We start from the raw sequence: 113793 nt of genomic DNA on the forward strand, positions 1-113793 counted from the left end.
TGGCAGCTTGACGGTGGCTATCAATGCCCTGCAGTCCGTGTCCAGTCCGCACCGCTTCCTGGGTATCAACCAGTCGGGCGGCGTCTCGATCGTCACCACCAAGGGCAACGCCTACGGTCACGTCGTCCTGCGCGGCGGCAACGGCAAGCCGAACTACGATTCGGTAAGTGTGGCCATCTGCGAGCAGGAGCTGAACAAGGCCGGAATCAAGCCGAACATCATGGTCGACTGTAGCCACGCCAATTCCAACAAGGATCCGGCCCTGCAGCCGCTGGTGATGGAAAACGTGGCGAACCAGATCCTTGAGGGCAACCAGTCCATCGTCGGCCTGATGGTCGAAAGCCATCTGGGCTGGGGTAATCAGTCCATTCCCAAGAGCCTGGGCGACCTCAAGTACGGCGTCTCCATCACCGATGCCTGTATCGACTGGGAAACCACCGAAAAGGCCGTGCTGGGCATGCGCGAGAAGCTCAAGGATATCCTGCCGACTCGCCAGCGTAGCTGATGCAGCACTGGTGGTAGACACCAACCCCGCCACATGGCGGGGTTCTTTGGTCAAGGTCCCGCCAAGCTTTCAGCCCGCCTGGCTCGCCTTCAGCCGGTCACGCTCAAGATAGCTTTCGACATAGGAGCACGAGGGGATCACCACATACCCTTCCCGATTGGCGAAATCCAACGCCTCCTGGACGATGGCCGCCGCGATCCCGTGCCCACGAAGGTCCTCGGGAACGTAAGTGCGATAGAAATCCAGTGTCTGCTTGCCGAGATCCATGTAGGCCAGGTAGGCGCATCGACCATCCAGATTGACTTCGAAGTGGTATTTCTGGCGGTCATGCCGGATGGTAAATTCGCTCATCATGGCTCCTTAGCGGTAGGCCCCGCCTAGGTGGCCCCGCCTAAAGTCTTATTGGAAATATCGGCCACCAGGTGGCCATCGCCTTGCGTTGCTTGAGCGTGCCAAAAAAAGCTTCGTTGGAGAAGTACTTTCGCATGGCAGCGGATACGCGGCATACGAAAGTCTCTGTCCGAAAGTCTCCGAAAGTTCCATCCATCGATCGGAGTGAAGCGCTCAGACCCGGGTAAAACCGCGCCAGATCAAAGAAACGAACGCTTTTTGTTCAAAGGCGTCCGGAAGTGCGAAAAAACAACCCTGGCCACCCGTCGCCGAGTTTACTTGCTCCGCGTTATAGGTACTATTGGCTCCGCCAACTTCCTCGATGCGAAGTTGCTCTTGGAACTCCACTACATTAGGGGAACACAATGAACAAGGTTGTAAAGTTTTCCGCTCTGGCCCTGGCCGCCGCCCTGGCTGCCGGTTGCAGCAACACCGCCACTACCGAAGCCGAGTCGCGCCTGACCGCTACCGAAGACGCTGCTGCTCGTGCTCAAGCGCGCGCCGACGAAGCCTACAGCAAGGCTGACGAAGCCCTGGCCGCTGCCCAGCGCGCTCAGCAGACCGCTGACGAAGCAAACGAGCGCGCCCTGCGCATGCTCGAGCGTGCCAGCCGCAAGTAAGCTGTTGCACCTATGAAAAAGCCGACCCTGAGGTCGGCTTTTTCATGCCCGCGAGAAAAGTTCGTCCGAGCCCCTTTAGAAGGCGGTCTCGAACTGACTGGCCAGCGCCTCGGAAGACTCGGCGATCTGAACCGGCAGGCCATCTTCAGCAGCCACGATATCCCGAATCATTTCCCAGTCCAGGCGCAGACTGGCCGTCACCTGATCATGATTGAGCAGCGTGTTTACCACAGCCGCGTGCTTCTCGGTCAGGCTGATCGGCTCGTCATCCTCCAGCGGGGCATGCGCCTCGAGGTACAGCTTGCCGTTGGACAGCCCCAGCTTGTAGGGCTCGTTGATGATGCGCACCGGCGTTCCTACCGGCACCATCTCGGCCAGCGCCAGGACATGTTGGTTGTACATGCGGAAGCAACCGTGGCTGACGCGCATGCCAATGCCGAACTTCTTGTTCGAGCCATGGATGAGATAGCTGGGCAGGCTGAGGTTGAACTTGAAAGGTCCCAGCGGGTTGTCCGGGCCTGGCGGCACCACACGCGGCAAGGGGTCGCCATTGGCGGCGTGTTCGTCGCGGATGGACTGCGGGGGATACCACGCCGGGTTCGGGGTCTTGGCGGTGATGCGGGTTACCGCCACCGGCGAGGACCAGCCTTCACGGCCGATACCCAGTGGATAGGTATGCACCACGTCCCTGTCCTTGGGGAAATAGTACATCCGGTATTCCGCCAGGTTGATCACGATGCCTTCGCGCGGCACGGCAGGCAGAATGTAACGGGTCGGCAGCACCACCTCGGTGCCCTCCCCCGGCAGCCATGGATCGACTCCGGGGTTGGCCGCCACCAGTTCCAGGTAGCCAAGATCGTAACGCTCACCCAGATCGGCAAAAGTGTCCTCGTACTTGGCCTGGATGACCTGCACCTGGCCGACCACGTCGCCGTCATCGGTGGGCATCGGCAATTCCAGTGCTTCACTGCGTGCGCCCAGTAACAGCGCGGCCAGGGACAGACAGCAGGCGAATGAGGGCACACGCATGAACATCGGACGTCCTTCCAGGTAGTGTTGGAGCGATTGTACGCAAAACGAACAGCAGATCGTAAGGCTGGCCTATTACCAAAGCGCCTGTGCCGAAGGCAACCCCTTGCGTCTAGCGCCCAGGCCTGCCTTGCAGGACGAACAGAGACGACGGTCGCGAAGGAGTCTCGTATCGAGCTCCAGCCATCGCGGGTTGGCCGGAAGCAGGCCGCCGCAAAGCGTGCGATCGATTGGCCCATTCAGGTCCAACTGACGTGCGACCAGATGGAGCCGGCCTTCGCGACAGGCGAACAAGTCGTACTGCTCGTCCGGTTCGATCAGCCGATAAGCGTGCAGGCTCCGGAAATGGGCGGGCATCAAGAGGCTCCGTGAACGGGGGCGGCGCTAAGCGCGGCGACAGTAGCCGTAGCACGGGTTCAAAGCAAGGATTCGAGCGACTCCCAGGCATTCTCCAGTAAACGGGACTGCGCCACCGCCGCAGGATGGATGCCGTCTTGCTGCATCATGCCTTCCACCCCACCCACGCCCTCGAGAAAAAAGGGCACATAGGCGACATCCTTTTTTTCGACAAGGTCGTCGAATGCCTGAGCGAACTCTTCGGTATAGCGACGACCAAGATTCGGCGGCAGGCGCATGCCCAGCAGCAGCACCTTCGCACCGACTGCATGGGCCCGGTCGATCATGACTGCAAGATTATGTTGCATTTGCGCCGGTGGCTGACCGCGCAGGCCGTCATTGCCTCCCAATTCGAGTATGACGATCACCGGCTGATGCTGCTCGAGCAGCCTATCGATGCGGGCTACGCCCCCGGTAGTGGTTTCGCCGCTGACCGAGGCATTGACCACCTGATAGTCCAGCGCCTGTTCATCGAGGCGCTGTTGCAGCATGTGCACCCAGCCCTGGCTGGTATCCATGCCAAAAGCCGCACTGATACTATCGCCGACCACCAGCACATTACTTGTACCAGCGACCGCCATCTGCCCCCAGCACAGCAGCGTCAGAGCCAACCCTTTCACCCAACTTCGCATCTGGATACTCCATGACGGCCCGCATACTCACTGCCCGGCACCTTAGCAAAGTGGTCACCAGCTCGGAAGGCGAACTGCGGATCCTCGACGAGCTGTCGCTGACGCTGGAGGCAGGTGACAGCCTGGCCATCGTCGGCACTTCCGGATCCGGCAAATCGACGCTGCTGGGCCTGCTTGCCGGGCTCGACACACCCAGTGGCGGCGAAGTGCTGCTCGCTGGCCAGTCGCTGGGTAGCCTCGATGAGGATCAACGGGCGCGCCTGCGTGCCGAGCATGTGGGCTTCGTGTTCCAGTCCTTCCAGCTGCTCGAGACCCTCAGCGCCCTGGAGAACGTGATGCTGCCACTCGAGCTGCACGGCCGCGCCGATGCGAAGGCTCGTGCCCGCACCCTCCTGGAGCGGGTCGGCCTGGGCGCGCGAGTGCAGCACTACCCACGCCAGCTGTCGGGAGGCGAGCAGCAGCGGGTCGCACTGGCGCGCGCTTTTGCAGCCGAGCCGAAGATTCTGTTCGCTGACGAGCCGACCGGCAACCTGGACACCCGGACCGGTGCCCATGTCACTGAATTGATGTTCGAGCTGAACCGTGAGAGCGGTACCACTCTGGTGCTCGTCACCCATGACGAGAGACTGGCGGGGCGCTGCGCCAGGCTGCTGCGGCTCGAGGGCGGACGCCAGGTAGAACCTCGCGAATGACCGGCATGCCCCTGACCCGACTGTTCACCTTCGCCATCCGCCAACTCCGGCGCGAAGCCCATGCGGGCGAGCTGCGTGTGCTGTTTTTCGCCCTGGTCATCGCTGTGGCGTCCAGCTGTGCGATCGGATACTTCGGCGCTCGCCTGAACGCCACGATGCAGCTTCGCGCCAGCGAATTCCTCGCCGCGGACATGGTACTCAGCGGCTCTGCCCCTGCGTCCGCGGAGCAGATCGCCGAGGGCACCGCCCGCGGGCTTGCCCACGCCCGGCTGGTGGAATTCTCCAGCGTCATCGCCACGGATGCCCAGCTCCAGCTTTCCAGCGTCAAGGCTGCCGACAGTGCCTACCCGCTGCGTGGCCAGTTGCGCAGTGCCCCGGCGCCGTATGGGGCAGAAGAAACTGGCCCAGGCCCCGCACTTGGTGAAGCCTGGGCCGAGGCGCGTCTGTTCGCTGCCCTCGACCTGCAGGTCGGCGATTTCATCGAGGTCGGCGAGCAGTCGCTGCGCCTGACTCGTGTGCTGACCTACGAGCCAGACCGCGGTGGCGACTTCTACAGCCTCACCCCGCGCGTGCTGATGCATTACGACGACCTCGAAGCGACCGGCATCGTGCAGCCGGGCAGCCGGGTGCGTTTTCGCGAACTCTGGAGCGGTGCGCCAGGCGAGCTTAGTGCCTATCGACAGGCTGTTTCTCCCCTGCTCGCGGTACACCAGCGACTGGAGACGGTGCAGGACGACAATCGCCAGATTGGCGGCGCGCTGGAGCGCGCCGAGCGTTACCTGAACCTTGCGAGCCTCGCTGCGATCCTCCTGGCCGGCGTGGCAGTCGCCCTTTCCGCTAGCCGCTTCGCCAGCCGAAGGCTCGATGCCAGTGCGTTGTTGCGCTGCCTTGGGCTATCGCGCCGGGAAGCGCTGCTGCTGTATGGCACGCAACTGGCGCTGCTCGGCCTGGTGGCGAGCATCATCGGCGCACTGCTGGGCTGGTTTGCGCAGCAGGGGTTGTTCTTCCTCCTGCGCGACCTCCTGGCGCGGGAGGTACCCCAGGCAGGGCTCGCGCCTGCCCTTACCGGCATCGCCACTGGCATGGTCGCGCTGGCGGGCTTTGCCTTGCCGCCTCTGGCAGCCCTGGGTCGTGTACCACCCCTGCGCGTACTGCGTCGCGACGCACTACCTGTTCCGCTCGGCAGCTGGGTCGTCTACGGCACCGCAATAGTCGCGCTAGGTCTGATCATGTGGCGGCTCAGTCTCGACCTGCGCCTCACCCTTGCGCTACTGGGCGGTGGTGCACTGGTCGCGTTGCTCCTCGGGGGGCTTCTCGTGCTCTGCCTCAAACGGCTGCGCCGGCTGCTCGGCAATGCCTCGCTGCCCTGGCGGCTCGGGCTCGGGCAATTGCTCCGCTATCCGGTAGGGGCAGCCGGTCAAGTGCTGGCATTCGGTCTGATCCTGCTGGCCATGGCGCTTGTCGCCCTGTTACGTGGCGAACTCATGGATACCTGGCGCGACCAACTGCCCGATGACGCGCCGAATCACTTCGCGCTCAACATCATGCCCGACCAGCATGAGGCCTTCCGCGCCCGGGTCGAGGCGATGTCGGACTTCGCTGCTCCGCTTTACCCGATCGTCCAGGGCCGGCTGGTCGCCATCAACGATCAACCGGTCCGCCAACTGGTGAGCAAGGAAAGCCAGGGGGAACGCGCAGTGCGCCGCGATCTGAGCCTGACCTGGGCAAGCGAGATGCCCGAGGACAACCGCCTGCTCGCTGGCCAGTGGTGGGATGACGCGTCCCGGGGGCCGCTGCCGGGCGTATCGGTCGAGTCCGAACTGGCCGAAAGCCTGGGCGTTGGCCTTGGCGATCGGCTGACCTTCGATATCGCCGGGCAGGCGCGGGAAACGCAGGTGCTCAGCCTGCGCGAGGTGGACTGGAACACCTTCCGGCCAAATTTCTACATGATCTTCGAGCCCGATGCGCTGGATGGAATGCCGGTGACCTATCTCACCAGTTTCCACCTGGCCCCCGGCCAGGAGGCCGAACTGGTTCGCCTGGCACGAGACTTCCCGGCGGTCACGCTGTTGCAGGTAGACGCGCTGCTGGCACAGATCCGCGACATCGTTGCGCAGGTTTCCCTGGCAGTGGAGTACGTGCTGCTGTTCGTGCTTGCTGCCGGGTTCGCCGTGCTGTTCGCCGGGATGCAGTCGACGCTGGACCAGCGCATCCGCCAGGGCGCTCTCTTGCGGGCGCTCGGCGCGAAGAAATCATTGCTGCAAAGGGCCCGACTCGCCGAGTTCGCCCTGATCGGCGCCTTCAGTGGCTTGCTGGCGGCCCTGGGCTGCGAGCTGATTAGTGCGCTGCTCTATCGCTATGCCTTCGACCTGGCCTGGCAGCCTCACCCCTGGCTGCTAGTGCTGCCCCTGGTCGGTGCCGTGCTGATTGGCGCAGCCGGTGTGCTGGGCACCGGAAAAGCATTGCGTGCCAGCCCGCTGATGCTGCTGCGCGAAGGCTGAGCCGGTCCGGCCTCGCCAGAGTCGCCTGGCCGGGAAGCATGAGCCGGAGGAGCCCGTCCAGGCACAACCGGCTAGGGTTGGTAGTCAATCCGGTTGACCCACCAGTAAACCTCGCCTTCGGGCGTGCGAACCAGGGCCTCGTCGCCCACGGCCTTCTTCAACAACGCGCGGGCCATGGGGGCGTCGATGGAGATGTAATCCTTACGCCCATAGATCTCATCGTAACCGACGATGCGAAAGCGCTTCGTCTCGCCCTCCTCGTTCTCGACCTCGACCCAGGCGCCAAAGAATACGCGCCCTTCCTGTTCCGGCGAATATTCCACGACCCTCAGATCATCCAGCCGATTACTCAGGTATCGCACCCGCCGGTCGATCTCCCGCAGCAATTTCTTGTTGTACTGGTAATCGGCGTTCTCGCTGCGATCCCCGAGCGATGCCGCCCAGGCGACCTTCTGGGTGATTTCTGGCCGTTTTTCCCGCCATAGATGATCGAGCTCCTTGCGAAGCGCCGCATGACCTTCCGGTGTGATCAGCCTGGTACCCACTGTAACCCCCTCCTCTGAACGCATGGCGCACGGATCATACAAGAGCTGGCCAGGGCTTCATCCATCTGCCTACTGCGGCACTGAAGACCGCGATCCGTAGCAAGCGAAGCGCTGCGGTGCGCGCCCCTTTTCGACCGCTGGTCGGAAGCCATCCGCCCGGCCGCAACATGTCGGTGGCCTCGCCGATATCGAGTTTGCACGCGCGTGCCACCGCCACCTGGCGGCCTATACATCTCTTTCGGAATCGCCCATGAGCCAAACCGCGCCGCCGTCCGCCTACACCGAAGCCGCCGGGCACACCGCGACCGCCCGCCGGGCCTCGCGCGTGCTCGTCATGGTGATCGCAGCGCTGTTCGTCCTGACCTGCCTGGCGCTGGTCTATCTGTGCGCTACCCTGGATGCGCGCCAGGTGACTCACAGTGAGGTGGATGCGGCACGAGTCATGGAGGCCAAGCGCGACAAGATCGGCACCGCTCTGGTCGACTACGCCTTCTGGATCGATGCCTATTTTTATATGGGGCGGGTCGCTGAGCCAGTCGACCTGACCTGGGCGTTCGATGGCGACAACATCGGCCCCTCGCTGTACACCACCTACGGCCTGGACGGCGTCTTCCTCGTCGACCCGGATGTCGCCACCCGCTATGCCATCGTCGAGGGCGAACAGCGCGACATCGCCGCGACGGACTGGATCGAAGGCGACCTGCCGACCCTGCTCGAGCAGGCGCGCAAACAATCGCTGATGGACGACTTTGCTCTGGGCTACTTCTCCGTCGCGGGCGTGCCGGCCATGGTCTACGCCGCCGTATTGCGGCCGGACAGCTCTCACGCGGACTTCAACGGGCTGTCCTATCTGCTGTTCATCGATGTGCTCGCCGAGCACAAGTTGGCGGCTCTGGGCGAGGCGTTCGAGCTTCACGAACTGACGGCCAGCATGGCCTCACAGGAAGACGCGCAAAGTCCGAAGCTTGTGCTGCGAGATGACCAGGGCGCTGGCATGACGCTGCAGTGGCGCAGCGACGAATCCGGCAAGGACCTGTTGATCCAGTTCATGCCCCTGTTGTTGCTCCTGGGCGGCCTCTGCCTGTTGATCGTCTGCCACCTGTGTCGACGCATCAGGCACGCAGCCGACATGATCGACGCAGCCCAGCAGGCGCTTCGCCTGAGCGAGCAGCGCTTTCGCAACATTTCGGAAGCCTCGTCGGACTGGATCTGGGAAACCGATGCGCACCAGCAGATCGTCTACGTCTCCGAGCGCTTCAGCCAGTTGACCGGTTTCGCCCCAGCGCAATGGATCGGCAAGCCGTTCAGCGCCCTGCTCGATCATGACCCGCAACTGTTCCGTGCAACCGCCGAGGCTGCCGGTCCGACTGCACGCAAGCCTCTGCATTGCCAGATGACCGACAGCCAGGGCCAGCTCCGCTATTGTCAGGTGGCGAGCCGGGCGGTCCGCCGGGGCGACACCATCGTCGGCTATCAGGGCACTGTGTGCGACATCACCGAGGAGATCGAGGCCAAGGCGGAGATCGAACATATCAGCCAGCACGACAACCTCACCGGCCTAGCCAACCGGCACCGTCTGAACCGCTACCTGGAACAGCGCCTCGCTGATCGGCAGCACACCGACCGGCCGCTGCACGTCCTCACGCTCGACCTTGACCGCTTCAAGCCCATCAACGACACCCTTGGCCACGCGGCGGGCGACACCGTGCTGCGAGAAGTCGCCAAGGCCCTGCGTGGCTGCGTGCGCGATAGTGACCTGGTGGCGCGCCTGGGTGGCGATGAGTTCGTGGTGGTGGCCGTGGACATGAGTCGGCGGCAGACTGAAGCGCTATGCGAGCGGCTTCTGAGTGCGATCAACCAGGCGATCCCGGTGGGAGAGTCCGAGGTCAACGTCGGCACCAGTATTGGCGTCGCCGCGTCACCCACCGACGGGATGACTCGGGAAGATCTGCTGCGCTTTGCCGACGTCGCCCTGTACGAGGCCAAGGCCGGTGGGCGCAATCAGTTCCGTTTCTACGAGCCGGCAATGAACGAGCGCATCCTTGAACGGCGCAAGCTGGAGATGGACCTGCGCCACGCGCTGCGGCGCCAGGAGCTTCATCTGAAATTCCAGCCGCGATACCAGACCGCGACGGGCAAGCTGGCCGGCGCCGAGACGCTGGTTCACTGGCAGCATCCCGAGCGCGGCTGGCTCGCGCCTGCCGCCTTTTTGCCGTTGGCCGAGAGCACGGGGCTGATTTCTGAATTAACCGACTGGATGCTCGAACAGGCCTGTGCCCATGCGATGGCCTGGGGCGAGGGGCTGATCGTTTCGGTCAAGCTGACGCCGCCCGACTTTCAACGCGAGGACCTCTGCGAGCGGGTCCAGCGGGTATTGGAAGCCAGCGGAATCGAGGCGTCGCGCCTGGAGCTGGAAATCCCCGAAGGCGTGATGCTCGACGTCAGCATTGACGCGCTGGCGGGCATGAACCGCCTCAAGGCGCTGGGCCTGAGACTGGCCATGGGCGATTTCGGTACGGGTTATTCCTCGCTGAGCTACCTGCGCAGCTTCCCTTTCGACGGGCTGAAGATCGACCGCAGCTTCATCGCGGATCTGCAGGATACCCAGGGCAGCACCGCCATCGTCCAGGCACTCATCGACATGGGCGGCGCCCTTTCGCTGACCGTGACCGCCGAGGGCGTCGATACCGCCGAACAGCTCAACCAGGTCACCGCCATGACCTGTCACCAGGCCCAGGGGTTCTATCTGGGACAGCCGATGGCGCCCGTCCAGTTCCGCCAGCTGACCACTGAAAGCCACCAGGCCAACGCACCGGTGGCTTGACCACCGTACCCAGGCGCAACGTCAGTTGCCTGTGCTAGCGGCTGACGCTGCGGGTAGCGCCCTCGAGCAGGTAGCGCTCACGATCATAGGCAAGGTGATACTTGTTGACGCTGTTGACGTAGCTGACCACGCCCATACCCATGGTTTCCATGGCAACCCGTTCCACCTGGAAAAACCACTGGTTGGGGTTGAGTCCGCGCCGGCGGGCCTCGGCACGCAGCGCCTGCACCCGTTGCGGCCCGAGGTTGTAGGCCGCCAGCGTAAAGGCCATCCGCTCGCGTTCGTTGAACCGCGGGCTGGCAAAGAACTGGCGGCGAATGCTGTCCAGGTAGCGGGTACTGGCCAGCACGTTGTTGTCAAGCTGGTGGATGTTGCTGACACCCACCCCGGCGGCTGTCCTTGGCATCACCTGCATCAGCCCCACGGCACCCGACGCACCTCGGGCTGCCGGATTGAGGGTCGACTCCTTGAAGGCCAGCGCAGCGAGTCCCAACCAGTCGAAAGACATCTCCTCGGCGAATCGCTGCAGGGTCGGCCTGACCTTCTCCAGGCGCTGACGGCCCACGACGTCGAGCGGGTAGTGGACCTTGTACAGGCGCCGGTAAACCCGCTCGAAGGCAGCATCCAGGTTGGCCGGGCTGCGATAGTCGCGCAGGAAGCGGTCGGCGCTGGCCTGCAACATGCTGGCTTCGCGGCGAAAGAACCAGTGCATGTCGCGCGGCTCCCCAAGACTGACCTGGCGCTCGATACGCAGCTTCGGTAACACCTTGGCCCATCGCTCGGCAATGCTCTGCTCCACCAGCGTGGCTGGATAGATGCCCGCCTGGACCATGTCCAGAACGTCCTCCACCGCCAGACTCGGGTCGACCCATTCGATGACGATCGGGGCCTTCTTGCGCGCCATCAGCTCGTTGTTCAGCCGCGCCAGCCTGGGCCCGGCCGCGCTGCCTGGTGCCAGCGCCACGCTGCGTCCGGACAACTGCTCTAGGCTCTGGTAGACACGAGTACCCTGGCGAGTCACCAGCACCAGGGGCACCTGCGCTACCACGGCTCGACTAGGTGCCACGCCGCTGGCCTCGAGCAGTTCCCCGGGCGCCACCAGATCGCCTTCGCCACGTAACAGGGCGCCGAGCAACTGATCCTTCGCCCGAGGTATGAGCTTGAGGGAAATGCTGGCGCCATCGGGTGCCTGGGCGTTGAGGTGCTGGACGAAAGCTCGCAGGCGCACGTACTCAACCCCGATGGCTTCACCCTTGACCTCGCCCGAGCTGTTGCGACTCTGGTTGATCAGCACCCGAAGTTCACCGCTTCGGCGGATTTCGGCGAGGTCCCGGACCGATGGGGCCTGCTGCCAACCTTCCGAGGGGCCCACGACCCGCGCGCTCACCGGCCAGGCCGAGAAGAGCATCAGGCAGAGCATCAGTGGCAGGAATCGCATCATGCGCGTACCGTCGAATCACCGCGGCAGCCGTTGCCGCGGTAAAAGGCGAAAGGTTCGCACAGCGTTGCGCTTTCGGCCAGCGACAGCCGCCGAAACGCCCTCCTCCCTGGTCTTGCCCCCCGAGAGTCATTGATGGAACTTGTCGATATAGGCCTCAACCTCACCCACGAATCCTTCTTGCGCGACACCCCCGAGGTGCTGGCCAGGGCCGCCGAAGCCGGGGTCGTGCAAATGGTTCTGACAGGCACCAACCTGGCCGAAAGCGAGAAGGCCCTGCAGATGTGCCACGAGCTCGATCCGCAGCGGCACAGGCTGTTCAGTACCGCAGGCGTTCATCCGCATGACGCCCGCCACTGGACCGCAGACAGCGCCCGGCAGCTGGCGGCACTGCTGGCCGAACCGCAGGTGCGGGCAGTGGGAGAATGCGGTCTGGATTTCAACCGGGATTTCTCTCCCCGGCCCCTGCAGGAGCGCGCCCTGGAAGAGCAGCTGGAACTGGCGGCGAGCCTGGGGCTGCCGGTATTTCTCCACGAGCGGGACGCCTCCCAGCGGCTGTTGGAAATCCTGGGGCCCGTGCGGGATAGAGTGAGCGCCGCGGTCGTTCACTGCTTCACCGGCGACAAGCGCGCCCTGTACGCCTATCTCGATCTTGACCTGCACATCGGCATCACCGGCTGGATCTGCGACGAGCGCCGCGGCACTCACCTGCATCCCCTGATGAAGGACATCCCCGCAGAGCGGCTGATGCTGGAGAGCGATGCGCCCTATCTCGTACCCCGCACCTTGCGCCCACGTCCCCGCAGCAACCGCAACGAGCCGGCGTTTCTGGCCGAGGTGCTGCGCGAGGTGGCGCTTCACCGCGGAGTCGCCGAGCAACAGCTCGCGACCACCAGCACCGCCAGCGCCCGGGATTTTTTCGCCCTGCCTGATATGTCCCTCAAGCTTCCCGAACAGGCGCCGCTATAACTTGCGTGGGTTGATGCGCATCAAGCTGGCAACCCGGAGGGCACGCATAATGCCCGCTCACAATAACGAGCCGAAAGAAGTGGAGCATCATGGGCGCCTGGATCCGAGATCTGTCACTGCGATACAAATTCTGGGCCGTGAACATGGTGGCTTTCGTCACCACCCTGTTCGTGGTGTTATTCGCCATGCACCTGGAGCAACGTGCACGAGGGGCTGACGCCCTGGAGGCCGCCCGTGCCCAGGTTGCGTTGATTGAAGCCTGGCCGGCCGCCGCCCAGTTGCCGGCCGCCAGCGGGCTGCTCGTCTTTGCCGCAGGACAGGCGCCCACGTTCGCAGGTGTCAGGTTACAGCCGGGATGGAACGCGCTTGCGCATGACCGGGCTTTCGGCACCGATCCTGTTTCGAACGTCTACCTCGCCGTGCGTGGCGATGGGCAGCAATTTGCCCTGCCGGTCAGGGTGCCTAGCCTGAGGCAAGTGCTGTTCGAGCATTTCCTCGCTTATGCTCTGGCTGTCGCGGTACTGATGACGCTGCTGCTGGCGGCCTCGCAACTGCTGATCGCGTTTCTGCTCAGCCATCTGAACACCTTGAAAGACGTCATGCTGCACGTCGAGCGTAGCGGCGACCTGTCGGCCCGCGTCCCGCTCAACAGCCGCGACGAGGTCGGCCAGATGGCCACCGCCTTCAACGCCATGCAGGACGGCTACGCCCGGGTCGTGGGCACCGTATCCCAGGCCGCGGCGCACCTTGATCAGGGCGCTCGCTACCTGGCGACGAGCATGGACGAGGTGCGCAAGGGCATGGTCGGTCAGCAGAGCGAAACCGACCAGGCGGCCACGGCGATAAACGAGATGACCGCCACCGTTCATCACATCGCCCAGCATGCCGGCGATACGCGGGACCAGTCGCAAGGCGCCGATCGTCTGGCCAGCGACGGACAACAGGTGGTGGCGAGAGTCGAGAAGTCCATTGCCGGACTGTCCATGGGTGTGCAGCAGACCGCCGACATGATCCAGCAACTGGCTGCCGACAGTCAGAAGATCAGCGGCGTGGTCAATGTCATCCACAGCATCGCCGAACAGACCAATCTGCTCGCCCTGAACGCGGCCATCGAAGCCGCCCGGGCCGGCGACATGGGGCGGGGGTTTGCCGTGGTCGCCGACGAAGTTCGCAACCTGGCGCGCCGGGTGCAAGACTCCACCGACGAGATCACCCGGATGATCGGCGACCTCCAGTCGGGCACCCGCGATGCCGTGGAATTCATGCAGGAAAGTTCTCTCAAGGCCGACGACTGCGTGCGGGAAGCTTTGGAGGCCGGCGAGGCATTATGCGCCATCACCGCTGCAGTGGCCCAGATGCGCGAGAGCAACACGCAGATCGCCGTTGCCGCGCAACAACAGAGCCAGGTTGCCGAAGAACTGAACCGATCAGTCACCGGCATTCGTGACGTCACCGAGAACACCGTCCAGCAAACCCTCGCTTCTGCCCGGACCAGTGCCGAACTGGCTGCGCTCTCCGGTGAGCTCAGCAAGGCCATCCACCAGCTCAAGCTCTAAAGCCTAGCCCTGGAGATCAGGCTCCACCGCCACGCGACGCCACGGCAGGCGTCGCTTGAGCTTGCGCAACGCCAGCTTCAGCTCGTTGACCGAATAGTCTCCCGGGGCGTATTTCAGACGCTCGTACACCTCTGCGAAACGCTCGATCTGCTCGGACTGGTAAGGCAGCGCCTTGGCCGCGCGATAGGCGAAGTCCCGCGGCCCTTCGCCCTTCTGGCGAAACACGCCTTGCCTGGCGAGCAGCCTTTCATAGCGCTGCTGGAGCCGCTGCACCGCATCGGTCTGGCGTTGCCAAGGTCGTAGTATCAGGAGCGCCAGCACAAGGATCATCACCGTCAGCAAGGCCGCTGTCAGCAATCCAAGCCAGCGAAGATCGCCGAGCCAGCGTTGCAGCAGTTGCTTCTGCTGCTCGCCCTGATAGCCCAGCACCCAGCGCTGCCAGCCGTAGTTGACGTGGTCCCAGCGCAACCGCCAGTCATTCAGCCAGCCAATCTCCCGGTAGCGCAGCAGTGACAGCGGTTGCCCTTCGAGAAAGTCCTGCTCGGCTTCCAGGGCTTGCTCCAGACCGAACTGGATGCGCTCGGGCGCTACCTGAAAGGTGGGGTCGACCCTGATCCAGCCCCTCCCAGGCAGCCAGTACTCCACCCATGCATGGGCGTCGAACTGATGCACGGACAAATGCCCACCCACCGGATTCACCTCGCCACCTTGGTAACCCCCCACCACCCGCGCCGGGATCCCGGCCGCGCGCAAGGTAAAGGTCATGGCGCCGGCGTAATGCGCGCAGAAACCGGCGCGGCTGTCGAAGAGGAAGTCGTCGATGCTGTCGGCGCCGGCCCGGGGCGGCTTCAAGGTGTAGACGTAGGGCTGCTCGTTGAAATGCCGCAGAAGGCGCTGCACCAGCTGTTCGGGCTCTGGCTCCTGGCGGCGCAGATCGAGCGCCCAGGCACGAGTCCTGGCATTGCCCCGAGCAGGCAGTTGCAGCGCTTCGCGCAAGCTGTCGGGGGCGTCCGCCGGTTCGCGCAGCGCCTGCGGCCAGGACACCATGTGGTAGAGCAACGGTGAATTGACCGGGCGTGTCCGCTCCACATGGAAATCGGCCATCATCCGCGCCTCTCCAGGCTCGACCCTCGGCGTATCCAGGGTAAACAGCCAGGGCTGACCACTCGGCTGCATCACCACGCTGTAGGCGACGGGTTCGCCACGCGGTTCCCAGGCGGGCTCCTGTGGACGACGCGCATTGCTCGAGCGGCTCCAGCGTTGTCCATCGAAGTGCTCGAAGGTGATCGCGCGCCAGTACAACTGGTCCCGCGGCGGGATCTCGCCGTCGAACGTGACCCGAAAGGCCAGCGCCCCGGATTGGCTGAGCTCCGCGATATCGCCAGGCGCAATGCTTTCGGCAAGCCCGGAGCGCGCGCGATCACTCGGTTGCGGCACGCCCCACAGCGGCCCAGAACGGGGAAACAGCGCGAACAGCACAAGCATCAGGGGCAGCGCCTGAAGCAGCAGGGAGCCGGCCAGGCGCAATCCCACCCATGGGCGCGTCACGGTCGTGCTCTGATGCAAACCGATCATTGCGGCCAGCAGAGCGGTGACCGGCAGCAGGCTGTAGACCGCGGCCAGCATGCCGTCGTCGAAAAGATAGCCGGTGACTACCGCGAAGAAGCCGAGGAATATCACCACCAGGGCATCCCGCCGGCTGCGCATTTCGACAGTCTTGAGGATGAAGGCGGCGATCATCAGCACCGCTCCGGCTTCAAGACCCACCAGGCTACCCCGCGACAGGTAGACCGCGAAAGCCGTGCCGAGCATCAACACCGCCTTGACCCAGGACCTGGGGTAGAGGGCACGCATGCGATAGATCTGCAGGCGCCACCAGGCGCAGCCCAACCAGAGCGCGATGATCCACAGCGGCAGGTGCTGCAGGTGCGGCAGGATCACCAGGATCTGCGCCACCAGCAACCAGAGCAGGCTGTTGCGCGGGATCGTCTCGCCGGGCTTCATCACTCGTCTTCCCCGAACAGCGCCAGGGCCGTGAGGCAGGCGTCCCGATGACGAGGACCGCTGTCGGGCTCGATCCGCTGGCCGGGCAAGTGCAGACAGAAGGGCCGGTCCTGCTCGGTAAGGGCGATCACCCAATGGCAGAGCCTGGACAAGCGCGCTTCGGTGTCCCCTTCGAGGACGGCGTAGTCGAGCGTCAGTTGCCCCCCGCCGAGGGCGGAGAAATCCTTGGTCAGCAGCCCCTGTTCTCGGGAGAAGGCCTTCCAGTCGACTCGGCGAATCGATTCACCCGGCTGCCAGCTGCGCAAGCCCTGGTAATCGTCGCTGCCGGCCCCCGTGACGCGACCACCGTCGGCCTCGAGGTCGTCGCTACCGTCTGACAAGGGAGGCAACGCTCCTGACTCCGGCTTGGGATAGACCAGCGTCGCGAGGTTCAGGTCGATCGAGCTCCATGCCACGAAAACACCGAGAGGGAAGCGTGTTTCGACCCGCAGACGGCCAGGCCTGAGCCTGCCTCGCCGCTCGGCCGGGCGCTCCAGGGTGAGGTCGCAACTGCCCCGGGCCGGGACTTCGACGCTGCGCAACTCCTTGCCCGACCAGCCCAGGGCAATGGCCTGATGGGGTCGGCCGGCGCTTTCCAGGCGAACGCCGAGGCTCGCGGTCTCCCCGACGAACACGGCAGGGGCCGATCCACCATGCAATTCCAACCCCGCCAGATTGCGGTAGGTATGGAGGATGGCGATGACAAACAGCGAGCCCAGCAGGAAGGTCAACGCGTAGGCCAGGCTGTTCTGATAATTGACGGCCGCCAGAAGCATGATCACCAGCGCGCAGAGAAAGGCCAGACCGACTCGCGTGGGAAGGATGAAGATCCGCCGATGATCGAGACGCACGTAGGGTGCCGCAGGGGCCCGGCGGTCGAGCCAGCGCTGAAAGACAGCACGCGGCACAGCGGGCAGAGACGCCATGCTAGAGCGCCGGGACTTCGCTGAGCAGCCAGTTTGCCAGCAAGCCGCCGGTGCTGTCGCTGCGCTCGCGTACCCGATGGCTCACCACCGCGGGCAGCACGGCCTGCACGTCTTCCGGGATGACATAGTCGCGATGGGCCAGGTAGGCCCAGGCCTTGGCCGCCGCCAGTAGCGCGAGGGTCCCGCGCGGAGACAGCCCGCAGGCGAACCGCGGCTGGGTCCGGGTCGCGTCGGCCAGGCGCAGGATATAGTCGGCCAGCGCTTCGCTCACCCGCACGGCGGAGGCTTCGGCCTGGGCGGCGGCCAGGGCGGCACGGTCGAAGACAGGCTCAAGACGGGGCAGCATTGCCCGCCGCGAATCGCCCAGCAGCAGCGCCTTTTCTGCAGCGCGAGCTGGGTAACCCAGAGAAACGCGCATGAGAAAGCGATCGAGCTGGGATTCGGGCAGGGGGAAGGTGCCCCCCTGGCTGACCGGATTCTGCGTGGCGATGACAAAGAAGGGCTCGGGCAGCGGACGCGTGGCGCCCTCGATGGTCACCTGCGCCTCTTCCATGGCTTCGAGCAAGGCGCTCTGTGTCTTTGGCGTGGCCCGGTTGATCTCGTCGGCGAGAATCAGTTCGGCGAAGATCGGCCCCTGGTGGAAGACGAAACTGCTGCTTTGACGATCGAATACCGAGGTCCCGAGAATATCCCCCGGCAGGAGGTCGGCGGTGAACTGGATTCGCTGGAAGCCGAGCCCCATGACCCGGGCCAGGGTGTGGCTGAGGGTCGTCTTGCCCATCCCCGGTAGATCTTCCAGTAGCAGATGTCCTCGCGCCAACAGGCAGGTCACGGCCAACCGAACCTGCTGGTCCTTTCCTAGCAATACCTGATTGATCGCCGCCAGGCTGGCTTCGAGTCTTGATCGCATGGTTCAGTCCTTTACCCAACTGCTTGATCCTACTGGGGTGCCAGAGGCGAGCCAAGCGCGCCAGTGACGATCCTTCTACATTTCGATAGCGAAACCGCCTTTTCGTTGCTGCAAGTCACTCGCGGTTTCGATCATTGAGCGAGGCGGTTGCCACTACGCGCCCTTGTCCCTAGGGTTGCAACTGATCATCGAGGGACACGCATGACCGACTGGCACAGCCTCACCACCGAAGACTGTCTGAAACAACTGGACAGCCGCAGCGAAGGCCTTGGCACCGAGGAGGCAACGGGCCGCCTGGAACGATACGGGCCCAACCGACTGCCGCAGGCGAGACGTCGCGGTCCGCTGCTGCGCTTTGCGCTGCAGTTCCACAACGTGCTGCTGTACGTGATGCTGGTCGCCTCGGTGATCGCCGCCTTGCTGGGCCACTGGATCGACGCCTGGGTCATTTTTGCCGCCGTACTGGTCAATGCCGTCATCGGCTTCATCCAGGAGGGCAAGGCCGAAGCCGCGCTGGAGAGCATTCGCAGGATGCTCACCGCTCGCGCCACGGTGCTGCGCGACGGTCAGCGGCAGGAGATCGATGCCAGCGAACTGGTGCCGGGCGACGTGGTCCTGCTCGCCTCGGGAGACAAGGTTCCTGCCGACCTCAGACTGCTCCAGGTGCAGAACCTGCGCGCCGAGGAAGCGGCGCTGACTGGCGAGTCGCTGGCCGTGGAGAAGACCGCGGCAGCGGTCGCCCCCGACGCACCGCTGGGGGATCGTTTCGGGATGGCCTATTCCGGAACGCTGGTGGTCTACGGCCAGGCGCGTGGCCTGGTGGTCAATACCGGCTCGTGCACTGAACTGGGACGGATCAATACCCTGCTGGGCAGCGTACCGACAATCTCCACACCGCTGTTGCGTCAGATCGACCGGTTCGGCCGCTGGCTGGCGGTTGCGATTCTGCTGATCGTGGTGGTCACCTTTGCCCTGGGCACGCTCTGGCGCGGCTACGACGCCTCCGAGATGCTCATGATCTCCATTGCCCTCACGGCGGCCGCCATCCCCGAGGGCCTGCCCGCCATCATCACCGTCATGCTGGCGCTTGGGGTACAGCGCATGGCTCGCCAGCAAGCCATTATCCGTCGGCTTCCGGCGGTGGAGACCCTGGGCTCGGTCACGGTCATCTGCTCGGACAAGACCGGCACCCTCACTCGCAACGAAATGACCGTGCAGCGGGTGATAGCTTCCCACGGCAGCTACGACGTCGGCGGTGTCGGCTATGCCCCCGAAGGCGGCTTCGTCTTTGCCGACCAGGGCGTGGTTCCCGGCGAGCAACATCCACTACTTGCCAAGGTCGCGCGAGCCGGCGTGCTCTGCAACGATGCGCGACTGCTGCAACGAGACGGACTCTGGTCGGTCGAGGGCGACCCCACCGAGGGCGCCCTGCTGGTACTGGCAGGCAAAGGTGGTCTGGATGCCGGAGAAGAACAGCGCCGCTGGCAACGCATCGATTCGATCCCCTTCGAGTCCGAGCACCGCTTCATGGCCACGCTCAACCGGAGCGAGGAACAGCGCCTGATCTACCTGAAGGGAGCACCGGAGCGCATCCTCGACGCCTGTGATCGCCAATGGGAGTCCGACGGCGGATATCATCCGATCGACCGCGCCTACTGGCTGCGCATGGCCAACGACACGGCGGGCCGCGGCCTCCGATTGCTGGCACTGGCTGAAAAGGCAGCCGGGCCCGAGCAGCACGGGCTCGCCTTCGAGGACATCGAACAAGGCGGGTTCACCCTGCTCGCCCTGGTCGGCATCATCGACCCACCGCGCAGCGAAGCCATCGCAGCGGTCGCCGAATGCCATGCCGCCGGCATTCAGGTGAAGATGATCACCGGCGACCACGCCGATACTGCCCGAGCCATCGGCGAACAGCTGGGCATCGGGCTGGGCAAGCAGCCGTTGACGGGCGCGGACATCGAACAGATGGATGAGCAGCGCCTGCGGGAGGTGGTGCTGGAGGTGGACGTCTTCGCTCGCGCCAGCCCGGAACACAAGTTGCGTCTGGTGGAGGCGATGCAAGGCTGCGGGCAGGTGGTCGCCATGACCGGCGACGGCGTGAATGACGCTCCCGCGCTCAAACGCGCCGACGTCGGAGTCGCCATGGGCAACAAGGGCACCGAAGCAGCCAAGGAAGCTGGCGACATGGTGCTGACGGACGACAACTTCGCCACCATCGGCACAGCGGTCCGGGAAGGCCGGGCGATCTACGACAACCTGAAGAAGTCCATCCTGTTCATCCTGCCCACCAATGGTGGCCAGGTACTGATCGTGATCGCCGCGATCCTGTTTCAGTTGGCGCTGCCGCTGACTCCGGTGCAGGTTCTGTGGATCAACATGGTCACCTCCTGCACCCTGGCGCTTGCGCTGGCCGCAGAGCCAGCCGAGCGAGGCATCATGCAGCGACCGCCGCGGCCACCCGCCGAACCCATCCTCACTGGCTTCTTCGTCTGGCGGGTGATCATGGTGTCGATTCTGATGATGGCCGGCGGACTGAGCCTGTTCCTCTGGGAGCTGGACCGCGATACCAGCCTGGAAACCGCACGGACCATGGTGGTCAACGTCATCGTCGTCGGCGAGATGTTCTACTTGATCAGCACTCGCTACCTCTTCGCCAGCGTGCTCAACCGTCAGGGACTGCTCGGCAATCGCTGGGTGCTGGTCAGCCTGGCGGCCTGTGGGCTGCTCCAGTTGCTCTACACCTATGCCCCGCCGATGCAGCAGCTGTTCGGTTCCGCCGGTCTGTCTGCTGAAGAATGGCTAAGAGTGGTACTGGCCGGCGCGGTGGTGCTGGTAGGTGCGGAGACCGAGAAATGGCTGATTCGCCGGTTCGGCCGCCAGGCGAAAACCCCAGGCGGTCATCAACGTCCGGCGCGCGACTCGCGGATGTAGACTGCGCTCTCTGTGCCCGGGTGACGCAGCCGCCGAACCTCGAGCTGCTGGGTGTTGGCCGCCGTGATCAGCGCCGATTCCGGATTCGCTGATCACATCCGCCCCGAAGCCTGCTCACGCAAGTAATCGACCACCTCGGCCTGCGGGCCGGCGAAGAGGATTCGCTCGGCCTTGCTCTGCCGCTGATAGGCATACATCGGGTCGTAGTATTCTTCCAGCAGCGCAGCGATCCAGGCCCGATGCAGCTCTACCGAGCCGGTCTGCCGCTGTGCTGAAAGGGCCTGATCGAGCAGTGTCATCAGCCGCTGGTAGCGCTCCCCGCCCAGGCGCCTGTTGATGCCGCCGAGACTTTGGCGCATACGCTCGTCGAAGGCTGTGAAGCCCGTCTCGCTATCGCGGTAGGCCGCGACGAATTCAGCACAGAGGTCGACCACATAATCCCGCAGGATTCGCTCCACGCGGCCTTCCAAGCTGTCCTCGAGCCACACCAACGGATACTCCTGCATACCCTGGTGAAGGGGCAGCGGCACGGAACAGCGGCCGATCAAGCGCGCCTCGTCCTCCATGACGAAGCGCGCCACGCCCTGGTCGCGCATCTGCAACATGCGAATCGCCAGGGCGTTCTCGAAGTCGATCTGCGCCGGCTGGGCGCTGGCGCGCTTGCCGAAGCTCGACCCGCGGTGGTTGGCCAATCCTTCCAGGTCAAGGCTGTTCTCCAGCTGTGCGACGACCTCGGTCTTGCCCGTCCCGGTCAGGCCCCCGATCAGGACGAACCGACACTCGGCGACACCCCGTTCGAGGGTATCGACGAGGAACCCACGCAGCGCCTTGTAGCCGCCCGTCACGCGCGGGTACTCGATCCCGGCATCGCTCTTGAGCCACTGCTGGACAATCTGCGAGCGCAACCCACCTCGGAAACAGTAGAGATAGCCGTCGGGATGCTGTCGGGCGAACGCTGCCCAGGCCTCGATCCGGGCGTCTCTCGTCTTGCCGCATACCAGTCGGTGGCCCAGTTCGATGGCCGCCGCCTGGCCGTGCTGCTTGTAACAGGTCCCCACCTTTTGCCGTTCGATGTCGGTCATCAATGGCAGATTGATCACGCCCGGGAAGGCGCCCTTGGAAAACTCCACCGGGGCGCGGGTATCCATCATCGGCGCGGCAGACAAGAACAGACTGCGGTAATCCTGAGTGTCACCGCGCATCAGATCACCTCGACCGCATGCGCTCGGGCCTCGACAAAGCGCCCGATCGGTTCCAGTGACAGCCCGAGCTCCGCGGCCACGGCAAGGAACGCCGCTTCGCCGTCCGGTCTCACCGCTATCAGCAGCCCGCCGCTGGTCTGCGGATCGCAAAGCAGTTGCCGGGAACGCTCGCCGAGCGCGCCGATGCGCTGGCCATAGCTGTCGAAGTTGCGCTGTGTTCCACCCGGCACGCAGCCTTCGCCCAAGTAGTACTCGACACCGGGAAGCAAGGGAACACGTTCGGCCTGCAGTTCGGCGGTAAGGCCACTGCCATCAGCCATCTCGACCAGGTGGCCGAGCAGACCGAAGCCTGTCACGTCCGTCATCGCCATCACCTGGGGAAGACGGCCAAAGCGGCTACCAGGAGTGTTCAGCCTGCACATCCAGTCGCGCGCGAGTCCCGCATCCTCCGGACGCAACCGGCCCTTTTTCTCGGCGGTGGTGAGAATGCCGATGCCCAGCGGCTTGGTCAGGTACAACTGACAGCCCAGGGTTGCCGTGTCGTTGCGCTTGAGGTGCTCCTTGTCCACCAGTCCGGTGACCGCCAGCCCGAAGATGGGCTCCGGGGCGTCGATCGAGTGCCCGCCAGCCAGCACGATCCCGGCCGCGTCACAGACAGCGCGGCCGCCAGCGATCACCTCCCGGGCCACCTCCGGCGGCAGCTTGTCCACCGGCCAGCCGAGTATGGCGATGGCCATCAGCGGGTCGCCGCCCATGGCATAGATGTCGCTGATGGCGTTGGTCGCGGCGATGCGGCCGAAATCGAAGGGATCGTCGACGATCGGCATGAAGAAGTCAGTGGTCGACACCACTCCTCGGGCGTCGTCGATGCCGTAGACCGCGGCGTCGTCCCGAGACGCGTTACCAACCCAGAGCCTGGGGTCGAGATGCTGCGCGCCGCTGCCGGCCAGAATCACATCGAGCACCTTGGGAGAAATCTTGCAGCCACAGCCGGCGCCATGGCTGTACTGGGTCAGGCGGATGGGGTCGCTCATGAAGGTCTCGCGGGGCGTCAAACGGGCGGCAATTGTAGCAAAGCCGGGACAGCAGTCGGCGCCGCTCGGAGCGCCGAGCCGCTCAGCTGCTCGGCAACTCCTGAAGCCATCGGGCAATCCGCTCGCAGGCGCTGCTCAGGTGCTGGTCATGGCTGAAACCTGATCGTTTCAGCGGCTTGAGGTCATGGTCCGCGGCAGGCATCCAGAGCAGCTCAATGGAGTCGGCCAGCGCATAGTTCGCTACCTGCTCGCGGTTGCCCAGGGCATCGCGCTCCCCCTGGATGATCAATGTCGGAGTCTTCAGCTGCGCCAGATGGGCGACCCGGGGCTTGTCGGGCTTGCCGGAGGCGTAGAAGGGATAGCCGAGGCAGACCAACGCAGATGCAGCCAGCTCGTCCGCCAGCAGACTGGCCATCCGACCGCCCATCGACTTGCCACCAATGGCCAGCGGGCCTGCGGCTTGCTGTCGCACTTGTTCATAGGCTTCCCGCCAGCGCTGGAGCAGTCGTGCCATGGGATCAGGCGGTCGCCGGGACGCTCCTGTCCGCCGGCCGGCCATGTAGGCGAATTCGAACCGAACCACCGTAACGCCTCGCTCCATAAGGCCTTTTGCCATCCATTCCATGAACGCACTGTCCATTGGCGCCCCTGCCCCATGCGCGAGGATCAGCGTGGCGACCGCGGCACCGGCAGGCCTGTCCCAGAGCAGCGAAACATTTTCTTCCATTTGTGGAATTGATCCTGATCAATGCAGCGAAGCCGCCGTTTATCCATCCTTCCGCTCGGCTTCCTAGCCTGGAAGAACCCTGCTCATAAACCGTGGATGGAAACCCATACATGAACACTGCAACCAGTACCGCCTTTGATTATAAGGTGGTCCGCCTATTCGCCATCATGACGGTGGTTTGGGGAATCGTCGGCATGGGCCTCGGCGTCTTCATCGCTGCCCAGCTGGCATGGCCGGACCTCAATTTCGACCTTCCCTGGACCAGCTTCGGTCGTCTGCGACCACTGCACACCAATGCAGTCATCTTCGCCTTTGGCGGTTGCGCGTTGTTCGCCACGTCCTACTACGCCGTGCAGCGTACCTCCCAGACCACGCTGTTCGCCCCCAAGCTCGCCATGTTCACCTTCTGGGGCTGGCAAGCGGTGATCGTTGCCGCGGCCATCACCCTGCCGCTGGGCTACACCAGCTCCAAGGAATACGCCGAGCTCGAATGGCCGATCGATATCCTCATCACCATCGTCTGGGTGAGCTATGCCATCGTGTTCTTCGGCACGGTCATGCAGCGCAAGGTCAAGCACATCTACGTGGGTAACTGGTTCTTCGGCGCCTTCATCCTCGTCACCGCCATGCTGCATGTCGTCAACAATCTGGAGATTCCGGTCGGCTGGATGAAATCCTACTCGATCTACTCGGGTGCCACCGACGCGATGATCCAGTGGTGGTACGGCCATAACGCCGTGGGCTTCTTCCTCACCACCGGCTTCCTCGGCATGATGTACTACTTCGTGCCGAAGCAGGCCGAGCGCCCGATCTATTCCTATCGCCTGTCCATCGTCCACTTCTGGGCGCTGATCAGTGTCTATATCTGGGCCGGTCCGCACCACCTGCACTACACTGCCCTGCCCGACTGGGCCCAGTCGCTCGGCATGGTGATGTCGCTGATCCTGCTGGCGCCAAGCTGGGGCGGCATGATCAACGGCATGATGACCCTCTCCGGTGCCTGGCACAAACTGCGCACCGACCCGATCCTGCGCTTCCTGGTGGTGTCGCTGGCCTTCTACGGCATGTCGACCTTCGAAGGCCCGATGATGGCCATCAAGACCGTCAACGCCCTGTCCCACTACACCGACTGGACCATCGGCCACGTACATGCCGGCGCCCTCGGCTGGGTGGCGATGATCTCCATCGGCTCGCTTTACCACCTGGTCCCACGTGTCTTCGGCGGCACCCAGATGTACAGCCTGCCGCTGATCAACGCGCACTTCTGGCTGGCCACCATCGGTACTGTGCTCTACATCGCCTCGATGTGGGTCAACGGCATCACCCAGGGCCTGATGTGGCGTGCGGTCAATGACGACGGCACCCTGACCTACTCCTTCGTCGAATCGCTCGAGGCCAGCCACCCAGGCTTTGTGGTTCGCGTGATCGGCGGCGCCTTCTTCTTTGTCGGCATGCTGCTGATGGCCTACAACACCTGGCGCACCGTTAAGGCGTCCAAACCTGCCGAGTACGAAGCTGCGGCGAAGATGGTTTGAGGACTGAGCAATGAAGCAACACGAGAAACTCGAGAAAAACATCGGCCTGCTGACCCTGTTCATGGTCCTGGCCGTGAGCATCGGCGGCCTGACCCAGATCGTGCCGCTGTTCTTCCAGGACGTGGTCAACGAGCCCGTTGACGGCATGCGTCCCTACACGGCGCTGCAGCTCGAAGGTCGCGACATCTACATCCGCGAGGGCTGCGTCGGCTGCCACTCGCAGATGATCCGTCCGTTCCGCGCTGAAACCGAGCGCTACGGCCACTATTCCGTCGCCGGCGAAAGCGTCTGGGACCACCCCTTCCTGTGGGGCTCCAAGCGTACCGGCCCGGACCTGGCCCGTGTCGGTGGACGCTACTCCGACGACTGGCACCGTGCGCACCTGTACAACCCGCGCAACGTCGTTCCCGAATCGAAGATGCCTTCCTACCCCTGGCTGGTGGAGAACACCCTCGATGGACGCGCCACCGCCCGCAAGATGCAAGCCCTGCGCACCCTTGGCGTCCCCTACACTGATGAAGACATCGCCGGGGCCCGCGAAGCCGTTCGCGGGGTCAGCGAGATGGATGCGCTGATCGCCTACCTGCAGGTGCTCGGCACCGCGATCACCAATACAAGGTAAAACGCTTATGGAAATCGGGACTCTCCGTGGCTTGGGAACCATTCTGGTTTTCGTCGCTTTCATCGCTATCGTTGTCTGGGCCTACAGCAGCAAGCGAAAGAAGAGCTTCGACGAAGCCGCCCACCTCCCCTTTGCCGACGACCCCGAGGCCAGAGCGCAAGACAAGAAAGACTCCAGGAGTAAGAGTGAATGACCACGTTTTGGAGCTGGTACATTTCCCTGCTGACGATCGGCAGCATCGTCGCGCTGATCTGGCTGATCTACGCGACGCGCAAGGGACAACGTAACGACACCACCGACCAGACCCTCGGGCATGCCTTCGATGGCATCGAGGAATACGACAACCCGCTGCCGCGCTGGTGGTTCATGCTGTTCGTGGCGACTATCGTGTTCGCCATCGGCTATCTGATCCTCTACCCCGGCCTGGGCAACTACCGTGGCATCCTGCCCGGCTACGAGAACGGCTGGACGGGCGTGGCCCAGTGGGAAAAGGAAATCGCCCGCGCCGACGAGGCTTATGGCCCGCTGTACGCCCGTTTCAGCGCGATGTCAGTCGCCGAGGTATCCGAGGACCAGCAGGCACTGCAGATGGGCGCCCGCCTGTTCGCATCCAACTGCGCGCTCTGCCATGGATCGGATGCTCGCGGTGCCTACGGCTTCCCCAACCTCACCAATGACGACTGGCTGTGGGGCGGTGATCCTGACACCATCAAGACCACCATCCTCAAGGGACGTCAAGGCGCCATGCCAGGCTGGAGCCAGACACTGGGAGAGGAAGGCATCCGCCATGTTGCCGGGTACGTCCGCAGCCTGTCGGGCCTGCAGAACCCGGACAACATCGAGATCAACCTCGAGCGCGGCCAGGAGATCTACACGACCAACTGTGCGGTCTGCCATGGTCCGGACGGCACCGGCACTCAGGCGATGGGTGCGCCGAATCTGACCAACCGCTACTGGCTGTATGGTTCGAGCTTTGCCCAGGTACAACAGACACTGCGTTACGGACGTAACGGGCACATGCCGGCTCAGGAGCACATCCTGGGAGAAGACAAAGTGCATGTGCTTGCAGCCTACGTCTACAGCCTCTCCCGCCAAGACTCGGCCGAATAAGGTCGTATCCCGCTCGGGCAGCGACTACCGGTCGCACCTGAGCGGGTACCCTGGGGAGTACCATATGCAGTGTAGTTCGGTCAGCTTCCCGGCTGACCTCCACACACTGCCGTGGTGAGTAACGATGAATCAGCAGATTCCTGTTCGCGACGTAACCCCCCCCAAGAAGAACGACGACACCGTCGACCTCTACGCCAAGCGCGAAAAAATCTACACCCGCTCGTTCACCGGCCTGTTTCGCAAGATCCGCTGGCTCGGGGGCGCGTCCCTGTTCATCCTCTACTTCGGCACCGTCTGGCTCAACTGGGGTGATCGCCAGGCTGTGTGGTGGAACCTTCCGGAACGCAAGTTCTATATCTTTGGCGCCACGTTCTGGCCTCAGGACTTCATTCTGCTGTCCGCGCTGCTGATCATCTCCGCTTTCGGCCTGTTTTTCATCACCGTTTTCGCTGGCCGGGTATGGTGCGGCTACACCTGTCCGCAAAGCGTGTTCACCTGGGTATACATGTGGGCGGAAAAGGTCACCGAAGGCGACCGCAACCAACGGATGAAGCTCGACAAGGCCCCCATGAGCCCGAGCAAGGCCGCACGCAAGTTCGCCAAGCATTCGATCTGGCTGGGGGTGGCGCTGCTCACCGCGATTACCTTCGTCGGTTACTTCACGCCCATCCGAGAACTGGTACCTGACCTGCTGAGTTTCCAGGTCAGTGGCTGGGCGCTGTTCTGGGTTGGCTTTTTCACCCTTGCCACCTATGGCAACGCGGGCTTTCTCCGCGAGCAGGTTTGCATCTACATGTGTCCCTACGCACGCTTCCAGAGCGTGATGTTCGACAAGGATACGCTCATCGTCTCCTACGACCCCCGCCGTGGAGAACGCCGCGGACCGAGAAAGAAGACCGCCGACTACAAGGCCCAGGGTCTGGGAGATTGCATCGATTGCACGCTCTGCGTGCAGGTTTGCCCCACCGGTATCGACATCCGCGACGGATTGCAGATCGAGTGCATCGGTTGCGCTGCCTGCATCGACGCCTGCGACGCCGTCATGGAAAAGATGGATTACCCGAAGGGCCTGATCAGCTATACCACCGAGCACAACCTTTCGGGCGAGAAGACCCACCTGCTCCGCCCGCGACTAATCGGGTATGCTTTCGCGCTCATGGCGATGCTGGGCCTTTTCACCTACGCGGTAGCGAGCCGCCCGCTGGTGCAACTGGACGTCCTCAAGGACCGTGTGCTGTTCCGCGAGAACGAGCTCGGACATATCGAGAATGTCTACACCCTGAAGATCGTGAACAAGACCCAGACCGAGCAGAACTACGTCATCGAAGCGTCCGGCCTGGACGGCCTGCTCTATCGGGGCAGAGAGCAGATCCGAGCCGGAGCTGGCGAGATGGTCACACTTCCCGTGGAATTGTCGATGCCTGCCGAACGCATGCCGTCGAGCACCAATGTGGTCTCGTTCAATATCCGCTCCGCCGACGACCCATCGATAACCAAGAACGCTGAAAGCCGCTTTATCGGCCCCGCCGTTCGCTGACAGGTATCACATGCAGTCCACTACCGAAAACACCCGTTGGTACAAGCAATTCTGGCCCTGGTTCATCATTTCGATCCTGGCCTTTTCCGTGGTGCTGGGCCTGTCACTCCTGACCATCGCCATCCGCAATTCCGACAGCCTTGTGGTAGACAATTATTACGAAGTGGGCAGGGGTATCAACACCTCGCTGGAACGCGAGGTCCTGGCGCGGCAGCTTGATATGCAGGCACTGGTACGCCTAGATGAGGATACCGGCCTGGCCCACATCCAACTGTCCGGCGAAAGTCGGCCACAGGTCCTGGTGATGAACCTGATATCCCCCACCCAGCCGGATCGTGATCGCCGCGTCGTGTTGCAGCCTCAAGGCGAGGGTCGCTATGAAGGGCATATGGAGGACACCGTGCGCGGTCGCCGCTTCATCGAACTGCTCGGTCGCGAAGGCGAGCAGGACTGGCGCCTGTATGAAGAGGAACTCATCGAAGCAGGCCAGGCATTCGAGCTGACTCACTGAAGTACAGCCTGATGGCCACTCCCCTCCCCTGTTTTCATTGCGGGCTGCCGGTTCCTGCCGGCGGCCACTTCCGCGCCGTCGTGCTCGGCGAAGCTCGCGACTTCTGCTGCCCTGGCTGTCAGGCGGTAGCCGAAGCCATCGTCAAGGGTGGCCTGGAAAACTACTACCAGCACCGCAGTGAAACCTCGCTGAACCCGGACAGCCTCCCGCAGGTACTCAGTGATGAGCTCGCACTTTACGACCGCGAGGACGTGCAGCAACCCTTCGTGGAGCACCAGGGGGAGCTGGCCAGCACTTCCCTGTTGATCGAAGGTATCAGCTGCGCCGCCTGTGGCTGGCTGATCGAACGTCACCTGAGAGGGTTGGACGCCGTCAGCGAGGCTCATCTCAATCTCTCCAATCACCGCCTCCAGGTGCGCTGGAGCGATTCCCGGATGCCGCTCAGCGCCCTGTTGAGCGAGCTGCGCCGGATCGGCTACGCCGCGCACCCCTATCAGCCGGACCTCGCCGTGCAGCACACCGCACGGGAAAACCGCCGGGCCCTGCGCCAACTGGGGGTCGCCGGACTGCTATGGATGCAGGTGATGATGGCCACCATGGCCACCTGGCCCGAATTCAACCTCGACCTTACCGAGGGGATGGACAGCATTCTCCGCTGGACAGCCTTGCTGTTGACAACGCCTATTGTCTTCTACTGTTGCACCGATTTCTTCCGCGGAGCCCTGCGCGATATTCGCACTCGGCATCTGAGCATGGATGTTTCGGTATCGCTGGCCATCGGTGGTGCTTACGTCGCCGGCATCTGGTCGACCATAACCGGGCGCGGCGAGCTCTACTTCGATGCAGTGGGAATGTTCGCCCTGTTTCTTCTGGCCGGACGCTATCTCGAGCGTCGGGCCCGAGAGCGCACCGTGGCCGCCACCGCCCAGTTGGTCAACCTTCTACCCGCCTCCTGTCTTCGTCTCGAGCGCGACGGCCAGAGCCAGCGCATCCTTCTTCGCGAGTTGCACATCGGCGATCGGGTGCTAGTGCAGCCTGGCACCCTCATTCCAGCCGATGGGCGGATTGTCAGCGGCCTGTCGAGTGTCGACGAATCGGTGCTGACTGGCGAATACCTGCCCTTGCCGCGCCAGGTGGGTGACAGCGTGACCGCCGGCACCCTGAACGTCGAGGGTCCCCTGACCATCGAGGTGCAGGCGCTCGGCGATGACACCCGGCTGTCGGCCATCGTGCAGTTGCTGGAGCGGGCCCAGGCGGACAAGCCGCGGCTGGCCGAGCTGGCCGATCGTGTCGCGCAGTGGTTCCTGATGATCGTGCTGGTGGTGGCCAGCATGGTGGGCATGGTCTGGTGGCAACTTGACCCAGACCGCGCCTTCTGGATCGTGCTTGCCCTGCTGGTGGCGACCTGTCCCTGCGCACTGTCACTGGCCACCCCGACGGCGCTCACCACCGCGACCGGCAGCCTGCACAAGCTCGGGCTGCTCCTGACTCGTGGCCATGTCCTCGAAGGGCTCAACCAGATCGACACCGTGGTGTTCGACAAGACCGGCACCCTGACCGAGGGCCGCCTGACGCTCAGCCGCGTCGAACCTCTGGCCGAGCTCGACGCCGATACCTGCCTGGCCCTGGCCGCCGCGCTCGAAAACCGCTCGGAGCATCCCATCGCCCGGGCGTTCGGCCGTGCGCCGCAGCCAGCCGAAACGGTCCTTTCGATTCCAGGCCGCGGCCTGCAAGGGATAGTCGAAGAACAAGTGCTGCGTATCGGCCAGCCCACATTCGTGGCCGAGGGCTATGCAGGCACGCCGCCCGAGATACCTGGTACCCAGGGCCAGTGGTTGCTGCTCGGAAACGCTCACGGACCGCTTGCCTGGCTCGTTCTCGACGATCGTCTGCGCGACGATGCCCCGGCCCTGCTCGACGCCTGCCGCCGGCAGGGCTGGCACACCGTGTTGCTTTCGGGCGACAGTTCGCCAATGGTTGAGCAGATCGCTGCTGAGCTGGGCATCGAACGTGCCGAGGGGGGCCTGACTCCGGACGCCAAGCTTGTCCGTCTTCAGGCCCTGCAGGCAGAAGGTCGCACAGTGCTGATGCTGGGCGACGGGGTCAACGACGTACCTGTCCTGGCCGCAGCTGACATCAGCATCGCCATGGGCTCGGCTACCGACCTGGCCAAGACGAGTGCAGACGCGGTGCTGCTGTCGAACCGGCTCGACAGTCTGGTTCAGGGCTTCCTCCTGGCGCGGCGTACCCGGCGGATCATTGTCGAGAACCTGACCTGGGCCAGCCTGTACAATGGGCTGATCCTGCCATTCGCAGCCATCGGCTGGGTAACACCCCTGTGGGCAGCCCTTGGCATGTCGCTCAGTTCGCTCCTGGTGGTACTCAACGCCCTGCGCCTGTCCCGGGTGCAGCGCTGAACCCGACGCCGGCCACGCCTCGCGCCTGCCGGCCATCCTGTTCTTTACCGGAGGTGAGGTGACTGCACTCTATATCTTGATCCCCGTGGCCGTGGGCATCGTCGCGGTCGCCATCTGGGTGTTCTTCTGGGCGGTCGACAGTGGCCAGTTCGACGACCTGGACAGCCCCGGCCATAGCATCCTGTTCGACGACGAACTCGAGCGCAAGACCGACCAGCCAGCGACCGAACAGAACGACGAGGACGACAAGCAGGAGCCCAAGGGTGGTTGAACTGCTTCCACTTCTGTTGTCGGCGCTTATCCTCGGACTTCTTGGCGGTGGTCACTGCCTGGGCATGTGCGGCGGGCTGATGGGCGCCATGACCCTGGCCATTCCCGCCGACCAGCGCAGCCGGCGGCTGCCGCTGCTACTTGCTTATAACCTGGGGCGAATCCTGAGCTATACGCTGGCCGGTGCTCTCATCGGCCTGGCTGGTTGGGCTGTGGCCAATAGCCCCGCCGCCCTGGTGCTGCGCATCCTTGCTGGGCTGCTGCTCATTACCATGGGGCTCTACCTGGCGGGATGGTGGAATGGCCTGACGCGTGTCGAGGCACTGGGGAAAGGCCTCTGGCGTCATCTTCAACCCCTCGCCAGTCGCCTGTTGCCGATCAGCAGCCTACCGCGGGCCCTTGCCCTCGGCTCGGTGTGGGGCTGGCTGCCCTGTGGCCTGGTCTACAGCACCTTGCTCTGGGCAGCGAGCCAGGGGAGCGCGGTCGAGAGCGCCCTGCTGATGTTCGCTTTCGGCCTCGGCACCCTGCCGGTGCTCTTGGCCACCGGCCTGGCGGCCGAGCGGGTAGCGCGACTGTTGCGAAAGCGCAGCGTGCGAATGGCCGGCGGCATCCTGGTGATCCTGTTCGGCCTATGGACCCTGCCTGGCCCCCACCAGCACTGGCTGATGGGGCACGGCGCAGCAGCCAGCGGCAGTCATTCGGGACACTAGGTCCTCACGCGCGGGCCAGGTTGTCCAGTACCTGCTGGTGAACCCGCAGGCAACATTCCAGATCCGCCTCGTCTATTCCCGCGAAGAGATCCTCGTGCAGCTCCATCGAGATGGTCTTGATCTCGTCGATCAGGGGCTGGGCGCGCTCTGTGAGAATGATCTTCTTGGCACGGCGGTCCTCAGGAACCCCCAGGCGCTTGACCAGACCCTGCTCCTCCAGGCTGTCCAGCAACCGGGCCAGGGTCGGACCCTCGACGCCGACACTTTTGGCCAGCTCCCGCTGGGTAGGCACCATCGGCATGCGTGCGAGGTGAAGCAGAACGAGCCAGCGGGCCTGGGACAGACCGAGGTGCAGCAGACGACGGTCGAGTTCACCGCGCCAGGATCGGGAAAGCAGCGCCAACTGCATTCCGAAGCTGTAGTGACGTTTGTTCGGCATTACGGATTTGCCTGCTCATAGTTAGGCCGCTATCTAAATCGACCTGACGCTGTTATGCAACGTTTCGCTGTTGCCTGAGCATGCCGGATTTGCAAGCAGAATTATCCGTCCCCGAATTCCGCCTCCAGCGAAGACCGCACACAGTGCAGCACTCCCAGTGGAACTTCGCGCCCGAGCGTCTCGGCCACTGCTGTCACGGAAGGGAGGTCACCGTCACCGTCGAGGAAGGCCTCCTGTATGCGGCCCATCAGCTCTTCTGGCAGATCGAGCGCCTGTTCCAGAGTCAGCTGCTGCTCACCGATGGCCTCGGCCAGCAGGGTGTAGACGTTCTTTTCGCTACAGCCCAAGCGCTGTGCGATCTGGCTCGGCGTCATCCCGGCACAGGCCAGGCTGACCAGTTCATGCCGCAAGTCGGCGGGCGCCCTGGGCGCCTGGCCGGTCCCGCCGTCCTGAAGAAGCGCGAGAAATGCCTCTCCATAGCGTTCGAGCTTACGAGCCCCCACACCACTGACTCTGCCCATATCGGCCAGGGTTCGCGGCTTGCTGCGCAGCATCTCGAGCAGGGTAGCGTCGGGAAAGATCACATAAGGCGGCACGGAATGCTCTTCAGCCAGCTTGCGGCGCAGTGCGCGCAGCGCTTCCCACTGCTCCCGCTCTTCGCTGCGTACCAGTTGGCTGGCGGCACTCGCCGTGGGCTTGGGCGCCTTGCTGGTAATCTCCCGGCGCAGCTGCAGGCTTGCCTCGCCCCGCAACAGCGGCCGGCAGCCCTCGGTCAGGCGCAAGCCGCCGTAGCCGTCCAGGTCAGTGTCCACCAGACCCCGCGCAACGAGCTGGCGGAACAGCGACCGCCACTCGCTCTCCGCGCGCGCCTTGCCCATGCCGAACACGCTCAAGTGCTGGTGGCCCAGTCCCTGGACCTTGTCATTGTCCCGCCCGAGCAGAATATCCACCAGATGGCCGACTCCGTAACGCTGCCCGCTGCGATAGATCGCCGACAGGGCAAGCCGGGCCGCGTCAGTGGCGTCCCAGGTTTCCACCCCATCCATGCAGATGTCGCAGTGCCCACAGGGCTGTTCGAGGATCTCGTCGAAATAGGCCAGCAGCGCCTGCCGACGACAACGGGTTTCCTCGCAGAGAGCCAGCATGGCATCGAGCTTGTGGCGCTCGACCCGCTTGTGGCGCTCGTCCCCTTCGGAATTGCCGAGCATCTGCTTGAGGAACAGCATGTCCTGCAGGCCATAAGCCATCCAGGCGTCCGCAGGCAGCCCGTCGCGGCCGGCGCGGCCGGTTTCCTGGTAATAGGCTTCCAGTGACTTGGGCAGGTCGAGGTGCGCCACGAAGCGCACGTTGGGTTTGTCGATTCCCATGCCGAAGGCAATCGTTGCCACCATGACCAGCCCCTCTTCATTGAGGAACCGACGCTGGTGGTATGTACGCAGCTCGCTCGGCAGCCCGGCATGGTAGGGCAGCGCCGGAATGCCCTGATCGGTGAGAAACGCAGCCACTTCCTCGACCCGCTTGCGCGAAAGGCAGTAGACGATGCCCGCGTCGCCACGGCGCTCCGCAAGAAAGGCGAGCAGCTGTTTGCGAGGCTGCTCCTTCGGGACGATGCGATAGAAGATGTTCGGCCGGTCGAAGCTCGAAAGAAATCGCTGGGCGTCCTGCAAGTGCAGTCGCTCCACGATCTCCTCGCGGGTCCGCTTGTCCGCGGTTGCGGTGAGGGCGATGCGCGGCACGTCAGGGAACAACTCGGCCAACTGGCCAAGCTGCATGTACTCCGGGCGGAAATCGTGCCCCCACTGGGATACACAATGGGCTTCGTCGATGGCGAACAGGGCGATGGGCAAGCTCTGCAGAAAGCCGAGCATGCGCGGCTGGACGAGTCGCTCCGGCGCCAGGTAGAGCAGCTTGATCTCGCCACGCCGCAGGCGTTCGGCTATATCGCGCTGTTCGTCGGGGCCGAGAGTGGAATTGAGGCCGACCGCGGCGACGCCCAGCTCATCCAGCGCCGCGACCTGATCTTCCATCAGTGCGATGAGCGGTGAAACCACCACCGCCAGCCCCTCGCGCAGAAGGGCCGGGACCTGGTAGCAAAGCGATTTGCCGCCACCTGTCGGCATCAGAACCAGGGCATCCCCGCCGCCTGCGACCTGCTGGATGATGGCGGACTGGTTACCGCGGAAAGAGTCGTAGCCGAAAATATCCTTGAGGATACGCTGTGCCTGGTCGAGCATGCCGCCTCCAAAACAAGGGGCGCAGTATACCTTGCAACGCCAGACCGCTGAGCAGCGACTGCGCCTCGCCGAACGGTATCAGGTGAAAATTGAAGGCACACTGAACTTGGCCCCTCTCCCGAGGTTATATCCTGTGAGCATTGGTAGCCGGGGCCCGGTCCCTCGTCTAGAATCCCGATCTGTACTCTTTTCAAGGTAGCCACCGATGTCTTTCGCCGAGCAACTCGCCCGCCTGCAAGTGTTTCTCGATGCAGATGACCTGCACGAAGAAGCGCTTGATTACATCGCTGCCCATGGCTACCTGACGGCCCTGTGCATCTGCCCGGATGAAGTTCCGGAAAAGGAATGGATCGACGCGCTGTTCGCCGAGCCGCCTCGCTACCGGGATGACACCGAACGCGAGTCCATCGAGACGACCCTGGCTCAGCTGAAGGCCCACATCGCCAGGCAGCTGGCCAGCGATGAAGACATGGAGCTTCCCTGCGACCCGGACCTCGGCGAAGACCCGGACGACTCCGAGCTGCGCGGCTGGTGCATCGGCTTCATGGAAGGGGTGTTCCTGCGCGAGGCCGTCTGGTTCGAGGAAGCCGAGGAGGAAGTCAGCGAGCTGCTGCTGCCTATTATGGTGGGCTCGGGCCTGTTCGATGAGCAGCCGGAGTTCGCCGACATCGCCCAGGACGCCGACCTGGTGGATGAGATGATCCAGCAGATTCCCGAGATTCTCACGGCCTTGTATCTGCTCTGCCACGCCCCCGAAGAAAAACCGGCGCTGCTCAAACCTCGCCGGCATTGAACCGCCGGGCTTCATGACTGCAGCGAGCCGCCAGAGCAATCTGCTGGTGCGCCTTGTCCTCCGTGTCAGGCTGTCGAGCGAGGGGACAAGCGCCCGGGCAGGGCTGCGCGACGGCCCGCTGGATCAGTTCTGGATCAAGCGGGCCGTGATTACTACTGCTGCAGTTCCTGCTCGCCAAACAGGCCTTCGAACAGCATCGAGGACAGGTAGCGCTCACCGGAATCAGGCAGCACCACCACAAAGGTCTTGCCCTGCATCCCGGGCTCGTTGGCCAGCCGCACGGCAGCGGCCATCGCTGCACCGCAGGAAATCCCGACCAGAATGCCCTCTTCGCGCATCAGCCGCAGCGCCATCGCCTTGGACTCGTCGTCGCTGACCTGCTCCACCCGGTCGACCAGCGAAAGGTCGAGGTTCTTCGGCACGAAACCGGCGCCGATGCCCTGGATCTTGTGCGGGCTGGGCTTCACCTCATCGCCGACCAGCGTCTGGGTAATCACTGGCGAGGACACCGGCTCGACCGCGACCGAGAGGATCGACTTGCCTTTGCTCTCCTTGATGTAGCGCGAAACGCCGGTAATGGTTCCGCCGGTGCCGACGCCCGCCACCAGCACATCGACCGCGCCGTCGGTGTCGTTCCAGATTTCCGGTCCGGTGGTCTGCTCATGGATCGCCGGATTCGATGCGTTCTCGAACTGCTGCGGCATGAAGTAGAGCTCGGGGTCTGAGGCGGCGATCTCGCTGGCCTTCTCGATCGCGCCCTTCATGCCCTTGGCCGGCTCGGTCAGGACCAGTTCGGCGCCGAGCGCCTTGAGCACCTTGCGTCGCTCCAGGCTCATCGAGGCTGGCATGGTGAGGATGAGCTTGTACCCACGCGCCGCCGCGACGAACGCCAGGCCTATGCCGGTATTACCGGACGTCGGTTCGACCAGGGTCATGCCCGGCCTGAGCGCCCCGCTCGCCTCGGCGTCACGGACCATGGCGACAGCGATGCGGCATTTTACCGAATAGGCAGGGTTGCGACCCTCGATCTTGGCCAGAATGGTCACGTTATCCGGGCCCAGGCGATTGATGCGGACCAGCGGCGTATTACCGATGGATTCGGCGTTGTCAGCGAAGATGCGGCTCATGTTCGTCCCTCGGAGCGATCGAAAAGCCAGAAGCCTATGCCCCGACTGGTGTCTCGTCCAGCCGAACTGGCAACTTCCTGCAGGGTCCACCCCTAACATTTCATTGACTTGTGTACTGCCATGAACCGCCTTCCACGGATATTGCTCTGGGTCCTGCTTGCGCTAGGCCTGTTGCTGATCATCATTCATCTGATCCTGCCACCCATTGCCCTGAACTACATCAACCGGCAGATGGAAGACATGGGGGACTACCGTGGCGAGGTCCAGAGCCTGGATCTCGCCTGGTGGCGCGGCGGCGCCTCGCTGGGTGGGGTGCGCATCGAAACGCAGGACGATCGCATCCAGGTACCGATCCTCGACGCAGCCTCGGTGGACGTCGATATCAGCTGGAGCGACCTTTTCGCCCGCCGCGGTATCGTGGCCACCGCGACCATCCATGAGCCGGTGATGAACTACATCGGCGATGTGGATATCGGCGACCCGCCGGAACCGGATGCCCCGGACTGGCGCATCGAGGTCAGGGAAATGATGCCGATCACCTTCGAGCACGTGCGGATCGTCAACGGCCAGGCCTCCTACCGGATGTACGGCACCGAGCCACCGATCCACCTGTATGTGACCGGCATGGACGCCATCGTGCGCAACCTGACCAACCGGCCCGAAGGCGAGCAACGGCGCACGGCCGACTTCGAAGCGACCGGCGTGGTCATGGACGAAGGCAGCCTGGAGCTATCCGGGCGTATCGACCCGCTGTCGGACCTGGATTTCGACATCCAGGCGCGTATCACCGACGTCCCGCTGACAAGTCTGAACGACGTTACAGAGGCCTACGGCAATTTCGATTTCGTCGAGGGCTGGGGCGACGTGGTGGTCGAACTGGAAGCGCAGGATCGTCGACTCGACGGCTATATCAGACCGCTGCTGCGGGATGCGTCGATCTTCAATCTGGAACAGATCATCGAGGATGAAGACAAAGGCTTTTTACGCGGGGCGTGGGAAGCACTGGTCGGCGCAGGACGGCGGCTGCTGGAGAACCCGGAGGAAGATCAGTTCGCGACAGAGGTCGAGCTCTCCGGCAGCCTGGACGATGCCGAGCTCAGCCCTTTCCAGGCATTTCTGGCTATCCTGCAGAATGCCTTCGTCGAAGCATTCACCGCTGACTACGGAAGGGAGACCAATGATGGCTGACGTCGGCCCGGCAACACCCATGAAATTCGAGGGCACTGCGACTTACGTCGCGACCGATGATCTCAGGCTGGCGGTGAACGCCGCGATCACCCTGCAGCGACCGCTGCTGGTCAAGGGGGAGCCCGGAACGGGCAAGACCATGCTGGCCGAGCAGCTGGCCGAGGCCCTTGGCGCACGCCTGATTACCTGGCACATCAAGTCGACCACCAAGGCGCACCAGGGCCTTTACGAATACGATGCCGTCAGCCGCCTGCGCGATTCACAGCTCGGCGCGGAGCGTGTGCATGACGTGCGCAACTACCTGAAGAAAGGCAAGCTCTGGGAAGCCTTCGAGGCAGAGGACCGCGCAGTCCTGCTCATCGACGAAATCGACAAGGCCGATATCGAGTTTCCCAACGACCTGCTTCAGGAGCTCGACCGAATGGAGTTCTACGTATACGAAACCGATGAAACCATTCGAGCCAGGCATCGACCGATCATCATCATCACCTCGAACAACGAAAAGGAGCTGCCCGACGCCTTCCTGCGTCGCTGCTTCTTTCACTACATCGCCTTTCCGGACCGCGAAACGCTTCAGCGAATCGTTGCCGTACACTTCCCGGAGGCTCGTCAGAGGCTGGTCGAGGAAGCACTTGAGGTGTTCTTCGATATCCGGCAGGTACCCGGTGTGAAGAAAAAGCCTTCCACCTCTGAACTGGTCGACTGGCTCAAGCTGCTAATGGCCGACCAGATCGATGAAAGCGCCTTGCGCGAGCGCGACCCCGGCAAGGCCATCCCGCCGCTGGCAGGTGCGCTGGTGAAGAATGAGCAAGACCTCCAGCTGCTCGAGCGGCTGGCCTTCATGACCCGCCGCGCATCGCGCTGAGCGTCCACCACCAACAGAGGGAAACAGCCATGCACACCGGTAGCTGCCAATGTGGCGCGGTCAAGTACCGTATCGACGCCCCCATCGAGTCCCTGACCCATTGCCATTGCAGCATGTGCCGCAAGGTCCACGGAGCTGCGTTCGCCACCTATGCCAGCGTTCCGCTGGAGCACTTTCACCTTATCGAGGGCAAGGACCAGCTGGGCGTCTACCACTCCTCCCCAGCGGTCACCCGCACCTTCTGCAAGCATTGCGGCTCGAACCTCCAGTTCGTCGACAACCACGACCACCAATCCCTGGGGGTTGCGGTGGGCAGCCTGGACTCCCCGCTACCCGCGCCGCCCCAGTCGCATATCTTCGTGGGCTCGAAGGCAGACTGGTATGAGATCCGCGACGGCCTGCCCCAGCACGATGCGGACGCCTGAGGCCGCATGCTGGTCGGATTTTTCGATGCGATGCGCGCCGCGCGCATCCCGGTCAGCGTCAGGGAACTGCTCGACCTGGTGGAAGCCCTGCAGGCGCACCTGGTGTTCGCCGACATGGAACAGTTCTACTTTCTGGCCCGCGCCGTGCTGGTGAAGGATGAACGTCACTACGACAAGTTCGACCGAGCCTTTGCCGCCTACTTCGAGGGCCTGCCGGACGTCGAACGCCTGAGCGAGGCGCTGATCCCCGACGAATGGCTGCGCCTTGAGTTCGAACGACAGCTGAGCGCGGAAGACAAGGCAAGACTGCAGGGGCTGGGCGGCCTGGACAAGCTTCTGGAAACCTTCAGGCAGCGGCTCGAGGAGCAGCAGAAAAAGCACGCCGGAGGAAACAAGTGGATCGGAACGGGGGGCACCAGCCCATTCGGTTCGGGCGGCTATCATCCTGAAGGTATCCGCCTCGGCGAAGCCGGCACGCGCCGGGGCAAGGCGGTCAAGGTCTGGCAGCAGCGAGAGTACCGGAACCTCGACGAGGATGTGGAGGTGAGTCGGCGCAACATTCAACTGGCGTTGCGCCGGCTGCGCAAGTTCGCCCGGCAAGGAGCCGCGCAGGAACTGGACATCGACATGACCATCGACCATACCGCGCGGGAGGGGGGCCTGCTTGACATCCAGATGCGTCCCGAGAGGCGCAACGCTGTGAAACTGTTGCTCCTATTCGACATCGGAGGCTCGATGGATCCGCATGTGAAGGTATGCCAAGAGCTGTTTTCGGCCTGCCGCACAGAATTCAAGCACCTCGAGTACTACTACTTTCACAATTTCATCTACGAGGCGGTCTGGCGCAACAATTTCAGGCGGATGTCCGAGATCACCCCTACCCACCAGCTGCTACGCACCTATGGCCCCGACTGGAAGGTGGTCTTTGTCGGCGATGCGGCAATGGCGCCCTATGAGATCACCCAGCCGGGGGGCAGTGTGGAGCACTGGAACGAGGAGGCCGGTTTCGTCTGGATGCAGCGCTTTGTTTCCCACTTTCGACGGCTCGTCTGGATCAACCCCTACGCGGAAGAACACTGGGCCTACAGCGCCTCGACCGGGCTTGTCCGGGAGCTGGTGCAAAACCAGATGTATCCCCTGACACTGCATGGCCTGGAGCAGGGAATGCGGCAACTGGCGAAGTAGTTCAAGGGCGCGGGGTCCGTTGCTGGCGGTAACGTCGCACCGGTCCGGTCAGCAACAGCCAGAGCCCTTCGGCGAACCAGGCGAACACCAGCGCGCAGGCGATGCCCCAGGCCACCGCGGCGGGCCGAAGCAGGACCTGAAAACCATAGCCGCGCCAGGCCTCGCGACGCAGTTCATGATCGGCTCGCGTCGCCAGGTGCCAGGCCTGCCGATACCAGGGCCCCCGCATCGCCCGCGCTTCACCCTCCAGCAACTGATAGCGGGACACCACGGTTTCGACGCTTTGCGCATCGCTGCGAAACACCGGATCCTCGCTCGCGCGGTAATACTCCACCAGTGCCTGGAGATCATCGCGAAAGAAGCGTTGCGCAGTCAGCGTGAACCCCCGCAGAGCCTCGGCTGACTCCAGGCGGCGGGCCTCGACGTGCTGGGCATAACTGTGGATGAAGCCCGGTACCTGCACCCCGACCAACAGCCCGAGGGCGAAGAGAACCAGGCGCAGGTAGCTTCTGATCATCGTCAGTGTCCGAGTTGTCCGCGAGCCACGCATTCACCCAGCCGCCAGAGGCTCCAGCCGCCAGCCACGTGGCTCTCCCAGGTTTCATCATGGGTCAGCGGCTCGGTGGCGAGCACGGTGACCACGTCATCCGGTGTCGTTTCGGCCTGGAAGTCCACGGTGAGGTCGGTGTCCTTCAACCGCGCCGGGCCGAAGGGTGACCTCCGGGTGATTTCCACCAGTTTGGTACTGCAGAAGCTGAACAGCCAGTCACCGTCGCTTAGCAGGCAATTGAAGACGCCACGCGTCCGGTACTCGGCGCAGGCCTCGATCAGTATCGGCAGCAGCAGGTCGGCCGCCACCGGCTCTGGATAGGCCGTGCGAATCCGGTTCAGCAGATCACAGAAGGCGCGCTCGCTGTCGGTCTCACCGACCGGGCGATAGTGTCCACGTGGAGGGGCGAAACCGGCCAACTGGCCGTTATGCGCGAAGCACCAGTTCTGACCCCAGAGCTCGCGGACGAAAGGATGCGTGTTCACCAGGCTGACATCGCCGACATTGGCCTGACGAATATGCCCGATGACGATTTCACTCTTGATCGGATAACGGGTGACCAGGCGCGCCACTTCCGATTCGGCGCTGGGCTTGCTGTCCTGGAACAGCCTAAGTCCGCGCCCTTCGTAGAAGGCCACGCCCCAGCCATCCTTGTGCGGACCGGTACGCCCACCGCGTTGTATCAGACCCGTGAAGCTGAAGTTGATGTCGGTGGGAACATTGGCGCTCATGCCCAGCAATTCGCACATATCGAGGTTCCGGCCAGTGGAAATTGAGGCGTCAGATGCGTGGCTCGGCGCGGGTACTCGCCGGCATAGGCACGGCGCCGGGCGCCGTGTCTTCCATGCGCTCGCTCAGGGTCCGCCCGTCCTCGGCCGAGCCCCGTCGACCCAGCAGCCAACGGGCGATCACCAGCACGGCATAGAGCGCGAGGCCGACCAGCGCATAGAGGACCAGGTCGGACACCGCTCGCCAGAGTTCCTGCCCCACCCCGAATACCAGGTCCAGCGCGACAATCGCCAGCGCCGGTGCCATCAGGTTGCGTTCGGGGTCAACCAGCGTCGGCGTGAAAAGGAGCACGGCCATCAGCACCTGCAGCGGTTCGCGGAGCCAGCGCCACATCCAGCCGGTCATCTTGAACCACACCGTCAGGCCGAGCAGCGCGCCAAGCAGGTAAAGGCTCCAGGCCAGCGCATAGTCGTTTTCGAAAATCCACATCGACGGCATATCTCACTGAGGCAGGCACGACCTGATGGCCGGCAGAGTTAAAACGGGATGATAACAGGCGCCTGCGGATTTACCGCGGGCGCCTGGCTGTCTGTCTCAATCGCATTCTGCAAAGCGATTTACACGAACGGCACTGGATGCTCTGCCATAATCGACCCACCGGACAAAGGGGAGCCCAGATCATGTCCTACAGGAATATCGTGGCGGCTATCGATCTTACCGAACAATGCCACGCGGTGGTCGCCCGCGCCCAGGAGCTGGCCAGCAACAGCGGGGCCGTTTTGCGGCTGATCCACGTCATAGAGCCAATGGCGATGGCATTCGGGGGAGACGTACCGATGGACCTGTCGATGCTGCAGCAGCAGCAGTTCGAGCAGGCCCGCCAGCGCATCAACACCTTCTCGGACCTCTACCCGAGCCTTACAGCCGATCTCGCCCACCTGACCTACGGGCAGCCTCGCCAGGAAGTGCACCGGCTGGCGAGGGAGCAGAACTGCGACCTGATCGTGGTGGGAAGCCATGGCCGGCACGGCCTTGCACTGCTGCTGGGCTCGACGGCCAACGACATCCTCCACGGCGCACCCTGCGATGTGCTGGCCGTGCGACTCAAGCCCTCGGGTTGAGCCCGGGGGCCGATGCGATCAATAGACCCGGACCGGGCGCTCTTCGGCACTCATCACCATGGGCCGGATCTTCTGCAACTGAGTCTCCAGCGAATAGGTGAGGCTCGACGACATCGAGAAGAAGGTCAGAAAGGCCTTGAGGTTGGAGTCCCCGCTACAGGTGTCGTGAATGCGCTGCCAGAACGCCTGGTTGACCAGTTGTAATTGCTGGAAGGCACTTACCAATCCCTTCAGCTCCCAATCGGCATAGCGCCCTTCGCGCATGTTGAAATACTGCCTGGCCAGGTAAAGCGAGACCGTACGCAGCACGAATTCATGGTTGTTGGCAAAGGGCAGATGCTGCTGCGCCATGGGCTTCAGCTTGTGCAACACAGGGCAGGCGCTGGTCGCCATGATGACCCCCAGCAGAGCGCGCAATACCTCATCCAGCCCGACCTCCTTGCGGTACTCACGCTCAGGTGTACGCACCCACACCTGCGCCTTGCGCACAGCCGGCAGGCCCTGGAAATCCTCGACGACCCTGTGCAGGTCGACCGCTGCCGGACAGTGGCTATGTTGCTCGCGGCTCAATGGGCAATTGCTGCACTGCTGGTGACCCAGGCGGGTCCAGCCAGGTGCCTGCGCCGCGGCCTCGGGCAAGAACTCCCGCTCCAGGTCGATGCTGTAGTTGAATTCGTGCTTATCGTCGAGGGTGATGCGGTAATCAATGGACATCTCGGCTCCTTGCGAGAACTACTCTTCCAGCTCGGCCCAGCGCTCCAGCAGCACATCCAGTTCCTTTTGCAGGCTCTCCAGGCGATCGATGGCTGCCTGGGACTGCTCGGCTGGACGCTGAAAGAATTCTGGGTCCGACATTTCCTGCTGCAAGGCGGCGATGGCCGACTCAGTCTCGTCGATGCGACCGGGAAGCGCTTCGAGCTCCCGCTGCACCTTGTAGCTGAGTTTCTTCCTGGGGGCCGCCGGCGTGGCATCCGCCGCTGGCTCCTGGGTTGGCTCGGTCTTCGCCGAGCTTGAAGTCGATTTTTCCGGTTTGTCGTCGGCAATGCCCAGCAGGCGCGGCGACCCGCCCTGGCGCAGCCAGTCTTCGTAGCCGCCGACATACTCCTGGACCCGGCCATTGCCCTCGAACACCAGAGTGCTGGTGACGACATTGTCGAGAAAGGCCCGGTCGTGGCTGACCATCAGCACGGTGCCCGGGAATTCGAGCAGCACTTCCTCCAACAGCTCGAGGGTTTCCACATCGAGATCATTGGTCGGCTCGTCCAGTACCAGCATATTGGCTGGCTTGCTGAACAGCTTGGCGAGCAGCAGCCGAGCGCGCTCGCCGCCCGATAGCGCCTTGACCGGGGTGCGAGCCCGCTGCGGGCTGAACAGGAAGTCGCCGAGATAGCTCAGGACATGGCGGCTCTGGCCATCGACGGTGATGAAATCACGACCCTCGGCCAGGTTGTCGATGACGGTCTTCTCAGGTTCGAGCTGCAGGCGAAGCTGGTCGAAATAGGCGACTTCCAGCTTGGTGCCCACCTCGATGCTGCCCTGGGTGGGCTGGAGCTCGTCAAGCAGGAGCTTCAGCACGGTGGTCTTGCCGCTGCCATTGGCGCCGAGCAGGCCAATGCGATCGCCCCGTTGCAGCACCAGCGAAAAGTCCTTCACCAGCGGCTCGCCGCCCGGATAAGCGAAGCTCACATTCTTGGCGACAATGACCTGCTTGCCGGATTTGTCGGCGGTTTCGACCTGAAAACTCGCCCTGCCCTGGCGTTCGCGGCGTTCGCGGCGCTCGGCTCGCATGTCCTTGAGCGCCCGCACACGGCCTTCGTTACGGGTGCGGCGGGCCTTGATGCCCTGGCGTATCCAGACCTCCTCCTGGGCCAGCCTTTTGTCGAACAAGGCGTTGGCGGCTTCTTCAGCCGCGAGCTGCTGTTCCTTGTGCACCAGGAAGCTGGCGTAGTCGCCGTTCCAGTCGATCAGATGGCCGCGGTCGAGCTCCAGGATCCGGGTCGCCAGGCTTTGCAGGAAGGCCCGGTCGTGGGTGATGAACAACACCGCCCCGTTGAAACCCTTGAGGGCCTCCTCCAGCCAGGCGATGGCGCCGATGTCCAGGTGGTTGGTCGGCTCGTCGAGCAGCAACAGGTCAGGTTCGGACACCAGCGCCTGGGCCAGTAGCACGCGACGACGCCATCCCCCCGAGAGCTCTGCGAGTGTCTTGTCGGGAGGGAGCTGCAGGCGACTCAGGATACTTTCCACCAGTTGCTGCAGGCGCCAGCCGTCGAGCGCTTCGAGGGCCTGCTGGACATGGGCCAGCTTGTTCAGGTCATCCTCGGTCTCGATGTGCTGGCTCAGGTGGTGGTACTCGGCGAGCAGTCGGCCGACCTCAGCCAGCCCTTCGGCCACCACGTCATAGACGCTGCGCTCGTCCGCACGTGGCAGCTCCTGGGGCAATTCACCGATCTTCAGCGTAGGCGCTCGCCAGATTTCGCCGTCGTCGGCGGGTTGAACGCCCTTGACCAGCCCCAGCAGGCTCGATTTACCGGTGCCATTGCGGCCGATGATGCAGACCCGCTCCCCGCGCGCAATCTGCCAGGAAACCTTGTCGAGCAACGGCGTGGCGCCATAGGCCAGGGACACATCGGTAAATTTCAGCAGCGTCATGAATACCTCCGAAAGGGCCGGCATTCTAGCAGAAGGCCGGGGCCCGTTCGGCAGGCACAATGCGCAGCATTTCAAGTCCCGGCAGATCAGGCGGCGATTCGACGGTAACCGCCCTCCACGCCGTGCTTGGCCAGCACCCACTGCCAGAGCTGGATATGACGAGCACGAAAAGCGCCCGCGCAGGACAGCAGGTAATAACGCCACATCCGCCGAAAGCGCTCATCGAGACGGTCAGCGTGTCCGGGCCAAGCCGCCTCGAAGTTGTCGTGCCAGGCCATCAGCGTCTTGTCATAGTCGCTGCCGAAGTTGTGCAGGTCCTCGGCCACGAACAACCCCTCGGCCGCCTCGAGAATCTGGCTCGCCGCCGGCAGGTCGCCGTTGGGAAAGATATAGCGGTCAATCCAGGGATCGGGGGCACCCTGTCGGCAGTTCTTGCCGATGGTATGCAAGAGGAACAAGCCGTCGTCGGCCAGGCAGCGGTTGGCCACCTCCATGAAGACACGGTGATTCTTGCGACCGACGTGTTCGAACATCCCGACGCTGGCGATGCGGTCGAAGCGCTCGTCGAGGTCACGGTAATCCTGCAGGCGAAACTCCAGCGGCAGCCCCTGGTAGCGCTGGCGAGCCCATTCGGCCTGTTCTCTGGAGATGGTCACGCCGACGCACTCGACCCCGTAGTGTTCGGCGGCATAGCCCATGAAACTTCCCCAGCCACAGCCGATATCGAGCACGCGCATGCCAGGCTCGAGACCAAGCTTGCGGCAGATCAGTTCCAGCTTGGCTTCCTGGGCCTCGGCCAGGTTGCTGGCATCTGCCCAGTAACCGCAGGTGTAAGTCATGCGTGGGTCGAGCATCGTTGCATAGAAGTCGTTGCCAAGATCGTAGTGCGCCTCCCCCACCTGCCAGGCGCGTTTGGCATTCTGCAGATTGATCAGCCTGGAGCGCAGCGCGTGAAACACCAGTCGCAACGGCTGGACGTGGCGATAGACCTTGGCCCTGAGCAAGCGGTAGAAGAACTCATCCAGGGCTTCACAATCCCAGGCCCCCTCCATGTAGGCCTCCCCCAATCCAAGATTCCCGGTGGAAAATGCCCGTTCCGGCACGCCAGAGCGGTTGAGGTGCATGTCCCAGGGGCGACTGCCATCTATTTCGATGTCTGCCCGAGCCAGCAGGGCCTGCATCAGCTGTTGCAGGTGCGAATCCGAGGTTGGGGTGGTCGTTGACTGCGCCGAGGTGAAATTGGTCAATTCCGACATCTCTAACTCCTTTATCGGGCCCCTTTCATACGAGGCGGTGGATCCAGGAAGCGCTCTGTAGCTGAGCGCAGGCGCCCTTTTCGGTTTAGAACAGCCAGGCGGATCAATCAAGGAAGGCAGGGGAACAGGCCCAGTCCCTTGTGCGCAGCGTTTTTCAGGCCCGGCCAGGAAATCCTCCGAAACGCTTTACCCCACCCCTTCATCGGCTTTTATGACGCCCGGATTCCGCCGTAACAGGCGGCGCGATAAGCTTGGATTAACCGGCCCTCCTCTTTTTTCCTTCGCGGAATCATCATGCGCACCCGACTCGCCCTGCTTTCTTGTTGTGTTGCCTTTACTTTTGGCGTTGCCAGCAGCGCCCAGGCGGCCACGCTCTCCCAGCAACGCCAATACTATGACGAAGCCAAAAGCGCGTTGGCCAAGGGCGACGCCGGGCCGTATCGCCGTTATGCCCAGACGCTCAAGGACTACCCGCTAGAGCCCCATCTGGCGTTCGAAGAGCTCAACGCCCGACTTGCCACTGCCAGCACTGCCGAAGTCGAGCAGTTCCTTACCCAGCATGGCGATTTACCGCAGATCCGCTGGATGAAGCTGCGCTGGCTTACCCACCTGTCCAGACGCGGCGACTGGCAGATATTCAGCAAGCACTACGACCCAGCGCTGGGATTCACCGAGCTCGATTGCCTGAATGGCATCAATCTTCTGGAGAACGGTCGTCGGAGCGAAGGGCTGGCCGAGGCGGAGCAGCTGTGGATCGTCGGTAAGTCCCAACCCAACACCTGCGATCCGCTTTTCGAGCGGTTGATGGCTTCGGGGCAGCTCACCGAGCACAAGCGCTGGCAACGCGCCAAGCTTGCCGTCGAAGCAGGCAACTTCGGTCTAGCCAACTTCGTCGCGCGGGAGATGCCCACCCTGGGCAACCAGGTCAAGCTGATGGTCGAAGTCGCCCAGAAACCCCAGTTGATCAACAACCCCGAGCGCTTCAGGCCGGCAAGCGAGACCATGGGCGATGTGGTCAGCATCGGTCTGCGCCGCCTGGCACGTCAGGACCCGGAGAAAGCCCTGGGCCTGCTGGAAAGCTATGCGCGGAGCATGAATTTCTCCGAAGAGGAAAAGGTCGCCCTGGCCCGGCAGATCGGCCTGACCCTGGCCAAGCGCTTCGATCCGCGGGCGCTGGACGTGATGAGCCGCTATGACCCGAACCTGCGAGACCATAACCTCGCTGAATGGCGCGCGCGCCTGTTGCTGCGCCTCGGCCGTTGGGAAGAGGTCCATGCGCTGATCGAGCGGTTCCCCAAGGAGCTGGCCGAAACCAATCGTTGGCGCTACTGGCATGCGCGCAGCCTGGAGCTGGCGCGGCAAAAGGATGACCGGGTGGCCAAGCTGTACCAGCCGGTGGCCCAGGAGCGCGACTTCTACGGATTTCTCTCCGCCGACCGCATCCAGGCACCGTACCGGCTCAACCATCAGCCGCTGCAGCTCGATGCCAAACTGATGAGCAAGGTGCGTAACGCGCCAGGGATTCGCCGCGCCATGGAATTTCATGCCCGGGGACAGATCGTCGATGGCCGTCGCGAGTGGTATCACGCCTCGCGCTTTTTCGACCGCGACGAAATGGTCGCCCAGGCTCGCCTGGCCTATGACATGCAATGGTACTTCCCGGCGATCCGGACCATCAGCCAGGCCAAGTACTGGGACGATCTCGATATCCGATTCCCCATGGCACACCGCGAGAGCCTACTGCAGGCGGCGCGGGAGCGGGACATCCACCCGAGCTGGGCATTCGCCATCACCCGCCAGGAAAGCGCCTTCATGGCCGATGCACGCTCGCATGCCGGCGCCACCGGCCTGATGCAACTGATGCCGGCCACCGCCAAGGAGACCGCCAAGCGTTACAACATCCCGCTGAGCTCGCCCCAGCAGGTGCTCAACCCGAATACCAACATCCAGCTCGGCACCGCCTACATGAGCCAGATCTACGGTCAGTTCAAGGGCAACCGCGTGCTCGCCTCAGCGGCCTACAATGCCGGCCCCGGGCGGGTCCGCCAGTGGCTGCGTGACGCCACCCACCTGTCGTTCGACGTCTGGATCGAGAACATCCCGTTCGACGAGACCCGCCAGTACGTGCAGAACGTGCTGACCTATTCGGTCATCTACGGGCAGAAGCTGAACGCTCCGCAGCCCCTGGTGGAATGGCACGAGCGTTTCTTCGAAGGACAGTGAGGTCTTGCCGCGGGGCTTGAAGCGCAGCCCCGCGGCCCCCTATTCGAGCACCTCGACGCTCATTCCCAGCTTCAGTTCGCCGGTGTTTTCGGCGATGAGATTCTGACCAAAGAGCACCCCGCCCTCTCCCTTGCGGTACCTGGCCAGCGTAGCCAGCGGCTCACCCCCTGAATCACGGCTTCCGCTATCGGGGTCCAGGGTGGTGATAATGCAACGGGTGCATGGCTTGACGACCCGGAAGGTCACCGGGCCGATCCGGATGCGCCTCCATTGGTCTTCGGCGTAGGCTGGCGCGCCCTGGACCACCAGGTTCGGACGGAACCTGCGCATGTCTAGCTCGCGGCCGACCCGTTCTGAAAGATCTTCGAGCGATGCCTGGCCGATCAGCAGAAACGGGAAACCGTCGCTGAAGCCGGTTCGCTCCCCATGAGCCGCATATCGGGTGTCGACCGGCACACCCTGCTGGAGAGGCAGGTAGACCAGACGGCAACGCAGGCCCAGCCAGCTGCCGAGCCGAGCCGCTGCCTCGTTGCCGGCGTCCAGGGCATCGGCCTGCTCGCCCCAGATCTGTACTCGCCGGGCTGGCGAATCCGCATCAGGTTGCGCAACGGTCAAGCGATCCAGGCCAGGGGCGACCACCGTCAGTCCGTTCGCAACCAGCCGCGCCTGCAACAAGCCCAGGCGGGGAAAGTTGCGCTGGCTGACGAAGCGGCCGCTGTCGGCCTCAGCCAGCATCCAGCGGCGATCGCCGGCCAGCCCCAGCGCATCGCTGAGAGCGCTGCCCATGGACTCGCCAGCAGCAGATTTGAGCGGATAACGGTAAAGCGCTGACAGCTGCATGAAGGCCTCCAGGTCGGGAGGCCAAGCATAACGCTAGTCACGCTGCAGGCGGTCGCGAACCACGTCGACCAGCCCTTCGGGCTGAAACTTGGAGAGGAAATTGTCGCAACCGACCTTCTTGACCATCGCCTTGTTGAAATTGCCCGACAACGAGGTGTGCAGTACCACATACAGGTCCCGCAGCCGGAGGTCCTGGCGAATCTCGGTGGTCAAGCGGTAGCCGTCCATTTCCGGCATTTCCGCGTCCGTGAACACCATGAGCAGCTTGTCGGTCAGCACTTCGCCAGCGTCGGCCCACTCCTTGAGCTTTTGCAGCCCTTTCAGGCCGTCGGTCGCGGTGTGGATCTTCAGCCCCAGTTGCACCAGTGTCTCGCGCAACTGAGCCAAGGCCACACTGGAGTCGTCCACCAGCAGGACCTCGCGCCCGCGCGCCTTCTCGAGCAGCGGATCGGCCAACCGCTCGGGGGCGATTCGGGTGTTATACGGCACGATTTCGGCCAGCACCCGCTCGACGTCGATGATTTCCACCAGATGCTCATCGACCCGGGTGATCGCCGTGAGGTAGTGATGGCGACCGGCAGTGCCAGGCGGAGGCTGGATCGACTCCCAGGTGAGGTTGAGGATTCTCTCGACACCTCCGACGAGAAAAGCCTGAACACTACGGTTGTACTCGGCCACGATGATGGTACTGCGCTCGTCCGCCACCAGCGGCCGCATACCGATCGCCTGGGACAGGTCTATCACCGGCAATGTCTGCCCGCGCAGGTTGATGACGCCGCGTACATGGGGATGACGGTGGGGCATCAACGTCAGGCGTGGCAGCTGCACCACCTCTTGTACCTTGAATACGTTGATGGCGAACAGTTGTCGGCCGGAAAGCCTGAACATCAGGATCTCCAGACGATTTTCGCCGACAAGGCGGGTACGTTGATCGACCGAGTCGAGAATGGCGGCCATGGCGGGTCCTGTACGGATAAAAAGGCTGACCAGAGGCTATCGGCCGCAATCGAGCGTCCTTGAAGGTCAAGCAACAGGCTCCCGGCGGCCAGCGGAGTATGGCATCAAGCCATCACGCCTCATCGATCACTGCTCCCGCTGCGGCTTCGAAAAGTGGCGAATCGGCTGGCAGGTGCAAGCGAAGTGCACCGCGTCCGACGGTGAACCTGAAGTCGCGCCCACTGAGCGGCTCGCCATCCAGATTGATATCCATGGGAGCCGGGGCCTGCAGATGTACCCACTCGAGCGATGCACTGACCGATACGGCTTCGATACCCTGCAGGCCGCCCGCGAGAAGCGTGCCGAGGGTGCCGACCGCATCCTCCGGCGCAGGCACTATGCACAGCTCCAGTTTCCCGTCATCGATTCGCGCGTTCGGGCAGAGCACCTGCCCCCCACCGGCCTGCCGCCCGTTGCCCACGCCGAAAGCGAGAAACTCGCCCTCCCAGTCGAAACCTGGCCCACGGAAGTGCCCGTAAACCGAATGGACTTCAGCGAAACGGCTTAGTCCGGTCAGCAGGTAGGCACCGCCACCCAGCACCCGCTTGAGCTCTTTGGAGGTGCTGGCGGTCACCTGAGAACCGACGCCGCCAGTGGCCATGTTGAGAAAACAGCGCGACGCCACCCGACCCACGTCAACCGGAACCGGTGGCAGGTCGAGCAGGGTCATGGCATCGCTGGGCGACAATGGAATGCCCGCGGCACGGGCAAAGTCATTTGCCGTGCCCAGGGGTATGAGCGCCAGGCTGGCACTCGTTCGAGCATCGATCATGGCCTGCGTGACCTCGCTTAGCGTGCCGTCGCCGCCCGCCGCAATCACGTGGGTACAACCTGCCCTCATCGCCTCTTCCACCAGCCGCTCGACATCTCCGGCCTCCCAGGTCACCCGCACCGAGAGATCCCAACCCAGCTCTCGCCGGTAGCCCACGGCCTCCCGTAACTCTTCGTTGCTGGCCTGCTTGCCGTTGAGGATCAGCCATGCCCTGCCTTGATTCATTTCCGTACTCCCTGTCTCCGACACAGCACCCACTTAATTCGTCCCGGCGCCCATAGCGGGCGGACTCTGCGTTCGACAGAGACGGCAGGGCTTAGTGTCAGACAAGACGCAAAAGCCGAGGCCGGCGCCCCATTCAGGATGGCCGAAACACCTCAATTGGATAAATTTGTCTTGAATATCATCCAGTTACAAACCCGACCGTATTGCTCAAGTGATTTTTGCAAACACTTGGCTGCACTGAACTCATTCTTGCCATCACGGTCGTAGCACTTATCCGGATGAAGGTTGGGTTAGTCCCGACACATTGGAATCGAGTCAAGCCATCAATAGGCAGACCCGCCGAAGCGTTCGCACCGGCATCTGCGAAGGAAGGAGCCTTTTTTTCATGCGCTTACAGACCGCAGGAACCCTAGAATATTCTCATCCGAGCTTCGTCGACTATTTCAAGGCCAGTGTCCGCCTCGCACATGCATTGACCGCAGTGCTTCCAGGCCTCCTGCTGCTGGCCTTCCAACCGTTGGAAATGGCTGCGCCCGGTAGCGGCTTCAGTGCCTTTCTACTGATGTTCGCCGTACTGTCGCTGGTGATCTTTCAGACGCTCGGCATCTATAGCGAAGAAATCTTTAGCACCCTGCTGCGTTTCCGGGTCATGCTCGTCGCCTGGACAGCGGCTTTCAGCGTATTGATCTTCATGCACCAGGGGCTGGGGCTGTTCAGCTACCTGCAACCGGCCCATCTGGTGTTCTGGTTTGTCACCAGCACGGTGCTGTTCGGCGCCGAGCGCCTGGCCATGCTGGCCTTGTTCCGCCGCCTGATGGACAAGGGCATGTACCTGCAGAACGCGGTGATCCTGGGCGGCACCGAAAACGGTGTGCGCATTGCCGAGTACCTACAGGCCAACCGCGACATTCGTACCGGCGTGCTCGGCTTCATCGACGACCGCCTCGGCCGACTGCCCAAGCGCCTCGGCGACCTGCCCCTGCTGGGTAATACCCGCGACCTGGAACGCATGATCCGGGAGGAGAAAGTCACCCAGGTTCTCGTCGCCCTGCCCTGGTTCGCAGACAACCGCATCGGACAATTGATCGCCGAGCTGCGCAAGCTGCCGGTGAACGTTCTGCTGGTTCCGGACATGGTCGCCTTTCGCCACGCCAACAAACGCATTACCGACGTCGCGGGTCTCCCCGCCCTGATCGCCTCAGACCTTCCGCTGCTGGGGTGGTCGCCGCTGATCAAGCGCGTGGAGGACATCCTGCTGTCGACCATCGCCTTGATCTTCGCGTCGCCGGTGATGCTGCTGGTGGCACTCGCCATCAAGCTCGACTCCCCGGGCCCGGTGCTGTTCCGGCAGAAACGCTACGGCTACAACAACCGTCTGGATCGAGGTCTTCAAGTTCCGCTCGATGCACCACGCCAAGTCGGACGCCGACGCGACCCGCCAGACCACGCGTGGCGATGACCGCATCACCCGCGTGGGGCGCTTCATCCGCAAGACCAGCCTCGACGAGCTGCCGCAGCTGCTTAACGTCTTTCTCGGCAGCATGTCCATGGTCGGTCCTCGCCCTCACGCCACGGCCACCAAGGCGGCAGGCGTGCTGTTCGAAGAGGCGGTGTCGGAATACTCCGCTCGCCATCGGGTCAAGCCGGGCATCACCGGCTGGGCCCAGATAAAGGGCTACCGCGGCGAGACCGACACGCTGGAAAAGATCGAGAAGCGCGTCGAGTACGACCTCGACTACATCGAGCGCTGGTCGGTCTGGTTCGACATCTACATTCTCCTGAAAACCATCCCTGCGCTGCTGTTCAACAAGGACGTGTACTGACCGGCGACGACCGTGAAAGCGAAGATTGCGACCGCCGTCGGTCGCAATCGGGCCGAGCCGCCCGGCGGAACTAATTACCGCCTGTCCGCTCTCAACTCCTTTCACAGCGCTCGCTGTATTTGCCAACAGAACAAGGAACGTAAGGGGCCATGTTTCGAAATATCCTGATCATCTGTGTAGGAAATATCTGCCGCAGCCCAGCGGCCGAGGTGCTGTTCAGGCACAGCCTTCAGGAAGGAGGGCCGGTCTTCAGCTCGGCCGGCATAGGCGCACTAGTAGGTAAACCCATGGACAAGACCGCTCAAGAAGTATTGCGGGATCACGGAATAGACCCAGGGCCTCACCGGGCCAGACAGGTGGAAAGCAGCATGCTGCATGAGGCGGACCTGATACTCGCCATGGAGCGCAGCCATATTCAGCATCTCCGGCACATGGCGCCGGAGGTACACGGCAAGACGTTTCTTGTCGGCAAATGGCACAGCGAGCTGGAGATACCGGATCCCTTTCGCCAGTCGCGCCCCGCTTTCGAACACGTGCACCAGCTTCTGACGCGCTCCGTCGAAAGCTGGCTCCCCTATCTGAAATAATCAAAGGGACTTCGATGACTACCATGCCGCGCCCCATCTATGACTCCAGCAAGGACAGCAAGGACATCGACCTTGCCTATCTGTTCGACACCTTCCTGAACAACCGGGGCCTGATCCTCGGTATCACCGGCTTTTTTGCGGCCCTGGGCATCGCTTATGCACTGCTGGCCACGCCCATCTATCGCGCCAACGCGATGATCCAGATCGAGGCGAAGACCGGTATGCCGAGCCTCACCGACATCGTCTCGGTGAGCCCGCCGGTGTCGCCGGCCGAGACGGAAATCTCCCTGCTACGCTCGCGGACCGTGGTCGGCGGCGCCGTAGAGAACCTCAATCTCGACATCGAGATCTCGCCACGCTACTTCCCCATCGTCGGCGGTTTCATGGCCCGGCGCTTCGAGCCCAGCGAAGACGGCGAGCTCGGTTGGCACCCCGAGGGTCTGGAATCCTATGCCTGGGGCGGCGAGACACTGCGGGTCACTCACCTTCTGGTTCCTGACCGGATCCATGGCGAGAAGCTGACCCTGGAAGCGGCTGACAACAATGCCTTTCTGCTGCGCGATCCCGACGGCCAGGTTGTAATCCAGGGCACGATCGGCCAGGAGATCGAAAGCGACGGCTACCGGATCATGGTCTCGGAGCTGGTTGCCCGGCCCGGTACCCGCTTCGACGTGGTGAAGAATCGCACCTTCAGCACCATCGAGCATTATCAGCAGGCGCTTGCCGCTGGTGAGCGCGGCAAGCAGTCCGGCATCGTCGGTGTCAGTCTGGAAGACCGTGACCCGGAACAGGCCGTGCGCATCCTGCAGGAAATCGCCCAGCTCTATGTTCATCAGAACGTGGCGCGCAATGCCGCCGAGGCGACCCAGAGCCTGGAATTTCTGAACGAGCAGATTCCCCAGGTGCGTCGCGAGCTCGAAACCGCGCAGCGGGCGCTCAACGAGTACCAGACTGGCGCTCGCTCCGTGGACATCAGCGCCGAGACCCAGTCCGTACTGGACCGCATCGTCGATCTGGAAGCCCAGATTTCCGAGCAGCAGCTCAAGCGCAGCGAAATGGAGCGGCGCTTCACTCGCCAACATCCGAATTTCCGCGCTCTGCTGAACCAGATCGAACAACTCGAGACGCAAAAGACCCAGCTCGAAACCCGCATCGGTCAGCTTCCGGAAACCCAGCAACAACTGCTGCGCCTGGCCCGTGACGTCGAGGTGTCCTCCGATACCTACGCTCTGCTGCTGAACAAGACCCAGGAACTGGACATCATCCGCGCCGGTACCGTTGGCAACGTGCGCATCATCGACCGCGCCGCCGTGGACACCGAGAGTCCGGTCAAGCCGAACAAGCCCCTGGTGGTCATTGCGGCCACACTGCTTGGCGCGCTGCTGGCGGTGATCTTCGTCTACGTTCGCGAGGCCCTGAAGCGCGGCGTGGAGAACCCCGAGGAAATCGAGCGCAACGGCATCCCGGTCTATGCCGCTATCCCCTTCAGCGAGAAGCAGCAAGTCATCGAGAAGCGCCTGGCCAACTTCAAGCGCGACAAGAGCGAAGCGTCCTACCTGCTGGCGCTCAACGATCCGGCCGATCTAGCTACCGAATCGCTACGCAGCCTGCGGACCAGCCTCCACTTCGCCATGATGGAAGCCAAGAATAATGTGCTGATGATCACCGGTCCGAGCCCGGGTGTCGGCAAGTCGTTTGTCACTACCAACCTGGCGGTGGTCATCGCGCAGTCCGGCAAGAAAGTCCTGCTTATCGATGCCGATATGCGCAAGGGCTACCTGCATAAGATGTTCCGTACCCAGGCCGACAAGGGGTTGTCCGATATCCTGTCCGGGCGCATCACCCTGTTCGACGCGATCCACAAGACCCCGATGAGCAACCTGCATGTCATCGGCCACGGCCAGATGCCGCCTAACCCGTCCGAACTGCTCATGCATGAGAACTTCGCACGCTTCGTGCGGGAAGTGAGCGCCATGTACGATCTGGTGATCTTTGACACGCCGCCCATCCTGGCTGTCACGGACGCCTCCCTGGTAGGTAGCCAAGCCGGCACCACGCTCATGGTCACCCGCTACGGCCAGAACCGCATCAAGGAAATCGAAGCTGCCAAGCGCCGCCTGGAGCAGAACGGATTACTGGTCAAGGGCGTGATCTTCAACGCGGTGGAGCGCAAGGCTTCCACCTATGGCGAGTACGGCTACTACCAGTATGAGTACACCCGCTAGCCGCCTCCCCGACCCTTCCCCGCACCGCCGCCATCCCTGAGCAGGGCTGGCCGGCGGCTTGCCTCGCGGAAGCGGCCTGGACGGAAGTATTACAGCGAAGGATGCAGTTGAAATGATGACGACCCTACTTGCCAGACTGCTCGGTCGCGGCCGCCGTACCCTAGCCGTAGCGAGCCTGCTGCTGGTTGCCAGCGGTGCGGCCGCGGACCAGGATCGCGGCATTGCCCTCATCGGAGTGAACATGGCTGGCGCGGAATTCGCCCCCCATGTGCTACCAGGCAAGCTCGGCCGGGATTACCACTTTCCGGAACGTCGGCACTTCCAGTACTACCAGGAGAAGAATGTCCGGCTGATCCGCTTCCCTTTCAAATGGGAACGGGTGCAACGCAACCTGGGTGATCGCCTGCATTTCGACTATGTCCGGCAGATCAAAAAGACCCTCGATCTGGCCGCCCAGCATGACCTCAAAGTCATCCTCGACATGCACAACTACGCGCGTTACCGCGGCGAGCTGATTGGGTCGCGGCACGTACCCTACGAATCCTATGCGCAAGTCTGGCGCCTGCTGGCCGAGACCTTCGGCGGGCATCCGGCGTTGTATGGCTACGACATCATGAACGAGCCACACAGCACCGCCGGGCTCTGGCCGGGCGCGGCTCAGGCGGCCGTCGATGCGATCCGCGAAGTCGACAGTGAAACGCTGATCTTCATCGAAGGTGATCGCTGGGCCAGTGCCTGGCACTGGCCGATGATCAACGGCAACCTGAACATCAAGGACCCGGCCGATCGCCTGGTCTACGAGGCGCACGTCTATTTCGACAAGGACTTTTCCGGCCGCTACCAGGAACCGGAGCAGGTCGATCCGATGCTCGGCGTCAATAGAGTCAAACCCTTCGTCGATTGGCTCAAGGAAAACGGCCATCGCGGCTTCATCGGCGAATACGGCGTGCCCGACGATTCTCTGCCGATGCTGGTCGCCATGGACAACATGCTCGCCTACCTGAACGAGCATTGCATTCCCAGCGCCTATTGGGCCGCCGGCCCCGGCTGGGGTGACTACAAGATGGCCATCGAGCCACGCAAGGGCCAGGACCGTCCGCAAATGGACATCCTCCAGAAGCACATCGACAACGATTGCAGCGAAATAGGCCCGTCTACCCAGGAGTGAAACAACCCATGAAGTTCGGCTTGTTATGGCACTCGTTTTCGTCCGGTAATCTCGGCGTGGGTGCGCTGAGCATCTCCAACATGCTGCTCATCGACGCAGCAGCACGCGAGAAAGGTATCGTCCCCGAGTTTCTCATCATAGGCTCCACCGGGCAGTGTGATTACCCACCCGACCCCGCCCGGTTCAAATACGAATTCATCGAATTCAATGAAAAGACGCTGCTCAAGCACCCCCACAAGCTACTTCAGGCGGTTCGCTCGTGCGACGCGATCTTCGATATCGGCGAGGGCGACAGCTTTTCCGACATCTATGGCTCCAAGCGGCTGATCAAGCTACTGGTGAGCAAAGGCATGGCGCTCGCCGGCAATATCCCGCTGGTGCTGTCACCGCAGACCATCGGCCCCTTCAAGTCCAACTGGGGCACCCGCGCCGCCGCCTGGGCCATGCACCGCAGCACCAAGGTGTTCGCCCGCGACCACCAATCGTTCGCGGTCCTGCGGGATCTGGAAATCGATCATCGTGACGAGGTGATCGACGTTGCCTTCGCCCTGCCCTTTTCTCGACACAGCGAGGTGAGGAGCCCTGACCAGGTCGCTATCGGTCTTAGCGTTTCCGCATTGCTCCACCATGGTGGATACGAGGGAAATGCCAACCAGTTCGGTCTGAAGGTGAATTACGAGAAGCTGACCGCCCAGTTGATCGATGCGCTGCTCGAGCGCGGCCATGAAGTGCATCTGGTTCCCCACGTGATCCCGCTGGGCTTCCCCGAGGAGGATGACTATGCCCTGGCAGAGCGACTGCGTGACAAGTATCCAACGGTGAAACTGGCGCCCCGCTTCCATGGCCCGATCGAGGCCAAATCCTATATCGCCGCACTGGATTTTTTTGTCGGAGCACGCATGCACGCCACTATTGGTGCGTTCTCCGCGGGGGTGCCTGTGGTGCCGCTGGCCTACAGCCGGAAATTCTCCGGGCTCTACGAGTCGCTCGACTATGGCCACGTGGTCGACCTGCGGACCGAGTCAACTGAAAGCGCGCTGGAGATGGTACTCGCCAAGCTCGATAATCGTGATCGGCTACGCAACGAAGTGGCCGCCAGCCAGGACATCATCCGTCGCAAGCTCGCTGCCTACAGCCGGGCGCTTGAAGAGTTGATGAGCAAACTCGTCCCCGGGCATCTGGCTTACCAGGGCTGACCGACATGCGCGATCACGTCCTGATGGGGATTACCACCGGCGCCCGGACTGCCGCGGCGCTCGGTACGCTGCTGATACTCGCCAAGACCCTGGGCCCGAGCGACTTCGGCTTCGTCTCTGTGGTTATCACCTGGTCGACCATCGTCGCTCTGGTCACCGACTACGGCTTCGGCATGCGTGCCTTGCGCGATATCGGTGCCGAACGCGGGCGCGCCGGCGAGATCATGTCCGCCAGCCTGGCGGCCAAGACCCTGATGGTGGTGCCGGCATGCCTGGTACTGGTACCACTGACACTGTTCTGGTTCGATCTACAGCCGCACGAGCGCATCGCGGCACTGCTGTTCCTGATCGGAACGCTGGCCAATTCCTACGGTGACCTTGCACTGGTGGTCTTTCGCAGCATCGGCCAGTTTCACCGCGAGACACGCATCGTGGTGGCCACGGCGTTGCTCCATTTCGCCTTGATCGGTCTGGCGATCTACCTGCAAAACGACCTGATCGCCATCGGCATCGCCTTTCTGGTGTCCCGCCTGATCTACGCAGCGTTCGCCGTCGGCGCCCTGTCGCGGCTGCTCGAGCTCGGCGGCATCCTGCGTCAGTCGTGGCGTGCGCTGGGCGAGCGATTCAAAGTTTCGGCAAGTTTCGCGCTAGACAGCGGTGCGACCAATATATTCGCCCAGCTCGACGTCATCCTGGTCAATCACATCGCCGGCCGGGAAGCCGCCGGCATTTACTACGCCGGATCGCGCCTGCTGCAGGGTGCGGTTCCCTTCACCGTGCTGCTGGCCAGCGTGCACATCCCCCGTTATGCCCACCGCCTGCACAACAATGCCTCTGGTCTGCTGCGCTACGGAATAAGAATCCTGGGCGAATTCATGTTGCTGGGCATTGTCTTTTCTATCGGGTTCTACGTGTTCGGCCCGCTGTACACCGACCACTTTCTTGGCAGCGCCTATGAACAGCTGAACGCACTCTGGCTCGGCTTTGCCTGTTTTACCGCAGCGCGATTTTTGACTGCCGCGCTGGGCGTACAACTGATGGCATTCGGCGCGGGCTATCTCCGGACGCTGGGAATAGTGGTCTCTGGCGTGGTCACGCTCACCTGTTACTGGATCTTCATCCCGTCTCACGGCATTCAGGCAGTGCCCTGGGTTGCCACCTTCGGGATGGTCGTACTGGGAAGTATCTATGGACTGGCACTAACGAGGATTTTTCGCAATCGCGCAGCCGGGAGCATCTCCCCGGTCGATGCGCACCGAGACGCCCGTGCGACTCGGTCGCTCAAGGAACCACAGGTATGAAAGCTGTAGTGAATCGGATCCTTGAAAATGATCTTTGCAGCGGATGCGGCCTCTGCAGCTCAATGGCAAGCGAAGGCGCAATCCGCATGAAACTCAACGACGACGGTTACCGTCGGCCGTTCCTGAATCCACTGTTCCGCGACAAACCCGTGGCCGACGCCAGGCGCAGCGACGCCTTCGCCAAGGCATGCCCGGCCCTCAATCTGGACATAAGGCCCTACAAGACCGAGCGCTACGATCCGATCTGGGGAGAGCTCAAGGAAACCTTCACCGGCTACGCCAGCGATCCCGAGATTCGACGCAACGGCTCCTCGGGAGGTGTGCTCAGCGCCCTCGCTCAGTACTGCCTCGAGCAGGGGTTGGTCGATGGCGTGGTCGAGGTTCGTGCCTCAACGATCAATCCGCTGGAAAACATTGCCGTGGTGAGCCGCTCTCGCAAGCACATCATCGCGTCCTGTGGCTCGCGCTACGCTCCGGCCTCGGCGGCCGAAGCGCTCGCCTTCATCGCCAGCGGCGAAGAGAAATTCCTGTTCATCGGAAAGCCCTGCGAGGCAGCCGCGGTGCGTCAGGTACAGGCCGAGGATCCACGGCTGCGCGAGAACATTCCCTACATTCTGTCCTTCATGTGTGCCGGTACCCCGAGCTTGCGGGGCACCGACGAGCTTCTCGAGCAACTCGAGGTCCCACGAGAGGAGCTGGCCAGCTTCCGTTATCGCGGCGACGGCTGGCCGGGCAAGACCCAGGCTGTGCTCAAGAACGGTGAGCGCCGGACCATGACTTACAACGAGTCCTGGGGAAAAGTGCTCAACCGGCACCTGCAGACGCGCTGCAAGATCTGCCCGGACGGCATCGGCGAATTTGCCGACATCGTCTGTGCCGACGGTTGGGAAGCGAGCGGGGACGGCTACCCAACCTTCGAAGAAGCCGATGGCCAGTCGCTCATTCTTGTCCGCTCCGACCAAGGGCAGAAACTTTTTGGAAACGCTCGAGCCGCTGGCGTTGTCATAGCAGAAGACATGGAGCCGGCTGAGATCAGAAAGATCCAGCCGTTTCAGTACTACCGGCGCACCACCATCGTGGCGCGCCTTTTGGCGATGAAGTTGTTGCGGCTGAAAACGCCGTCCTACAAGGGATTCGAGCTCGGAAAGGGCTTGCGCGAGATCGGCCTGTATCAGAGTTTCCGGGCCTTTGCCGGATTTCTGGTACGCAGGAAGAAGATAAAGAAGCGCCAGCTGGAACTGGCGTGACGGCCGACCGCCCGCAGGCAGGCATGGATTAAAGGATTGACGCCGCACATGATCAGTAGACCGACCTTCGCCTCACGGTTCATTTTCTTCCCGGCTCTGCTGGTGGTGTTGATGCTGCATTTCTCCCTGTTTGGAGAGAGTACGCACAACCCCATCGGCATCCGGCCGCTCAACGAGGCCTATCTTTCGCTGTGCATCGGCTTCGCCATCCTGCTGATGCTGGCGGCAACGGAAGAGACATCCCGGGAGTTTCGGGTGCTCATGTACTACGCGGTGTTCACCTGCGCGGTGTTCATCGTATTGCCCATGATCTTCTCCTACTTCACCTATGGGCAGCCCTTCGTTTACGGCTTCATCGAAGAGCGACGCGTCCTTTACTGCCTGGGCTTCGCGCCCCTGCTCTATGTGGGCAAGCGCGTCACTCCCCTGCAGTTCGAGCGCGCCCTCATCTACGTGGCACTCCTCGCGGCAGTGCTTTCGTGGGGCTTCAAGTTCGGCATGGTGCCAGACTGGCGTGACGAAGTGGCTTCCTGGGACCGGCCCGACCGGTCGTCCATCGGCCCCTACCTGATGTGCCTGACCTTCTTCTATTGCGTGGCAATCTGGGACAAGGGCGCGTCGCCCATCGACGGCTCGCCGCGCAGCAAGAATCTCTATCTGCTGTTTGCCGCCATCCTGCTGCTGACGCTGGTGTTCGCCACCCAGACTCGCCAGCTGATCGCGCTCTGCCTGGTGTTTGCAGTGTTCTACCTGCGTGCCAAGGTGCTCATGTGGGGGGTCATGCTCGCCGTGCTGCTGGCACCGCTGTACATCTATCCCGAGCTCCTGCAGATCGTCGGCATCGATCTGGGATTCTATGACGAGCAGTTCGAATCAGGCGTCGAGGATGGCGTAAGGCCTTATACCATCGCCTCGATCTTCATGCACCTCGACCAGGTGAACTGGTTGCCCAGTGGCTCGCTTTCGCTGATGTGGCAGGGCGGCTTCGTACCTTACTTCGGCGAGCACTTCTTCCTGACGGACGTGGGCATCTTCGGGCTGCTGTTCAAGTATGGCTTCCTGACCTTCCTGATCGTACCCATCACGTTGTTCTTCTATCGCAAGATCGCCAAGGCGATCGACGATGACATGTCCTTCATCTACCCCGCCGTTCTTGCCTTGATCTGTATCTGGCCGCTCGCCGGTCTTCTTGCCTACAACCAGGCCACCATTGCATTCCTTTTGGTTATGCATTCACTAAAAGCCCAGCACCAGCGCAGTAAGGAGCAGGTCTATGAATATCGCTCTTATCCTAAATTACAAGGCAGCTACTGAGACGATCAGTTGTGCTGAAAGCTTGCTCGAACATTGTCCGCTGCTGAACCACATCCTGGTGATCGACAACCACTCGATGGATGGTTCCGAGGAAGCGCTCCGTGATTGGGTGGCACAAAAGAGTCTGGAAAACGTCACAGTGCTGGGCAGTCCGGAAAACAATGGTTATGCCGGGGGCAACAACTTCGGCATTCGCTGGGCACTCGAACATCTGAACGCCGAGACCTTCTGGGTCGTCAACAACGACACCTATGTGGACTACGACGCGTTCACTCCGCTGCTGGAAACCCTGCAGCAGAATGACCGCCAATTCGTCGGCTCGCTGATCCTCAGCGCTGATGACAAGACTCTCGAGTGTTACGGCGGGGGAAAACTGTTTCCCCTGCTGGGCAAGGCAAAGCTGCTTGGCAAGGGCGAAACGCCCGAGACGATGATCGAACGTAACGAGCAGCCTGACTATCTGATGGGTTGCAGCCTGGCGTTCACCCGTCGCGTCATCGACGAAATCGGGCTCATGGATGAAAACTACTTCATGTATTCCGAAGAAGTGGACTGGCAATACCGCGCCAAGAGAACCGGCATCGGCATTCAGGTCGTCCCGACAAGCCGACTCTTTCACTACGGATCGCTGAGCTCAGGAAGTCGCTCGGCCTTTTACCATTACTACCGCAACCGGGCGGCGACACGGTTCAACAAGCGTTATTACGGGCCACTCTTCGCTTTTATTTCTGCCTTCATCCTTTCTGCCATTACCGCGATCAAGGAGATCAGGAATCCAAACCTGATCTGGTCGGGCGTGAAAGGTGCTTTCAAGGGAGTAACCATGAGTGTCAAATGACGAAAGCCAGGCATTTGGGGTCCGCTTCTACACCGGAACCAAAGCCCAGTTGATGCAGTGCATTCGTGACGGGGTGCACCAGCCATACTCCTATGTCGTCACGCCCAACGTCGATCATCTGGCGTTGTTGCAGCACAACACCAGCTTCCGCCGGGCATACGCCAAGGCACGCTGGCGAGTCTGCGACAGCCGCGTGCTGATGCCGATGCTGCATTCGCTTGGCGTCAGGGTGCCCGAAGTCATCCCCGGAAGCGACCTGACCCTGGATCTGCTGGCCTGGGCCGATCGAAAGGGGCTTCGGCTGGTGCTTATCGGATCGACAGAGCAGGAGTGCCTGCGGCTGCAGGCTCGCTATCCCGACATCCGTCTGTTCCATCACAACCCGCCGATGGGCTTCATCGATCAGCCGGAGGAAGTGGAGCGTTGTCTGCAATTCATCCGCGAGCACCCCTCCGAGCTGGTGTTCTACGCCGTCGGCGCGCCTCGCCAGGAAATTCTCGCCAGTGCCGTGAGCAGCACGGATCGCACCGGCATGGGTTTCTGCATCGGCGCCTCCATCGCCTTTGCAACCGGCAGCGTCAAGCGTGCCCCGGTCTGGATGCAGCAAGCCCGGCTCGAGTGGCTGCATCGAATGTTGTCGGAGCCAAAGCGGCTGGCCAAGCGTTACTTCCAGGACCTGATGTTCATCATTCCGGCTTACATTCGGGCCCGGAATCAACGGAACAATCGCTGCAATCCAGCTAAACAGGACAGCTGAAACCGGGGGGAGCTCCTTTGTCCTGTTCTTTTCAGCAGGAGTAACTGACGAAAGGAACCGGTTTTTGACGAAGCGGTCTATTACCTCGTCGGTAACCGCCTTGATGGCATACAGCCATTGGGCGGTTGCCCCCTAAAAGACCGTCGGCGGGTATAGCGCCGGTGGCTACAAGAACCAGGGAGAAAGCATTTGGTCATCGAACTTGTCCAAGCCCCTTACGGCTCGGGGGCGCCCGACGCATTCAAGTTCAGCAGCCCACCCGGCCGCTGTTGCGCACCGACTGATCTCCGCCTAGCGGCTCGACCCATCATTTTCCGTCAAGGATGAACTCATGAAATCGCTACTTGCAATTACTGCCTCCGCTCTAATCCTGCAAGGCTGTGCCTTTGCGCCTGGCCAGCACCTCAGCCCGAACGATTTCCGAGGGGAAGACCGCACTGCCGAAGATGGTACGGTCAAGCTTGTGCGTATCACCCCAGAGCTGCTCAAAGGTGACATCGCGTCGAGCATGGGCACGGCGAGCAAACAGGAACTGCTGGATTTCCAGCCGGAGTCCTACCGCATCGGCGCCAATGACCTTCTCTACATCACCGTCTGGGATCACCCGGAACTGACGGCCCCATCCGGCGCTCAACAGCAGCTCGAGGCGAACGGTCGCTTGGTACGGCCCGACGGCACCCTGTTCTATCCCTACATCGGCCAGGTCAAGGCCGAGGGCATGACCATCGAAGAACTGCGCTCGACCATCGCCAGCCGCCTCACCAACTACATCGACAGCCCGCAGGTCGATGTTGGCGTACTGCGCTACGGCAGCAAGCGCGTGGTCCTCTCCGGCGCCTTCAACACTGCCGGCGAGGTTCCGATCACCGCTTCGCCCATGACCATCACTCAGGCCATCGGCCAGGCCGGCGTGGATGTGGACAACGCCGATCTCAGCGGACTGACGCTCAAGCGCGAAGGCCGTGAATATCTGCTCGATATCGATGATCTCAACCGCTCGGAGTCCTGGCTGCACCAGGTCTACCTGAAACCAGGCGATCAATTGCACCTGCCCTACAATGATCAGAAGAAGATCTACGTACTCGGCGAGGTGATCCAGCCCCAGGCAATGATCTTCAAGTCGACCAGCCTCAACCTGATGGACGCCATCGGTACGGCCGGCGGTCTACGCCAGGAAACGGCCAGCGGCGACGCCATCTACGTCATCCGTGGCGCGCAGAACATCGCCACCCAACAGGCCACGGTCTTCCAGCTGAGCGCCAAGTCGCCGACTGCCTTCGCCCTGGCCAAGCACTTCCCGCTGCATCCGCAGGACGTGGTGTTCGTAGGGCCGGCCAATATCGCGCGCTGGAACCGTTTCATCAGCAACCTGCTGCCGTCGGCCGCCATTATCGGGACCGGCGCAGCGGCGGACTACAACCTGCGTCGCTGACCGCAGGCGTGACACAAAGGCCACGGCCCCTGGGGGCCGTGGCCTTTTTCGTGAGCTAGAGAAAATTCTCCGCCTCCTGATCCAGATTGGCCGGAGAGCTTTACGCCAGAAGCTGAGCATAGGGAATGAAGCGTAGCGGCTCACCCGCACGAAAACTGCGGTGTTCCGGAACCTCGACCAAGCCATCCGCCCAGGTAGCGCCTCGCAACACACCGGAGCTCTGATTCGAGTGAAGCACGACCCGACCCTCGTTCACCCTGGCCTGGAGGTATTCGCGTCTTGAGCTAGCGGTCAACCGGTCGAAGCTTGCCGGAACCTCGAAGCCGAGCGGCTCAAGGCGCTCCACACCCAGACGCCTCAGGAGATAGGGACGGGCCAGCAAGGCAAAGGTCACCAGTGTCGATGCGGGATTGCCTGGCAGCCCGATCACCGCAATGCCCCGATACTGACCGCAGGTCAGGGGCTTGCCTGGCTTGATCGCCAGCTTCCAGAAGATCAACTCGCCTTGCTCACGCAATATCTGGCCAAGAAAGTCCGCCTCCCCCACCGATACCCCGCCTGTCGAAAGAATCAGATCGGCGCCCGCCACGCCGTCGAGCCGAGTGCGGATCTGCGCCGGATCATCAGGCAGGATGCCCAGATCGACCACATCGCAGCCCAATCGCCTCAGCCACGCATGCAGTAGATAGCGGTTGCTGTTGTAGATCTGCCCAGGACCCAGCGGCTGATCCAGCTCGACGATTTCATCCCCTGTGGAAAGCAGGGCGACCCGCAGCCTGCGCACCACCCGAAGCCGACCAGCACCGAGCGAAGCTGCCAGTCCCAGTTCCGTAGGGCCAAGGCGGGTCCCCCGTGCCAACACCTCCTCACCACGCCGAGCCTCCCCCGCCTGGGGGCGGACATGACGACCTATCACCGGCAGCGGCTCGGCAAAGCGCACCCGCCCGTCCTCGAGCAGCTCCGCGTTTTCCTGCATTTCGACGGTATCGGCGCCAGGTGGCAACGGCGCACCGGTGAAGATCCGCGCGCAACTACCGGGCTGGAGCGGACCCGGGTGCATCCCGGCAAAGATCTTCTGGCTGACCGGCAGGGGTTGACGGGACAGGTCGGCATGGCGGAAGGCGAACCCGTCCATTGCGCTATTGGGCCATGGAGGCAGGTCGACCGCCGCGCAGACCGCCTCGGCCAGAACTCGCCCATCCGCCTCTGCAAGCGCCACGGACTCGCTGTCTTCGATACGGCTGGCATCGGCCTGCGCCATGAGCCGTGCCTGCGCCTGCTCGATGGAGAGCAGACCACCGCTCATCCGCGGCTCTCGCAAGGCTCGGCCTGCTTGAGATGGGGGACGAAGTTGCATGGCCGATGACGAGCATCCAGTTGCTCGCGCAGGATCTTGTCCCAACCGGTACGGCAAGCATTGGTGGAGCCCGGCAGGCAGCACACCAGGGTACCGTTCGCCAGCCCCGCCAAAGCCCGGGACTGGATGGTGGACGAGCCGATATCGGTTACCGAAACCTGCCTGAACAATTCGCCGAAGCCGTCGACCTGCTTATCCAGCAGGCAGGCTACTGCCTCTGGCGTGCTGTCCCGCCCGGTAAAACCCGTGCCACCAGTAATGATGACGACCTGCACCTGATCTTCGGCAATCCAGTGAGCCACCCGGGCGCGTATGCGGTAGAGGTCGTCCTTCAGCAACACCCGCTCGGCGAGTCGATGACCGCCCTCGGTCAGCCGATCGACCAATAGCTGACCGGAGGTATCGGTTTCCGGGGTACGAGTGTCGCTGACGGTCAGTACCGCGATATTGAGCGGAACGAAGGGCTGATCAGGTCTGTGGCTCATGGGGCTCCATCCGGTTGAGTACATGGGATTGGAGTGTTATATCACAGGGCTTTACGGAGCCCCTGGCATGCTGAGCGCCCCGCTACCTCCCTGCTCCATTCTCCTCCTCGCGGGCGGACGCGGATCTCGCATGGGTGGGCGCGACAAGGGACTGGTGCCCTGGCGGGGCCGCCCGATGATTGCCTGGCTGCACCAGGTGGTGCGTTCGCATACGGATGATCTCATCCTCTCGTGCAACCGCAACGAAGAACGCTATCAGCAATATGCAGACCGCCTGGTACGCGATGGCGAGCCAGGCTTTCCAGGCCCGATGGCAGGGATCCGAGCCGGGCTCGCAATCGCCCGGCATCCCTGGCTGCTTGTATTGCCCTGCGACGCGCCGCTGGTGGATACAGCGCTGCTGCTTGCCCTGCGACAGGCCTCCCAGGCGACCGGGCATCCACTGATGCTGCGCCAGGGTGAACAGTGGGAGCCTCTCTTCTGCATGATTCCCACCACTCTCTGCGCTGCATTCGAACAGGCCTGGATGGCGGGAGAGCGCAGCAATCTGCGCGTTCTGCTGAACCTGGGTGGGCAGAGCCTTGCAGTACCGGCAGGTGATCCAAGGCTAGCCAACCTGAACACCCCGGCACTCATGGCTGACATCACCCTGCAGTCACCCGAGACCGCCTTGCCCGATGAAAAAAAGCCCGATAAGCCCTTGTGAAGCAAAACCTTTTATGTAAAATGCCGCCATTCATCGGAGCGTAGCGCAGCTTGGTAGCGCGTCTCGTTCGGGACGAGAAGGTCGCTGGTTCGAATCCAGTCGCTCCGACCAACACTCTGCGGTCAGCCGCACTCGATAAACCCGCCTTGTGCGGGTTTATTCGTTTATGGCGAAAACTCCTGTCAGCCTGCTCGGCTCACAGAAGCCTCTAGTTCAACTAAGACAACTTCCCACTCGGCGCTGGAGTCGGCAAATGCCGACTTCAGCAGGCCAGGAAAAACTCTACCCGGGCCGCGTCGAAAGGCCAGTTCAGTTCCTGCCCAGTGTCCAGACGACGCAGCACAGGTATCCGGGTGCCGTACTCTTCAACCCATTCGGGACGCTCGGAAATATCGATCAACTCAACCACAAGCCCCCTCTCCACCAGCGGAATTAATACCGCCTCGGCCTGCTCGCACAAATGGCAACCCAGCGTGCCCAACAACTGACACTCCGTCGACATGCTCTCCCCTCTCGTTGTACCTGTACTAAAGTCTAGCAGCCTGCGTTCATCAAACCGTCATGTCGGACCTTTATACAGCAGACTTCGTGCAGGTTTTTCATTCGACTAACCTTTGTCAAACCGCTAGGATTCGCCGCCAGAAGCCGTCTCGACCACGGTTTCGGATAAGAGCGAAGGGTCATGCCCGTTTTGCGGAGCAGATCACCGTAGCCGCTGCGGTAAAGCGCAAGGAAGACGAAAGTCTAAAAGCCTTTGGCCGCGGACTAATGCTTAAGTGGCATCGCCGTAAATTGAGCGAACAACAGAGCATCATCCACCGAGGAGATACAATAAATGCTCAAGACTCCAATGGCCCGGGCTATCAGCCTGGCAACTCTGGGAGCAACTCTGGCAATTCCTTCTCTGGCACAAGCTGCCTTCATCGAGGACAGTAAAGCTACGCTCGAACTGCGTAACTTCTATATGAATCGGGATTTCCGTGACGCTGCGCCTGGCGCACAGTCGAAGGCCGAAGAATGGGCTCAAGGTTTCATCCTCCGCTATGAGTCGGGTTTCACCGAAGGTGATATCGGCTTCGGCGTGGACGCCATCGGTCTGCTGGGTGTCAAGCTGGACTCGGGCCCCGGCCGTGCGGGCACCGGCATTCTTCCAGGCGGTTTTGGCGATGACGTGCCTGACGAGTACAGCCAGCTTGGTGCTGCCGCCAAGGCCAAGATCTCCAACAGCACCCTGCGTGCCGGCACTCTGATGCCGAAGCTGCCATCGGTCAGCGCCAACGATTCCCGCCTGCTACCGCAGACTTTCCAGGGCTTCCAACTGACCTCCCAGGAGATCAACGGCCTGACCCTTAACGCTGGCCGCCTGTACCAGAACAGCCTGCGCAACCTCAGCCGCAGCGATGATATCGCGATGAACGCACCGACCGGTGCCCGCGGCATTACCGGCGCCACTGCAGAAAACGAGTTCTGGTTCGCCGGCGGCAGCTTCGCCGTCGACAACAACCTGACCCTGGGCTACAACTACGGTAACCTGGACCAGAACTACAAGCAGCACATCGTCAATGCAGTGCATGTGCATCCGATCAGCGAAGGCCAGTCGTTCAAGACCGACCTGCGTTTTGCCCGCTCCACCGATGACGGCAACACCAACGTGGACAATAACGCCTTTGGCGCCATGTTCACCTACGCGATCAGCGGCCACGCCTTTGGTCTGGCGTACCAGAAGATGAACGGCGACACCGGCTACGCCTACCTTGCAGGTACCGATCCCTTCCTGGTCAACTACGTGCAGATCTCGGACTTCGCCAACCCTGGCGAGAAATCCTGGCAAGCTCGTTATGACTACAACTTCGCTGCCATGGGTATCCCCGGCCTGACCTTCATGACCCGCTACATCACTGGCGACGGCTTCCAGGTCGGTGGTGCTTCGGCAAAAGAGTGGGAGCGCAACACCGACATCGGCTATGTGTTCCAGGACGGAGCTCTGAAGAATCTCGGCGTTCGTCTGCGTAATGCCACTCTGCGTCGCAGCTATGCTTCCGATATGGACGAAAACCGTCTGATCGTCAGCTACACTCTGCCGCTGATGTAATCAGAGCAGCACCACTTCGCTGGTTAGACAAAGCCCGTCACGGCCCCGCCCTGACGGGCTTTTTCTTTACAGCTTCGGATAAGCCAAGCGGAACCTTGACTCGGCAGGGTGCTCGAAAAAAGAGTCCCTCAACAACAAGGAGCGCCCTCATGACCCTAGAGCCAACCAATAACGACGTGACCGGCAATGATGTGACTGGTGTATCGCCAGAAGCCACGAGCCAGTCCGACAAGGCTGAAAAAGCGCCCCTGGTAAACAAGGAGGCGCACCGCAAGAATCTCCAGGCCGCCCAGAATGCACTGGTCGACGAGTTCCATACCCTGATCGCCGATGCCGAGCGCCTGCTGAAGTTTACCCAGGGCTCTACCGACAGCCAGGCCAGCGAGTTGCGCGAGAAGGTCAACGAAAACATCTCCCGCGCCAAGTCGATGCTCCACGAGCGCGAAGAGGACGTGCGCGGCCAATGTCAGGTCTACATGCAGAGCACCGAGGAATACGTTCACAGCCGTCCCTGGCAGGCGCTCGGGATCGCTGCCGGCGTTGGCTTTCTGCTAGGCCTGGTCACTCGCCGTTGACAGGAGACGCGCCAATGGACGTGGACCACGAAAACGAGGCGCAGCAACCCTCTGTCAAGCGGTTGGGAAGCGCCTTTGCCGGCCTCATGCAAGGCCATCTGGAGCTGCTGGGCATCGAGCTCCAGGAGGAGAAGGCGCGAGCCATCAAGCTTTTCCTCCTGGCCGGGGTGAGCCTCGTGCTGGGCATCCTGATACTGGTCGGCATTTCGGCTGTGGTGGTCATGGCGTTCTGGGATAACCGCATCGCGGCGACCATCATCCTTTGCCTGCTTTACGCCATTGCCCTGGGCGTGTGCCTCAGCATGGTCATGCGGATCATCAAGGAATTCACCCAGCCTTTCCAGGCCACACTGGAAGAGCTGGCTCGGGACCGGGAGCGACTAATGCCATGAGCCTACCCCTGACCACCTCCAGTGACCTGGCAGCGCGCAAGGAGCTGGTGCGGTTGCGCATGGAAATGCATCGCCAGCAACTGCTGTACAACGCACAGCCTCTGGCCAATCCGTTTGATCGAGTCAAGGGCATGTTGTCCGGTCGGCGCAGCAAAGGCCACCATTCGACGAGCAAGGGTCCAATGGTGATTGCCGCAACGCTGGCACTGAGCCTGTTTGGCCGCCGTCTTGGCAAACTGGGCATCCTCGCTCGACTGGGTCTGACCCTTTATCCGCTCCTCAAGGCCCAGGCGTTGCTGGTGCGCAAACGCCACTGAGCCGCCGCAGCGACAGGGATGTCGCCGGTACGACTCAGCGAGACGTCGCACACGAGCGCTCCGCCGGCTTAAATAGCTCACCACGACCCCGCTTTTTTCAGGCAGGATTTTGCCGTCCGCCGCACACGCGTCGCGGACCATGAGAGGCAACGGAGTACAGCCCTTGGATTGGCACACCCTGCTCACCCGCGAGCGCCTGGGCAAGGCGGTTCGCAGCACCGAGGAACTTGGTCGCAGCCCATTCCACAAGGACCATGACCGGATCATCTTTTCCGGTGCCTTCCGCCGCCTGGGCCGCAAGACACAGGTGCATCCGGTTTCGAGCAACGACCACATTCACACTCGCCTCACTCATTCGCTGGAAGTGAGCTGCGTCGGCCGGTCGCTGGGTATGCGGGTCGGTGAAACCCTCCGTGGTGCCCTGCCGGAATGGTGCAGCCCGGGCGACCTAGGCGTCATCGTGCAGTCGGCATGCCTGGCCCATGACATCGGCAACCCGCCGTTCGGGCACTCTGGTGAAGATGCGATCCGTCACTGGTTCCAGCAGGCCGCCAACCGCGGATGGCTCGATGCGATGAGCCAGGCCGAACAGGCCGACTTTCTGAACTTCGAGGGCAACGCCCAGGGCTTTCGAGTACTCACCCAGCTCGAATATCACCAGTTCGATGGCGGGACGCGCCTCACCTACGCCACCCTCGGCACCTATCTGAAGTATCCCTGGACCTCTCGCCACGCCGAGGCCAAGGGCTACAAGAAGCACAAGTTCGGCTGTTACCAGAACGACCTGCCCCTCCTTGAGCAGATCGCCCAGCGCCTGGAGCTGCCCCTGCTGGAAGATCAGTGCTGGGCGAGGCACCCGCTGGTCTATCTCATGGAGGCAGCCGACGATATCTGCTACGGCCTGATCGACCTCGAGGACGGGCTGGAAATGGACCTGCTCGACTACGTCGAGGTAGAAGCGCTACTGCTGGACCTGGTCGGTGACGATCTCCCCGAGACCTATCGGCAACTCGGACCAGCGGACTCGCGCAGACGCAAACTCGCGATCCTTCGGGGCAAGGCCATCGAACATCTGACCAATGCCGCCGCGGGCGCTTTTGTCGAGCAACAGCAAGCCTTGCTCGAAGGCTGCCTGCAGGGTGATCTGGTGGAGCATATGCACGGTCGCGCCAAGACCTGCGTGCTACGCGCCAAGGCGCTGGCCCGGGAGAAGATCTTTCAGGACAAGCGCAAGACCCTGCACGAGATCGGTGCCTACACAACCCTGGAGATCCTGCTGAACGCTTTCTGCGGCGCTGCTCTGGAACAACATCACGGCGGTACGCTGTCGTTCAAGAACCGTCGGATTCTCGATCTTCTGGGCAATAACTGCCCTGATCCGGCCTGGCCGCTGTACTCATCATTCCTTCGCATGATCGACTTCATCGCCGGAATGACCGACAGTTACGCCACGGAGATGGCCTGCGAGATGACTGGCCGCTCCAGTCCGGTATAGGTTCCCGAAAAGGCATGCGGCAGTTCATATCCCGACATCTCGGCCAAGCGGCCTGGCCCCCGGCAGTGGCGGCCGGGCTCGGCTGTGCGCTGCCGTTGTCGCTGGGCATGTTCAGCGGCCATGCCGGCTTCTACTGGGCCACCGTCGGGGCCTTCATGGGGAGTCTGGCCAATCCCATCCTGCGCCTCGGCATGCTGAGCATGCTCACCCTGGTCCTGCTCGGCGCCTTCAGTGTCGCTATCGGGTATCGCGTCGCCATCTCGCCCTGGCTCAGCTTCGCCCTTTTCGCTTTTTATGGGCTTCTGCTGGCCGCCCTGCGCCGTTATGGCAGCGAGGCAGCGCGAGGCGGATTGGCCCTGGCGATCTGCCTGTGTCTGGGACAGGGTGAGTTCGGCCTTGGCAATTTCGACCGCCCCCCGGCCATTGCCATGCTGTTTCTGCTGGGTGGATTGTGGATGTCGCTGCTTGGCTTCGGTTTGCGTGGCGCGGCGGGTCTACGAATGTGGCCTGAACAACCGCGGCTCGCGACCGCCCGCCGCGGCATGCGGCGCATGGCTCGGCACCATCCATTGTCCCACTGGTGGCCAGCGGCGGTCGCCAGCGCCCTGGCATTGGGTCTTGCCGGCTTCTGCGCCAGTTACCTGGCGCTACCGCGAAGTTACTGGCTTACGCTGCCTGTCCTCCTCACCATCCCGCTAGCCCATCGTTACGGCTTTCTCAAGGCCCTGCTCGCCGACCTCTTGCTTCTGATGCTCTTTGTCCTGCTGATCCTGTTGGGCTACAGCCTCGCTGGCGCACCACCGGTTGCCTTCTTCACCCTTGCACTGGTGGTGCTCTTTCGTGCGTATCAGGCCCGTCGCTACGGGGTTTTCGCCCTGCAGATCACGCTCTGCTTTCTGCTACTCACCGAGACCCTGTCATTCGACTGGACAGAGCCACAGTGGCGCCTGATCAACGCAGTGGTGGGTACCTGCGTCGCCGTCCTTTCTGCACTGCTGCTTCACCTGTGCCGACGCCTCCATCGAAAACGCGGCCGAGACAGCGATCCAGCGCCTGCCCAGAGCGCCCCGCCGCAGCCCCAGGATCCGGTCGGACAGAGTCATTTCGTCTAGAATCTTCCTGACACCCACCCGCCAACCAGCCGCTCGGGCATAATCAGCGCGCCCTCATCCAGTCGTTGGGATTGCCATGTCCAGCCCATTCCGCAGTATCAGGAAAGGAGCGCTCATGCTCGGTGTCTTGCGCGGCCTCGCTTTCGCTACCCTCGCCCTGCCGGCCTACGCAGAACGCATCGACGCGACCTTGCCGGCTGGGGTCGAGCAGGCCCTGAAGAGCAACAAGCTAGGCGCCGATACCCTCTCGGTGGTGATGCTCCCACTCAATGGGGAAGGCGCCGCGACCCTGGTAAATGCCGATGTCTCGGTGAACCCGGCGTCCACCATGAAGCTCGTCACTACCTATGCCGCTCTGGAGCTGCTTGGTCCCAACCACCAGTGGAAAACCGAATTCTTTACTGACGGCACGCTCAAGGATGGCGTCCTCCAGGGGAACCTCTATCTCAAGGGCGGCGGCGATCCCAAGCTGAACATGGAGAAACTCTGGCTGCTGCTGCGTGATCTGCGAGCCAATGGGGTGGTGCAGGTCAAGGGCGACCTGGTACTCGACCGCAGCCATTTCATCCAGCCCGATCTGCCTGCCTTCGACGATGACGGCGGCGATCAGAACCGGCCGTTTCTCGTCGAGCCGGATTCGCTGCTGGTCAATCTCAAGGCACTGCGCTTCGTGACCCGCAACGACGGCGGGAAGGTCAGCGTTGCGGTGGAGCCACCGCTCGATCGGGTCAGGATCGACAACCGCGTGCAGGCCCTGCCGGCTGCCAAATGCCCCGGCTGGCCAGACCTGCACTATAACCCGATCGCCGATTCGCAGGGCGTCACCGTGGTCATCACCGGCAAGCTTCATGCCGGGTGCAACGGCCAGACCTACCTGGCCTTGCTCGATCATCCTGACTATGCCGCCGGCACCGTTCGCTCGCTTTGGAAGGAGCTGGGCGGAAGCATCACCGGCGGTGACCGGGTCGGCTCGGTACCCTCCGACGCCCGCCTGCTGGCCCACGCGCTGTCGCCGGACCTGACCGAAATCATTCGCGACATCAACAAGTACAGCAACAACACCATGGCTCGCCAGCTGTTTCTCAGCCTGGGCGCGGCCCATCGCCTACCGGGAGATGCGGACGATGCCCAGGCGGCCCAACGGGTGATTCGGCAGTGGCTCGCCAGCAAGGGTATCGCTGCGCCAAATCTAGTGATGGAGAATGGCTCGGGGTTGTCTCGCCAGGAGCGGATCACAGCCCGCGAGATGGCAGCAATGCTGCAGGCCGCCTGGCGCAGCCCCTACGCCGCCGAGTTCATCTCATCGATGCCGCTGGCCGCCATGGACGGCACCATGCGCAAGCGCCTGCGCGAGACCCCGGTAGCCGGCAACGCTCACATCAAGACCGGCACCCTGAAGGATGTCCGGGCGATCGCCGGCTACAGCCGCGACGCCCAGGGCAACAGCTGGGCGGTGGTCGCGATTCTCAACCATCCCCAGCCTTGGGGGGCGGCGGCGATTCTCGACGAGGTCCTGGTCAGCCTGTCCAGCCAGCAGGGCGGCTCCCAGACCGCCCGCCGTTAGCGCTTGCTCGCCTGGATGCGCCAGGCGCGGTGAATCTTGCCGTTACGCCGGAAATCCTCGTCCAGGGTCTGGCCGGAGATCTCTTCCACCTCGTAGCGCTCGGCCAGCCGGGGCTCCAGCGTGAACTTGCGGAAGTTATTGGAGAAGTACAGCGTGCCGCCCGGCGCCAACCGAGCCATGGCCAAGTCGAGCAGGCGCACATGATCACGCTGAACGTCGAACACGCCTTCCATGCGCTTGGAATTGGAAAAGGTTGGCGGATCCATGAAGATCAGGTCATAGATTCCCTGTTCCTGCGCCAGCCATTCCATGACATCGCTCTGGACCAGTTGATGCCGCTCGGACAGGCCATTGAGGGCCAGGTTGCGGCGGGCCCAGTCCAGGTAGGTGCGCGATAGGTCGACGCTGGTGGTACTGCGTGCGCCCCCCTTGGCCGCGTGTACACTGGCCGTCGCGGTGTAGCAGAACAGGTTGAGAAAGCGCTTGCCGTCTGCCTCGCGCGCCAACCGCAGGCGCATAGGACGATGGTCGAGGAAAAGGCCGGTGTCCAGATAGTCGGTCAGGTTCACCAGTAGCTTGACTGCCCCTTCGCGCACCTCCATGAACCGCCCTTCGCTGCCTTGGCGCTCGTATTGACGAGTGCCGCTCTGGCGCTCGCGGCGCTTGAGCACCACGCGATCAGGGCTCACGCCGAGCGTCGGCGGGATTGCCGCAAGTGCATCGAGCAAGCGTGCCTGGGCCTTGGCCGGCTCGATGCTGCGCGGCGGTGCGTATTCCTGCACATGGACCCAGCCGGCATAAAGATCCACCGCCAGCGCATACTCGGGCATGTCCGCATCGTACAGGCGATAGCATTCGATCCGCTCACGCGCGGCCCATTTGCCCAACTGCTTGAGGTTCTTGGCCAGACGATTGGCGAACATTTGTCCGCCTTCGCTGAGGCGCGCGGTTTCCGGCGCCAGTCCAGGCGCCGGGATCACCGCGGCCTCGCCGGCCAGGTCGGTCTCCCGTGCCGCGACAGGCCTTTCTGCGCCCGGCTTACGCCCGGTGACAAACTGCTCGACCTCGACACGAAACAGCAACAGCTTGCACGGCAAGGCCCCATTCCACATCGCGTACTGCTTGTGGCTGCGCAAGCCCATGCGTTTGCCGAGTTCCGGCGCGCCGGTGAACACTGCGGCCTGCCAGCCGAGGCAGGCCTGGCGCAGCCGTTCACCCAGGTGCTGATAGAGATAAAGCAGGCTGGCCTCGTCGCCAAGGCGCTCGCCATAGGGCGGATTACAGATGACCAGGCCTTTCTGATTGCGATCGGTGCGCGGCTCGAAAGTCGCCAGTTCACCCTGGTATACACGCACCCATTCGGCAAGACCCGCGCGCTCGATGTTGTTGCGTGCCGGCTGGATCAGCCGTGGATCAGCCTCGTAACCGCGTATCCACAGGGGTTCCTTTGCCAAGCCAGCAGCCGCGCGCGCCTGCGCTTCGAAGAGCAGGCGCGACCATACCGCCGGCACGTGTCCCAACCAGCCGCTGAAACCCCAGCGCTCGCGCCGAAGGTTGGGGGCAATGTCCGCCGCCATCAGCGCCGCCTCGACGAGAAAGGTCCCAACACCGCACATCGGGTCCGTCAGTGCCCCACCTTGCGCCGCAATGGCAGGCCAACCAGCGCGGATCAGCACCGCTGCAGCCAGGTTTTCCTTGAGTGGTGCGGCGCCCTGCTGCAGACGATAGCCGCGCTGGTGCAGGCTATGGCCGGACAGATCTAGCGACACCACCGCCTCGCCACGGTCGATCCGGACATGGATACGCACGTCCGGATTGAGCTTGTCGATGCCCGGACGCCCGCCGTTCTCGTCCCTCAAACTGTCGACGATCGCGTCCTTGACCTTCAGGGCTCCGAAATGAGTGTTGTCGATTCCAGCGCCCTGGCCACTGAACTCCACGGCCAGCGTGCCGCGGCTGTCGAGGTGGTCATGCCAGTCGATGGCGGCCACACCGGCGTACAGCGCGTCGGGGCTGTCGACCGGGAACCGCGACAGCACCAGCAATACCCGATTGGCGAGCCGTGACCACAGGCACAGGCGATAGCCCACCTCCAGATCAGCCACGCCGGACACCGCGGCTGGATGCTCGCGGCTTTCTTGCAGGCCGAGCGCAGCAGCCTCGTCACGCAGTAGCGATTCGAGGCCTTTGGGGCAGGTGAGGATCAATTGTAGGGTCATGCGGGTTCCAGAAAGATTGGCGGTTCGATATCCGGGCGACAGCGGCTCTATTGTGACGCCTGAGCGATCACTCGGCAGCGTTGCAGTTACAGCTGTTGAGGGTGGGTTAGGGCATTTAGCGATATCACTGCGCTGTTTATGCCAAATCGATCATTCACCTGCCCTGCAAAAATAGGTTAGAACTCATCTCAATCGTCTTTGCAATGAAGGCGAAGGGTCCGCCACGCCGGCAGCGGGCCCGTCGGCAGCAAGCTGCCAGCCTCGTCACGGGGCCGATGGGAACATAGTCAATAACTGAGGGCTTTACCCAATGAGAAGACTGAAGCGTGATCCGATGGAACGAGCTTTCCAGCGCGGTTACCAGCACGGCATCTATGGCAAATCTCGCGACCTCTGCCCCTTCACTCAGGCCGGCACCCGGCAGGCCTGGATCAACGGATGGCGGGAAGGCCGCACCGACCACTGGGATGGCATGATCGGCACCGCCGGTGTCCATCGCCTCAATGAATTCCATGCCGTAGGCTGACACGCAGACACCTTTCTCTTCCAGTACGCCTCACCCGGGCGTAGGGCTCCCCAGACGGGGAGCCCACCGGGCGACGGTCCCGTCAGACGCGTCGGGCCGCCTGCAGCGCGGCGATGGCGTCAACCGACTCGCGAATCAGACCAGGCCCCTTGTAGATGAAGCCTGTATAGAGTTGCACCAGACTGGCACCTGCCTCGACTTTCTCCGCCGCGTGCCGGCCTTCAGTGATACCGCCCACGGCGATGATTGGCAGGCGACCGGCCAGCGTCTGGGCAAGGACTCGCACGGTGTGGGTGCTCTTGTCGCGCACCGGTGCGCCAGACAGGCCGCCCGCCTCATCCGCATGTGCCAGCCCGCCCACGCCTTCACGACTGAGCGTGGTGTTGGTAGCGATGATCGCATCCATACCTGCCTGGAACACCGCCTCCCCCACCAGCGCGATCTCGTCATCGCTCATGTCCGGCGCGATCTTGATGGCAATCGGCACACGCTTGCCATGGCGCACCTCAAGATCCTCCCGGCGCAGGCGCAGGGCCTCGAGCAAGGCCTTCAACGAATCGCCAAACTGAAGGCTTCGCAGGCCAGGGGTATTGGGCGAGCTGACGTTTACCGTGACATAGCTGGCATGGTGATAGACCCTTTCCAGGCACAGCAGGTAATCATCTTCCGCGCGCTCCACCGGTGTATCGAAGTTCTTGCCGATATTGATGCCGAGAATGCCCTTGAAGCGTGCCGCTTGCACCCGCTCGAGCAGGGCGTCGACGCCCAGGTTGTTGAACCCCATGCGATTGATGATCGCCTCGGCCTCCGGCAGTCGGAAGATTCGCGGCTTGGGGTTTCCAGGCTGCGGGCGCGGCGTCACCGTGCCGATCTCGACAAAACCGAATCCAAGTTGTGAAAGCCCATCAATGGCCGTTCCGTTCTTGTCCAGGCCGGCCGCGAGCCCCACTGGATTGGGAAAGTCCAGCCCCATCACCGTTACCGGCAAACAGGGCGCCTTCTTGAACAGGCCATTGAGTCCCAGTCGGCCTCCCGCACCGATCAGATCCAGGGATACTTCGTGGGCGCCTTCCGGAGAAAGCTTGAACAGGAGGTCGCGGGCCAGGTTGTACATGCGCAGCCTAAGTCGAAGAAACGGAGGGTGCCAAAGTATAGCGGCGAGCCGCGTGACTGTCCCTACGGCGACAGGGGATCAGGCGCGTCGCAGCCCGAGGAGCTTGCCATCGGCGGAATACTCCATGACGAAGCTGCCATGCACCCCCTCTTCGGTCACGAAGGGACGCAGATGATGGGCGGGCAGGCTCACCCGACGACCCTCGCGGCTCTGCACCAGGATACGGTTGGCACGTCCCTGATAGACGGCTAGCAGCCGGTCCGTGGATAAGGCAATATCGAGGATCAGATTAGGCACGGAGCACCTCCATTTGATGATCGCCATGATGCCACGCGACGGCGAATACGGCTTCGGTGCCCGGCACATCGGTTGGCTGAAGGGCTGAGGTCAGGGTGTCGCCCTCTCTCAGTTCGCGCCTTGCACGCCTGGCTACCCGCCTGGGACTGACCAGCCGCCCCCCTGCCCCACAGCATGCCCGAGAGCGCATCGGCAAACTCAAGCTGGAGTTTGCGCCGCTGCCTGCATTTCACTCGAGCATCTTCTGGAGCGACAATCCCTCCCTGGAGGACCTCCACGAGCTGCCTCGCGGAGCCCTGTCCGGCCCTACCCAGGAATACAAGGCTCGCGCCCACGCCATTCTGGTCAAGCTGATTCGCCGGGAAAGCGAACCGCGTGATGCCTTCGATCTTCGCGAGGTGGGTGGCTTTCTCGCTCCGAACCCACTGGGCATTCCCTGCCCCAGTTTCGAAACCTTCGCCGCAACGCCCGCGTGCCGGGCGATACGCATTATCAGCTACAACGACTTCATGCGTGTCATGGACACCGCCGTACCCGGCTACAAGGCCGCGCCCCGGGTCACCTTGCTACAGGCCAACTGGCAGGGCGACCGGGTGTTCTGGGCGGGTGACGGGCATGGCGAGGCCTTTGCCTGCGCCATCGCCTATGCGCGACTGCGCGGGCTCGATCTGTCGCTGCCATGCGAACAGGTGCGCTACTTCATCGACGAGGATGGGCTTGCCGCTCTGGAGCGGGCCTACCATGTGCTGCTGATGCCAGAGCATGCGTGGAATGATCGCGAATTCATGCGCCATCTACTGGAAGACGGCACACCCTATGCCCGCCTCCGCCTGCAACGCCACAACCATGAATGGCTGTTGCTGGACAAGCGACTGCCTCGGTCCGATGGACTCGGCATCGGACTGAAGAAAGCCGGCGCCGCCGACTTCTGCGATTATCTGCGCCGGCACCTGTGAACCGGGTGGCTCGTCAGCGAGCCACCCTCCTTCACTCGGGCTCGCTGAGGGCCAGATCCTGCAGTTCCCTGCTCGCCACCGAGTGCAGCGCGTAATCCCCGGCAGGCGCCGCCGCCAGGCAGCTGAGCAGATAGCGCCAGCGCTCCGTCAACCCCGGGCGCTGGACAATCCACTGTGCAAGATGCTGCTCCATCGGTCCTGAACCCATGTTCAGCACCGACACGGTAATGGCTCGCTGGTTGGCGTCGAGATCGTCCCGGAAGCCCTCTCGCGCCAGCGCCTGCCAGTTGTTCTCGACGCTGAGATTGGTGATCTGCTGAAGATACCAGTTCAGATCCAACGCCCCGCCCACGGCAAAGTAGCCGGCCGCCACTCGCTCTTCGGCCTGCCCCGTCTGATCAGCGGCCTCGACGATGGGCAGTAGGGTGTAGAGGTGCGCAGTGCCGGCGACCATGCGCGCCAGCAGCTCCGGTACGCCAGCCTCGGCATATCGCAGGTAGCGCTCCTGCCAGTGCTGACGGGTCACCCCTTCGAGCAACTCGTCGAGCTTGAGTCCCAGGGCCGCGACCCGTGGCCCGAAATGCGCGACCTCACGCGCCGGGTTCAGGTCGTAACGGCGGTTGCGCAGGAACCAGCGGGTCGCGCGACGGCCCATGCGGGTGAGCTCGTCCATCAGCGCCAGCTGCAGATCGGCGGACACGCGATGATCCAGCGCCTCGATCTGGCGGAACCAGTGCGGCAGATGGAAGATGTCGCGCACCATCACGTAGGCGCTGGCCACGCTGGCGGCGCTCATGCCGCTGGATTCCCGCAACCGCTGGACGAAGGTGATGCCCATGTGGTCGACGATATCGTTGGCCACCTGGGTCGCGGTGATTTCACGCTTGAGGCGATGCTGTTGCATCGCCTCACCGTACCGTTCGGCCAGCAGTTGCGGAAAGGCGCGCTGCATATCACGGGTGAGATACGGCAGATCCGGGAGCGAAGAGTCCAGCAAGGCCTCCTTGAAATCGATCTTGCTATAGGAGACCAGTACCGCCAGTTCCGCCCGGGTCAGGCCATGGCCATGGGCGATGCGCTCGGCCAGTGCCTCATCGCTTGGCAGGAATTCCAGGGTGCGGTCGAGCCGGCCGGAGGATTCCAACCCCACGATCAGGCGACGATATTCACCGATCCGCTCGCGCGCCCGACGCTCGGCCACCGACAGCGCCTGGGTCTGCTTGTAGTTGTTGTGCAATACCAGTTCGCCCACCGCGTCGGTCATTTCCGCCAGCAGCAGGTTGCGCTGCTTCAGGGTCAGATCGCCCTCGGCGATCAGGCCGTTGAGCAGGATCTTGATGTTGACCTCGTGATCCGAGCAATCGACGCCGCCCGAGTTGTCGATGAAATCGGTGTTGCAGGCGCCGCCCTTCAGGCAATACTCGACGCGGCCCAGTTGCGTCATGCCGAGGTTCCCGCCCTCGCCCACCACCCGGGCGCCCAACTCGTTGCCGTTCACCCTCAGCGCGTCGTTGGCCTTGTCGCCCACCTCGATGTGGGTTTCATGCTCCGCCTTGACGTAGGTCCCGATCCCACCGTTCCACAACAGATCGACCGGCGCCTTGAGCAGTGCCTGGATCAACTCGGTCGGGGTCAGACGCTCGGCCTGGATCGCGAAGCGCTCCCGGACCGCTGCACTCAGGGTGATGCTCTTGGCACTGCGCGGGTAGACGCCACCGCCAGTGGAAATCAGCGCAGCGTCGTAATCGGCCCAAGACGAACGCGGCAACTGGAACAGGCGCAAGCGTTCGGCGAAACTGCTCGCCGGGTCGGGGTCCGGATCCAGGAAGATGTGCTGATGGTTGAACGCAGCGACCAGCCGCAGCGAGGACGACAGCAGGAGCCCGTTGCCAAACACGTCGCCACCCATGTCGCCGATCCCGAGCACGTCGATGCTGTCGGTCTGGACATCGATACCACGCTCGCGGAAGTGTCGCTGCACCGACACCCAGGCGCCCTTGGCAGTGATGCCCATCTTCTTGTGGTCGTAGCCCGCCGAGCCGCCCGAGGCGAAGGCGTCGCCAAGCCAGAAGCCATAGGCCGCGGCGATCTCGTTGGCGATATCGGAAAAACTGGCCGTTCCCTTGTCAGCCGCCACCACCAGGTAGGGGTCATCCTCGTCGTAGCGCAACACAGCTGCCGGGGGCACCACCTGACCTTCCTGCAGGTTATCGGTAATGTCGAGCAGGCCGCTGATGAACAGTCGGTAGCAGGCAACTGCCTCTGCCTGTACTTCGTCCCGCGACCCGGTCGGCAAGCGCCGAGGCACGAAGCCGCCCTTGGCGCCGCCAGGCACGATCACTGCATTCTTGACCTGCTGGGCCTTGACCAACCCCAGCACCTCGGTGCGGTAATCCTCTTCCCGGTCCGACCAGCGCAAACCTCCCCGCGCCACCTTGCCGCCACGCAGGTGCACGCCTTCTACCCGCGGTGAGTAGACGAAAATCTCATAGCGAGGTACGGGCCGCGGCATCTCGGGAATGACGGACGGATCGAACTTGAAGCTGAAGTAGTCCTTGGGTTTTCCCTCCGCGTCCGGCTGATAGAAATTGGTGCGCAAGGTAGCCTTGATCAGGTCGAGGTAGCGCCGCAGGATGCGGTCTTCGCTGAGCACCGCGACGTCCTCGAGGGCGGCGATGATGGCCTTTTCCAGCCGCTCCTGCTTGTCCTGCAGGTCCTCCTCGCCCAGCCGCCTGGCCAGGTAGAAACGCATCTTGAACAGGCGGACCAACTCACGGGCGATAGCGCTGTGATTGACCAGCGCGTTGGCGATATAGCCGAGGTCGAAGCCCAGCCGGATCTGCTTCATGTAGCGGGCATAGGCGCGCAGCAGGGCGGCCTCACGCCAGGACAAGCCGGCTGTGAGGACCAGGCGGTTGAAGGCGTCGTTCTCCGCCCGGCCATCGATGATGTGCACGAAGGCATCCTGCAGCGGCTCGTTGATCTCCAGCAGGTCGATTTCCAGCCCTTCAGCATAGGTGAAGGCAAAATCGTGGATCCAGAACTCGCGCCCGTCACGATGCCGCAGCCGATACGGGACTTCACCCAGGACCCGCAGTCCCAGATTCTCCAGTACCGGCAGCACGTCCGACAGCGCCAGCGACAGCTCGCCATGGTAGATCTTGCAATGCAGGCGGTTGCCGCCCGCCGCCAAGGGCTGATAGAAGCTCATCACCAGCGGGCGCTGGGGGCCGAGGTCGAGCAGGTGCTGCAGATCCACCACGGCCGAGAAGGGCGAAAACCGCTCCCGATAACCAGCGGGAAACCCCTTCGGAAAATCGCTTAGCACCATACTGCCCTGGGACTCGCCGAGGCGGTCGAGCGCCAGCGCCATGTAGTCGTCACGCCAGTCACGGCAGGCCAGGGTCACCTCCCGCTCCAGCTTCTCGAGGTCTATCTGCGGCGGATGCTCCGGATCGAGCCGCAGGATGAACTGCACCCGGATCAACCGTGACTCGGAGAAGTAGGTCCAGAACTCAGAGCCCTTGGCGTTCAGGCGATCCATCAGCACCTGCTGGATTTTTTGCCGTGTCTCGGTCGAATAAGCATCCCGGGGCAGGTAGATCAGGCAATAACAGAAGCGGCCATAGGGATCGGTCCGCAGGAACAAGCGCAACAGGTCGCGCTCCTGGATCTGGACGATGGCGATAGCGGTGTCGCACAGGTTGTCGAGGGTGCTTTGAAACAACTCGTCCCGCGGCAGCACCTCGAGCACCCGTAACAGCTCCTTGGCCAGGTGCGCCGAGTGCTCGAGGCGAGCACGTTGCTGAATCTGCTGCACCTTGCGGCGAATAAAGGGGATGCGCTGGACGCTCTGGGTGTACACCGCTGCCGTGAAGAGCCCCATGAAACGGTATTCACGCACTACCACACCTTGGGCGTCCAATTCGCGTACCGAGACGAAGTCGGGGTAGGCTGGCCGATGAATACGGCTGGGCCTGGCTGCCTTGGCGAACGACAAAGGCAGCGGCGCCTTCAGATAGGCCAGGGCACTGCGATCGACCTGCGCGCCCTCGGCCTCCAGCCCCGTGCGCAGCTCACGTGACAGACCCAGCAGGCTGGCCTGGTCATAGACGAGGCGACCGCCCTGCTCCGTCTCCTCCAGCGAGAATTCCTCATAGCCGAGAAAGGTGAAATGTTCGTCCCGCAGCCAGGCGAAAAAGTCGCGCTCCTCGGCCAGGTCCTCAGGCTGCGCCTGCGGATGGAGCTCGGCGAACCCTTCACTGAGTTCAAGTGCCTTGGCCTTCATCGCCCCGAAATCCTGGACCGCCAGACGCACCTCGCCAAGCACCGCCAGCAGCGCCTGCTCCAGGGCCCGCAGCTCACTGGCGTTGGCACAACGGTCGACCTCGAGAAAGATCAGCGACTCGCTCACAGTCGCCGCGCTGTCGCCGTCGCGCGGCAGCAACTCGCTCAGGCGGCCATCGTCGCCTCGCCGCACCCGCAGCACACTGTTCTGCAGGTTGTGAATGCGCAGCCCACGCCGCGATAGCTCCATGCGCACCGAGTCGACTAGGAATGGCATGTCCGGCTGCAAGATCAGCACCGCCGTATGGGTCGACTGCCAGCCGTGCTTCTCGTAATCGGGGTTGAACACCCGCAGGGCCGGGCCGGTCGCGTCCTTTTGCTCCAGCAGGCGCCACGCTGCGAGCGTAATGCCAACCAGATCGGTGAGTCGGCGCTGGGTCAGCTCAGCCAGCGGCACGATGGAAAAGAACTGCTCGGTAAAGAGGCTGACCTGCGGCACCAGGTCGGCATTCAGGCTTTGCCCCAGCGCCGCCCGCAATTGCTGCAGGAATTCGGCTTGGCTGGCTGCGGTGTAAAACGGCATTCGGACGCTCCACTCGACTGATAGAATCTGCTGACGGTTCGCCAGTTCACTAGCGCTTAAAGGTTAGTGTAGAAAGCAATCGATGCAGTAAAGTGCCCTGCTTGGCCAAAGCGTCAGAAAATTGCGCCAGCGCGCCCTCGCCGCGAGAGGCGAGCGTCCCGAACTTCGCAAGAGTCGCAACGATGGATCACCGTGAAACACTGGTCGCGCTCAGACAATTCCTATCCAGTCGAATCTTCGGCCAGGAGAGACTGGTCGAGCGGCTGCTGATCGCCCTGCTCGCCGATGGGCATCTGCTGGTCGAGGGCGCACCGGGCCTGGCCAAGACCCGGGCGATCAAGGAGCTGGCCGAGGGCGTCGAGGCGGATTTCCACCGTGTCCAGTTCACCCCCGACCTGCTACCCGCCGACATCACCGGTACCGAGATCTACCGCCCCGAAACCGGCAGCTTCGTGTTCCAGCAGGGGCCGCTGTTCCATAACCTGGTGCTCGCCGACGAGATCAACCGCGCGCCGGCCAAGGTGCAGTCCGCACTGCTAGAGGCCATGGCCGAACGCCAGGTCAGCGTAGGACGCAGCACCTATGCGCTGCCACCGCTGTTTCTGGTGATGGCTACCCAGAACCCCATCGAGCAGGAAGGCACCTACCCGCTACCCGAGGCACAGCTGGATCGCTTCCTTTTGCATGTGAAGATCGGCTACCCGGACGCCAGCGTGGAGCGGCGTATCCTTCATCAGGCGCGGGGGGAAGCCATCCATGGGGAAGCCGCCCCTGAACACCGGCTGAGTCAGCGCTCCATCTTTGCCGCACGTACCGAGATCCTTGGCCTGTACATGGCCGAAGCGGTGGAGGAGTACATGGTGCAACTGGTCATGGCGACCCGTACGCCGGCCAAATTCGACTCGCAGTTGGCCGAGTGGATCGCTTATGGCGCCAGCCCGCGCGGCACCATCGCCCTGGACCGTTGCGCACGCGCCCATGCCTGGCTGGCCGGACGTGATTTTGTCAGCCCCGAAGACATCCAGGCCGTCATGTTCGACGTACTGCGCCACCGCCTGATCCTCTCCTTCGAGGCCGAGGCGTCGGGCGTCGACCAGGACCGGGTACTGGCACGGGTGCTCGATGTGGTCGCGGTGGCCTGAGCCATGAGTCGCCAGGGCGCGGCACGCCCGACCGAGCCCGTATCCGGCGTGCATGTGCAGGTCGCCGAGCTGATCGAGATGCGCCAGCGCGCCCGCGAGCTGCCCTTGTTCTCGACCTTGCAGCGACGCAGCCCCTTGGTGGGCCTGCACCATTCGCGGCTACGCGGCCGCGGCGTCGACTTCGATCACGTCCGCGCCTACCAGCCAGGTGACGACGTGCGTAACATCGACTGGCGCGTCACCGCGCGCACCCAGGAGCCACACACCAAGCTCTACCACGAGGAGCGCGAGCGCCCCATCTACCTGCTGGTGGAACAGAGCCGGCGCCTCTTCTTTGGCAGCGGCAAAGGTTTCAAATCCCTGCTCGCGGCCCAGGCCGCGGCCCTGATCGGCTGGGTAGCGCTGGCGCACAACGACCAGGTCGGTGGCCTGGTATTCGGCGACGATGGCTGTCAGGAGGTCAAACCCAGACGCAGCAAGCAAAGCCTGTTGCAGTTGCTTGACCGTCTGGCGCGGGCCAATCAGCAGCTGCATGCCGACCTCCAGTCCGATCCGGAGGACCTGGGACTGGCGTTACGCCGGACCCGCGAAGTCCTGCGTCCGGGCAGCCTGGCGGTCATTCTCTGCGACGAACGCGCCCTGACCGACACCGCCGAGAAACAATTGACCCTGCTTGGCCGACACATCGACCTGCTTCTGCTGCCACTTTCAGATCCGCTGGATCACGCGCTCCCCGACGCCGGACTGCTGCGTTTCGCCAGGGGAGGAGCCCGACTGGAGCTGGACACCCACGACCACAGCATTCGCCACGCCTACGCCGAACAGGCCCGGCTGCGTCAGCTGCGCTGGCAGCAACTGGCACGACGCCTGCGTGCGCCCCTGCTGCCTTTGTCTACGGAACGGCCCGCCTTCGAGCAGTTGCGCGACCAACTGATCGGAGCAACATGATGGACCCGCTGCAGCAGCTCGCCCCGCCCATCGCCCCGCCGCCGGTCGGTGCCTGGCCGCCAGCCCCCGGCTGGTGGATTCTTCTACTGATGTTGCCGCTGCTGGGCCTGCTATTGTGGCTGCTGCGTCGATGGTTCGCGCGGCGGCGGCCGAACGATCTTGCGGAAGCGACCGTCGATCCGCTTCGACAGGCTGCGCTGCTCGAACTTCAGCAAATGTCCAGGCCCGCCGACGGCGAACCGGCCAGTCTCTGGCTCCAGCAACTCAATGCCTTGCTCAAACGCCTGTGCCGTACCCGCTACCCCGAAGAGCACCCGCACCGCCTGAGCGGCCGGGCCTGGCTGGCGTTTCTCGACAGCCGCTGCCCTGCAGCCGGGCTGACACGCTGGATGATTCTGGTCGAAGGCGCCTACCGCCCCGACTGCCGGCTCGACGACCAGGCGATCGAGGGATTGGAGCAGTCAGTCGGCGTCTGGATTCGCAAGCATGCTTGACCTCGCCTGGCCCTGGGTTTTCGCCCTGCTTCCGCTTCCCTGGGTTCTACGCGCCCTGCTTCCGCCTTCCGAAAGCAGCCAGGCGGCCCTCAAGGTCAGCTTCCTCGATGACCTGCAAATGCTCAACAGTCGCCGCCCGCGTATCGTCCTGCCGCGCTGGCGACAGCAGTTGCCGTACCTGGCGATCTGGCTGCTGCTGCTGCTGGCCGCCGCGCGGCCGCAGTGGCTGGGCGAACCGCTACCCCTGCCCAGCACGGGCCGGGACCTGATGCTGGCGGTGGATATTTCCGGCTCCATGGATTACCCCGACATGCGCTGGCAGGGCATGGAAGTGACACGTCTGGAGATCGTCCAGCGGCTCTTTGGCGAGTTCGTCGAACAGCGGCACGGCGATCGAATCGGCCTTATCCTCTTTGGCAGCAAGGCTTACCTGCACGCCCCGCTGACCTTCGACCGGACCACCGTGCGCACCTGGCTGGAGGAGGCGGTGGTGGGCATCGCCGGAAGCAACACGGCGATTGGCGACGCCATCGGCCTGGCGGTCAAGCATTTACGCGAACGACCTGCGCAGAGCCGCGTACTGGTGCTTATCACTGACGGCGCCAACAACGGCGGGCAGATCGATCCGCAGGTAGCCGCTCGGCTGGCGGCAGACGAAAACCTGCGGATCTACACCATAGGCATCGGCGCAGCACCGGATGCCAGCGGTGCCTCCTTGTTCGGCTTCGATCCGGCCCTGGACCTGGATGAGCCCAGCCTGCGCGCGATCGCCGATCAGACCGGAGGCGAGTACTTCCACGGAGGCAGCAGCGAGCAGATCGAAGTCATCGGCACCACCCTCAACCGTCTCGAACCGGCGGCGCAGGAGCCCGCACAAAGCCGATTCGCTCAACCGCTGTACCCCTGGCCCCTCGGCACCGCGTTGCTCGCCAGCCTGATCCTCGCCCTGACCGCGGTCGATCCCGCCAGTCGCCCACGGTGGCGCCGGTTGGCACGCCCATGAGCTGGCTGCACCTTTCACGGCCGTACTGGCTGGTCCTGCTGCCGCTCATGGCCTGGCTGCTCTGGCGGCTCTGGCATCACCAGCGCCGGGCCGGCCAGTGGCAAAAGCTGCTGCCCGCTCACCTTCATGCTCTGCTCTTGACCCGTGGCCGCCCGCGTCGCAGCAAATTGCCCTGGCTGCTGCTCGGGCTGGCCTGGCTGGTGGCGTTGCTGGCGCTGCTCGGCCCGGCCTGGGACCGGCTGGAACAACCGACCCACAGGCGAATCGATCCTCTCGTGGTGCTGCTTGAGGTGACCCCGGCGATGCTCGCCGGCGACGTCACACCCAACCGCCTGGAGATGGGCAAACGCAAACTGCTCGATTACCTGGAAACTCGCCGCGACGCGCAGACCGCCGTCATCGTCTATGCCGGCAGCGCGCATACGCTCGTTCCCCTCTCGGACGACCTCGCCACCATCCGCAACCTGCTGGGTGCCGTGGATCCCTCGATCATGCCCGTATCGGGCCAGCGCGCCGATCTGGCCGTCAGCGAGGCCCTTGAGCTGCTGGCACAAGGCGGGCTCGGCAGAGGCCGCCTGCTGCTCATCGGCAGTGGCCTGAGCCCGGAAGAGCGCAGCAGCATCGCTAGACAGCTCCGTCGTTCGGGCGATTCGCTGTCGATCCTCGGCGTGGGTACCTCGCGCGGGGCGCCGATCATGAGTCCGGACGGTAGCTTCCTCAAGGATCCGCAGGGCGCCATCCTGCTCCCGAGGCTTGATCGCCCGGCCCTTGCCGAAGCCGCCGCGGAATTTGGCGGCAGCTATCAGACGGCACGACTTGGAGACGAGGACCTCGCCGCGCTGGGTCTGCTGCAGAGGCAGGGCAGCTGGGAACAGGAACCCGAACAGATACCCCTCGCGGCCTGGCGGGACCGGGGCCATTGGCTGCTGCTGCCACTGTTGATCATCGCCGCCCTTGCCGGTCGGCGGGGCTGGCTATTCTGCATGGCGCTGATGATCTTGCCCACTCAGCAAGGCCATGCCCTGGAATGGCAGGACCTTTGGCTGACGCCCGACCAGCAGGGCCAGCGACTCTATCGGGCAGAGCGCTTCGATGAAGCGAGCAGCCGCTTTCGCGACAGGCCCTGGCAGGCCATGGCTGCTTATCAGGCCGGCGACTACCATGCCGCGGCAGAGCGCTTCGGCGAAATCGACAGCCCGACAGCCCACTACAACCGGGGCAATGCCCTGGCGCTGGCGGAGCAACTTGAAGCGGCCCTAGAAGCCTATGACCAGGCACTCCACCTCGACCCCGGCCTGGAACAGGCCCGGCACAACCGTGCCCTGGTCGAGCAATGGCTGCGCCAGCAGCAGGAACAGGAGCAGCAAGCGCGGCAGGAGGCCACCGACGACGAAAGCGCAAAGCCTGCATCGGATGCCGGGCAGTCCCGCAACGCTGACGACATGGCGGCGAGCGAGCCCGCCCAGGAGCCGGGGGCTGACCCTGGCGCTCAGCCGAGCGAGCCGTCCCAGGTGACCCAGCCGCACCCCACCGAACTGGAAGCCAGGCAGGAGGCCGAACAGTGGCTGCGCCGTATCCCCGACGACCCCAGCGAACTGCTGCGGCAGAAATTTCTACTGGAACAGCGAAGGCGCCAGGGAGGCGTATGATGATTCGAGCGATGCTCGCCATCTGGTTGACTCTCGTCGCGATGCACAGCGGCGCTGTCGGCCTCACCGCGAAAGTCGACAGACACCGGCTCGCCCTCGACGAAACCCTGGTGTTGACGCTGGAGGCGTCCGACCCGACCCATTTCGGCACGCCCGATCTGCGCCCGCTGGAGGCGAGGTTCGTGGTTGCCTCACCGCGCCGCCTCGAATCCCTGCCGGCCGGAAGCGCATGGCAGATCACCCTGCAACCGCGGTACATCGGTGATCAGCAGATACCATCGTTGCAACTGGGCGAATGGCGCAGCGAACCGGTCAACCTGACCGTGCTGGACCGAGCGGAGCAGGCGTCCGCACAGCTGGCGCCGATCTTCATCGACGCCAGTCTCGAGCAGGACAGCGTTTATGTGCAGGCGCAGGCCGTGCTGACGCTGCGCATCTACCACTCCGTCTCGCTGTACGACGACAGTACCCTCTCGCCCCTGCAAATGCCGGATGCGCACGTCGAACGTATCGGTGACTTTCGCACCTATGAACGCACCCTCGGGGGCGTTCGCCACGGGGTCATCGAGGTGCGCTACGCGATCTTTCCCCAGCGCAGCGGCGAGCTGACCATACCGAGCCAGGTATTCAGCGCGACGACGGCGGCCACGGGCAGCAACGGCTCGATCTACGACATCCGTCCTGGACGCTCGACCCAGGTAAAATCACCCAGCATTCCGCTGATCGTCAGGCCCCAGCCGCCCGAATATCCAGCCGATGCGCCCTGGCTACCCGCCAGGCGTATCACCCTCAGCGAAGTCTGGAGCGCGCCGGAAGACGACATCCGGGTGGGAGATTCGGTGACTCGCAGCCTGATGATCGCCGCCGAGGGCCTGACCGCCGCTCAGCTGCCCCCGTTGCCCGCCAGCTCCCCGCCTGACCTGCGCCGTTATCCAGACCAACCCACGCTGGGCCACGGCGTCGACGACGGCGGCATCCTCGGCAGCCGCGAACAGCGCGAAGCCTTGGTACCCGGAGCCGCCGGTGAATTCGAGATCGCCGGTACCGAGCTGTTCTGGTGGAATACGCTCGAGGACCGGCTCGAAGTAGCCAACCTCCCCGCCCGGACATTCAAGGTGGAGAGCAACCCTGAACTGGTCGAGCCGCCAGTCGTCGTAGTGTCGTCCGCAACGGAGACCGCACCAGCGGCGCCCGCCTGGCCCTGGCAATTGAGCACCCTGGTGCTGGCGTTCACCACGCTGGCGGGTTTCGGACTCTGGTGGCGCGCCCGCCAGCGCCCGGCAGTGCAGCGCACGCAGACCGCAGGACCCAGCACCCGCAGCCTCCTGGACGACCTCCGCCGCGCCTGCGTGGCAGACGACACCCAGGGCACCCGGCAAGCCTTGGACGCCTGGGCCAGACAACAACCGGAAACCCTGTCCGAAATGGCCGCTCGCCATGCTCCGCTGTCCGAGGCCCTGGATGAGTTGAACAGTGCGCTATACAGCGAAAGCGGCGACAGGTGGCAAGGGCAGGCATTGTGGCAAGCGGTCAGTGAACTACCCGCATGCCACCCGGCGCCCCCGCAGGCCGACACCGGCACCCTGCCGCCGCTCTATCCTCGCTGAGCCGCAGGCGGGGCTCAGCGACAAAAGGTGCCGGCAGAGCCAGACGCGTCTGGCTCAAGCCAGGCTCTTGCTGACCACCTCGAACACATCGCTGGATAATTCGCCAGACGCCAGCACCCTTTCCAGCTCACCGCGCATCAGCGCCTGGCGCGCGTCGTCGTATTTGCGCCAGCGCGTCAGGGGAGTCAGCAGCCTGGAGGCTATCTGAGGGTTGAGGGCGTTGAGCATGATGATCTGGTCAGCCAGAAAGCGATAGCCCGAGCCGTCAAGCGCGTGGAAGTTGACGTGATTCTGGTTGGCGAAGGCGCCGATTACTGCGCGTACCTTGTTGGGGTTCTTGATGGTGAAGGCAGCATGTCGCATCAGATGATGCACGCGCTCGAGCCCCCCCGGCATGGCGCTGCCAGCCTGAACGCTGAACCACTGATCCATTACCAGTGGATCATCCTTGAAGGCCTCGGCGAAGGTTGCCAGCGCTGCGCTGCGCTCAGCCTCGAACGGCGAGTTGACCATGACCGCCATGGCGGTGAGTCGCTCGGTCATGTTGTCGGCCGTTTCGAACTGTTCCTGGCAGGCGGCGAGCACCTCCCGCCGTTCGCTGAGCATCAGGTAGGACAGGGCAATGTTCTGCAGCGCCCGTCGCGCAAAATGTTCGGACTGCGCCACGTAAGGCGTTTGGCGCGATAGCTCGCGGTTGGCCTGATAGCGCCTCCAGAGCGGCTCGAACAGGGCCTCGGCGATGCAGCGGCGGGCATGTTCGCGGGCGGCGTGAATGGCGTCCACATCGGCCACCTCGCTGATTTCGATCAGGTAGGCTTCGCCGGGCAGCGAGAGCATCTCGGCGACCATCGCCTGATCCAGCCTGTCGTTGTCCAGCACGCTACCCAGCGCACTTATCAGCCGCTGATCGACGCTCATGGCCTCGCCTCGCTGCTGCTGGTCGATCAGCTCGCGCAGGACCTGGACGGATAATTGCTGACCGGCCTCCCAGCGATTGAAACCGTCGCTGTCGTGCTGCATCAGATACATCAGCTGGTCTCGGCTGTATGGAAAGTCCAGCTTGACCGGCGCTGAGAAGCCCCGCAGGAGCGATGGCAGTGGCTGCTCGGGAGTATCGACAAAGGTGAAGCATTGCTCTGCGTCGGTCACCGAGATTACCCGGTCGGTCCCCACTGCAGCCCCCTCGCCGACCAGGCGCAAGGGGATTTCCCGGCCCTGGCTGTCCAGCAATCCCAGTTTGACCGGGATCACGAAGGGCAGTTTTTCCGCCTGCCCGGGCGTGGGCGGACAACTCTGGCGGAAGGTGAGGCTGTAGCGCTGCGTTGACGGATCATACGCTTCGCTGACGGCCAGCCGCGGAGTACCTGCCTGGCTGTACCAGCGCTTGAACTGCTGGAGGTCCGCCCCGGTGGCATCTTCCATCGCCTTGACGAAGTCGTCGCAGGTCACCGCCTGGCCGTCGTGGCGTTCGAAGTAGAGGTCCGAACCTTTGCGGAAGCCCTCCTCCCCCAGCAGCGTCTGGATCATCCGCACCACTTCGGCACCCTTCTCGTACACGGTCAGGGTGTAGAAATTGGAGATCTCGATGAAGGAATCGGGACGCACCGGATGCGCCATGGGTCCGGCGTCCTCGGCGAACTGGTGGGTGCGCAGATAGGCAACGTCCTCGATGCGCTTGACCGTCGCCGAGTTCATGTCCGATGAAAACCCGGCGTCGCGAAACACAGTGAAACCTTCCTTGAGCGACAGTTGGAACCAGTCGCGGCAGGTGACCCGGTTCCCGGACCAATTGTGGAAGTATTCGTGGGCGACGATGGCCTCGACCCGCTGGTGCGCGGCGTCGGTAGCTGTCTCGGCGCGCGCCAGGACCGCACTGGAGTTGAAGATGTTGAGCCCCTTGTTCTCCATGGCGCCCATGTTGAAGTCATTGACCGCGACGATCATGAAGATGTCGAGATCGTATTCGCGCCCGTAAACCTGCTCGTCCCAGCGCATCGACCGCTTTAGGCTGTCCATGGCATGCTGGCATTTGTCGATGTTTTCCGGCTCGACATAGATACGCAGGGCCACTTCGCGACCGCTCATGGTGGTGAAGCTGTCCTCGACGCACCAGAGGTCGCCAGCCACGAGGGCGAAAAGATACGCCGGCTTCTTGAACGGATCTTCCCAGGTAGCCCAGTGGCGACCATCGTCCTCGCTACCGCTGGCCACCGGATTGCCGTTGGAGAGCAGGATGGGGTACCGCTGCTGGTCGGCCTTCACCGTGGTGGTGAAACTGCTCATCACATCGGGGCGGTCCAGGTAATAGGTGATCTTGCGAAACCCTTCAGCCTCGCATTGGGTGCAGAACATCTTGCCGGACTTGTACAGGCCTTCCAGCGCGGTGTTGGTTTCCGGGTGAATGCACACCGTGCTCTCGAGTACAAAGGATGCTGCGTCAGGCTGCAGGCTCAGGCTGTTTTCATCGATCTGGTAATCACCAAGACCCAGCGGCCGTCCATCCAGGGAAAGGGACAGCAGCTCGAGTTCCTGGCCATGCAGCAGCAACGGCGGCAAGGCACTGCTGGCGGCCGCGTCGTTGCGCTGCATCGCCAGCCGCGCATGGACCAGCGTGCGGTCTTCGTACAGTTCGAAGGTCAGATGGGTTTCATCGATCAGATAGTCAGGCGCCTGATAATCCTTGAGATGGATGACTTTCGGTTGTTCTGTACGCATCGGAGAACCCTTGTCTTGAACGGCAAGCCCCAAGCTTCCTGCCGCCGGCGACAAGTTGCAAGCCTGGAGCGGCCATTCAGGGGAACGCCTCAGGCGTGGCCGCTGGCGACGACCTGGTAGGAGCTGAATTTGCGGATGTTGATCACGCCAGTATCGAGGATAAGGTATTGGCCCTTGATGCCGAGCAAAGTGCCTTCCACCTGTGGGGTTTTCTCGAAGTCCAGGCTGAGCACCTTGCTCGGGTAGCTCAGCACCGGATAGCGGATATCGAGCACGCTCGCTTCGCTCAGCGGCTGGATCGCCTGCAGGCCGAAACGCTGCTGCAACGCCAGGATGCCTTCGGCACAGACGTCGAGCAGCCGATCACGGGCCTCGATGAGATCGACCGGCGCGGCGTCGCCCTTGAGCAGGGCACGCCAGTTGGTGCGATCACCTACCTGGTTGCGCAGAAGGTCTTCGACGAGACCCGACTGCTGACGGGTCGCCACGCGCAAAATCGGCAATCCCTGGGTCGCGCCCTGATCGAGCCAGCGGGTCGGCAGCTGGGTCGCGCGGGTGATGCCAACCTTCAACCCGGACGAGTTGGCGAGGTACACCACGTGATCGGTCATGCAGAACTGCTCCCCCCATGCCGAGTCGCGGCAGGTGCCGAGCTCATGATGGCAGCGCTCCGGACTCATGATGCAGATGTCGCACTCGGGCAGCTTGCTGAAGCAGGGGTAACAGTAGCCCTGGCTGAAGCTCTTGCGCGTCTTGCGACCGCAATGGCTGCAGTGGATCGCCCCTTGATACTCGAGCCGGATCGACTGGCCAAGCAGCGGATTGACCGCCACCTCACCATCCCCCAGGGGCAATCCATACTGTACGGTCTCGCCAAGGCGAGTCGTCATCTTGCGCAGACCGCCGCGTCCCAATTCGATCATCAGTGCAGGGTATCCGGGTTGCTGCTGAACAGGATGTTCGGGACCGTCTTGGATTTCGAGGCGCACTCCTGGGCATTCATGTAACCGGTACGCTGCTCCTCGGGAAGATTCTGCACTTCCCAGGCGATCATCGCCTGCAGGCAGAGCTCCTTCTGCTCGGTGGTCAGCCGGCGCCCGTCGCCCCACTTGCCCAGTTCCACCGCCAGCTTGAGGTTCTCGTAGATCTCGGGGGTGATGTTGCGAATCGCATCTTCGAAGGATGACATGGCCGGTCTCCATGGAAAGGACCCGGCATTCTAACGGGAAATCGCGGGGCAGGCTGCAGCCTCGATCCATTGCCGGGACCGCAGCGCTCGGGTCAGTGCCGCGGTGCCATGCGCGCTCTGGCCAGCATGCCACCGGCCACACCGGTGATGCAGCCAGCCACCAGGCCGCTGACATGCGCCGCATTGGCAATGGCGACCGAACCGAAGGTCACCACCTCGATGAGGCCGGTCATGCAGATTACCAGCCAGGCCAGCATCAGCATGACCACGCCGGAAGGCAGGCGATATGCGTCCCCCGGTGCGAGTTTCTGGAACAGCCAGCAATGTCCGAGCAGCCCGTAGAGCACCCCGGACAATCCCCCGAAAATACCGGGACCACCGTAGAGATACTGCGCTGCGTTCGAGGCCAGGCCGTAGAGCAGCGTCAAGCCGAACAACAGCAAGGGCCCTTGGCGAATCTCAATGCGGCGTCCCAACTCCCAGTACCACAAGCTATTCATGGCCAGATGGAGAAAACCAAAATGGATGAACACAGGCGTGATCAGGCGCCACCATTGCCCCTGGCCGAGGGTGTGCTCGAGCCGCGCGAAATAGACGTAATCGCCCTCGATCCGGAAATCCAGGAAGCTCAGCCAGCGCACCGCATCGAGGTTGTCGCCGAGCCAGGTGACCGCGGCGGCAATAAAGGTCAGCAGCAGAACGACGCTGGTGAAGGGATGACGGCGCAGGGCCTGGGTCACGCCGTTGCCAGGCATTGAGCGTCTGGCAGGCGCCGGGCCCGCCTGCCCCTGGGGATGACTGAGGTAAAGTTCGCGGACCTCGCCGACCCGTTCGCGAGGGACTCGCAAGACCTGGTCGCCAGCCTCCTCGGAGACCCGACAGGGAACCCCCTGGTGCTGCAGCATGGCAACGAAGCCGCTGAGATCCGCCGAAAGCGGCAAGCGGATGGCTTCTTCCAGCATCATGAATCGGACGGCTCCACGTTGATCCAGACGAAATTCGCCGGCTCCAGGCGTTTTTCGGGACCCAGCCGATATGCCGCCAGCTTGCCGCGCTTGACCGCGCTGTAGTCGAGACAGGCCAGGTTGGGACGAATCGGCCCCGGATGGCCCGAGCACCAGTAATGGCCAACGAACAGCATCGGCTCGTCCGGCCCGTAGAGAAATAAACGGCGCCGCTCGGTTTCACTGATCCGGGTGCGCGCCGCGCGATCGGGCAGGCCGTCAGGCTGAAACACCACGTCCGCGTAGGTCTTGGGGTGCTCTTCCCAGAATTTGGTGCGGAACACGGTGCGCACGAACCCCTCGTCCGTGGTAACCGTGAGGCCATGGGGCAGCGGCATGTCGGTGCCGCGCAACAGACGGTCCAGGGCGATCTGGGCGAAACTGCCATCGGTGGCCGCCTCGCGCAGGAAATCCATGTCGATCAATCCATCGGTCAGGCGCTCACGCAGCCTGGCGATCAGGTACTTGTCCCAACAGGCATGCACGACGCGGAATCGGCCGCCGTCCAGGTAGAGCGGCATGTCCATGAACCACTCGCGAAAGGCTTTCCATTCCGCCGGATGCGACTCGAACTGCTTGAAGGTTTCTTCCAGCAACTTTGCATAGCGAGGCGAGTGGTCGCGCACGAACTCGCGACCGCTTTCCGGTGGGGCGGGCGTGTACCAGCCAAGGGCATTGAATTCATGATTACCCATGATGCACAGGGCCTGCCCCGCCTCGACCATGTCATGCACCAAGTGCAGACATTCGCGAATATGAGGCCCTCGATCGATGATATCGCCGAGAAAGATCGCCATCCGCGACGGATGCCGCCAGACGTCCCCGCGCCGCCGGTAGCCCATTCCATCGAGCAGACGGACCAGGGTTTCGGCGCACCCGTGAACATCGCCAATCAGGTCGTAACCCCGTTCCGAATCCAGTTGCATCACGCTCCTCCGCCGAGACGACTGCCCCAACCCAATTTGGTCCGGCAAATCTCGTAAAAGTTGTGATCCAGCGGGTGAATGAGGTTCAGCTTCTGGGATTTCTTGCGCACCGTCACAGTATCACCGGGGGCACAGGTGAAGTGGTTCTGCCCGTCGCAGGAGACCTGGGGGTAGATCTGCATGTCCGATGACACCACGATCTTCAGTTCGCTACTGCCGTCCACCACGATCGGGCGGCTGGAAAGCGTGTGGGGATACATGGGTACCACCACGATGGCGTCGAGCTTGGGATGCATGATGGGCCCGCCCGCCGATAGCGAGTAAGCGGTCGAGCCGGTTGGCGTGGAGATGATCAGGCCGTCCGCTTTCTGGCTACAGACGAACTGGCCGTCGATGAAAAGCTCGAACTCGATCATGCGCGTCGACTTGCCAGGATGCAGGACCACGTCATTGAGAGCGTCACCCTCGCCGATCGGCTCGTCCTGGCGGCGCACCAGTGCTTCCAGCAGGAATCGGCGTTCCATGGTGAACTGGCCGTCCAGCACTTCCGCCACCTTCACCTCGAGTTCGTCGGGGCGGATATCGGTGAGGAAACCCAGGCTGCCACGGTTGATCCCCAGCACCGGAATCCGGTGACGCGCCATTGCCCGAGCCGCGCCAAGCAGGCTTCCGTCACCACCGACCACAATCACCAGATCGCACGATTCTCCCAGCAGTTGACGTGAGGAGGTCTGCATTCCGTGACCAGGCAGCATCTCCGCGATGGTTTCATCGAGTATCACGTGCAGACCGCGATCAACGAGAAATCGCTTGAGCCGGCGGATGGTGTCAAGCACTCGAGTGCTGCCCAGACGGCCGATGATGCCAATGTTGCGAAATTGCTCCATGGATGTTCCCGATAAGGTGCGCAAGTACCTTCGATTATGGGCGAAACGCGGAGGCAGCGGCAAACAGGGCTCGGCTATGCTGGACCCATGCAAAGCCTCTCTCTCGAAACCACGCTAAACCGGCTGCATCATTCCAGGGTGAGGGATCTCGCCTGGACGCTGCTCTCGCCGCCACTTATCCCTGATCAACCGCAACAGCGCCATCCCCTGGCCGCCAGCCCCTGGCTTGATGGCCACAGCTTGTCGAACTGGCTCAGCCGGCTCGATGCGGCCCCCGCCCCGTTGGAGGACTGGCTGGCACAGCGCAGCAACCGCCGCCTAGGGCTCTATTACGAACGCCTGTGGCAGTTCGCCTTGATCCATGCCCCCGAGGTCGAACTGCTGGCCTCCAACCTTGCCATCCGCCGGTCCGGCCAGACACTGGGAGAGCTTGATCTGCTGCTGAGCGATGCAGACGGTATCTGGCACCTGGAGCTCGCGCTCAAGCTCTACCTTGGCGTCCAGCAGGAGGCAGGCCTGTCATGGATCGGGCCCGGCGGGGTGGATCGGCTTGATCTGAAGCTGGCGCGGCTTCTCGATCACCAGCTGCCGCTACCTGCCCAACCCGAAGCCCAGGCCGAACTGACTCGCCTGAACGTCGAAGGCACTCGCAGCCGCTTCTGGCTGGCGGGATATCTTTTTCTTCCCTGGCGCTCGACTCAGGGTGAGGCGATGAAACTGTGCTGGGTCAGGCGCCACGACTGGGCGGCGTTCGCAGACGCACACCCGGGCGCCCTGTGGCAGCCGCTGCCACGTCAAGCCTGGCTGGCACCGGCGCGTCTGAACGGCAGCGAGATCATGGGGCGTGAGGGCTTCGGCGAGTGGCTGGCGCGCTTGCCATCACTTGCACCCGCGCAACTTCTTGCACAACTGGAGCGGGCCGGACCCGATGACTATCGAGAAACCACACGGGTGTTCCTGGCGAATGAGCAATGGCCTACCGCTCAGCAGTGGCGCCTACGCAACTGACGCAGCAGCGGCTCAGCCGCACGGCGACCCTGCAAGCCGCCCGTATGGACGAAAACCACGCGCGCGCCCGGCTCAAAACGGCCGGCTTCGACATGTTGGCGCAGGGCCAGGAGCGCCTTGGCGGTGTAGACCGGCTCCAGCGGCAGGCGGGTCTGCTCTTCGATATCGAAGATAAACTGCGCCAGTCTGCGGTCGAAGCGCCCAAAGCCCTTGCCGCTCGCCTCCAACATTTCGTATCGATCGGTCGAAACCCCTGCCTCCCGCAACAATTGCGCCACCTGGTCGCCCCCCCGATGCGCGCCAGGCCCGGCCAAGGCGCCATAAACCAGACGCCCTGTGGCCCTTTCCCCGATCACCAGCCCTGCCATGGTGGTTCCCGTGCCGGCTGCCAGCCACCAGGCATCGAACGCCTGCCAACCGAACGCCGGCAAGGCGCCCTCGACCTGCTCGACCAGCATCGCGCAGCCCAGCGCGCCCTCAAGCCCGCCGCCTCCCTCGGGTACGCAATGATACCTCGGATAGCGGGCCTGCCAGGCGCCCCAGAAGTCAGCCTGATGCCGTTCGCGGTATCCGCCGTATCCCAGCCAGTGCAAGTGCATGCCGAAACGACGCAGATCGATTATCGTCGGGGTCGAGGTCTCGTGACCACGTAGTAGACCGACCGTTGACAGCCCCAGCCGCTGACCGGCCGCTGCCAGCGCATGCAGGTGATTGGAATGTGGGCCACCGAGGCTGATCAGCCCGGTGCACCCGCGCTGGCGAGAGCCTTCGAGATGAAGGCGCAGCTTGAACCACTTGTTGCCAGAAAGCAGCGGATCGATCAGATCGAGCCTGAGTACTGCAATCTCCACGCCCTGGGCAGCCGCCCAGTCGACCGTGAGGGGCTCCAGCACAGTGGGCCCCAGCATAGAAATAAGCCCGTTCAGCTGCCCGTGCGCCGTGCCGCGCCGCGGTGCCGCGAACAGCAGTCGGATACACCCGGCACGAACTGCATGGGGAGATCAATCCTGTCCACGGGGATGCCGCACCGGCTGCCGTTTAGCATGCTTGCCTGGCAGGCAGGCCGCATGTAGTGATCCAGCCACTGCCGGTAGTGCTCCAGTGAAACGGAACATTTTGCGGCAGCATAGGCCTGCGGGTTCTGCTGATAGGGTTCGATATCGTCCACCGGCACGGTGAGCTGCCCTGCTCCTGGGTGATAGACGACGAATACCATTCCCTGGTCCGCCAGGCGTTCGAGAGTCTTGCGACCAATCTGCTCCCGGAGGTCGGCACAGACCGCTTCCAGCCGGGCAATCTCCGTCTCGGCAGTCAGCTGACGCTCGTCTCGCCGCAGCAACTCGTCCTGCAGTGCAACGATGCGTTTCTGAAAATCCTCGGCCACCGCCGTGATGCGTGCCTGGGCTTCAAGTTCGAACCGATCGCGCATGGCATCGATCCCCGCCTGGCCCTTGCGCTCGTTCCGCCGCAACTGCTCGCTCAATTCTTCGCGAATCCGTCGGAAGCACTCGGTCTGGGCCGCCTGCTGGGCTATCAGGGCTTCGGCTCGGCCGCGCTCATCCTTGAGAAGCTGATGCAGGCGGGCAATCTCGTCGCTCAGGCGTGCCCGGGCCTGCTCACTGTCCTGAAGATCCTTTTTCAGCTGGCCTTCGACATACTGAGGAACCCCCGCCATCGCCGGGGCGGCTTCTCGGGGCTCGGCAAAAGGCCCTCGCGTATACCAGCGATCCTCGGCGGCAATCTGCAGTCGCTCAGCTGGCAAGGAGGGCGTAGCCTCTTCCTCGATGATCAGCCCCAATCCGTTACGTTTGACACGATCACGCATCAGCGCCAAATGGTTGCGCTCACCTTTCATCAACGGGTCCCAGAGATGCATCTGGTGCCAGGACACAGGGCACTGGCTACGACAGACCATCCGGATCGGACCTGAACCAAGGTCAGGGCCGCGCCCGCCCCGCTCGGCCAGCATGCGCAGCGGAATATTCCAACCGCTGTCAGCCGCCCCGTCTTCGTGGAAATCGAGGTAGAAGAAAACCGCCGCGCGAATCGCCAGCCGCGGATCGATCACGACGAACGCAGCACCGATCTGCTGTTCGGCAAATTCCGGCAGGTTGACCACACCGTCCAACACCGCCTCGAATTCGGGGTACAGCATTTCCTTGCAGACACCGCCGTCTCTGAAGAACAGCACGGCTTCTGCCATCTGCGCCTTTTTTCTCATGCTCGCTCATCCTCGCTGCGCGGATACTGCCGAGTCGACGGTCTCCTGATACGCCATAATTCAGGCGCCATTGGAATGACGAATCTTAAAAGATCTTCCTTGTCGGGCAGTGTGATTGGGTTGGCATGACCTGGAGTCGAGTGGTCACACGCCTGGTCGCCCCTCGAAAGTGTGACGCGCCTCATGATTCAGGTGCAATTGAATTGAAAGACGCGTTTGCTTGTCACGTCACGCCGGATCCGCCACGATTCGCGCTCTGTATCACTTGGCAGCGCTGCGATCGATGCGCATCCGAATACTGTTCCTGACCGCCGCCATTCTCGGCCTGATCTCGCTGGGGCTCTATCTGCAATGGACGCAGGATCGCCGAGCCGGCCCCTTGCTGTCCGACCTGCGTCCCTTGACCATCGAGCATCAGGGCAGCAATCGTGGACTCGGCAATCTGCTTGCCATCGAGGTCCGCCTGCTGCCTGCCGACTACCAGAGCCCTGAACGCCTGCATCTGCGCTTCGCCAGTCACCTCCGCCAGGCGCAGGACGCAGGGCTGCTCGGCAGCCAGACCGTCGTGGCGCTCCCCGAGCACGTTGGCACTGGCCTGTTTGCCATTGGCGAGAAGCCAGAGGTCCAGCAGGCGCGAACACTTCGCGACGCCATGCAATGGATGGCGCTGAGCAACCCCTTGGGATACCTGCGCGCCTTGCTGGGCAACCATGGAGAGGACCGCCGGACTGAAGCGGTATTACGCATGAAAGCGCGGGGCACGGCGGCGGCTTATCAGAGCGTATTCGCCGATCTGGCCCGGGAGTTCGAGGTCACGCTGGTGGCGGGATCGCTGGTACTGCCAGAGCCCTACCTGTCCAACGGACGGTTGCGTCCAGGCAGCGGACCATTGCGGCAGGTCGCAGCTGTATTTTCGCCAGAGGGCACCATTCTGGAGCCGCTGCTGATCAAGCATCATCTCAGCCGTTACGAGCAACGCTACAGCGCCGCTTCGCATGTAGCGCGCTGGTATGCCGAATATGAGACGCCCGCGGGCAGCCTGACGGTCATGCTGGGTTGCGATGATCCGCGGCAGGAATCCGAACGCCCGGCGGTCGCTGCGCTCATCGGATCAGACTGCGCGCCCTTGCCCGGCGCGCAGCACCAGGTACAGGTCGGGACGCTGGGGCTTCCCTGGAATCTGGCAGGCTCGCCCCGCCGTCCCAACCCCGTGGTCAATGCCCAGCCTGGAAGAATGCTGAACGCCTGGATCGGGAAGGATCACAACTCGGTGGCGTCGTCCGCTTCGTCGGAATAGTCCTGCTCCGAAGCACGGCGGTCGAGGAGCTCTTCTTGATAATCGTCCATTGGGCTCTCCTGTCTGTCTGGTGAAATTCAGTGCGCATAGCGCTTTGTCAGATTGCAAACAAAGACCATGCCAATACACTAAAGATTCCACCTTGCACGCTGATGACAGCGCAGCGACGAGACTCAACTGCTCAAGCCAACCGAGTTCATGATCAACCGGATCAGATAGGCCAACAACCCGAGTGCGGTGACGCTGAGCCCCCAGATGATCACCAGCCAGGCGAGGCGCCGCCAGAGCGGCGCCTGTTCCGATTCGCCCCCTCGTTTCATATCCGCTCCTTAATGATAGCCGTGTTCGGCGGTCACCTTGCCGCGAAACACGTAGTAGCTCCAGGCGGTGTACACAAGAATGATCGGAATGATGACGAGTGCCCCCACCAAGGCAAACGCCTGGCTTTGCGGCGGTGCGGCGGCCTCCCATATGCTGACTTCCGGCGGAATGATGTTCGGCCAGAGGCTGATGCCCAGACCGCTGTAGCCAAGAAAGATCAACCCGAGTGTGAGCAGGAACGGCGAGTAGTGAGCATAGGATTCGATCGAACGAAGCAGGAAAACAGTGCAGAGCAGCACCAATATGGGGACCGGCATGAACCAGTACAGGTTCGGCAGGGTGAACCAGCGGTCAGCGATGTCCTGATGGGCCAGGGCCGTCCAGAGGCTGACGATGCCGGTGATGATCAGCAGCGCCCAGGTCAGCGGCTTTCCAAGATCATGCATCCGCCGCTGCAGATCACCCTCGGTGCGCATGATCAGCCAGGTACAGCCGAGCAACGCAAAAGCCACCAGCAGCGCTGCGCCACAGAACAGCGAGAACGGTGTCAGCCAGTCGAAGGGCCCACCGGCATAGGCACGTCCCTCGACAGGCAACCCGGTAATGAAGGCGCCCAGTAGCACCCCCTGAGAAAAGGTGGCTACCAGTGATCCGCCTATGAATGCCTTGTCCCAGAAATGCCGCCGCTCGGGGCTCGCCTTGAAGCGAAACTCGAACGCCACGCCTCGAAACACCAGGGCAATGACCATGAAGATCGCCGGCAGGTAGATGGCCGACAGCACCACCGAATAGGCCAGCGGAAAGGCTGCGAACAACCCCGCTCCGCCCATCACCAGCCAGGTTTCGTTGCCATCCCAGACTGGCGCCACAGTGTTCATCATGACGTCACGGTCGGTTTCGTCAGGTACGAAGGGAAACAGCAGCCCGATCCCCAGATCAAAGCCATCCATGATTACGTACATCATGATGGAGAACATGATGATGAGCGCCCAGATCAACGAATAATCGATGTCCATGCTTCAGTTCCCCTTGCCCAGTTGATCTTTCTTGTGGGTGTCGACCCGCTCATCGGCAGCCGACAGCGGCCGCGCCGGCGTACGCGACTCGCCCGGCCCGCCAGCGCCCTTTTCGCGACCTTCGAACGGCACCGGCCCTTTCGCCACCAGGTGCAGCACATAGACCAGGCCCACCCCGAACACGGCGAAATACACCACCACGAACATCGCCAGCGTGAATCCCATCTGGGTGGCCGAATGCGGCGATACCGCGTCTGCGGTTCGCATGATCTCGTACACCACCCATGGCTGCCGCCCCACCTCGGTAGTGATCCAGCCGGCGAGAATGGCAACGATGCCGGACGGCCCCATCCAGGTCATGAAGCGCAGGAAGGGACGGGAAGTGAAAAGCTTCTTGCGGTATCGCAGCCACAGGCTCCAGGCGCCGCTGAAGATCATCAGCAGGCCTATGAGCACCATCAACCGGAAAGACCAGAACACGATCGGTGCGTAGGGTCGATCTTCCCGGGCAAAGTCCTTGAGCGCAGGAATCGGCTCGGTCAGGCTATGGTTGAGAATGAGACTGGCGAGGTAGGGAATCTCGATTTTATAAAGGGTTTCCTCACGTTCCATGTCTGGCCAGCCGAACAGGATCAGCGGCGTTGGGCCTCCATGCGAGTTGTCCCAATTGCCCTCCATCGCGGCGATCTTCGCCGGCTGGTATTCCAGGGTGTTGAGCCCATGCAGGTCGCCGACCGCAGCCTGTACCGGCGCCACCAGTAGCGCCATCCACAGCGCCATGGAGAACATCTTTCGCACAGCCGGATTGTCGTTGCCCCGAAGCAGGTGCCAGGCCGCCGAGGCCCCGACGAAGAACGCTGTGGCCAGGAACGCGGCGATTGCCATATGAGTCAGGCGATAAGGGAAGGACGGATTGAAGACCACCGCGAACCAGTCCACCGGAACGACGACTCCATCAATGATCTCGTGCCCTTGCGGCGTATGCATCCAACTATTGGAAGCCAGGATCCAGAAGGTGGAGATCAGCGTACCGATGGCAACCATGATGGTGGAAAAGAAGTGCAGCCGGGGACCTACCCTGTTCCAGCCAAACAGCATCACACCGAGAAAGCCCGCTTCCAGAAAGAACGCCGTGAGCACCTCATAAGCGAGCAGAGGCCCGGTAATGCTACCCGCAAACTCAGAATAGCCACTCCAGTTGGTGCCGAACTGGTACGCCATGACAATGCCGGACACCACCCCCATGGCGAAATTGACCGCAAAGATCTTCAACCAGAAGTGGTACAGGTCGCGGTAAAGTTCCTGGCGAGTTTTCAGCCAGAGCCCTTCGAGGACCGCCAAGTAACTGGCGAGACCTATGGTGATGGCCGGAAAAATGATGTGAAACGCGATGGTAAAGGCGAATTGGATGCGGGCGAGCTCTAAAGCTTCCAGTCCGAACATGACACTCCCTCATCTTGGCAGAGACAATCGCTGGCTCCATCCTACGAAAAGCAGTGTCATCATCCTGATCGGAGCGCTAGCACGCTTTGACCGTCGCGGAAGAAAAAGTGCGCTCACTGACGCAACGCGGGAGCCACTATCATGAAGCGGAAACGAAAAAGCGGCCCCTAAGGACCGCTTTTCGAAGCCTCAGCTAGACTGAGGCAGGTATGGCGCAGCGGACGGGACTCGAACCCGCGACCCCCGGCGTGACAGGCCGGTATTCTAACCGACTGAACTACCGCTGCGTGTCGGCTGGACTTGCGTCCATTCTCGCAAGAGTGGTGGCTGATGACGGGATCGAACCGCCGACCCCCTGCGTGTGATGCAGGTGCTCTCCCAGCTGAGCTAATCAGCCGATCGCCTTGCGAGGTGCGCAATTTACTTGGCAGTCCCAGGTAAGTCAATAAGTTTTAAGAAAAAATCGGGATCCTGGGAATCGGCAGGAGCGGCGCCACCGACCCACCGGACGAATGGAGGAGAACCATGAACTAACTCATGGGTCTAATACGATTGTCATATTTTTTTGCCATGATCTGGCGCGATCCAGGATCGCCGCCAGCTGATGTCGAACCCAAGCTCAGGCCCATGGAGCAAGCGTTTGCCTTCACACTCCCGAAAAATCCGTCGGTACGCCCCCTTGCTAGCCGGTGCGGCCGTACTCTGTCTGTTCTTCATCCTGATAGGCTGGCAGCTCAATGCCTGGATGGAGCTCACCCGCAGCTCCCGTGACGCCACCAACCGCCCTATCCCGTCCATCGATACCATCCCCGATCTCGAGCGCCTCGGTGTACTCTTCGGCACGCCGCATATCGCCGAGAGCGATGTCACCTTCGACGGCGAGTCTGACATGGTGCTCCATGGCAGCTTCGTGCATGCCGATCCGCAGCGGTCTTCCGCGATCATCCAGCATGGTCCGGAGGCGCCTCGCCTGTTTCGCCCCGGCGACGCGCTGTCATCGGGGTTGAGACTGCAGGGGGTATATGCCGATCGGATCGAGATCCTGCGTAACGGCCGCGCGGAGGTGTTGAGATTTCCCAAGCCGGGCGAGGCCGTCTACTTTCCAGAGTCAGAGCCCGCCTACGCCGAGCCGCCAGCATACACGGAGGCTCCCTACGAGCCTGCCGAACCCGATCTGCGACAGCAGATGGACGCGCTGCGACAGCAACTGGAGGGGACGCCTCCTGACGCAGCCCCCATCGATGATTAGCCACGGAATTCAACCAACCAATGTTGCCTAATTTTCCCCGCCCCCTCATCGCCCTTCTCGCCGCCGGGATGCTGGCCACCCCGTTGCAGGCCACGGCCGCCGAACCAGGCATCGAACCCAGTACCTCCCAACAGCAGGATGGCTGGACGATCAACATGAGGGACGCGGACGTGCGAGCCTTCATCGACCAGGTCAGCGAAATCACCGGACAAACCTTCATTGTCGATCCGCGGGTACGCGGCCAGGTCAGCGTCGTCTCGAGCGCCACGCTATCGCTTAGCGAGCTTTACCAGCTGTTCCTGTCGGTGATGGCGACCCACGGATTCACCGTGCTGACCCAGGGCGATGTCGCCCGCATCGTGCCCAACGCCGAAGCCAAGGCCGAGGCCGGCACCGGTCCCACCGGGGGTGACCAGCTTGAAACCCGCGTACTGCAAGTTCAGCAAACGCCAGTCAACGAGCTGATTCCGCTGATTCGCCCGCTGGTCCCCCAGTACGGTCATCTCGCGGCAGTGCCGTCGGCCAATGCCCTGATCATCAGCGACCGCAGCGCCAACATCGCTCGCATCACCGACATCGTCAGACAGATAGACCGTAGCGAGACCCACGATTACACCGCCCTGAACATCGAACATGGCTGGGCCATGGACATTGCCGAGGTTCTGCGTAACACCGTTCGCCGAGGCGAGGCACAGGAAACCGCTGGCGCTCAGATCATTGCCGACTCGCGCACCAACCGGCTGATCTTCATCGGCCCGGCGGAGGCACGGACCCGCCTCAGTTCGCTGGCTCGCACCCTGGACACCCCCGCGACGCGCTCGGCCAACACCAGGGTCATCCGGCTTCGCCACAACGACGCCACCGCCCTGGCCGAAACGCTCGGCGACATTTCCGAGGGGCTCGCCACCCAGGGTGCGGATCCGATGGCGGCCCCTACCCAGCAGAACATTCTCATTCGCGCCGACGCCAGCCTGAACGCCCTGGTGCTGCTGGCCCCCCCGGAGATGGTCGCCACGCTCGAGACCATTGTGCGTCAACTCGATGTACCCCGAGCGCAGGTACTGGTCGAGGCAGCCATCGTCGAGGTTTCCGGAGACATCAGCGATGCACTGGGCGTGCAGTGGGCTGTGGATGCGCGCGGCAGCACTGGCGGCGCAGGAGGTGTCGGCTTCGGCAACACCGGCCTGGCGATCGGCACCCTCATCAATGCCATCAACCAGAACGAGATTCCGGCGGGCTTGCCTGACGGCGCGATCGTGGGTATCGGCACGAGCAGCTTCGGCGCCCTGATCACGGCCCTCTCGGCCAACAGCAAGAGCAACCTGCTCTCTACCCCCAGTCTGCTCACCCTGGACAACGAGGAAGCCGAGATCCTGGTCGGCCAGAACGTGCCGTTCCAGACCGGCTCCTACACCACCGATGCAGCGGGGGCGAACAACCCGTTCACCACCATCGAGCGCCAGGACATCGGGGTCACGCTACGCGTCGTGCCGCACATCAACGAAGGCGCCACCCTGCGCCTGCAGATCGAGCAGGAGATTTCCTCGATCGCGCCAACCGCTACGCTTACCGCCCAGGCCGTTGACCTGATCACCAACAAGCGCTCGATCAAGAGCACCATTCTGGCTGAGGATGGCCAGGTGATCGTGCTTGGCGGGCTCATTCAGGACGATGTCACCCGCAGCGAGTATCGAGTGCCGGTCCTCGGCCGGATACCGGTGCTGGGCGCCCTCTTCCGCTCGACCCGGGATACCGAGGTCAAGCGCAACCTGATGGTGTTTCTGCGACCTACGGTAGTCAGGGACGGCGCAGGCATGGCGGCGTTGTCTGGAGCCAAGTACAACGACATCCGCATCATCGGCGCCGGCCAGGAGGCTTCTTCGCTACTGCCGGAGGACCTGCCTCGCCTGTTCGATCGCCAAGGGCAGTCTGCCATCCCTACCGTCGACCTGAGATCGCAGGAACAGGCGACGCCTCGGTCCGCCGCTCCCGCTGCCCGGGTTCAGCAAGCGCCGCAAGCCGCACCCGCACCACAAACAGGCGCGCCGCTGAAAAGCGGCTGGTCCGTGCAGCTTGCCAGCCTGTCGAAGGCTGACAGCGCCGAGGCCCTCAGATCCGAGCTTCGCGCCTCGGGTTACAACGCTTACGTCATCGCAGCGGGCAATCTCTATCGGGTGTTCGTAGGCCCAGTGGCTGATCGCGTGGCGGCCAATGCGCTGCGTGATCAATTGCAACGGCAGCGACAGCTCGATGGTTTCGTGGTGATGTTCGGCCGCGACTGATGCGCCTTTCTCCCACCTGATCCTCCCGTGAGGATCAGGTGGGAGAATAGCGGCAGCAGCCTCCGCCGATCAGGACCACCTAGCCCCGGAGGATCAGAGCGCGGCCAGTCCGCGAGCGAGATCGGCCTTGATATCTTCCGGGTCTTCCAGGCCGACGGCGATGCGCACCAGACTGTCACGGATGCCTGCATTGGCTCGCTCTTCCGGGCTCAGTCGGCCGTGGGTGGTGGTCGCCGGATGGGTAATGGTGGTCTTGCTGTCGCCCAGGTTGGCGGTGATCGAAATCATCCGCGTGGCATCGATGAACCGCCAGGCTCCCTCCTTGCCCCCCTTGACCTCGAAGCTCAGCACTGCACCAAAGCCTTTTTGCTGACGGCGTGCCAGCTCATGCTGTGGATGGCTGGGCAGGCCGGCGTAGTAGACGCGCTCCACGCCTGGCCGCTGTTCAAGCCACTCGGCCAGCGACTGAGCCGAAGCACAATGCGCCTGGACCCGCAACCGTAGCGTTTCGAGGCCCTTGAGGAAAACCCAGGCATTGAAGGGGCTCATGGTCGGGCCGGCGGTGCGCAGGAAACCCACCACCTCGGTCATTTCTTCCCGGCGGCCAGCCACCACGCCACCAAGGCAGCGACCCTGGCCATCGATGTACTTGGTGGCCGAATGCACCACGATGTCCGCCCCCAGCGCCAACGGCTTCTGCAGCACCGGCGTACAGAAACAGTTGTCCACCACGAGTTTCGCATTGTGCCGATGTGCCAGCTCGGCCAGTGCCTCGATATCGACAAGCTCGGCGAGCGGATTGGACGGCGACTCGACGAAAAGCAGGCGGGTGTTGGGTTTGAAAGCCGCCTCCCAGGCAGCGAGATCGACGAGCGGAACGTAATCGACCTGCACCCCGAAACGCTTGAAATATTTCTCGAATAGCGAAACGGTGGCACCGAATACGCTGCGGGATACCAGGATGTGGTCGCCGGCCGAGCACAGGCTCATGACGGTGGCCATGATGGCCGACATGCCCGAAGCGGTCGCCACCGCCTGCTCGGCACCTTCGAGGGCGGCGATGCGCTGCTCGAAGGCGCGCACGGTGGGGTTGGTGTAACGGGAGTAGACATTGCCCGGCTGATCACCGGCGAAGCGCGCTGCCGCCTCGCCAGCGCTGCGAAAGACATAGCTGGAGGTGAAGAAAAGGGGCTCGCCATGTTCCCCTTCGGGAGTGCGGTGCTGGCCCGCCCGTACCGCCAGGGTGTCATCCGATACCCCGGTGAGATCACTGTCCAACCGGCCGGCATCCCATTCATTCGACATTCTTGCTCTCCACCCGCTATGTCACCAGCCCAGGGCTGGCAGGATCAGTCGTTATACAGATCGATGATGGCGCTGACGGCGTTGGTCTTTGCCTTGCTCGCATCGTTGCGCGCGCGCTCGATCCGGTCCAGATAGGCCTCATCGATGTCACCCGTGACGTATTTCCCGTCGAAGACCGCGCAGTCGAAGCTGTCGATCTTCACCTTGGGCCCGGCAACGGCGTCGATGAGGTCGGGAAGGTCCTGATACACCAACCAATCGGCACCGATCAGCTCGGCGACTTCTTCAGTCGAGCGGTTATGCGCGATCAGCTCGTGGGCGCTGGGCATGTCGATACCGTAGACGTTCGGATAGCGCACTGCTGGTGCGGCTGAGCAGAAATACACCTTGCGCGCGCCTGCCTCGCGGGCCATCTGGATGATCTGCTTGCAGGTGGTGCCACGAACGATGGAGTCATCCACCAGCATGACGTTCTTGCCACGAAATTCCAGATCGATGGCGTTCAGCTTCTGGCGCACCGACTTCTTGCGCGCCGCCTGTCCCGGCATGATGAAGGTACGGCCGATGTAGCGGTTCTTGACGAAGCCTTCGCGAAACTTCACCCCGAGCTTGTTCGCCAACTCCAGCGCTGCAGTACGGCTGGTATCAGGAATCGGGATGACCACGTCGATGTCATGTTCGGGCCGCTCGCGCAGAATCTTGTCGGCAAGCTTCTCGCCCATGCGCAGGCGCGCCTTGTAGATCGACACACCATCCATGAAGGAGTCCGAGCGCGCCAGGTACACATGCTCGAAGATGCACGGCGAGACCTTGGGATCGACCGCACACTGGCGGGTATGCAGACGCCCGTCACTGGTGATGTAGACCGCCTCACCCGGTGCGAGATCCCGGATCAGGCTGAAACCGAGCACGTCCAGCGCGACGCTTTCCGAAGCGATCATGTACTCCACGCCTTGCTCGGTATGACGCTGACCGAACACGATGGGGCGAATCGCGTGCGGATCGCGAAACCCCACCAGGCCATAGCCGGTGATCATGGCGACCACGGCATAGCCACCGCGGCAGCGCTCATGCACCTTGGCCACGGCGGTGAACACTTCTTCTTCGGTGGGCTGCAACTTGCCTTGCACCGCGAGTTCGTGGGCAAAGACGTTGAGCAACACCTCGGAATCGGAGCTGGTGTTCACATGACGCAGGTCGGACTCGTAGATTTCCTTGGCCAACTGCGAGACGTTGGTGAGGTTGCCGTTGTGCGCCAGCGTGATGCCATAGGGCGAATTGACGTAGAAGGGCTGCGCCTCCGCTGAACTGGAGCTGCCCGCGGTGGGATAACGGATGTGCCCGATGCCCATGTTGCCGACCAGTCGCTGCATGTGCCGCTGCTGGAAGACATCGCGCACCAGACCATTGTCCTTGCGCAAGAAGAGCCGGCCGTCATGGCTGGTCACGATGCCGGCAGCGTCCTGGCCCCGGTGCTGCAGTACGGTGAGCGCATCATAGAGAGCCTGATTGACGCCCGACTTACCGACAATGCCGACGATGCCACACATGCAAGACAACCTCTCAATACGAGCGAGCACCAGGGCCCGATCGCGTTATCGACTAATTGAACCCGACCGGAAGGTCGAGCGTACCGGTGGTCCATTGGCCACCCAGGCGCAAGATCAGATCCTTTGACCAGTCCGCCACCATCAGGAAGTGCGGCACCAGGGCGGACTCCCGCCACCACAGGTCTTCATGGACAGGCGCGAGGCTGAGCAGCCCGACCAGTATCACGATCAGCAGCCCTCCCCGTGCAGCGCCGAAGGCCATGCCCAGGAATCGGTCGGTGCCCGACATGCCCGTGACCCGGATCAGCTCACCGAGCAGGAAATTGATGATCGCCCCGACCAGCAAGGTCGCGACGAACAGCAGCGCACA

Annotated in this window: 99 protein-coding genes, 3 tRNA genes and 1 pseudogene (2 of these 103 running past the window's edge); 56 read left to right on the forward strand and 47 right to left on the reverse strand. The window is 62.9% G+C overall.

Features of this window, described 5'->3' with window-relative positions; all coding sequences use genetic code 11:
* Positions 1–505, forward strand: partial view of a 3-deoxy-7-phosphoheptulonate synthase gene (locus tag ACFOMF_RS04330; RefSeq protein WP_386361594.1) — the end only. It extends 572 nt beyond the left edge of the window; 505 of the gene's 1077 nt are visible here — the last part of the coding sequence; its start codon lies beyond the left edge, outside the window; the stop codon is at positions 503–505.
* A gap of 69 nt (positions 506–574) precedes the next feature.
* On the opposite strand, the gene ACFOMF_RS04335 is transcribed toward ACFOMF_RS04330, so the two are convergent.
* Positions 575–859 (reverse strand): GNAT family N-acetyltransferase, encoded by a 285-nt coding sequence (locus ACFOMF_RS04335; RefSeq protein WP_386361596.1) that lies wholly within the window; start codon positions 857–859, stop codon positions 575–577.
* A 401-nt stretch (positions 860–1260) separates the two neighbouring features.
* On the opposite strand from ACFOMF_RS04335, the gene ACFOMF_RS04340 reads away from it, so the two are divergent.
* Positions 1261–1515: an Lpp/OprI family alanine-zipper lipoprotein gene (locus tag ACFOMF_RS04340; RefSeq protein WP_386361597.1), complete on the forward strand. Its 255-nt coding sequence runs from the start codon at positions 1261–1263 to the stop codon at positions 1513–1515.
* Positions 1516–1590: 75 nt separating this feature from the next.
* Here the strand turns inward: ACFOMF_RS04340 and ACFOMF_RS04345 are convergent, their stop codons facing one another.
* The 3 genes from ACFOMF_RS04345 to ACFOMF_RS04355 form a co-directional block, all read right to left on the reverse strand.
* A complete protein-coding gene (locus tag ACFOMF_RS04345; protein WP_386361599.1) occupies positions 1591–2550 on the reverse strand; it encodes a L,D-transpeptidase family protein in 960 nt (319 codons plus the stop codon).
* 69 nt (positions 2551–2619) lie between these two features.
* The gene (locus tag ACFOMF_RS04350; RefSeq protein ID WP_386361601.1) at positions 2620–2901 is read right to left on the reverse strand and encodes a hypothetical protein; all 282 of its coding nucleotides are present in this window, start codon (positions 2899–2901) and stop codon (positions 2620–2622) included.
* Positions 2902–2960: 59 nt separating this feature from the next.
* Positions 2961–3572: an arylesterase gene (locus ACFOMF_RS04355; protein WP_386361603.1), complete on the reverse strand. Its 612-nt coding sequence runs from the start codon at positions 3570–3572 to the stop codon at positions 2961–2963.
* 11 nt (positions 3573–3583) lie between these two features.
* Between ACFOMF_RS04355 and ACFOMF_RS04360 the strand changes: the two genes are divergently transcribed.
* Together ACFOMF_RS04360 and ACFOMF_RS04365 are read left to right on the forward strand one after the other, a co-directional pair.
* Complete coding sequence (locus ACFOMF_RS04360) at positions 3584–4264, forward strand: ABC transporter ATP-binding protein (protein WP_386361605.1); 681 nt, start codon at positions 3584–3586, stop codon at positions 4262–4264.
* Positions 4261–6765, forward strand: coding sequence for an ABC transporter permease (locus ACFOMF_RS04365; protein WP_386361606.1), 2505 nt, complete (start codon positions 4261–4263; stop codon positions 6763–6765). The genes ACFOMF_RS04360 and ACFOMF_RS04365 overlap by 4 nt, the downstream gene beginning before the upstream one ends.
* A gap of 71 nt (positions 6766–6836) precedes the next feature.
* Here ACFOMF_RS04365 and greB read toward each other — a convergent pair whose 3' ends face one another.
* On the reverse strand, positions 6837–7310 hold the full coding sequence (greB, locus tag ACFOMF_RS04370; RefSeq protein ID WP_386361608.1) for a transcription elongation factor GreB: 474 nt from the start codon (positions 7308–7310) through the stop codon (positions 6837–6839).
* A gap of 250 nt (positions 7311–7560) precedes the next feature.
* Between greB and ACFOMF_RS04375 the strand changes: the two genes are divergently transcribed.
* Positions 7561–10134, forward strand: a complete 2574-nt coding sequence (locus ACFOMF_RS04375) for a bifunctional diguanylate cyclase/phosphodiesterase (RefSeq protein ID WP_386361610.1) — start codon at positions 7561–7563, stop codon at positions 10132–10134.
* Positions 10135–10168: 34 nt separating this feature from the next.
* Here ACFOMF_RS04375 and ACFOMF_RS04380 read toward each other — a convergent pair whose 3' ends face one another.
* Positions 10169–11575 carry an MltF family protein gene (locus ACFOMF_RS04380; protein ID WP_386361612.1) on the reverse strand — a complete coding sequence of 469 codons (1407 nt, stop codon included), beginning with the start codon at positions 11573–11575 and terminating at the stop codon, positions 10169–10171.
* A 132-nt stretch (positions 11576–11707) separates the two neighbouring features.
* Between ACFOMF_RS04380 and ACFOMF_RS04385 the strand changes: the two genes are divergently transcribed.
* Positions 11708–12541: a TatD family hydrolase gene (locus ACFOMF_RS04385; RefSeq protein WP_386361614.1), complete on the forward strand. Its 834-nt coding sequence runs from the start codon at positions 11708–11710 to the stop codon at positions 12539–12541.
* Positions 12542–12630: 89 nt separating this feature from the next.
* Positions 12631–14097, forward strand: coding sequence for a methyl-accepting chemotaxis protein (locus tag ACFOMF_RS04390; protein ID WP_386361616.1), 1467 nt, complete (start codon positions 12631–12633; stop codon positions 14095–14097).
* A gap of 3 nt (positions 14098–14100) precedes the next feature.
* Here ACFOMF_RS04390 and ACFOMF_RS04395 read toward each other — a convergent pair whose 3' ends face one another.
* From ACFOMF_RS04395 to ACFOMF_RS04405, 3 genes are read right to left on the reverse strand one after another with little or no spacing between them, the layout of a single operon-like run.
* Complete coding sequence (locus ACFOMF_RS04395; RefSeq protein ID WP_386361813.1) at positions 14101–16101, reverse strand: transglutaminase TgpA family protein; 2001 nt, start codon at positions 16099–16101, stop codon at positions 14101–14103.
* A complete protein-coding gene (locus ACFOMF_RS04400) occupies positions 16101–17066 on the reverse strand; it encodes a DUF58 domain-containing protein (RefSeq protein WP_386361618.1) in 966 nt (321 codons plus the stop codon). Before ACFOMF_RS04400 ends, ACFOMF_RS04395 begins: the two co-directional genes overlap by 1 nt.
* A gap of 1 nt (position 17067) precedes the next feature.
* Complete coding sequence (locus ACFOMF_RS04405) at positions 17068–17976, reverse strand: AAA family ATPase (protein ID WP_386361620.1); 909 nt, start codon at positions 17974–17976, stop codon at positions 17068–17070.
* Between the two features lie 201 nt (positions 17977–18177).
* On the opposite strand from ACFOMF_RS04405, the gene ACFOMF_RS04410 reads away from it, so the two are divergent.
* On the forward strand, positions 18178–20910 hold the full coding sequence (locus ACFOMF_RS04410; protein WP_386361621.1) for a cation-transporting P-type ATPase: 2733 nt from the start codon (positions 18178–18180) through the stop codon (positions 20908–20910).
* 92 nt (positions 20911–21002) lie between these two features.
* Here the strand turns inward: ACFOMF_RS04410 and mnmH are convergent, their stop codons facing one another.
* The 3 genes from mnmH to ACFOMF_RS04425 form a co-directional block, all read right to left on the reverse strand.
* A complete protein-coding gene (gene mnmH / locus ACFOMF_RS04415; protein WP_386361623.1) occupies positions 21003–22112 on the reverse strand; it encodes a tRNA 2-selenouridine(34) synthase MnmH in 1110 nt (369 codons plus the stop codon).
* Complete coding sequence (selD, locus tag ACFOMF_RS04420) at positions 22112–23146, reverse strand: selenide, water dikinase SelD (RefSeq protein ID WP_386361625.1); 1035 nt, start codon at positions 23144–23146, stop codon at positions 22112–22114. The genes mnmH and selD overlap by 1 nt, the downstream gene beginning before the upstream one ends.
* An 82-nt stretch (positions 23147–23228) precedes the next feature.
* Positions 23229–23873, reverse strand: a complete 645-nt coding sequence (locus tag ACFOMF_RS04425) for an alpha/beta family hydrolase (protein ID WP_386361626.1) — start codon at positions 23871–23873, stop codon at positions 23229–23231.
* A gap of 110 nt (positions 23874–23983) precedes the next feature.
* On the opposite strand from ACFOMF_RS04425, the gene ccoN reads away from it, so the two are divergent.
* From ccoN to ACFOMF_RS04470, 9 genes are all read left to right on the forward strand, one after another.
* Positions 23984–25408, forward strand: coding sequence for a cytochrome-c oxidase, cbb3-type subunit I (gene ccoN / locus ACFOMF_RS04430; RefSeq protein WP_386361628.1), 1425 nt, complete (start codon positions 23984–23986; stop codon positions 25406–25408).
* A gap of 10 nt (positions 25409–25418) precedes the next feature.
* Positions 25419–26030, forward strand: a complete 612-nt coding sequence (ccoO, locus tag ACFOMF_RS04435; protein WP_386361630.1) for a cytochrome-c oxidase, cbb3-type subunit II — start codon at positions 25419–25421, stop codon at positions 26028–26030.
* Positions 26031–26037: 7 nt separating this feature from the next.
* Complete coding sequence (locus ACFOMF_RS04440) at positions 26038–26223, forward strand: cbb3-type cytochrome oxidase subunit 3 (protein ID WP_386361632.1); 186 nt, start codon at positions 26038–26040, stop codon at positions 26221–26223.
* Complete coding sequence (gene ccoP / locus ACFOMF_RS04445; protein ID WP_386361634.1) at positions 26220–27140, forward strand: cytochrome-c oxidase, cbb3-type subunit III; 921 nt, start codon at positions 26220–26222, stop codon at positions 27138–27140. The genes ACFOMF_RS04440 and ccoP overlap by 4 nt, the downstream gene beginning before the upstream one ends.
* A 124-nt stretch (positions 27141–27264) precedes the next feature.
* Positions 27265–28677 (forward strand): cytochrome c oxidase accessory protein CcoG, encoded by a 1413-nt coding sequence (ccoG, locus tag ACFOMF_RS04450; RefSeq protein WP_386361636.1) that lies wholly within the window; start codon positions 27265–27267, stop codon positions 28675–28677.
* 10 nt (positions 28678–28687) lie between these two features.
* Entirely contained in the window at positions 28688–29188 is a 501-nt protein-coding gene (locus ACFOMF_RS04455) for a FixH family protein (protein ID WP_386361638.1), read from the forward strand.
* Positions 29189–29199: 11 nt separating this feature from the next.
* Positions 29200–31605: a heavy metal translocating P-type ATPase gene (locus tag ACFOMF_RS04460; protein ID WP_386361640.1), complete on the forward strand. Its 2406-nt coding sequence runs from the start codon at positions 29200–29202 to the stop codon at positions 31603–31605.
* A gap of 58 nt (positions 31606–31663) precedes the next feature.
* A complete protein-coding gene (ccoS, locus tag ACFOMF_RS04465; protein WP_386361642.1) occupies positions 31664–31876 on the forward strand; it encodes a cbb3-type cytochrome oxidase assembly protein CcoS in 213 nt (70 codons plus the stop codon).
* Positions 31869–32585 (forward strand): sulfite exporter TauE/SafE family protein, encoded by a 717-nt coding sequence (locus ACFOMF_RS04470; RefSeq protein WP_386361644.1) that lies wholly within the window; start codon positions 31869–31871, stop codon positions 32583–32585. The genes ccoS and ACFOMF_RS04470 overlap by 8 nt, the downstream gene beginning before the upstream one ends.
* Before the next feature lie 4 nt (positions 32586–32589).
* Here the strand turns inward: ACFOMF_RS04470 and ACFOMF_RS04475 are convergent, their stop codons facing one another.
* Together ACFOMF_RS04475 and recQ are read right to left on the reverse strand one after the other, a co-directional pair.
* Positions 32590–33024, reverse strand: a complete 435-nt coding sequence (locus ACFOMF_RS04475) for a MarR family transcriptional regulator (RefSeq protein WP_386361646.1) — start codon at positions 33022–33024, stop codon at positions 32590–32592.
* Between the two features lie 101 nt (positions 33025–33125).
* Positions 33126–35258: a DNA helicase RecQ gene (recQ, locus tag ACFOMF_RS04480; protein WP_386361648.1), complete on the reverse strand. Its 2133-nt coding sequence runs from the start codon at positions 35256–35258 to the stop codon at positions 33126–33128.
* A gap of 205 nt (positions 35259–35463) precedes the next feature.
* Here recQ and ACFOMF_RS04485 point away from each other — a divergent pair, with 205 nt between their 5' ends.
* Positions 35464–36051: a YecA/YgfB family protein gene (locus ACFOMF_RS04485; protein WP_386361649.1), complete on the forward strand. Its 588-nt coding sequence runs from the start codon at positions 35464–35466 to the stop codon at positions 36049–36051.
* Positions 36052–36203: 152 nt separating this feature from the next.
* Here ACFOMF_RS04485 and cysK read toward each other — a convergent pair whose 3' ends face one another.
* Positions 36204–37178 carry a cysteine synthase A gene (gene cysK, locus ACFOMF_RS04490; protein WP_386361651.1) on the reverse strand — a complete coding sequence of 325 codons (975 nt, stop codon included), beginning with the start codon at positions 37176–37178 and terminating at the stop codon, positions 36204–36206.
* Positions 37179–37298: 120 nt separating this feature from the next.
* Between cysK and ACFOMF_RS04495 the strand changes: the two genes are divergently transcribed.
* Genes ACFOMF_RS04495 through ACFOMF_RS04510 form a run of 4 tightly spaced genes read left to right on the forward strand, consistent with a single transcriptional unit; the run spans position 37299 to position 40841 of the window.
* Positions 37299–38366: a DUF748 domain-containing protein gene (locus tag ACFOMF_RS04495; RefSeq protein WP_386361653.1), complete on the forward strand. Its 1068-nt coding sequence runs from the start codon at positions 37299–37301 to the stop codon at positions 38364–38366.
* 19 nt (positions 38367–38385) lie between these two features.
* Entirely contained in the window at positions 38386–39231 is an 846-nt protein-coding gene (locus tag ACFOMF_RS04500) for an AAA family ATPase (protein ID WP_386361814.1), read from the forward strand.
* A gap of 29 nt (positions 39232–39260) precedes the next feature.
* Positions 39261–39656 (forward strand): GFA family protein, encoded by a 396-nt coding sequence (locus ACFOMF_RS04505; protein ID WP_386361655.1) that lies wholly within the window; start codon positions 39261–39263, stop codon positions 39654–39656.
* A 6-nt stretch (positions 39657–39662) separates the two neighbouring features.
* Positions 39663–40841, forward strand: coding sequence for a vWA domain-containing protein (locus ACFOMF_RS04510; RefSeq protein ID WP_386361657.1), 1179 nt, complete (start codon positions 39663–39665; stop codon positions 40839–40841).
* Position 40842: 1 nt separating this feature from the next.
* Here ACFOMF_RS04510 and ACFOMF_RS04515 read toward each other — a convergent pair whose 3' ends face one another.
* Genes ACFOMF_RS04515 through ACFOMF_RS04525 form a run of 3 tightly spaced genes read right to left on the reverse strand, consistent with a single transcriptional unit; the run spans position 40843 to position 42609 of the window.
* Positions 40843–41358 carry a DUF2937 family protein gene (locus tag ACFOMF_RS04515; protein WP_386361659.1) on the reverse strand — a complete coding sequence of 172 codons (516 nt, stop codon included), beginning with the start codon at positions 41356–41358 and terminating at the stop codon, positions 40843–40845.
* A 2-nt stretch (positions 41359–41360) separates the two neighbouring features.
* Complete coding sequence (locus ACFOMF_RS04520) at positions 41361–42140, reverse strand: class II glutamine amidotransferase (protein ID WP_386361661.1); 780 nt, start codon at positions 42138–42140, stop codon at positions 41361–41363.
* 31 nt (positions 42141–42171) lie between these two features.
* Positions 42172–42609, reverse strand: coding sequence for an MFS transporter (locus ACFOMF_RS04525; RefSeq protein ID WP_386361663.1), 438 nt, complete (start codon positions 42607–42609; stop codon positions 42172–42174).
* A 191-nt stretch (positions 42610–42800) separates the two neighbouring features.
* Here ACFOMF_RS04525 and ACFOMF_RS04530 point away from each other — a divergent pair, with 191 nt between their 5' ends.
* Complete coding sequence (locus ACFOMF_RS04530; protein ID WP_386361665.1) at positions 42801–43241, forward strand: universal stress protein; 441 nt, start codon at positions 42801–42803, stop codon at positions 43239–43241.
* A gap of 18 nt (positions 43242–43259) precedes the next feature.
* Here the strand turns inward: ACFOMF_RS04530 and ACFOMF_RS04535 are convergent, their stop codons facing one another.
* The 3 genes from ACFOMF_RS04535 to cfa form a co-directional block, all read right to left on the reverse strand.
* Complete coding sequence (locus tag ACFOMF_RS04535; protein WP_386361667.1) at positions 43260–43955, reverse strand: DUF6901 family protein; 696 nt, start codon at positions 43953–43955, stop codon at positions 43260–43262.
* 18 nt (positions 43956–43973) lie between these two features.
* Entirely contained in the window at positions 43974–45890 is a 1917-nt protein-coding gene (locus ACFOMF_RS04540) for an ATP-binding cassette domain-containing protein (protein WP_386361669.1), read from the reverse strand.
* A gap of 86 nt (positions 45891–45976) precedes the next feature.
* The gene (gene cfa, locus ACFOMF_RS04545) at positions 45977–47146 is read right to left on the reverse strand and encodes a cyclopropane fatty acyl phospholipid synthase (protein WP_449342985.1); all 1170 of its coding nucleotides are present in this window, start codon (positions 47144–47146) and stop codon (positions 45977–45979) included.
* Between the two features lie 294 nt (positions 47147–47440).
* On the opposite strand from cfa, the gene ACFOMF_RS04550 reads away from it, so the two are divergent.
* On the forward strand, positions 47441–49369 hold the full coding sequence (locus tag ACFOMF_RS04550) for a transglycosylase SLT domain-containing protein (protein WP_386361671.1): 1929 nt from the start codon (positions 47441–47443) through the stop codon (positions 49367–49369).
* Positions 49370–49408: 39 nt separating this feature from the next.
* Here the strand turns inward: ACFOMF_RS04550 and ACFOMF_RS04555 are convergent, their stop codons facing one another.
* The 3 genes from ACFOMF_RS04555 to yegS all read right to left on the reverse strand — a co-directional run bounded on the left by ACFOMF_RS04555 (position 49409) and on the right by yegS (position 52202).
* Positions 49409–50209 (reverse strand): MOSC domain-containing protein, encoded by an 801-nt coding sequence (locus tag ACFOMF_RS04555; RefSeq protein WP_386361673.1) that lies wholly within the window; start codon positions 50207–50209, stop codon positions 49409–49411.
* Between the two features lie 33 nt (positions 50210–50242).
* On the reverse strand, positions 50243–51166 hold the full coding sequence (locus ACFOMF_RS04560; RefSeq protein WP_386361675.1) for a chemotaxis protein CheV: 924 nt from the start codon (positions 51164–51166) through the stop codon (positions 50243–50245).
* Positions 51167–51278: 112 nt separating this feature from the next.
* Positions 51279–52202: a lipid kinase YegS gene (yegS, locus tag ACFOMF_RS04565; protein ID WP_386361677.1), complete on the reverse strand. Its 924-nt coding sequence runs from the start codon at positions 52200–52202 to the stop codon at positions 51279–51281.
* A 385-nt stretch (positions 52203–52587) separates the two neighbouring features.
* On the opposite strand from yegS, the pseudogene ACFOMF_RS04570 reads away from it, so the two are divergent.
* The 11 genes and pseudogenes from ACFOMF_RS04570 (at position 52588) to ACFOMF_RS04620 (ending at position 66090) form a co-directional block, all read left to right on the forward strand.
* Positions 52588–54025: pseudogene (locus ACFOMF_RS04570) on the forward strand (undecaprenyl-phosphate glucose phosphotransferase).
* Between the two features lie 149 nt (positions 54026–54174).
* Entirely contained in the window at positions 54175–54612 is a 438-nt protein-coding gene (locus ACFOMF_RS04575) for a low molecular weight protein-tyrosine-phosphatase (RefSeq protein ID WP_386361679.1), read from the forward strand.
* A 14-nt stretch (positions 54613–54626) separates the two neighbouring features.
* Positions 54627–56837 (forward strand): polysaccharide biosynthesis tyrosine autokinase, encoded by a 2211-nt coding sequence (locus ACFOMF_RS04580; RefSeq protein WP_386361681.1) that lies wholly within the window; start codon positions 54627–54629, stop codon positions 56835–56837.
* A 115-nt stretch (positions 56838–56952) separates the two neighbouring features.
* The gene (locus ACFOMF_RS04585; RefSeq protein WP_386361818.1) at positions 56953–58005 is read left to right on the forward strand and encodes a glycoside hydrolase family 5 protein; all 1053 of its coding nucleotides are present in this window, start codon (positions 56953–56955) and stop codon (positions 58003–58005) included.
* Between the two features lie 8 nt (positions 58006–58013).
* Positions 58014–59201, forward strand: coding sequence for a polysaccharide pyruvyl transferase family protein (locus tag ACFOMF_RS04590; protein WP_386361683.1), 1188 nt, complete (start codon positions 58014–58016; stop codon positions 59199–59201).
* A 5-nt stretch (positions 59202–59206) separates the two neighbouring features.
* Positions 59207–60502 carry a lipopolysaccharide biosynthesis protein gene (locus ACFOMF_RS04595; protein WP_386361685.1) on the forward strand — a complete coding sequence of 432 codons (1296 nt, stop codon included), beginning with the start codon at positions 59207–59209 and terminating at the stop codon, positions 60500–60502.
* A gap of 86 nt (positions 60503–60588) precedes the next feature.
* Positions 60589–61749 carry a Coenzyme F420 hydrogenase/dehydrogenase, beta subunit C-terminal domain gene (locus ACFOMF_RS04600; RefSeq protein ID WP_386361686.1) on the forward strand — a complete coding sequence of 387 codons (1161 nt, stop codon included), beginning with the start codon at positions 60589–60591 and terminating at the stop codon, positions 61747–61749.
* A gap of 48 nt (positions 61750–61797) precedes the next feature.
* Positions 61798–63063 (forward strand): hypothetical protein, encoded by a 1266-nt coding sequence (locus tag ACFOMF_RS04605; protein ID WP_386361688.1) that lies wholly within the window; start codon positions 61798–61800, stop codon positions 63061–63063.
* Entirely contained in the window at positions 63023–63901 is an 879-nt protein-coding gene (locus ACFOMF_RS04610) for a glycosyltransferase family 2 protein (protein WP_386361689.1), read from the forward strand. Before ACFOMF_RS04605 ends, ACFOMF_RS04610 begins: the two co-directional genes overlap by 41 nt.
* A gap of 52 nt (positions 63902–63953) precedes the next feature.
* On the forward strand, positions 63954–64658 hold the full coding sequence (locus ACFOMF_RS04615; protein ID WP_386361820.1) for a WecB/TagA/CpsF family glycosyltransferase: 705 nt from the start codon (positions 63954–63956) through the stop codon (positions 64656–64658).
* Between the two features lie 331 nt (positions 64659–64989).
* Positions 64990–66090 carry a polysaccharide biosynthesis/export family protein gene (locus tag ACFOMF_RS04620; protein ID WP_386361691.1) on the forward strand — a complete coding sequence of 367 codons (1101 nt, stop codon included), beginning with the start codon at positions 64990–64992 and terminating at the stop codon, positions 66088–66090.
* Positions 66091–66190: 100 nt separating this feature from the next.
* On the opposite strand, the gene ACFOMF_RS04625 is transcribed toward ACFOMF_RS04620, so the two are convergent.
* Positions 66191–67396, reverse strand: coding sequence for a molybdopterin molybdotransferase MoeA (locus ACFOMF_RS04625; protein ID WP_386361693.1), 1206 nt, complete (start codon positions 67394–67396; stop codon positions 66191–66193).
* Positions 67393–67932: a molybdenum cofactor biosynthesis protein B gene (gene moaB, locus ACFOMF_RS04630; protein WP_386361695.1), complete on the reverse strand. Its 540-nt coding sequence runs from the start codon at positions 67930–67932 to the stop codon at positions 67393–67395. The genes ACFOMF_RS04625 and moaB overlap by 4 nt, the downstream gene beginning before the upstream one ends.
* A gap of 67 nt (positions 67933–67999) precedes the next feature.
* Between moaB and mobA the strand changes: the two genes are divergently transcribed.
* Positions 68000–68638 (forward strand): molybdenum cofactor guanylyltransferase MobA, encoded by a 639-nt coding sequence (gene mobA / locus ACFOMF_RS04635; RefSeq protein WP_386361697.1) that lies wholly within the window; start codon positions 68000–68002, stop codon positions 68636–68638.
* Positions 68639–68672: 34 nt separating this feature from the next.
* Positions 68673–68749: transfer RNA gene (locus ACFOMF_RS04640), tRNA-Pro, on the forward strand.
* 151 nt (positions 68750–68900) lie between these two features.
* Here the strand turns inward: ACFOMF_RS04640 and ACFOMF_RS04645 are convergent.
* Positions 68901–69140, reverse strand: a complete 240-nt coding sequence (locus ACFOMF_RS04645; RefSeq protein ID WP_386361699.1) for a glutaredoxin family protein — start codon at positions 69138–69140, stop codon at positions 68901–68903.
* Between the two features lie 333 nt (positions 69141–69473).
* Between ACFOMF_RS04645 and ACFOMF_RS04650 the strand changes: the two genes are divergently transcribed.
* The 7 genes from ACFOMF_RS04650 to dacB all read left to right on the forward strand — a co-directional run bounded on the left by ACFOMF_RS04650 (position 69474) and on the right by dacB (position 76185).
* A complete protein-coding gene (locus ACFOMF_RS04650) occupies positions 69474–70730 on the forward strand; it encodes an OprD family porin (RefSeq protein ID WP_386361701.1) in 1257 nt (418 codons plus the stop codon).
* Between the two features lie 149 nt (positions 70731–70879).
* Positions 70880–71305 (forward strand): DUF883 family protein, encoded by a 426-nt coding sequence (locus ACFOMF_RS04655; protein ID WP_386361703.1) that lies wholly within the window; start codon positions 70880–70882, stop codon positions 71303–71305.
* A 14-nt stretch (positions 71306–71319) separates the two neighbouring features.
* Positions 71320–71697 carry a phage holin family protein gene (locus ACFOMF_RS04660; RefSeq protein WP_386361705.1) on the forward strand — a complete coding sequence of 126 codons (378 nt, stop codon included), beginning with the start codon at positions 71320–71322 and terminating at the stop codon, positions 71695–71697.
* Positions 71694–72014, forward strand: coding sequence for a hypothetical protein (locus tag ACFOMF_RS04665; protein WP_386361707.1), 321 nt, complete (start codon positions 71694–71696; stop codon positions 72012–72014). The genes ACFOMF_RS04660 and ACFOMF_RS04665 overlap by 4 nt, the downstream gene beginning before the upstream one ends.
* Positions 72015–72177: 163 nt before the next feature.
* Complete coding sequence (locus tag ACFOMF_RS04670) at positions 72178–73509, forward strand: deoxyguanosinetriphosphate triphosphohydrolase (protein ID WP_386361709.1); 1332 nt, start codon at positions 72178–72180, stop codon at positions 73507–73509.
* 14 nt (positions 73510–73523) lie between these two features.
* The gene (locus ACFOMF_RS04675) at positions 73524–74621 is read left to right on the forward strand and encodes an FUSC family protein (RefSeq protein ID WP_386361711.1); all 1098 of its coding nucleotides are present in this window, start codon (positions 73524–73526) and stop codon (positions 74619–74621) included.
* Between the two features lie 115 nt (positions 74622–74736).
* Entirely contained in the window at positions 74737–76185 is a 1449-nt protein-coding gene (gene dacB / locus ACFOMF_RS04680) for a D-alanyl-D-alanine carboxypeptidase/D-alanyl-D-alanine endopeptidase (RefSeq protein WP_386361713.1), read from the forward strand.
* Here dacB and rlmKL read toward each other — a convergent pair.
* Positions 76182–78404: a bifunctional 23S rRNA (guanine(2069)-N(7))-methyltransferase RlmK/23S rRNA (guanine(2445)-N(2))-methyltransferase RlmL gene (gene rlmKL / locus ACFOMF_RS04685; RefSeq protein ID WP_386361715.1), complete on the reverse strand. Its 2223-nt coding sequence runs from the start codon at positions 78402–78404 to the stop codon at positions 76182–76184. The genes dacB and rlmKL overlap by 4 nt on opposite strands.
* 310 nt (positions 78405–78714) lie before the next feature.
* Between rlmKL and rmf the strand changes: the two genes are divergently transcribed.
* Positions 78715–78930, forward strand: a complete 216-nt coding sequence (gene rmf, locus ACFOMF_RS04690) for a ribosome modulation factor (protein WP_386361717.1) — start codon at positions 78715–78717, stop codon at positions 78928–78930.
* An 82-nt stretch (positions 78931–79012) separates the two neighbouring features.
* Here the strand turns inward: rmf and ACFOMF_RS04695 are convergent, their stop codons facing one another.
* Both ACFOMF_RS04695 and ACFOMF_RS04700 read right to left on the reverse strand, forming a co-directional pair.
* A complete protein-coding gene (locus ACFOMF_RS04695) occupies positions 79013–80044 on the reverse strand; it encodes a quinone-dependent dihydroorotate dehydrogenase (protein WP_386361719.1) in 1032 nt (343 codons plus the stop codon).
* Positions 80045–80122: 78 nt separating this feature from the next.
* Positions 80123–80341, reverse strand: coding sequence for a DUF2835 domain-containing protein (locus ACFOMF_RS04700; RefSeq protein ID WP_386361721.1), 219 nt, complete (start codon positions 80339–80341; stop codon positions 80123–80125).
* Between the two features lie 95 nt (positions 80342–80436).
* On the opposite strand from ACFOMF_RS04700, the gene ACFOMF_RS04705 reads away from it, so the two are divergent.
* Entirely contained in the window at positions 80437–81297 is an 861-nt protein-coding gene (locus tag ACFOMF_RS04705; RefSeq protein WP_386361723.1) for a DUF6685 family protein, read from the forward strand.
* Between the two features lie 31 nt (positions 81298–81328).
* Here the strand turns inward: ACFOMF_RS04705 and ACFOMF_RS04710 are convergent, their stop codons facing one another.
* A complete protein-coding gene (locus ACFOMF_RS04710) occupies positions 81329–86167 on the reverse strand; it encodes an NAD-glutamate dehydrogenase (protein WP_386361725.1) in 4839 nt (1612 codons plus the stop codon).
* A 182-nt stretch (positions 86168–86349) separates the two neighbouring features.
* Between ACFOMF_RS04710 and ACFOMF_RS04715 the strand changes: the two genes are divergently transcribed.
* Genes ACFOMF_RS04715 through ACFOMF_RS04740 form a run of 6 tightly spaced genes read left to right on the forward strand, consistent with a single transcriptional unit; the run spans position 86350 to position 93010 of the window.
* Positions 86350–87309 carry an AAA family ATPase gene (locus ACFOMF_RS04715; RefSeq protein WP_386361727.1) on the forward strand — a complete coding sequence of 320 codons (960 nt, stop codon included), beginning with the start codon at positions 86350–86352 and terminating at the stop codon, positions 87307–87309.
* 3 nt (positions 87310–87312) lie between these two features.
* Positions 87313–88257 carry a DUF58 domain-containing protein gene (locus ACFOMF_RS04720; protein WP_386361729.1) on the forward strand — a complete coding sequence of 315 codons (945 nt, stop codon included), beginning with the start codon at positions 87313–87315 and terminating at the stop codon, positions 88255–88257.
* Complete coding sequence (locus ACFOMF_RS04725; RefSeq protein ID WP_386361821.1) at positions 88257–88751, forward strand: DUF4381 domain-containing protein; 495 nt, start codon at positions 88257–88259, stop codon at positions 88749–88751. The genes ACFOMF_RS04720 and ACFOMF_RS04725 overlap by 1 nt, the downstream gene beginning before the upstream one ends.
* The gene (locus ACFOMF_RS04730; protein ID WP_386361731.1) at positions 88744–89754 is read left to right on the forward strand and encodes a vWA domain-containing protein; all 1011 of its coding nucleotides are present in this window, start codon (positions 88744–88746) and stop codon (positions 89752–89754) included. The genes ACFOMF_RS04725 and ACFOMF_RS04730 overlap by 8 nt, the downstream gene beginning before the upstream one ends.
* Positions 89751–91403 (forward strand): VWA domain-containing protein, encoded by a 1653-nt coding sequence (locus ACFOMF_RS04735; protein WP_386361733.1) that lies wholly within the window; start codon positions 89751–89753, stop codon positions 91401–91403. Before ACFOMF_RS04730 ends, ACFOMF_RS04735 begins: the two co-directional genes overlap by 4 nt.
* Positions 91403–93010: a BatD family protein gene (locus ACFOMF_RS04740; RefSeq protein WP_386361823.1), complete on the forward strand. Its 1608-nt coding sequence runs from the start codon at positions 91403–91405 to the stop codon at positions 93008–93010. The genes ACFOMF_RS04735 and ACFOMF_RS04740 overlap by 1 nt, the downstream gene beginning before the upstream one ends.
* A gap of 54 nt (positions 93011–93064) precedes the next feature.
* On the opposite strand, the gene pepN is transcribed toward ACFOMF_RS04740, so the two are convergent.
* The 6 genes from pepN to ACFOMF_RS04770 all read right to left on the reverse strand — a co-directional run bounded on the left by pepN (position 93065) and on the right by ACFOMF_RS04770 (position 99731).
* Complete coding sequence (pepN, locus tag ACFOMF_RS04745) at positions 93065–95725, reverse strand: aminopeptidase N (RefSeq protein ID WP_386361735.1); 2661 nt, start codon at positions 95723–95725, stop codon at positions 93065–93067.
* Positions 95726–95814: 89 nt separating this feature from the next.
* Positions 95815–96648, reverse strand: coding sequence for a DUF2797 domain-containing protein (locus tag ACFOMF_RS04750; protein WP_386361737.1), 834 nt, complete (start codon positions 96646–96648; stop codon positions 95815–95817).
* A complete protein-coding gene (locus ACFOMF_RS04755) occupies positions 96648–96914 on the reverse strand; it encodes a YeaC family protein (RefSeq protein ID WP_386361739.1) in 267 nt (88 codons plus the stop codon). The genes ACFOMF_RS04750 and ACFOMF_RS04755 overlap by 1 nt, the downstream gene beginning before the upstream one ends.
* A gap of 92 nt (positions 96915–97006) precedes the next feature.
* Complete coding sequence (locus tag ACFOMF_RS04760; RefSeq protein ID WP_386361741.1) at positions 97007–97879, reverse strand: rhomboid family intramembrane serine protease; 873 nt, start codon at positions 97877–97879, stop codon at positions 97007–97009.
* A complete protein-coding gene (locus ACFOMF_RS04765; protein WP_386361743.1) occupies positions 97876–98844 on the reverse strand; it encodes a metallophosphoesterase in 969 nt (322 codons plus the stop codon). The genes ACFOMF_RS04760 and ACFOMF_RS04765 overlap by 4 nt, the downstream gene beginning before the upstream one ends.
* Positions 98844–99731 carry an NAD(+) kinase gene (locus tag ACFOMF_RS04770; RefSeq protein ID WP_386361745.1) on the reverse strand — a complete coding sequence of 296 codons (888 nt, stop codon included), beginning with the start codon at positions 99729–99731 and terminating at the stop codon, positions 98844–98846. Before ACFOMF_RS04770 ends, ACFOMF_RS04765 begins: the two co-directional genes overlap by 1 nt.
* An 87-nt stretch (positions 99732–99818) precedes the next feature.
* On the opposite strand from ACFOMF_RS04770, the gene ACFOMF_RS04775 reads away from it, so the two are divergent.
* Positions 99819–100739, forward strand: coding sequence for a DUF1853 family protein (locus tag ACFOMF_RS04775; RefSeq protein ID WP_386361747.1), 921 nt, complete (start codon positions 99819–99821; stop codon positions 100737–100739).
* Here the strand turns inward: ACFOMF_RS04775 and ACFOMF_RS04780 are convergent.
* On the reverse strand, positions 100715–101647 hold the full coding sequence (locus ACFOMF_RS04780) for a 1-aminocyclopropane-1-carboxylate deaminase/D-cysteine desulfhydrase (RefSeq protein WP_386361749.1): 933 nt from the start codon (positions 101645–101647) through the stop codon (positions 100715–100717). The two genes, ACFOMF_RS04775 and ACFOMF_RS04780, sit on opposite strands and share 25 nt — an antisense overlap.
* Before the next feature lie 14 nt (positions 101648–101661).
* Positions 101662–102960, reverse strand: a complete 1299-nt coding sequence (locus tag ACFOMF_RS04785; RefSeq protein ID WP_386361751.1) for a chromosome partitioning protein ParA — start codon at positions 102958–102960, stop codon at positions 101662–101664.
* A 283-nt stretch (positions 102961–103243) separates the two neighbouring features.
* Between ACFOMF_RS04785 and ACFOMF_RS04790 the strand changes: the two genes are divergently transcribed.
* Entirely contained in the window at positions 103244–104257 is a 1014-nt protein-coding gene (locus tag ACFOMF_RS04790; protein WP_386361752.1) for a carbon-nitrogen hydrolase, read from the forward strand.
* A 173-nt stretch (positions 104258–104430) separates the two neighbouring features.
* Here ACFOMF_RS04790 and ACFOMF_RS04795 read toward each other — a convergent pair whose 3' ends face one another.
* The 5 genes from ACFOMF_RS04795 to ACFOMF_RS04815 all read right to left on the reverse strand — a co-directional run bounded on the left by ACFOMF_RS04795 (position 104431) and on the right by ACFOMF_RS04815 (position 107434).
* Complete coding sequence (locus ACFOMF_RS04795) at positions 104431–104577, reverse strand: DUF2474 domain-containing protein (RefSeq protein WP_386361754.1); 147 nt, start codon at positions 104575–104577, stop codon at positions 104431–104433.
* Positions 104578–104586: 9 nt separating this feature from the next.
* On the reverse strand, positions 104587–105594 hold the full coding sequence (cydB, locus tag ACFOMF_RS04800; protein WP_386361755.1) for a cytochrome d ubiquinol oxidase subunit II: 1008 nt from the start codon (positions 105592–105594) through the stop codon (positions 104587–104589).
* A 3-nt stretch (positions 105595–105597) separates the two neighbouring features.
* Positions 105598–107037 (reverse strand): cytochrome ubiquinol oxidase subunit I, encoded by a 1440-nt coding sequence (locus ACFOMF_RS04805; RefSeq protein WP_386361757.1) that lies wholly within the window; start codon positions 107035–107037, stop codon positions 105598–105600.
* A 210-nt stretch (positions 107038–107247) separates the two neighbouring features.
* Positions 107248–107324 (reverse strand) — tRNA-Asp (locus tag ACFOMF_RS04810).
* Between the two features lie 34 nt (positions 107325–107358).
* A tRNA-Val gene (locus tag ACFOMF_RS04815) sits at positions 107359–107434 on the reverse strand.
* A 282-nt stretch (positions 107435–107716) separates the two neighbouring features.
* Here ACFOMF_RS04815 and ACFOMF_RS04820 point away from each other — a divergent pair.
* Complete coding sequence (locus ACFOMF_RS04820) at positions 107717–108286, forward strand: type II secretion system protein N (protein ID WP_386361759.1); 570 nt, start codon at positions 107717–107719, stop codon at positions 108284–108286.
* Between the two features lie 20 nt (positions 108287–108306).
* Complete coding sequence (gene gspD / locus ACFOMF_RS04825) at positions 108307–110568, forward strand: type II secretion system secretin GspD (RefSeq protein WP_386361761.1); 2262 nt, start codon at positions 108307–108309, stop codon at positions 110566–110568.
* Positions 110569–110661: 93 nt separating this feature from the next.
* On the opposite strand, the gene ACFOMF_RS04830 is transcribed toward gspD, so the two are convergent.
* The 3 genes in view from ACFOMF_RS04830 to ACFOMF_RS04840 are tightly spaced (at most 52 nt apart) and all read right to left on the reverse strand, a layout consistent with a single transcriptional unit that may run on beyond the window.
* On the reverse strand, positions 110662–111873 hold the full coding sequence (locus ACFOMF_RS04830; protein WP_386361763.1) for an O-succinylhomoserine sulfhydrylase: 1212 nt from the start codon (positions 111871–111873) through the stop codon (positions 110662–110664).
* Positions 111874–111917: 44 nt separating this feature from the next.
* Positions 111918–113423, reverse strand: coding sequence for an amidophosphoribosyltransferase (purF, locus tag ACFOMF_RS04835; protein ID WP_386361765.1), 1506 nt, complete (start codon positions 113421–113423; stop codon positions 111918–111920).
* 52 nt (positions 113424–113475) lie between these two features.
* On the reverse strand, positions 113476–113793 hold the 3' portion of the coding sequence (locus tag ACFOMF_RS04840) for a CvpA family protein (RefSeq protein WP_386361767.1). Its footprint extends 204 nt past the window's final position; only the last 318 of its 522 coding nucleotides appear in the window; its start codon lies off the right edge, out of view — the gene reads right to left on this strand; its stop codon occupies positions 113476–113478.

The organism is Stutzerimonas tarimensis, from assembly GCF_042648805.1.
Classification (GTDB): domain Bacteria; phylum Pseudomonadota; class Gammaproteobacteria; order Pseudomonadales; family Pseudomonadaceae; genus Azomonas; species Azomonas tarimensis.

Excerpts from the sequence above, each read along its gene's own strand:
- ACFOMF_RS04805 (WP_386361757.1), bottom strand. The coding sequence starts at position 107,037 with ATGTTCGGACTGGAAGCTTTAGAGCTCGCCCGCATCCAATTCGCCTTT.
- ACFOMF_RS04830 (WP_386361763.1), bottom strand. The coding sequence starts at position 111,873 with ATGTCGAATGAATGGGATGCCGGCCGGTTGGACAGTGATCTCACCGGG.
- ACFOMF_RS04715 (WP_386361727.1), top strand. The coding sequence starts at position 86,350 with ATGGATCACCGTGAAACACTGGTCGCGCTCAGACAATTCCTATCCAGT.
- ACFOMF_RS04780 (WP_386361749.1), bottom strand. The coding sequence starts at position 101,647 with ATGCTGGGGCCCACTGTGCTGGAGCCCCTCACGGTCGACTGGGCGGCT.
- ACFOMF_RS04390 (WP_386361616.1), top strand. The coding sequence starts at position 12,631 with ATGGGCGCCTGGATCCGAGATCTGTCACTGCGATACAAATTCTGGGCC.
- pepN (WP_386361735.1), bottom strand. The coding sequence starts at position 95,725 with ATGCGTACAGAACAACCGAAAGTCATCCATCTCAAGGATTATCAGGCG.
- ACFOMF_RS04400 (WP_386361618.1), bottom strand. The coding sequence starts at position 17,066 with ATGGCGTCTCTGCCCGCTGTGCCGCGTGCTGTCTTTCAGCGCTGGCTC.
- ACFOMF_RS04695 (WP_386361719.1), bottom strand. The coding sequence starts at position 80,044 with ATGTACAACCTGGCCCGCGACCTCCTGTTCAAGCTTTCTCCGGAAGGC.
- ACFOMF_RS04365 (WP_386361606.1), top strand. The coding sequence starts at position 4,261 with ATGACCGGCATGCCCCTGACCCGACTGTTCACCTTCGCCATCCGCCAA.
- ACFOMF_RS04355 (WP_386361603.1), bottom strand. The coding sequence starts at position 3,572 with ATGCGAAGTTGGGTGAAAGGGTTGGCTCTGACGCTGCTGTGCTGGGGG.
- ACFOMF_RS04530 (WP_386361665.1), top strand. The coding sequence starts at position 42,801 with ATGTCCTACAGGAATATCGTGGCGGCTATCGATCTTACCGAACAATGC.
- ACFOMF_RS04405 (WP_386361620.1), bottom strand. The coding sequence starts at position 17,976 with ATGCGATCAAGACTCGAAGCCAGCCTGGCGGCGATCAATCAGGTATTG.
- ACFOMF_RS04460 (WP_386361640.1), top strand. The coding sequence starts at position 29,200 with ATGGCCACTCCCCTCCCCTGTTTTCATTGCGGGCTGCCGGTTCCTGCC.
- ACFOMF_RS04335 (WP_386361596.1), bottom strand. The coding sequence starts at position 859 with ATGATGAGCGAATTTACCATCCGGCATGACCGCCAGAAATACCACTTC.
- ACFOMF_RS04475 (WP_386361646.1), bottom strand. The coding sequence starts at position 33,024 with ATGCCGAACAAACGTCACTACAGCTTCGGAATGCAGTTGGCGCTGCTT.
- dacB (WP_386361713.1), top strand. The coding sequence starts at position 74,737 with ATGCTCGGTGTCTTGCGCGGCCTCGCTTTCGCTACCCTCGCCCTGCCG.
- ACFOMF_RS04615 (WP_386361820.1), top strand. The coding sequence starts at position 63,954 with ATGCAGTGCATTCGTGACGGGGTGCACCAGCCATACTCCTATGTCGTC.
- ACFOMF_RS04625 (WP_386361693.1), bottom strand. The coding sequence starts at position 67,396 with ATGAGCGGTGGTCTGCTCTCCATCGAGCAGGCGCAGGCACGGCTCATG.
- selD (WP_386361625.1), bottom strand. The coding sequence starts at position 23,146 with ATGAGCGACCCCATCCGCCTGACCCAGTACAGCCATGGCGCCGGCTGT.
- ACFOMF_RS04735 (WP_386361733.1), top strand. The coding sequence starts at position 89,751 with ATGAGCTGGCTGCACCTTTCACGGCCGTACTGGCTGGTCCTGCTGCCG.
- ccoP (WP_386361634.1), top strand. The coding sequence starts at position 26,220 with ATGACCACGTTTTGGAGCTGGTACATTTCCCTGCTGACGATCGGCAGC.
- ACFOMF_RS04605 (WP_386361688.1), top strand. The coding sequence starts at position 61,798 with ATGATCAGTAGACCGACCTTCGCCTCACGGTTCATTTTCTTCCCGGCT.
- ACFOMF_RS04410 (WP_386361621.1), top strand. The coding sequence starts at position 18,178 with ATGACCGACTGGCACAGCCTCACCACCGAAGACTGTCTGAAACAACTG.
- ACFOMF_RS04590 (WP_386361683.1), top strand. The coding sequence starts at position 58,014 with ATGAAGTTCGGCTTGTTATGGCACTCGTTTTCGTCCGGTAATCTCGGC.
- ACFOMF_RS04660 (WP_386361705.1), top strand. The coding sequence starts at position 71,320 with ATGGACGTGGACCACGAAAACGAGGCGCAGCAACCCTCTGTCAAGCGG.
- ACFOMF_RS04645 (WP_386361699.1), bottom strand. The coding sequence starts at position 69,140 with ATGTCGACGGAGTGTCAGTTGTTGGGCACGCTGGGTTGCCATTTGTGC.
- recQ (WP_386361648.1), bottom strand. The coding sequence starts at position 35,258 with ATGCTCGACCAGGCACAGCGTATCCTCAAGGATATTTTCGGCTACGAC.
- rlmKL (WP_386361715.1), bottom strand. The coding sequence starts at position 78,404 with ATGACCCTACAATTGATCCTCACCTGCCCCAAAGGCCTCGAATCGCTA.
- ACFOMF_RS04350 (WP_386361601.1), bottom strand. The coding sequence starts at position 2,901 with ATGCCCGCCCATTTCCGGAGCCTGCACGCTTATCGGCTGATCGAACCG.
- yegS (WP_386361677.1), bottom strand. The coding sequence starts at position 52,202 with ATGAATCAAGGCAGGGCATGGCTGATCCTCAACGGCAAGCAGGCCAGC.
- cysK (WP_386361651.1), bottom strand. The coding sequence starts at position 37,178 with ATGAGCCGCATCTTCGCTGACAACGCCGAATCCATCGGTAATACGCCG.
- ACFOMF_RS04340 (WP_386361597.1), top strand. The coding sequence starts at position 1,261 with ATGAACAAGGTTGTAAAGTTTTCCGCTCTGGCCCTGGCCGCCGCCCTG.
- ACFOMF_RS04505 (WP_386361655.1), top strand. The coding sequence starts at position 39,261 with ATGCACACCGGTAGCTGCCAATGTGGCGCGGTCAAGTACCGTATCGAC.
- ACFOMF_RS04560 (WP_386361675.1), bottom strand. The coding sequence starts at position 51,166 with ATGGCCGCCATTCTCGACTCGGTCGATCAACGTACCCGCCTTGTCGGC.
- ACFOMF_RS04425 (WP_386361626.1), bottom strand. The coding sequence starts at position 23,873 with ATGGAAGAAAATGTTTCGCTGCTCTGGGACAGGCCTGCCGGTGCCGCG.
- mnmH (WP_386361623.1), bottom strand. The coding sequence starts at position 22,112 with ATGCGCGGTGACACTCAGGATTACCGCAGTCTGTTCTTGTCTGCCGCG.
- ACFOMF_RS04485 (WP_386361649.1), top strand. The coding sequence starts at position 35,464 with ATGTCTTTCGCCGAGCAACTCGCCCGCCTGCAAGTGTTTCTCGATGCA.
- ACFOMF_RS04655 (WP_386361703.1), top strand. The coding sequence starts at position 70,880 with ATGACCCTAGAGCCAACCAATAACGACGTGACCGGCAATGATGTGACT.
- ACFOMF_RS04750 (WP_386361737.1), bottom strand. The coding sequence starts at position 96,648 with ATGATCGAATTGGGACGCGGCGGTCTGCGCAAGATGACGACTCGCCTT.
- ACFOMF_RS04540 (WP_386361669.1), bottom strand. The coding sequence starts at position 45,890 with ATGACGCTGCTGAAATTTACCGATGTGTCCCTGGCCTATGGCGCCACG.
- ACFOMF_RS04710 (WP_386361725.1), bottom strand. The coding sequence starts at position 86,167 with ATGCCGTTTTACACCGCAGCCAGCCAAGCCGAATTCCTGCAGCAATTG.
- ACFOMF_RS04375 (WP_386361610.1), top strand. The coding sequence starts at position 7,561 with ATGAGCCAAACCGCGCCGCCGTCCGCCTACACCGAAGCCGCCGGGCAC.
- ACFOMF_RS04385 (WP_386361614.1), top strand. The coding sequence starts at position 11,708 with ATGGAACTTGTCGATATAGGCCTCAACCTCACCCACGAATCCTTCTTG.
- ACFOMF_RS04755 (WP_386361739.1), bottom strand. The coding sequence starts at position 96,914 with ATGTCATCCTTCGAAGATGCGATTCGCAACATCACCCCCGAGATCTAC.
- purF (WP_386361765.1), bottom strand. The coding sequence starts at position 113,423 with ATGTGTGGCATCGTCGGCATTGTCGGTAAGTCGGGCGTCAATCAGGCT.
- ACFOMF_RS04440 (WP_386361632.1), top strand. The coding sequence starts at position 26,038 with ATGGAAATCGGGACTCTCCGTGGCTTGGGAACCATTCTGGTTTTCGTC.
- cfa (WP_449342985.1), bottom strand. The coding sequence starts at position 47,146 with ATGTCGGAATTGACCAATTTCACCTCGGCGCAGTCAACGACCACCCCA.
- ACFOMF_RS04510 (WP_386361657.1), top strand. The coding sequence starts at position 39,663 with ATGCTGGTCGGATTTTTCGATGCGATGCGCGCCGCGCGCATCCCGGTC.
- ACFOMF_RS04795 (WP_386361754.1), bottom strand. The coding sequence starts at position 104,577 with ATGAAACGAGGGGGCGAATCGGAACAGGCGCCGCTCTGGCGGCGCCTC.
- moaB (WP_386361695.1), bottom strand. The coding sequence starts at position 67,932 with ATGAGCCACAGACCTGATCAGCCCTTCGTTCCGCTCAATATCGCGGTA.
- ACFOMF_RS04345 (WP_386361599.1), bottom strand. The coding sequence starts at position 2,550 with ATGTTCATGCGTGTGCCCTCATTCGCCTGCTGTCTGTCCCTGGCCGCG.
- ccoN (WP_386361628.1), top strand. The coding sequence starts at position 23,984 with ATGAACACTGCAACCAGTACCGCCTTTGATTATAAGGTGGTCCGCCTA.
- ACFOMF_RS04535 (WP_386361667.1), bottom strand. The coding sequence starts at position 43,955 with ATGTCCATTGATTACCGCATCACCCTCGACGATAAGCACGAATTCAAC.
- ACFOMF_RS04380 (WP_386361612.1), bottom strand. The coding sequence starts at position 11,575 with ATGATGCGATTCCTGCCACTGATGCTCTGCCTGATGCTCTTCTCGGCC.
- ACFOMF_RS04775 (WP_386361747.1), top strand. The coding sequence starts at position 99,819 with ATGCAAAGCCTCTCTCTCGAAACCACGCTAAACCGGCTGCATCATTCC.
- ACFOMF_RS04730 (WP_386361731.1), top strand. The coding sequence starts at position 88,744 with ATGCTTGACCTCGCCTGGCCCTGGGTTTTCGCCCTGCTTCCGCTTCCC.
- ACFOMF_RS04760 (WP_386361741.1), bottom strand. The coding sequence starts at position 97,879 with ATGATGCTGGAAGAAGCCATCCGCTTGCCGCTTTCGGCGGATCTCAGC.
- ccoO (WP_386361630.1), top strand. The coding sequence starts at position 25,419 with ATGAAGCAACACGAGAAACTCGAGAAAAACATCGGCCTGCTGACCCTG.
- ACFOMF_RS04595 (WP_386361685.1), top strand. The coding sequence starts at position 59,207 with ATGCGCGATCACGTCCTGATGGGGATTACCACCGGCGCCCGGACTGCC.
- ACFOMF_RS04550 (WP_386361671.1), top strand. The coding sequence starts at position 47,441 with ATGCGCACCCGACTCGCCCTGCTTTCTTGTTGTGTTGCCTTTACTTTT.
- ACFOMF_RS04360 (WP_386361605.1), top strand. The coding sequence starts at position 3,584 with ATGACGGCCCGCATACTCACTGCCCGGCACCTTAGCAAAGTGGTCACC.
- ACFOMF_RS04790 (WP_386361752.1), top strand. The coding sequence starts at position 103,244 with ATGCGCATCCGAATACTGTTCCTGACCGCCGCCATTCTCGGCCTGATC.
- ACFOMF_RS04765 (WP_386361743.1), bottom strand. The coding sequence starts at position 98,844 with ATGCAACTGGATTCGGAACGGGGTTACGACCTGATTGGCGATGTTCAC.
- gspD (WP_386361761.1), top strand. The coding sequence starts at position 108,307 with ATGTTGCCTAATTTTCCCCGCCCCCTCATCGCCCTTCTCGCCGCCGGG.
- ACFOMF_RS04620 (WP_386361691.1), top strand. The coding sequence starts at position 64,990 with ATGAAATCGCTACTTGCAATTACTGCCTCCGCTCTAATCCTGCAAGGC.
- ACFOMF_RS04720 (WP_386361729.1), top strand. The coding sequence starts at position 87,313 with ATGAGTCGCCAGGGCGCGGCACGCCCGACCGAGCCCGTATCCGGCGTG.
- ACFOMF_RS04520 (WP_386361661.1), bottom strand. The coding sequence starts at position 42,140 with ATGTGCGAATTGCTGGGCATGAGCGCCAATGTTCCCACCGACATCAAC.
- ACFOMF_RS04575 (WP_386361679.1), top strand. The coding sequence starts at position 54,175 with ATGTTTCGAAATATCCTGATCATCTGTGTAGGAAATATCTGCCGCAGC.
- ACFOMF_RS04770 (WP_386361745.1), bottom strand. The coding sequence starts at position 99,731 with ATGGAGCAATTTCGCAACATTGGCATCATCGGCCGTCTGGGCAGCACT.
- ACFOMF_RS04675 (WP_386361711.1), top strand. The coding sequence starts at position 73,524 with ATGCGGCAGTTCATATCCCGACATCTCGGCCAAGCGGCCTGGCCCCCG.
- ACFOMF_RS04580 (WP_386361681.1), top strand. The coding sequence starts at position 54,627 with ATGACTACCATGCCGCGCCCCATCTATGACTCCAGCAAGGACAGCAAG.
- ACFOMF_RS04525 (WP_386361663.1), bottom strand. The coding sequence starts at position 42,609 with ATGTGGATTTTCGAAAACGACTATGCGCTGGCCTGGAGCCTTTACCTG.
- ACFOMF_RS04725 (WP_386361821.1), top strand. The coding sequence starts at position 88,257 with ATGGACCCGCTGCAGCAGCTCGCCCCGCCCATCGCCCCGCCGCCGGTC.
- ACFOMF_RS04610 (WP_386361689.1), top strand. The coding sequence starts at position 63,023 with ATGAATATCGCTCTTATCCTAAATTACAAGGCAGCTACTGAGACGATC.
- ACFOMF_RS04395 (WP_386361813.1), bottom strand. The coding sequence starts at position 16,101 with ATGAAGCCCGGCGAGACGATCCCGCGCAACAGCCTGCTCTGGTTGCTG.
- ACFOMF_RS04495 (WP_386361653.1), top strand. The coding sequence starts at position 37,299 with ATGAACCGCCTTCCACGGATATTGCTCTGGGTCCTGCTTGCGCTAGGC.
- ACFOMF_RS04785 (WP_386361751.1), bottom strand. The coding sequence starts at position 102,960 with ATGAGAAAAAAGGCGCAGATGGCAGAAGCCGTGCTGTTCTTCAGAGAC.
- ACFOMF_RS04585 (WP_386361818.1), top strand. The coding sequence starts at position 56,953 with ATGACGACCCTACTTGCCAGACTGCTCGGTCGCGGCCGCCGTACCCTA.
- mobA (WP_386361697.1), top strand. The coding sequence starts at position 68,000 with ATGCTGAGCGCCCCGCTACCTCCCTGCTCCATTCTCCTCCTCGCGGGC.
- ACFOMF_RS04500 (WP_386361814.1), top strand. The coding sequence starts at position 38,386 with ATGAAATTCGAGGGCACTGCGACTTACGTCGCGACCGATGATCTCAGG.
- ACFOMF_RS04600 (WP_386361686.1), top strand. The coding sequence starts at position 60,589 with ATGAAACTCAACGACGACGGTTACCGTCGGCCGTTCCTGAATCCACTG.
- cydB (WP_386361755.1), bottom strand. The coding sequence starts at position 105,594 with ATGGACATCGATTATTCGTTGATCTGGGCGCTCATCATCATGTTCTCC.
- ACFOMF_RS04665 (WP_386361707.1), top strand. The coding sequence starts at position 71,694 with ATGAGCCTACCCCTGACCACCTCCAGTGACCTGGCAGCGCGCAAGGAG.
- ACFOMF_RS04650 (WP_386361701.1), top strand. The coding sequence starts at position 69,474 with ATGCTCAAGACTCCAATGGCCCGGGCTATCAGCCTGGCAACTCTGGGA.
- ACFOMF_RS04555 (WP_386361673.1), bottom strand. The coding sequence starts at position 50,209 with ATGCAGCTGTCAGCGCTTTACCGTTATCCGCTCAAATCTGCTGCTGGC.
- ACFOMF_RS04740 (WP_386361823.1), top strand. The coding sequence starts at position 91,403 with ATGATTCGAGCGATGCTCGCCATCTGGTTGACTCTCGTCGCGATGCAC.
- ccoG (WP_386361636.1), top strand. The coding sequence starts at position 27,265 with ATGAATCAGCAGATTCCTGTTCGCGACGTAACCCCCCCCAAGAAGAAC.
- rmf (WP_386361717.1), top strand. The coding sequence starts at position 78,715 with ATGAGAAGACTGAAGCGTGATCCGATGGAACGAGCTTTCCAGCGCGGT.
- ACFOMF_RS04515 (WP_386361659.1), bottom strand. The coding sequence starts at position 41,358 with ATGATCAGAAGCTACCTGCGCCTGGTTCTCTTCGCCCTCGGGCTGTTG.
- ACFOMF_RS04455 (WP_386361638.1), top strand. The coding sequence starts at position 28,688 with ATGCAGTCCACTACCGAAAACACCCGTTGGTACAAGCAATTCTGGCCC.